This window comes from Segatella sinensis (assembly GCF_040095255.1).
Taxonomy (GTDB): Bacteria; Bacteroidota; Bacteroidia; order Bacteroidales; family Bacteroidaceae; genus Prevotella; species Prevotella sinensis.
The window spans coordinates 1-93,812 of sequence record NZ_JBBNGE010000010.1; the positions used below are offsets into that span (position 1 = coordinate 1).

A 93,812-nucleotide genomic window follows, 5' to 3' on the forward strand; every position below is an offset into this window, starting at 1 on the left:
CCCACCAGCATCCTCTCGGTTGGCTATCATCAGCATTGGAAGCACATGTTATCTACAGAATAGTGCAGAAGGACAGTCCCACAGTGGATGACTTCAAGGATTATTTGTCAGATGGTTACGATATGTTGTTAGCTCTCTATCCAAATGAGACTGCATATATCGCAGAACTTCGAGCTTTGACCGACAAGGCTCTTGGTCTTGTCGATTCGTCTGCATCGGATGTTGAAAACATAGAGACCATCGGTGAAGGCTGGACGGGTGATGAAGCCTTGGCTATGGCAATATATTGTACCGTCAAGTATTTTAACAACTTTGAGCAGGCACTGATTGCCTCTGTAAACCATAGGGGCGACAGCGACTCCACTGGAGCCGTGACTGGCAATATCCTTGGTGCTGTCGTTGGTTATGATGCAATCCCGCAGTCTTTCAAGGACAATCTTGAACTCCACGATGTTGTCTTGCATGTTGCAGATGATCTTTGGAGAGGCAAGACAACAAAGTTTATATAATACAAGGCTCGTTTCTATGTATGTATCTTGTCAAGGCTTACTACTTGAAACAAGCCTATACGTAAAACATTAATATACGATGAAAAAAGGACGATATATACAGATAAAAGACTTTCTTAGAAGACTCATTATCGGTACTGAATGGGAAGGTCACGTATTCACTGTTGGTGGATGTGTAAGAGACGAAATCATGGGCCTGGAGATAAAGGACATTGATATGTGCGTGTCACTCCAAGGCGGTGGTATTCGTTTTGCGGAATGGTTGCGTGATAATGGTTATACAACCAAAGGCGTTACTGTTTATCCTAACTATGGTACGGCCATGCTCCATTTGAATGAGTTCCCTGAGGTAGAACTGGAGTTCGTTCAGACACGCAAAGAAAAGTACTTCGACCACTCTTGCCGTAATCCTGAGACTGCTTTCGGTAGCATCGAGGATGACTGTATGCGTAGAGACCTTACAATTAATGCACTCTATACAAATATCTCAACTGGTGAGATTGTGGACATTACCGGTAAAGGAGTCGATGACATTAAGAACCACATCATACGAACACCTAACGATCCTGATACAATATACGACGATGACCCTCTTCGCATCCTGCGATGTATAAGGTTCGCAAGTCGTTATGGTTGGGAGATTGAGTATGATACATACGAGGGTATGGTTCGCAATGTCAGCCGACTGGAAATTATCACTAAAGAGCGAGTAAAAGATGAGTTCTGCAAGATGCTCACCTGCAAGCACCCTATAATGGCAATGGAACTCCTTCGCAAGATAGGAGCCATGCACTATGTCATCCCGGAACTGGAAGAAACGTACTCAATGACACAGAATGAGTATCACTTCGGCACTGTATGGGAACATACGATGATGGTATTGGAAGGAACAAAAGATGACAATATGATTCTTCGCATATCTGCCCTACTACACGATATCGGAAAGATTCGTGTCTGTACTGAAGAAGACGGCAAGATTCATTTCTTGAAGCATGAATTGAAGAGCGGAGAAATGATAGATGAACTACTTCGTCCTTTGAAATTCAGCAACGAAATCATCAAGGAGGTAACTTTCCTTGTTCGCAACCACATGATTTGCAAAACATGGGGATCTGAATGTGAGTATATGAAGGACAAGAAACTTCGACGACTCCAATACGAGTGTAAGACTGAAGAACGATTCCGTAATCTTATGACTATCATTGATGCTGACAATAATGCTTATGCTGCTGACAAGTGTATGCCTAAACAGGTGGAGTTTATCCTTAGTCGCACAGAGGCAATGAAGGCTGAAGGTTCTGCCATGTTCGGCTACAAGTTGCCACTTACAGGCAAGGAAATAATGGACTTGAAAGGCATCAAACCAGGATCAGCCGTCAAGGAATGTCTGGACTACCTTATGAAAATAGCTTTTGCGAACCCTCTCCGTAAAAAAGAAGAGTTTGTAAAACATCTTCTTGGGTATCGATTGCAGAAGTGATATACGTAAGGTTACGTTCCTACGGGGCAGCATATGACCATAGCGCAATTAGTTAAATAGTAGCCATATAACACTAATAATAAAACTTTATAAAGAAATTTATAGCCGATGAATGTATGTAGAATAAGTTTTAAAAATTGTATTCTTGCCATTTGGAATCAGTTGACAAGAAAGGGTGCATGGCGAAACATTTTTGTCACGCACAATGCCTTTGGGATATTCAGCGAGTATAGCCATATATCTCGTCGTAGTGGAAAACCAAAGATTTCTTATCCGAATAAGAAGGTGGCATTAAGAGCTGCTGAGGCTATGGGTAAAAAGCATGGTGTGCATTTCTCGGTATACAAATGTGCATGGTGCGATGGATGGCATATAGGGAAGAATGCGCAGAATAAAATCAAGTCTGACGCGTTGGAGGATAAACGCCAGCTGTAGTTCTTCTCATGTATATAATAGCAATGAGGGTATTGAAACATTAAATCATGAAGCAAAAACCTTGGATGAAGGAACCATCAGTGGTGAACAGAGGGGATTTTTATATTCTTTGGTGATAGGAATGGTTACTTCAATGCTCTATATCTCATAAACAGACAAAATAACTAACTTAGAAGTTGCGCCCGACACGAATTAGGGTATCGAAATATGAAATTCAAGGTATTTGCTATTTATGCTATGCGGTTTACTGTATGTGTAGCACTTGCATTCTATTGCGTAGGTGTCTATGCTCAGAGAAAAGAAGTTTCCTATTTCAACGATAGTGTTGATATTTGTCCATTAGCAGACAAAGAACTTATAGACTCATGCTATAACCTATTAGATAGAAATATGATGCTGGAAACAGATGGTATATATGGGCAAATAGCCGTTATTGATGCCACAACATCAGAAGTATTAGCATGGGCATCATTGGAGAAACAATTGGATGACGAGTGTGAGGGATGTGGTGACATGATATATGTACCATTCAAAAAGAATATCTGGGCTATCAGTGACACAACAAAGACGAACAATGCCATAGAACTGGCTCTGTCTTTCAAGCAAAGAGGTGTAAAACAGGCAGGTAGATACAATATCCTTCAATACGACTACAATAAAAGATGTTTTGATGAATTTACGTTTGTGGGCTGTTTTCCAGCTGATAACCCAAAATATTCCATCGGTATGGTTGTCATTCGCCCCCATAAGCTTCCGGCAACTGCTGGAATGTTGAGCAAGGAGGTGAACCTACTGATTGAATGGTTGATGACTAGAAAGAAGTAACAATAAAAGTTGTGCCCGACACGGATTAGGGGAAATCGATATGAAGAAAATTAAGATTACAGAGCAAATACATGTTCTCGGAACTACGTTTAAGGATATTTACGAGAATGCTGACTATTCGCATAATGGAATATCCAAGGATGGTGTATATGTAGGGCAGCTCGTGAGACATCATCTTTGGTTTGATGAATGTGATTATCTCAGCGACAATTATTGGTGGCGTTGCTTTGTATTTGCAAAATCAAAAGATGAGGTTGAAAACAAATTGGAAAAGTTGAGAGAACCAGAATTTAGAGAAGATTTAGCTCCAATGATATACTGGGACGACGAATACGATGATATGAAAGTAACAGAGGATATTACATTATGAAAAAACTATTGTTTATAATCCTTATGCTTGCAGTTCTTACTGGCTGTCATGGTTTGCGTATGGGAGTCGGATTAAAAGGGAAAGTCATTGAAGAAGATACCCTTGTCTTGGATGGTGATACGTTCACCATTCAAGAACGAATTGGTGACAGTCTGTTTATCGTTTGGAACTATGAACATTCCGATGAAAAGACACCATGCTACCTTCTAAAGTATGAACGCAACGGTTTCTATTATCCGCAAATCGGAGCATCAGATATTACATCAATTGATAATACGACTGAATATGTTTGTATAGACGAGAAGGATGTTTATGACATTAAGAACAAAAAGGTGTTGTTCGCACCTTCTTGCAATGCTTCAGGACTGTGTTATCTTGGTGAATGGAATGACTTGTTTCTTTTCGCAAGTTCTGATACGCTATGTTTCTCTGATGGGAAATGCTTTGGACTTCAGGATGATGTGTATTGTCAGATATCCAGGAAAAAGGGGCTCTTGACTTTAGTGGCTGGTGCCCAAACGATAGAAGTTCCATTTGGCGACTTATATCATTCGAGAAAGATTGCCGAATCAAAAGATATATCTGTCGAAAGGACGATAAAGGACTATCATATCAAGCCAAGAAACAAGTACGAAAGTATGGATGCCGGTTTTACTGTGGATTTGGAAATTCCTAAGGGTAATACTGGTGCTGACAGGTCAATCCGTGAATGGATGATGACTGCTGTAAGGGATGATGCGTTCTTCCAGTTGGAAAGCAGCAAAGATATTTCTGTAGGCAAGTGTACATCACTTAGGGATATGCTGCATTCGTTGGATGATTATGGCGTGTTGTGGGAGAAGCTCTGTCGGGCAGAGTACCAGATAGAAGATACGTTGGAAGTGAGAATGACTTGCGATATCAAGGTGAAGAAGGTTGTGGATTGTCAAGACTATACCACCTATTACTATAGGGCGAGCCTTTACAATGGGGGCTTTCATGATTTGCCTCGTGAGAATTACATCACATACGACAAGAAGAAAGGTGTATTTGTGGATGTTGGCAACACTGTGAAACCAGCTATGCTGCAACGCTTCCGACATCTGGTTTTGGAGAGTTTGAAGAAAGAATATGATTTCAACTATGAACGGGAAAGTTCATGGGAGTATTTTACCAATAGCATATTCTCCTTCCATTGTCCTATGGTTGATACAAGTGGTATGGATGAGGTGATGCAGTCATTTCTCGTACATAACTACTCCTGTGATGAATGGGCAGGATGGACGGGATACACTGAAAAGGCATTTACCGAAAAGGATTTTCCTCTGACTCATTTCGCAGTACTTCCAGAAGGTATCGTCTTGACCTATCATCCTTATCAAATTGATTGCTTTGCTGCAGGCGAATACCATGCTGTTATCCCTTTCAAGGATGCTAATAAGTGTTTGGTATATGATTATTCCCAGTATGAGGATTTGAAGCCAAAGTTACAAAGATTCATCAAGTGGTAATGAAAAAACAGAAAGAGGAGGGATCCCAAAAACGCAAGAAGTCTGCTGGCATCACTGCCAACAGACTTCACTTTTCACTAAACCGAACCTAAAATTCTATCTTATATTTGAAAATCATGTAAATTCTATGGAAACCTGAATAAGTCTTATTACCTTTAAAAAAACTAACCTAATCTATTCTTTCTTGTATAACGCCTGCAAAATGAACTGTCTTTTCCTATTTTATTATTCAGCAATCGTCTGCTGCTCTGTAGCTGTCTGATCTGCTGTCTGCTGTTCTGTAGTCTCCTTCTGCTCAGTTGTTCCCTGCTGGGTAGAATCCTCTGCTGCAGCCTGTGGCTGAACAGGAGCATCTACTGCCAATGAATCGGAAGGTGCATTTGGAGCTACTGTATCAACAGGAGCAACCTGAGCGTTACTTACCATTTTGCTTGATGCAAAAACGTTGCTTACTGAAACCATAACCAAAGCTGCGATAGCTGCAAACATAAACTTCTTCATAATCTTATCTTTTTTAAATTGTTACTAATTGATGTTACTTATTTGTTTGTGGATTCATTATCGAACCCGCTTATCATAGTCACAATCTGCGTGCCAAAAAGATGAGAAAAATGACTTTGTGTTGATAATCAGGTGTTTATACGTTTTGTGCCAAAAATGAATGGTGTGGAATGTGAGGAAACCATGTGGAAATATTCCCCAAAAAGTTGGGGAATGCATGCATGAAAAAAGGTCCCTTCGAGGATGTTACTCCCCGAAGGAACCTTTTTCATATAATAGGAAATGATAAAAATCTATCTTTTAGAGATTCTTGAACTCGATGCCGTTTGCCTCTGAGTAGTCAATGGTGATTGGCTTCTCGCGACTTACTTTCTCGGCAAGAATCTTCTTGCTCAAATCGTTCAGAACGTAATCCTGGATGGCACGCTTTACTGGGCGGGCACCAAACTCTGGGTCGTAACCTACCTCGGCAAGATAACCGATGGCGGCTGGAGTCCAGCGGAGATCGAAGCCCTGAGGCTCCAACATCTTCTTGGCTCTGTTCATTTGCAACTCCACAACCTTGGCAATCTGATCCTTGGTCAATGGCTGGAAGGTGATGATGTCGTCGATACGGTTCAGGAACTCTGGACGGAAGGTCTTCTTCAACATCTCGCGGCTCGCATTGGAAGTCATGATGATGATGGTGTTCTTGAAGTTGACTACACGACCCTTGTTGTCGGTCAATCGGCCATCGTCCAATACCTGGAGCAGGGTGTTGAAGACATCTGGATGAGCCTTCTCAATCTCATCGAAGAGAACCACACTGTATGGCTTGCGGCGAACAGCCTCGGTCAACTGGCCACCCTCATCGTATCCTACATACCCCGGAGGCGCTCCAATCAAACGGGTGACACTGAACTTTTCCTGATATTCGCTCATATCAATTCGCGTCATCATCGACTCGTCGTTGAAGAGATACTCGGCAAGTGCCTTGGCAAGCTCGGTCTTACCTACACCGGTGGTGCCGAGGAAGATGAAGCTGGCGATAGGACGCTTTGGATCCTGCAAACCGGCACGGCTGCGGCGAACGGCATCACTTACGGCAGTGATTGCCTCGTCCTGACCGATGACTCTCTTGTGGAGTTCCTCCTCCAGATGGAGTAGTTTCTCACGTTCGCTCTGCATCATTCGGCTCACTGGTATTCCGGTCCAGCGGCTTACTACCTCTGCAATATCATCGGCTGTCACCTCTTCACGGATCATTGCCTCACCGCCCTGGGTGCTCTTCAGCTGCTCCTGAATCTTCTTGATATCCTCTTCAAGGGCTACCAGCTTAGAGTAGCGAATCTCGGCTACACGCTCATAATTGCCTTCACGCTCCATGCGCTCAGCCTCGAACTTGAGGTTCTCTATCTCCTGCTTGTCTTGCTGAATTTTGTTAACAAGAGCCTTTTCGCCTTCCCACTTTGCACGGAAGTCGTGCTCCTTATCCTTCAACTCTGCAATCTCCTTGTCGAGCTGCAGAATCTTAGGTTGGTCGTTCTCACGCTTAATTGCCTCACGTTCAATTTCCAACTGCTTCAAGTGGCGGGTGATTTCATCCAGTTCCTCTGGCACGGAGTCACGTTCCATACGGAGCTTGGCTGCGGCTTCATCCATCAGGTCGATGGCCTTATCCGGGAGAAATCTGTCAGAAATATATCTCTCAGATAACTTGACAGCTGCTATGCAGGCATCATCCTGAATACGAACCTTGTGGTGGTTCTCATAACGCTCCTTGATACCACGAAGAATGCTGATGGCATCTACCTCGTCTGGCTCATTCACCATCACAGTCTGGAATCGACGCTCCAGTGCCTTATCCTTCTCGAAGTACTTCTGATACTCGTTGAGGGTAGTGGCACCGATGGCTCTCAGTTCGCCACGAGCCAAGGCAGGCTTCAGAATGTTGGCAGCATCCATGGCACCCTCGCCACCGCCAGCACCTACCAGGGTATGAATCTCATCGATGAAGAGGATAATCTGACCATTGGCATTGGTTACCTCCTTGATGACGCTCTTCAGGCGCTCCTCGAATTCACCCTTGTATTTGGCACCGGCAACCAGTGCACCCATATCGAGCGAATAGAGCTGCTTGTTCTTCAGGTTCTCAGGCACGTCGCCACGAACGATACGCTCTGCAAGTCCCTCAACAATAGCGGTTTTACCTGTACCAGGCTCACCAATCAGAATTGGGTTGTTCTTGGTGCGGCGAGAGAGAATCTGGAGCACACGGCGAATCTCTTCATCACGTCCGATAACCGGGTCGAGCTTGCCGCTGCGAGCCTGTTCAACGAGGTTCTTGGCGTACTTTTCAAGACTCTGATAGTTCTCGTCGGCACTCTGGCTCTTCACGTTCTGGCCCTGTCGCAAAGCCTGGATGGCTGCGGTGAGGTCCTTCTCGTTGGCACCGGCATCCTTGAGGATTCGGGTAGCGGTAGAGTTGCCTTTGAGGATAGCGAGGAGGATAGGCTCCACGCTTACGAATTCATCTCCCATCTTCTTGGCGATGTCCTCGGCGTTGATCAATATCTGGTTGGTATCGCCCGAGAGGTATGGCTGACCAGCACCCTGCACACGAGGCAGGTGCTGCATCTCCTGCTGCAGGAGCATGGCAATCTGGTTGCCGTTCATGCCCAGCTTCTGGAAGATGTAGTTGGTTACATCAGGTGCCTTCTCGATGATACCACTGAGAAGATGCACCGGTTCGATGGTCTGCTGACCATTTCTCTGCGCTATGTTCACAGCGGCCTGCACCGCTTCCTGCGCCTTGATTGTAAATTTGTCGAATGTCATATCTTGATCTCCTTTCTAAATGTTATTTTGTTCTACTTCTTGTTGTCTGGCTTCAGTTCTTCCGGACTTTCAGCCTTGGATGATGCTTCAGCCTTGCTGGCTTCCGGCATCACAATCCGTGGATGCGAATAGCGTGCCCATTGCGTGTTTTTTGGCGTTTTTCTGACATTTTGTCTGTTTTTTCCTTCCTTTTTCCCTATTCGCAGAAAAGCTTCTGTCAAAATGGCTGAACCATTACTTGATTTATCGCAAATATCCTTTAAATAATGTGATAATAGGTATTAAATATTTGTGTATTCCAAATATTCTTTGTATCTTTGCAGCGTTTTTAGAAACCATATTGAATATAAAAAATCGTAATATATAAAGTCAATGGCTGAAACAAAGAAGATCAAGACAGCTTTGGTGTCTGTCTTTCACAAGGATGGCTTGGACGAGTTGCTCGCCAAGTTGAATGAAGAGGGTGTTAAGTTCCTGAGCACAGGTGGTACTCAGAAGTTTATCGAATCTTTGGGTTATGAATGTGAAAAAGTTGAGGATGTCACCACATATCCATCAATCCTCGGTGGTCGTGTGAAGACTCTTCATCCAAAAATATTTGGAGGTATCCTGGCCCGTCGCGACAATGAGGGCGACCAGGAGCAGATGAAGGAGTATGAGATTCCTTCTATCGACCTCGTTATCGTGGATCTCTATCCATTTGAGCAGACTGTAGCCAGCGGCGCCAGCGATGCCGACATCATTGAGAAGATAGATATCGGCGGTATCTCCCTGATCCGTGCCGGTGCCAAGAACTTCAAGGACGTGGTTATCGTTCCTAGCAAGGCTGAGTACAGTGTACTTCTCGACATCCTGAAGAAGAAGGGTGCTGAAACCGACATTGAGGACCGCAAGATGTTCGCAGAGCGTGCATTCGGCGTAAGTTCTCACTATGATACTGCTATCCACGCTTGGTTTGCCAAGTAATAAAGAGGTAAACCTATTCATCTCGCAACTCTTCCCGCTCTTGAAAGCGAGGGCGGGAAGATGACTACAAAGGAAAGATTTTAAGCTTAAAATATTAGATTTACATTAGCAAATGGGATTTTTTTCATTTATTCAGGAAATCGCAATGGACTTGGGTACCGCCAATACCATCATTATCAGTGATGATAAGATTGTAGTGGACGAACCTTCTGTTGTTGCCCTCGACCGCCGCACCGACAAAATGATTGCCGTAGGCGAGAAGGCAAAGATGATGTACGAGAAGACTCATGACAACATCCGTACAATCCGTCCTTTGCGTGATGGCGTTATCGCCGACTTTACTGCCTGCGAGCAGATGATGCGTGGACTTATCAAGATGGTTCATACAGGAAGCCGATTGTTCTCACCTTCACTCCGTATGGTGATTGGTGTACCTTCTGGTTCTACTGAGGTAGAGCTCCGTGCCGTACGCGACTCTGCCGAGCATGCCGACGGTCGCGACGTATATTTGATTTTTGAACCTATGGCTGCTGCTATCGGTATCGGTATCGATGTAGAGGCACCAGAAGGTAACATGATAGTTGATATAGGTGGTGGTAGCACCGAGATTGCAGTCATCTCTCTGGGTGGTATCGTATCCAACAACTCTATCCGTACAGCCGGTGACGATTTGACAGCCGACATCCAGGAGTATATGAGCCGCCAGCACAACGTGAAGGTTTCCGAGCGTATGGCTGAGCGTATCAAGATTCATGTGGGTTCTGCCCTGACAGATCTGGGAGATGAGGCTCCTGAGGACTTCATCGTTCACGGTCCTAACCGTATCACAGCGCTCCCAATGGAGGTGCCTGTATGCTATCAGGAGATTGCTCACTGTCTGGACAAGACTGTAGCCAAGATTGAGAATGCAGTACTCTCAGCTCTCGAGAATACTCCACCAGAGCTTTATGCCGACATCGTGAAGAACGGTATCTGGCTTTCAGGTGGTGGTGCTCTGCTCCGCGGTCTCGACAAGCGACTCCAGGACAAGATCAACATCCCATTCCATATCGCCGAGGATCCATTGCACAGTGTGGCTAAGGGTGCCGGTATCGCATTGAAGAATGTGGATCGTTTCTCATTCCTGATGAGATAATTTCAAGATATTTAAATTCCGCATCTGGACCACTTGTGCCCATTTGCGGAATTTTAATCATATACAGATTCATTTTTTAAAGTATGCACAACCTTTTAGAGTTTTTGCAGAAATACAACCATTGGTTTGTCTTCGTGATTCTGGAGGTGGTGAGCATGGTGCTTCTGTTCCAGTATAACAGCTACCAGGGCAGTGCGTGGTTTTCTACAGCCAATGCCGTGACGGGCAAGATCTATGAATGGGATGCCAACGTGGAGACTTTCTTCTCCCTGACCAAGGTGAACCAGGAGCTTACCCAGCGGAATGCCTATCTGGAGCAGCAGGTGCAGCAGCTGAGCGACAGCCTCTATGGGGTAACCAAGGATAGTGCCATCTATCACCGCGACCAGTTTGCGCTGCTTCAGAATTACCGACTCATCCCTGCCAAGGTGGTGGCCAACAGCCTGGACAAGCCGGACAACCTGATTACCATCGACAAGGGTAGCGCTGATGGCATCCATAAGGATATGGGTGTGATAAGCGGTACAGGAGTGGTGGGCATCGTGTATCTCGTGGCTCAGCATTACAGCATCGTGATACCAGTGCTCAACGTGAAGTCGAATATCAGTTGTACCATCCAGGGCAGAGGCTATTTCGGCTATCTGCGATGGAAGGGTGGCGTTTCGGAACTGGCATATCTGGAAGAGGTGCCACGCCATGCCCACTTCAAGCTGGGTGACTACGTAGTAACGAGTGGCTATTCGGCTGTGTTCCCTCCGGGAGTAAGAGTGGGCAAGATTCTGCACGTGTTTAATTCTGCTGATGGATTGTCGTATAGAGTACAGTTGAGACTTTCTACCGACTTTGCCCGTCTGCGTGATGTCTGCGTCATCGATGATGCCGTGATGAAGGAACGCCTTCAGATTATGCGTGCTGCACAGGATAGTATCATGCCCGACGGCAATGCCAAAGGTAAAAATTAAAAGATCATAGTAAGAGGAGATATATAAGTAGCAATGAGTATAGATTTGATAAAACGACTCGGCATCTTCGTGGTGCTCGTGCTGGTGCAGGGATTGGTGTTCAACCATATCCACTTGTTCAACTGCGCCACCCCCTTGCTGTATATTTTCATGGTGCTCCATTTCCGCAGAAACCATCCACGCTGGTCGGTGATGCTGTGGAGCTTCATGATGGGACTTTGTATCGACGTGTTTGCCAATACGCCGGGAGTAGCTGCAGCTTCGATGACCTTCATCGGACTGCTTCAGCCTTATCTTTTCGAACTCTTCGTGCCAAGAGACAGTGCCGACGACCTGGAGCCGTCTATGCGCACCATCGGTGTCGGTTCGTATGTTCTCTACACGTTGGTTATCGTACTCGTTTATAATCTGGTATTCTTTACTCTGGAGACCTTCAATTTCTTCAATTGGATGGAGTGGCTCCTCCGCATCGGTGGCGGTACAGCCATCACGATGCTCCTCATCATGGCATTGGAGAGCTTCCGCAAGGGATAGGACCTTGCTGGAAGACAGAGAACAGTAAAAGATCAAACAAAAAATTTCAGCTATATATATAATATGGTGGATTACAATCTTGATAAGCGTAAGTATGTGATTGGTGGTGTGGCTATAGCAATTGTAGTCATATACGCCATTCGTCTCTTTACGCTTCAGATTATGAGTGAGGATTATAAGAAGAATGCCGATTCCAATGCCTTCCTGAAGCAGATTGAGTTCCCTTCGCGTGGCGCCATCTACGACAGAAACGGCAAGCTGATGGTGTATAATTCGCCTTCCTATGATATCATGGTGGTGATGAAGGAGCAGGAGGGACGTCTGGATACGATGGACTTCTGCAACTCCCTGGGCATTACCAAGGAGGCTTTCGAGAAGCGAATGGAGACCATCAAGGACAGAAACAAGAATCCCGGATACTCGCGATATACCCAGCAGCTCTTCATGAGTCAGCTTTCTGACAAGGACTTCAGCGTCTTCCAGGAGAAGATGTTCCGGTTCCCTGGTTTCTATGTGCAGAAGCGAAGTGTGAGAGAATATGTCTATCCATACGCTGCCCATGTACTGGGAGATGTGGGTGAGGTTTCGCCAAGCGATATAGAGGAGGATGACTACTATCAGCCGGGTGACTATATCGGTAAGCTGGGACTGGAGAAGCATTTCGAGAAGGAGCTTCGAGGTACCAAGGGCGTGAAGATTATGCTTCGCGATGCCCGCGGAAGAATACAGGGAAGCTATCAGAACGGAAAACTCGACCAGCGGCCTGTTGCCGGTAAGGACCTGACGCTGGGTATCGATGTCAACCTTCAGGCTCTGGGCGAAAGACTGCTGCAGGGCAAGATTGGAAGTATCGTGGCCATCGACCCAAGAGACGGGTCGGTGCTGGCGATGGTTTCTTCTCCTACCTATGATCCGCGCCGACTGGTGGGTAAGAATAGAGGAAAGATGCACAAGTGGCTCTCGCAGAACCCTTGGAAACCGCTCCTGAATCGTAGTATCATGGGACAGTATCCTCCGGGTTCTACCTTCAAGACTTCCCAGGCGCTGACCTATCTTACCGAGGGAATCATCACTCCGGGCACAGCCTTCCCATGTAATCACGGTTTCTCTTACAAGGGTCTGCATGTGGGATGTCATGGTCACCCGTCGCCTATTGAGCTGGTAGATGCCATCAGTACCTCCTGCAACGGTTACTTCTGCTGGGGACTTTATTATATGATAGGCAACAAGAAGAAGTATGGCTCGGTGCAGGAGGCAATGACCGTATGGAAAGACTATATGGTGAGTATGGGATTCGGCTATAAGCTGGGCATCGATCTGCCGGGCGAGAAGCGAGGTCTGATTCCAAATGCACAGTTCTATGACAAGGCCTACAAGGGTTCCTGGAACGGACTTACCATCATCAGTATCTCTATCGGACAGGGTGAGGTGAACCTCACTCCTCTGCAGATTGCCAATCTGGGTGCCACCATCGCCAACCGAGGCTATTACTATGTGCCTCACGTAGTGCGTAAGGTGCAGGGCGAACCGCTCGATACGCTTTATACCCGCCGTCATTACACCAAGGCTTCGAAGCGAGCCTATGACTATGTGGTGGCTGGTATGAGAAGTTCGGCACTGAAGGGTACCTGTAAGATGCTCTCCCGTTACGACTTCGAGGCTTGCGGCAAGACCGGTACGGCTCAGAACCGTGGTCACGACCACTCTGTATTCATGGGCTTTGCTCCGATGAACAATCCGAGAATCGCCATCGCCGTGTATGTGGAGAATGGTGGATGGGGTGCCGACTATGGTGTGCCTATCGGTGGTTTGATGATGGAGCAGTATCTGAAGGGAAAGCTTTCTCCTGCTTCTGAAAGTCAGGCGGCACAGATGCAGGCCCGAAGAATTGCCTACGGTTCTAGTAGCAGATAATATACTGAAGTTTCAAATCAAAACTGCAGTTTCTATCCTGAGACTGCAGTTTCAATTTATTGAATAATAAAGACAATGGCTCAATCAGATAATAAACAACCAGCTGGTATTCTCCGTTCGCTCGACTGGTGGACCATCGGCATCTATCTGGCATTGCTCTGCTTCGGCTGGATCAGTGTCTGCGGTGCCAGTTATACCTATGGCGACAACGATATCTTCAGTCTGGGTGCCCGTTCGGGTATGCAGATTATATGGATAGGTACCTCCATTGCGCTGGGCTTCGTCATCCTGATGATGGACGACCGTTTTTTCGATACCTTCGCCTACGTGATCTATGCCGTGCTGATATTGCTGCTTTTTGCCACGATCTTCAATCCGCATAGCATCAAGGGTTCGCACTCCTGGCTGGTGCTGGGACCGCTGCGACTGCAGCCTGCCGAGTTCGGTAAGTTTGCTACGGCGCTGGCTGTGGCAAAGTTTATGTGCAGCTATGGATTCAATATCCATAAGATGAAGCATTTCATGGCGGCTATGGGCATCATCATTTTGCCTATGATATGTATCGTGGGACAGCGCGAGACGGGTTCGGCATTGGTATATTCCGCCTTTTTCCTGATGCTTTACCGCGAGGGAATGCCGGGTGCCATCCTCTTTACCGGAGTCTCGATGGTGGTTTACTTTGTGGTGGGTATCAAGTACGAGAACGTGACGATGTGGGATACCTACACCTCGGTGGGAAAATTCACGGTGCTGCTGCTGGTGCAGATCTTCACGGCAGGACTGGTGAACAGCTATACGGGCAACAGGAAGCATGCTCTCATCATCCTGTGCTACTCGGTGGGCATCACGCTCATCTTTGCACTCTTCTCCACCTACATCATTCCGTTTGACATCGTATGGGTGCAGCTGCTGCTCTGTGCGGTGATGATTGGATTCCTGGTGTATCACGGTCTGAGGACCCGCTTCCGCAACTATTTCCTGATTTCGATATTCGCAATGGGAAGTATTGCCTTCTTCTACAGTGCCGATTACGTGCTGAACAACGTGATGGAACCTCACCAGCGAGTGCGTATCAACGTGCTGCTGGGATTGGACGAAGATCTGGCTGGTGCCGGATATAATGTGCATCAGAGTGAGATAGCCATCGGTTCGGGTGGCTTGCAGGGAAAGGGATTCCTGAACGGAACCCAGACCAAGCTGAAGTTCGTGCCTGAGCAGGATACCGACTTCATCTTCTGTACGGTAGGAGAGGAGGAAGGATTCCTGGGTTCGGCAGGCGTGCTGCTGCTCTTCTTGATGTTGATATTGAGATTGATACATCTGGCGGAGCGACAACCTTTCAAGTTCGGACGAATATACGGCTACTGTGTGCTTTCGGTATTCCTGTTCCACCTATTTATTAATGTGGGAATGGTGCTGGGACTGACGCCGGTAATCGGCATTCCGCTTCCGTTCTTCAGTTATGGAGGTAGTTCGCTCTGGGGCTTTACCATCCTGCTTTTCATCTTCCTGCGTATTGATGCCGGAAGAAACCTGGTAAGAAGCTAGATTTTACAGCATAAAAAATGACCAGTGAGATACGTCTCATTGGTCATTTTTCGTTATTTTCACTCCGATGTCGCTTACACCCGGAAGAATTTCTCGCTTCATATCATGGCGGATGGCGATATGGATGGAATCGCCTCTGTTTATCTTATAGATATTGATAGGGAAGTTGTACTGATAGTAGCTGATGCCCTGTCCCTTGTTCTCGCCATGCTGGTTGATGAGCTGGCAGAGTAGGGTATCAGTCTTCTCGATACGCTTGCCCTTGTTGGCAGGGTAGATGGTCTGGTTCACGATGAGTGTCAATGCCGTAAACGGATAGGCACCTGTGGTTCTCAGACCCAGGCTCTGCCGGTAATAGCCGGTGGCAGCCATCGGAGGGATTTCGAACGATAGGGTATCGTTCTTCTCCCATCCTGCAATCGGCGTGTGGGCATATTCATCATATACCTTGGCATGATTGCAAGCGCTGAAGGCTATGGTTGCCACCAGTATGAAAACGAAATGAATCAGTCTTTTCATTTTTACTTCTTGTCCTCCTGTGGCTTGTTATTTTCGCCCTGCTGAGGCTTGTTATTCTCGCCCTGCTGAGGCTTGTTGTTGCTTGCCTGCTTTGGCTTGTTGTTATTGCCCTGCTGAGGTCTGTTTCCCTGCTGGCGAGGTCCCTTGTTTCTATTATCCCTGTTGCGGTTGTTACCGTTTGGCTGGCGGTTCTCGTTCTTTTCTGGACGGTTGCCGTTTGGCTGACGGTTATCTCCCTTTTCAGGGCGATTTGCATTGCGGTTCTTATTCTTCTTCTTTTTCTTCGCCTTATCAAATCGGCTGAGATCAGACTCATTGAGCAGATCGATGCTCTTGGAAGTTTCCTTCATCTTGCCATTCTCCATCAGGCTGAGCGGTTTCTCGCCCTGTTTATTCATCTCAATGATTTCCTTGGCACGTTCTGCTGTGATGGTTTCCAGGTTGGAAGCCAAGTTCTTGTCAGAAGAGTAGGTGATGAGTCCGGCAAGGATATCTACCTTGAACTGATGGAACTCGCCGTCGGCAGTCTGAAGCACGGCATCCTTAGGTGGCATCTTTCGGCTTGCCTCTACATAGTTATCTACCTCGTAGTTGAGGCAGCACTTCAGTTTGGCGCACATGCCAGCCAACTTCTGAGGGTTGAGCGAGATGTCCTGGTAGCGTGCAGCATTGGTGCTCACACTTACGAAGTTCTTCATCCAGGTAGCGCAGCAGAGCTCTCTGCCGCAAGGACCGGTACCGCCGATACGGCCAGCCTCCTGACGTGCACCAATCTGCTTCATCTCGATACGGACATGGAAGGTATCGGCAAGTACCTTGATGAGCTGGCGGAAATCTACACGCTCATCAGCGATATAGTAGAAGATGGCCTTGTTGCCATCGCCCTGATACTCCACGTCGCCGATTTTCATCTTCAGACCCAGGTCCTTGGCTATCTGACGGCTCTGGATCATGGTGTCGTGTTCGCGGCTCTTGGCTTCCTTTGCCTTGTCGAGGTCCACCTGCTTGGCAAGTCGGTAGATTCGCTTGATGTCATCCTGCGACTTGAGATTTGCCTTCTTGATCTGCAGTTTTACCAGTCGGCCGGTTAATGTTACTACACCCACGTCGTGACCCGGGTTAGCCTCTACAGCCACGATGTCGCCCTTCTTGAGGTCGAGGTTGTTAACATTGTGATAATATCCCTTTCGGGTATTTTTAAATTGCACTTCCACCAGGTCGGTGCTCTCAGCGTTTCCTGGCACGTCGGCTAGCCAGTCGTATGTGTTGAGCTGTCGGTCCTGTCGTCCCACAGCCTTGCAGCATAGACCTCTATCGCAGCCATTCCACATTTTGAATTTCATATTTTTATAATCCACGATGTATTCTATTTATTGATTCACGATGTTTTCTATTTATTGATTAATATATATTGCCCTTTCGGGGGATGTATTTCCTTTATTTTCTGATGAGCAGAACGATATTCTTCAGCGCCAGGTCGAAGAACACGATTTTCGGGTTGGCATTCTGGGCGATGAATCGCTTGCTTTCCTCGAAGAGATTGGAGATGTCGATGATATTCGCCTCGTTGATGAATCGGGCGAAGTTCCTGGCGAAATTCTCCTCCTCCTGTGTCATATAATTGAGTTCCGGCTGGCGGAAATTATACATGAAACTCTCGCGTAGCATGTGCATGAAGTAATCGAGCATTCGCTTCTGCTTCTCTCTGCCGAAGGTGGCAACCACCTCGCTCCACTTCTTCAAATCGTGGATGTTGCGCATATAGGAGAGGCGCATCAGCATGATGAACATATCCAGATGCTGGCGGTTTTCATTGCCAGAGTCCAGCTCCTCCAATGCATGGTTCCAGTTGCCGTTGGCGATTCGGGCGATGCGGTGGGCTGCTTCTGCATCCAGCGCTCTTCTTTCTATGAGCGCTTTCTCCACCTCGGAAGTTTCAATCTTTTTCAGGTCGATACGCTGTGCACGGCTTCTGATGGTTTCGAGCAGAAGTTCCGGCTGTTCGCTTACCAGGAGGAAGAGTGTCTGATGAGGCGGCTCTTCCAGCAGTTTCAATATCTTGTTGGCACTCGTGAGGTTCATACGCTCCGGCAACCATATCAGACTGATCTTGTATCCGCCTTGACTCGACATCATGCTCAGTTCTCTCGAAAGATTGTCGGTCTCATCGGCGGTGATGATTGCCTGCTTGTTGAAGTCGGCATCAGTCTTGCCCATGCGCTGCATCCAGTCGCTGATCAGCACATACGGACCTTCCTGGAGGAGCATCTCACGCCATTCTTTCTTAAAGTCGAGACTTACGGGCGTATGGTCGCCGCTCATCTCGGATGTCTTGATTGTAGGGAAGGTGAAGTGCAGGTCGGGATGCTCCCATTTTCTCAACATCGGGGAATCGCCCAGTAGATAGCTGGCAAAAGCCAGCGCCACTGCCAGCTTTCCACAACCTTGTGGACCGCAGAACATCAGTGCATGAGGCACACGATTCTCCTGAACCATCTCCATCAGACGGTTCCATATATCTTGCTGACCTATCACTTCACTATTTAACATTTAACATTGAACTTTAAAATAAAATTTTAGCTATCTGTTTCACGCTATCCACCGCCGAAACGGTGAAGAAATGGATATGATTGTATCCGTGATTGAAGAGATCTTTCACCTGGGCAGTCGTCCACTCGATACCGAGTGCCTTGGCATCTTCATCGCTCTTGCACTTCAAAACCTCCTGCGCCAGAGCTTCCGGGATGTCGCAATGGAAGGTCTTTGGTACCATGGTGAGCTGACTCAGCTTGGCGAATGGCTTCAGCGCCGGAACGATAGGGATGGTGATGCCCATCTGGCGAGCCTTCTCAACGAAAGCATAGAATTTCTCGTTGTCGTAGAAGAGCTGGGTGATGGCATAGTCAGCGCCCAACTGCTGCTTCTCCAGGAGATGCTGCATATCCATCTCCAGATTGGGAGCCTCTTCGTGCTTCTCCGGATAGCAGGCTACGCCACAGCAGAATTTATCACCCGGATGCTTGATCGGGGTGCCGTCGAAGAAGAAACCGTCGTTAAACTGGTTTACTTGCTTCAGCAGGTCGGTGGCATTGGAATGACCGTTTTCTGTTGGAGTAAACTGTCGGTCTTCCTTCGCCTTGTCACCTCTCAGCACAAGGATATTGCTGATGCCCAGAAACTGGAGATCGAGCAATTCGTATTCGATGTCTTCCTTCGTGGCACCGCTACAGATGATGTGAGGGATGACAGGGATGTCGTACTTGTTCTGGATTGCGCCTGCGATGGCAACGGTGCCAGGGCGGCGACGCACACGCTGACGAGTGAGGAGACCGTTTTCCAGTTCCTTGTAAACATACTCGCTGTGGTGTGTGGTAATGTTGATAAACCGTGGACCGAAGTCCTTGAGGCTGTCGATGGTGCGGAAGAGAGCCGCAGTGCCATTACCCTTGAGAGGTGGCAAAACCTCGAAAGAGAAGCCTCTTTTGTCGCCCTTTTGATGTAAGAATTCTGCGATGTTCATATTACGTAATATCTATGTGCTCTTATTTTGGTTGCAAATTTACAAAAAAAATAGGGGAAATGTGCAGATTATGCGTATTATTTTAAAATAAACAGATAAAAATATAAAAATAAACAAATAAAAAAATAACCTAAAGTAAAATGGAACATCAACAAACGGGCTCTAAGGCCTATCTTTTCTCGATTGTGATGGTCGCCGTATTGGGTGGCTTGCTTTTCGGTTACGATACCGCAGTGATATCAGGTGCCGAGAAGGGTTTGCAGGCATTCTTCAAGGGTGCCGGTGATTTCGAATACACCGATGTGATGCACGGATTCACTTCTTCCAGTGCGCTGATCGGCTGTATCATCGGTAGTTCGCTTTCCGGTCTTTTCGCCAGCAGGCTGGGTCGCAAGCGCTCGCTCATCTTTGCGGGTGTCTGCTTCTTCCTCTCTGCCTGGGGATCCATGGAACCGGAATCTTATCTCCTGCCTCAGGGACATGCCGACTGGACGTTGCTGGTGGTATTCAACTTCTATCGTGTGCTGGGTGGTATCGGTGTAGGTATGGCTTCAGCCATCTGTCCGATGTATATCGGCGAAATCGCTCCGAGCAATATGCGCGGTATGTTGGTGAGCTGCAATCAGTTTGCCATCATCTTCGGTCAGCTGGTGGTTTACTTCGTCAATTTCATCATTATGGGTCCCCATGCCAATCCTATCTATGATGCTGCGGGTGCCATCGCCAATATGGTGGATGCGCAGTGGACCATCGAGACGGGCTGGAGATATATGTTTGGTAGCGAGATGGTTCCGGCAGGACTGTTCACTTTCCTGATCTGCTTCGTACCTGAGACTCCTCGTTATCTCGTGATGATCGGACAGGATGAGAAGGCATACGGCGTGCTTGCCAAGATTAATGGTTCAGAGAAGGCACGCGAGATTATCCACGATATCAGGAATACGGTGACCGTGAAGACCGAGAAGCTCTTCTCCTATGGCTTTATGTGTATCTTTGTGGGCGTGATGCTTTCTGTATTCCAGCAGGCAGTGGGTATCAATGCGGTGCTCTATTATGCGCCTCGTATCTTCCAGGATATGGGAATGGGTAATCCGATGGTTCAGACCGTCATCATGGGTATTGTGAATATTTCGTTTACGCTGGTTGCCGTCTTTACGGTAGAGAAGCTGGGTCGCAAGCCATTGCTTATCTTTGGTTCCATCGGCATGGCAGCAGGAGCCTTGGGCGTAGCCTTGACCTTTGGAAATGAAGCCTTGAGTACGGTTACCATGCTGAGTATCATGGTATATAGTGCCAGCTTTATGTTCTCATGGGGACCTATTGCCTGGGTGCTTATCGCCGAGCTTTTCCCGAATACCATCCGTGGTGCGGCTGTGGCGATTGCCGTAGCTTTCCAGTGGATATTCAACTTCATCGTCAGCTCTACCTTTGTACCGATGTTCAATATGCACCTTACTCCGGGCGATGATTTCGGTCATTGGTTTACCTATGGTCTGTATGGTGCCATCTGTATCGTTGCAGCCATCTTCGTATGGAAGCTGGTACCTGAAACCAAGGGCAAGAGCTTGGAGGATATGAGCAAGCTCTGGAAGAAAGATTAGGATACTGAAATATAGGATAAAAAAGTAAGGCGCGATAGCAGGATAGCTATTGCGCCTTTTTATGTAGTTTTCACGCTGAGTGATAAATTCAGACCATATATTTGTAAGTTGTTTGTATTTAAAAGAGTATTAACTTAATTTCTTGAATTTGAATTAGAATCACAGGGAGATTCTTTTTATTTCTTGAATGTCAGAACCATGATGTATGGAACAGAACCGTATGTACCTACAGCTGTCTTAAATGCATCATTCACAATTTCATTGCCATTATAGATAGCGCCTGGTGTGAGATAGAGCAGGAAGTTCTTCTTGGTTTTGTCTAATCCTGCAGCAGCATATCCATTGCCAGCATAGAATATCATAGTATAATTGTTGTTCTGCTCATCCTTGAAAGTGATGTTGTTTGTTGCTGTATAGAAGAAAGGGGTTGTTGCGTCCATAGAGTAAAGCTTTCCAGACAAAGTCTGATTTGGTACTTCTGAAATCAACTTGCTGTATTTCTCGTTCTTCACATACTTAGCCAACAACTTAACAGGGAAGTTGCTGATGTAGTACGTACTGTCTGATGGATTGATAGAGATGCTGGTAACAATACTGTCCTTCTCCAGGATATTGTTGTTTTTATCAGCAGGGAAGAGGATACCGCACAGGTGAGAACCGCCTACGGTCAGCATCATGTTATAGGCTTCCTGCTTGGTTGGAAGCTGCATACCGTTGTCACCGTCAGTATTACAAGAGGTGAATGACATAGCTGCAAAGAGTACAGCCAGGATTGAGAATAATGTAATTTTCTTCATTGTTTTATGAAATTGTATTTTGTTATTGTTATCTTATGAAATTTTATTTTATTCTAATTTTTTGTTTCTATGTGGGAATCTTTCCGGCACCTTTTGGTATCCGAGGGCATTTTTGCCCTACATTCCATTATATAAAACGCAGAAAAGCAAGAATCTTGCATCTGTTTTTAGTTAATGAGAGTTAAAAGAATCCACCTCCCCGAACCATATACGAAAAAAGGACTTTCCGTTAAGGGAAGTCCTTTTCTGAGACTGTGACTCGCATGGGGCTCGAACCCATGACCCCAACATTAAAAGTGTTGTGCTCTACCTGCTGAGCTAGCGAGTCAATCTCTAACTTTATGTTCAAAAGCGAGTGCAAAGGTACGACTATTTTTTGAAATCACCAAATATTTAGTCGTTTTTTTATTGTTTTTCTTCTATTTTGCCCGTTTCTGAGGCAGTTTCCGGTAGATCCGGCCCTAAATTCTCTTCATATTGCGGCTTTTCTCTCGTTACATACCGCTGCCAATAAGCTATGAGAAGGGTAGTGAGCGGAAGGGCAACAATCAGCCCCAGGAAGCCTAGCAGAGCACCCCATATCGAAAGACTCAGGAGCAGGATGGCTGGGTTCAAGCCCATCGCCTTGCCCATAATCTTCGGTGTAACCACCATATCCGTAATCACCTGCACCACGCAGAATACCAATACCGCCAGTCCGAAGACTACCCAGAAGTTCTGTCCCGTATCTGCCGCCTTGAGCATTGCCAGGAATGCCGTAGGAATGAGGGCAAAGGTATGAAGATACGGTACCAGGTCCATGATGCCGATCAGAATGCCCAGACCAATCGCCATCGGGAAACCGATGATGGTGAAGCCGATGCAGAACATGATGCCCATACAGAGCGCCACCATTCCCTGGCCTCGGATATAGTTGTTGAGCTCGCGCTCTACATCCTTCATCAGTGCCGACCAGAACGGACGGTTCTTCTTCGGGAAGATGCGCACCCAGTTGGCTGTCAGGGTTTCGTAATCGAGCAGGATGAAGAACATATATAATAAGGTAATCATGGATGCCACGATACTCATCAGTACGGTTGCCGTCTGGCTCACTACCGAGAAAACCTTCGGCATCGTGGTCTTCAGGGCATCGCTGAAGTCCTTGCTCTTCAAGAACCGTTCTATGGTGGTCTGGTTGTCCTGCAGCCACTCCTTGATCAGCATCGTGAGATTGTTGGTATGGGTGGTTTGATGAACCCATCGGGTCAACACTTCTCCCAGTTTGTCAAACTGGTCAATCATCGGTGGGATGATGAGCCAGATGACACCCCCCACGATGGCAATCGCAGCTCCCATTGCCAGAAGAATGGAGATGGCACGAACCTTGACATGGAGTTTTTGCTCGATGAACTTCACGACGGGATAGAGCAGGTATGCGAAAAACCATGCTATAAAGAAAGGAAGCAGTACCTCACTCAGATAGTTGGTGATGTAGAGTACTGCAATGACGAGGGTAACTATACCAGCCCATCTGATGAACTTGTCGAATGTAATCTCCTTACTCATTTACCTTGAACTTTGAATTTTGATACTTTCTTCTATTTCTCCTGGCTGATGGCTTTCTGGTAGCAGTCTCTGCAGAGCGGCTCGTATTCATCCTGCTCACCCAGGAGCACGCGCTTGTCGTTAGCCACCAGTCGATGGCTGACGTATGCCAGTGCACCGCACTTCACGCAGATGGCGTGCACCTTGGTCACCTCGTCGGCGATGGCACAGAGTGCAGGAATCGGACCGAAGGGAACCCCCTTGAAATCCATATCCAGCCCCGCCACGATGACGCGTACGCCGCGGTTGGCGAGTTCGTTGCAGACCTCCACCAATCCATTGTCCAGAAACTGAGCCTCGTCGATACCGACCACGTCGATATCCGAAGCCAATAGCAAAATCGATCCGGAAGATTCAATAGGAGTAGATCGGATAGAATTCTGGTCATGGCTCACTACATTGTCTTCGGAGTAGCGCGTATCTATCGCCGGCTTGAAGATTTCCACCTTCTGTCTGGCGAAGTTGGCACGCTTCATTCTTCGGATCAGTTCCTCGGTTTTTCCGGAGAACATCGATCCGCACACCACTTCAATTCTTCCGGGACGGTGTGCCTCCCCATTCAGTATTTCAGTCATTTCGGGGACAAAATTACTAATAAGGTTTTAAAAAATGCAAAGATACGCAGTTTTTTTTTGCTATGAAAGATTAATTAACTACATTTGTACCCACTTATGGGCATATTATATATCGTACCGACTCCAGTAGGCAATATGGAGGACATGACAATGCGAGCCATCCGTGTCTTGAAAGAGGCAGATATGGTGCTCGCTGAGGACACTCGGACATCGAGCGTCCTGCTTAAGCATTTCGATATTAAAAATCGATTAGTGGCGCATCATAAGTTTAATGAGCATGGCACATCGGCTGGCATCGTAGAGCGATTGAAGGCTGGTGAGACCATCGCCTTGATCAGTGATGCAGGAACCCCAGGCATCAGCGACCCTGGTTTCTATCTGGCTCGTGAGGCTGCGAAAGCAGGCATCACCGTGCAGACCCTTCCGGGACCTACGGCTTGCATCCCAGCCATCGTGTCGTCCGGATTACCTTGCGACAGATTCTGCTTCGAGGGATTCATCCCGCAGAAGAAGGGCAGACAAACCTATCTGGAATCTCTCAAGGATGAGGTGCGCACCATGATCTTCTACGAGTCACCCTATAGAGTGGTGAAGACCTTGCAGCAGTTTGCCGAGGTTTTTGGAGAAGACAGACAGGTGAGCTGCTGCCGTGAAATCTCGAAGCTGCACGAGGAAAGTGTGCGTGGAAGCCTTGCCGAGGTAATCGCCCACTTTCAGGAGACGGAACCGCGCGGCGAGTTCGTCATCGTGCTGGCGGGTAAGGATCCCAAGCAGCTGAAGGAGGAATTGAAGGAAAAGCGACGCGAAGAGCGTAAGAATAATAAATAAAGAAAGTATTAATTATAAAATTAACAAAAAGGAGAAGGATTATGAAAAAGCTATTAATGATGGCATGCCTCGCAGCCTTTGTTTTAACTGGATGTAACGACGGCAAGAACAATGCCGCTAACAATGCGGCTCAAGCAGATTCGCTCAACAGCATCATTGCGCAGAAGGATAGTGAACTGAATGATATGCTGGGTACTCTGAATGAGATTGAGGATGGTCTCAACCAGATCAATGAGGCTGAGAACCGCGTGGTGCTCTTGAAGAATGGCGAGGGTGCCACCAAGAGACAGAAACTCAAGGAGGATGTGCAGTTTATCGCTACTCGCATGAAGCAGAACAAGGAGCTCCTCGCCAAGTTGCAGAAGCAGTTGGCTAACAGCTCTATCCAGGGCGACCAGCTCAAGAAGACCATCGAGAACCTGCAGAAGCTGCTGGTTGAGAAGGAGAAGCAGCTCCAGGCACTCCGTGAGGAGTTGGATAGCAAGGATATCCATATTGCAGCTCTTGATGAGACTATCAACAACTTGAACACCAAGACCAGCAACCTTACCAAGGAAAGCAGTAAGAAGACTGAGGTGATCAATGCTCAGGATAAGCAGCTCAACACAGCATGGTATGTATTCGGTACCAAGAAGGAGCTGAAGAACCAGCACATCATGGAGAATGGTAAGGTTATGACCGGTAACTTCAACAAGAGCTACTTTACAAAGGTAGATATCCGTGAGGTTTCTGAGATCAAGCTTTATTCTAAGTCAGCCAAGTTGCTCACTACTCATCCTTCAAGCTCTTATACTCTGGTTCGTGATGCCAACAAGCAATATACTCTCCGCATCACCAACTCTCAGATCTTCTGGAGCACCAGCAAGTACCTGGTTGTTCTCGTGAAGTAATGAAGAATATTGGATTAGAAACGAAATGTTGACGCACCGAAACGGTGCATCAAGCCGGAAAAACAAAAAAGATGATGCACCATTTCAGTGCATCATCTTTTTTTTGTGTATAGTTTGATACTGTCCTATCTTTTTCTAGCAAAGAATTGCTGCATGAGTGCTCGGCATTCATCTTCCAGTACGCCCGATGTAACTATTGTCTTAGGATGCAGCGCCTGGGGCGCATATTTGGTATAGCCCCTTTTTTCATCTCCGGCACCATACACCACACGGCTGATCTGCGACCATCCCAAGGCTCCGGCGCACATCACGCACGGCTCTACTGTGACATAGAGGGTACAGTCTTTCAGGTATTTTCCGCCCAGCATGTTCGCTCCGGATGTAATCGCCTGCATCTCGGCATGGGCGGTAACATCGGTGAGCATCTCCGTAAGATTGTGGGCTCTCGAGATGATGCGGTCCCTGCAAACGATGACGGCACCTACCGGAATCTCGTCTTCGTCGAATGCCGCCTGCGCCTCCATCAGCGCACGGCGCATATATTCTTCGTCTTTTTTCAGATTGTCTTCCATATTTCCATTCTTTATGATTTCTCTTTTTCTATTTTTGTGCAAAAATACATAAAAAACTTTGATGGATGAAAGAAAAGTATTATTTTTGCATAGTAATAGTGCTTTTTGGGCGGAAAATGATGCCGCCAGAGGTAAACTGAAGAGAATAATCTATGGCTGAACATAATGATTTGGGCAAATGGGGAGAAGATGAGGCTGTGTTCTATCTGGAAGATAAGGGCTATACCATCATAGATCGTGACTGGAGGCTAGGCCGCCGCGACCTGGATATCCTTGCCTATACTCCCGATGGCTCCACCCTGGTGGTGGTAGAGGTGAAGACCCGCACCGGCGGGAAATACCAGCAGCCCGAAGAGGCTGTCACCCCCAGCAAGATGAGGAATCTTGCCATAGCTGCCAATGCCTATGTCAAGGAATGCCAGGTGGACAAAGAGTTGCGCTTCGATGTCATCTCCATCGTGGGAAGCGAACATCAGGTGAAGAGTCTGCAGCATCTCAAGGATGCCTTCAATCCGATGCTCATCCTTTGAGGCAGATGCTTACATATATATAATAAGGTGAAAATGGAAACAAAGATCATAAGAATGCAGGAAGTGGATTCTACGAATACCTTCCTGAAGGGAATGAAAGCCTGCGAGGATGATACGCTCATCGTGGCTGTAGCCGATTATCAGACGGCAGGCAGGGGACAGGGCACACATACCTGGGAGAGCGAACCGGGCAAGAACCTCCTGTTCAGTTTGCTGATGACTCCTACCTGGGTGCCCGTACGCCAGCAGTTCCAGCTCTCAGAGGCAGGAGCCCTAGCCGTCAAGGATGCCCTGGATACCTATACCGACGGCATTACGCTGAAATGGCCGAACGATGTATATTGGAACGACAGGAAGATCAGCGGCACGCTGATTGAGACCTCTGTCGATTCCAAGGGCATCAAGCGATGCATCTTCGGTACCGGGGTGAACATCAATCAGACCGAGTTCCACAGCGATGCGCCCAATCCGGTATCCCTGGCTCAGATTCTGGGTCACGAGGTGGATAGGGAAGAGGTGCTGCAGAAGATCATCGAGGCATTCAAGAAGTATTATGAGCTGCTCCGCCGTGCCGACTATATGGATGTTTCGGGCATCTATCATCTCTCGCTCTACCGCCGCAAGGGATTCCACTGGTACGAGGATGCCGACGGAAAGTTCGAGGGTGCCTTCGTAGAGGTGGAAGATGACGGCCATCTCATCCTTCACGACAGGAAGGGAATGATCCGGTCGTATGCCTTCGGCGAAATCAGATTCCTGATTCCTTCAGCAAATATGAAACAATAAACATTAAACAAGATATTTATGGCAAAGTTTAAAAGAATTCTTTTGAAGTTGAGCGGTGAGAGCCTGATGGGCAAGCAGAGCTTCGGCATCGACCCTGAGCGCTTGAGTGATTATGCTAAGCAGATTAAGGAAGTTCACGAGATGGGCGTGCAGATCGGTATCGTGATCGGTGGTGGTAACATTTTCCGTGGATTGAGCGGAAGCCAGAAGGGATTCGACCGTGTGAAGGGCGACCAGATGGGTATGTGTGCCACCGTCATCAACTCTCTCGCCCTGAGCAGTGCCCTCGGTGCACTGGGCGTGAAGAACAAGGTGCTTACAGCTATCCGCATGGAGCCTATCGGTGAGTTCTACACCAAGTGGAAGGCCATCGAGGCAATGGAAGACGGCTACATCTGCATCTTCTCTGCAGGTACAGGCAGCCCATATTTCACTACCGATACCGGTTCTTCTCTCCGTGGTATCGAGATTGAGGCAGACGTGATGCTCAAGGGTACCCGTGTGGACGGCATCTATACCGCCGACCCAGAGAAGGATCCTACCGCTACAAAGTTCAAGGACATCACCTATGATGAAATCTACACCAAGGGCTTGAAGGTGATGGACCTCACGGCTACTACCATGTGCAAGGAGAACGACCTTCCTATCTACGTATTCAATATGGATGTAGTCGGCAACCTGAAGAAGGTGATGGAAGGTGAGGAGATTGGTACGCTCGTACACAATTAAATAAAAAAATAAGGCTTACTTCCCGCCGGAAGTAAGCCTTTGTTGTTCCTTAATCTTTTTATCTTTGTTAGAAAGCTGATGCCTATACTAACAATTAACGCCTTTCCTTGAAAAGGAAATGACAAAACCTATATTTTTATTTTTTCTTCAAAAACATCATCCAGGAGAGAAGTACGTACATCAGGATGATAGGCCACCATCCCTCCAGGAATCCTCTTGCTCCTTCGGCAGCCACAGATACCGCAAGAACGGCGATGGCGAAACCGACAAAGCTATACTTCACCTCGTTGCCCTTGAACGACCACTGCTTGAACTTCAGGGCGAACAGCGGCAACTCGCATACCAGCAGGAAGCTGGTGATGAAAATCAGCGCCAGCACGAGATATATCGACCAGCTCTGGTTGGTAATCCAGCTGGGGCTGCTTACTACCAGCGAACCCCAGAACAGCGCATTGGCTGGCGTAGGTACTCCGATGAAAGAGGTAGTCTGGCGCTCATCCAGGTTGAACTTCGCCAGTCTCAGGGCAGAGCAAGCTGCGATGATGAAGGCTACGTATGGCAACCAGGGGCGCAAAGGCTCCAGAAACTCCGGATACTCCATTACAAAGAGTTGTGAGAATACGATGGTGGCTGGTGCTACGCCAAAGGTCACATCGTCGGCAAGCGAGTCCAGCTCCTTGCCGATAGGCGATGAAACGTGCAGCAAGCGGGCGCTCATACCATCGAAAAAGTCAAAAATAGCTCCAATGATAATCCACAACAGTGCCATTTCGGGATTTCCACCGAAGGCAAACGATGTAGCGATGCAGCCTGAGATGAGGTTGCAGCAGGTAATCGTGTTTGGAATATGCTTCTTAATACTCATTTTTTCTTATTTCAGTTTTGCTATGATTGTCTGATCACCTGTGGTTGACTGTCCCATCTTCACGCATACTTCCGTGCCGAGAGGCAGATACACATCCACTCGTGAACCCAGTTTGATGAATCCGAGATGCTCATCGATGTAGCACTCTTCTCCCTCCTTGGCATAGGTTACGATGCGGCGGGCTACGGCACCGGCAATCTGCCGGCACAATACATCCACGCCCTCAGGGGTGGTGATCATCGTGTCGGCATGCTCGTTCTCCTCGCTCGCCTTAGGCAGCCATGCCTTCATGAACTTTCCGTCCTCGTGCTTCACGAACTTCACCTTGCCATCCACAGGAAACCAGTTGGCATGTACGTTCCAGAGGCTCATGAAGATGGAAATCATCAGTCGCCTGTCGTTGAAGTAAGGTGCATTCTCCACTTCCTCTATCACTACGATCTTGCCGTCGGCAGGAGCTACCACGAGTTTCTCGGTATCTTCCACGTTCAGGAATCTGATCGGGCATCGGTAGAAGTTGAGCACGATACCATATACTACACCGAAGACCACAAGGAATGCCCAGAAAGGTATCTTGTTGTCAAAAGCCATCCACAGTACTGCTGCGACAGCCACCAGTGCTATACCGCCGAACACCAGCTGGTCGGTGCCTTCGCGGTGAATTCTTATCTTTTTTAGTTTCTTGATTTTTTGTCCCATGAGAAAGGTTTACGTTTTTATTTTCGGTGCAAAGGTACGTCATTTTTATCGTTTTTGCAAATTTTTCTCCCATTTCTTTTGGCAATATCAACTTTTAGCAGTAACTTTGTTCTCAAATTACGAATTTTAATGCAAAAAATGGAAGATTTTGTTCATTTACACGTCCATACACAGTATTCCATCCTCGACGGCCAGTCCAAGATTCCATGTCTGGTGGACAAGGCCATCAAGGATGGCATGAAGGGTATGGCAGTAACCGATCATGGTGTGATGTTCGGCATCAAGGAGCTGGTTGACTATTGCGGAAAGGTCAACAAAGACCGCAAGAAAGAGGGACTCGAACCCTTCAAGCCCATCATCGGTTGCGAGATGTATGTGGCACGACGCACCAAGGGCGACCGCGAGAAGGACAAGGGCGATATGAGTGGTTACCACCTCATCGTGCTCGCCAAGAACTATAACGGATACAAGAACCTCATCAAGCTGGTGAGCAATTCGTGGGTGGATGGATACTACATGCGCCCACGAACCGACCGTGCCGACCTGGAGAAGTATCACGAAGACCTCATCGTCTGCTCGGCATGTATCGCCGGCGAGGTGCCAGCCAAGATCCTGAAGGGCGATATCGCCGGAGCCCGCGAGGCATGCGAGTGGTATCACAATCTCTTCGGCGATGACTATTACCTGGAGCTGCAGCGCCACAAGGTGCCCGATGATCCGAGCCTGCTCGCCAACCGCGAGGCTTACGAACTGCAGCAGAAGGCGAACAAGGTGCTCATCGAGTTTGCCAGGGAATACGGCATCAAGCTCGTATGTACAAACGACTGCCACTTCGAGGACAAGGAGACTGCCGAGGCGCACGACCATCTGCTCTGCATCGCCACCGGCAAGGACCTGGACGATCCTAACCGCATGCGCTACTCCAAGCAGGAGTGGTTCAAGACCCGCGAGGAGATGAACGAAGTGTTCGCTGATGTGCCCGAGGCGCTCTCGAATACCCTCGAAGTATTGGATAAGGTGGAAATCTACAGCATCGACCATGGTCCTATCATGCCGTTCTTCCCCATTCCGGAGAGTTTCGGTACCGAGGAGCAGCTGCGCCAGAAGGTGTCGGAAGAAGACCTCTACAGGGAGTTTACCACTGATGAGAATGGAGAGAACCAGCTGTCGCCCGAGGATGGTCAGAAGGTGATCGACCGTCTGGGCGGCTACGACAAGATATACCGCATCAAGTTTGAGGCAGAATACCTGCGCCACCTCGCCTACGAGGGAGCCAGGAAGCTTTATGGCGATCCGCTGCCCGAGAATGTGGATGAGCACGTGAACTTCGAGCTCCACGTGATGAAGACCATGGGTTTCCCGGGCTACTTCCTCATCGTGTCCGACTTCATCAGGGCGGCACGCGAAGAGCTGGGCGTAATGGTGGGCCCGGGCCGTGGATCAGCGGCAGGTTCCGTAGTGGCATATTGCCTGGGAATCACCAAGATCGACCCTCTGAAGTACGACCTGCTGTTTGAGCGTTTCCTGAACCCAGACCGTGTGAACCTGCCTGATATCGATACCGACTTCGATGACGACGGCCGAGGCAAGGTGTTGCGCTGGGTAATGGATAAGTACGGTCACGAGAACTGTGCCCACATTATTACATACGGTTCGATGGCCACCAAAAACTCCATCAAGGATGTGGCGCGCGTAGAGAAGCTGCCTTTGGACAAGGCGAATGCACTCTGCAAGGCGATTCCCGACCGTCTGCCCGACGGAGCGAAGATGAACCTTGCCAACGCCATCAAATATACCCCGGAGCTGAAGGAGGCAGAATACTCCAGCGACCCCCGCGAGAGCAATACCATCAAGTATGCCCGCATGCTCGAGGGTACCATCCGCGGCACGGGTATCCATGCCTGCGGATTCATCATCTGCCGCGACCCTATCAGCAACTGGGTGCCTGTATCTACCGCCGATGACCCTGATTTCCCGGGACTGAAGACGGCAGTAACCCAGTACGACGGTCACGTGATCGAGACCACCGGACTCATCAAGATGGACTTCCTGGGTCTGAAGACCCTCTCCGAGATGAAGGAGGCGTGCAAGGTAATCAAGCAGACCACGGGCGATGTCGTAGATCTCGATACCATCCCTATTGATGATGAGCTTACCTATCAGCTCTACCAGCGCGGCCAGACCATCGGAACCTTCCAGTTCGAGTCGCCGGGTATGCAGAAGTATCTCCGCGAGCTGAAGCCTACGGTTTTCGAGGACCTCATCGCCATGAACGCCCTCTACCGTCCGGGACCTATGGATTACATCCCCGACTTCATCGCCCGCAAGAACGGCCAGCAGGCCATCACCTACGATATCCCCTGCATGGAGAAATACCTCAAGGATACCTACGGCATCACGGTGTATCAGGAGCAGGTGATGCTCCTTTCCCGCCAGCTGGCAAGCTTCACCCGAGGCGAGTCGGATGCCCTCCGTAAGGCGATGGGTAAGAAGAAGAAGGCTATCGTAGATGCGATGAAGCCGAAGTTCATCAAACAGGGACAGGAGAACGGCCACGATCCGGCTGTGCTCGAGAAAATCTGGAGCGACTGGGAGAAGTTTGCATCCTATGCCTTCAACAAGTCGCACGCCACCTGCTATTCCTGGGTAGCCTATCAGACAGCCTATCTCAAGGCACACTATCCAGCCGAATACATGGCAGCGCTGATGACCCGCCGCTTTGCGCAGATCACCGAGATTACCAAGCTGATGGAGGAGTGCCAGTCGATGGACATCAAGACCCTGGGACCGGATGTAAACGAGAGTTACCGTGCCTTCGGTGTGAACGAGCATGGCGAGATACGCTTCGGACTTTCCGCCATCAAGGGTATGGGAACTCCTGCCGCCGATGCCATCGTGGCAGAGCGCCTGAAGAACGGCCCTTATAAGAACATCTTCGATTTTGCCGAGCGCGTGGATTTCTCCAATGTCAACCGCAAGGCATTCGAAAGTCTGGCTCTGAGTGGCGGTTTCGACAGCTTCGGCATCCGCCGCGAGCAGTACTTCGGCAAGAACAGCAAGGGCGATACCTTCCTGGATACGCTCGTAAGATACGGTCAGCTCTACCAGCAGGAGCAGCGCGAGGCAGCCACCTCGCTCTTCGGAGGTGTAGAGGCGGTGGAGATAGCCACCCCTCCTATACCGGAAGCTGAATCCTGGAGCACCATCGAGAGGCTCAACAGGGAGCGTGAGCTCGTGGGCATCTATCTCTCGGCTCATCCGCTCGACGATTACGAAATCATCCTCCGCAACCTCTGCAATACCCACTGCTCTGAACTGGGCGACAAGGTGGAGCTTGCCAAGAAGGAGGATGTGGTGTTCGGCGGCATCATCACCGGGGTGAAATCCAAGTTCACCAAGACCGGAAAGCCGTGCGGCTTCGTCACCATCGAGGATTTCGAAGGATCGGGCGAGCTGGCGCTCTTCGGTGAGGACTGGGGCAACTGGCGAGGCATCATGGTAGAGGGCAGCACCATCTTCGTTACGGCGAAGTGTGTGTCCCGTTACGGCAATAGCAACTTTCTTGACTTCAAGATCAGCACCGTGGAGTATCTCCAGACCGTGAAGGAGAACCGCCTGGAGAAGTTTACCATCATCGTGGACAGTACGGTGATAGACGAAACGCTGGTGAATGATATCAAGACGCTGGTGGAGAATGATGAGGGCAAGGCACAGCTCTTCCTTCAGATTCACGATGCCGAGACCAAGACCAATGTGCTGCTGCGTGCGCAGGACCGCACGGTGGGAGTGAGCAGGGATCTGATACAGTTTGTCAACGACCATCCGAAGATGTCGTATCAGATCAATTAAAAATGATTCATGAGAATATTATTAACTATATAAAAAAGGTAGAAAAAAATGGAAGTAACAATTACAACCGAGAATTTCGAGAGTTACAAGAATGGCGAGTTGCCATTGGTAGTAGATTTGTGGGCTACATGGTGTGGTCCTTGCCGCCAGATTGCTCCTATCGTGTCAGAATTGGCAGAGGAGTTTGACGGTAAGTTGGTAGTTGGTAAGTGTGATGTAGAGGAGAACGACGACATCGCAATGGAGTTTGGCGTTCGCAATATCCCTACCATCCTTTTCTTCAAGGGTGGCCAGCTCGTTGACAAGTTTGTTGGTGCAGCCAACAAGTCAACCCTCAAGGAGAAGTTTGAGGCTCTGCTGTAAGACAGGGCAGAAGACTAAAAAAAATACGTCCCGGTGCGGCATCAGCTGCATCGGGACGTATGCTTTTTTGTTAGAATCCGAATTTGCGAAATAGCCTCTAGAATTCTACGCTTCTGCTACCATCTTCCTCCACGGTGATGGTCACCTTGGTACAATCCTCCGGCAGCAGGTCCTCGATGAGTTCCGGCCACTCCAGGAAGCAGAGGTTTCCGCTGTAGAAGTAATCCTCGTATCCCATATCATACACCTCTTCAATCTTCTTGATGCGGTAGAAGTCGAAATGGTAGATAGAATCGCCGTTTCCGGCAGTGTATTCGTTGACGAGAGCGAAGGTAGGCGAGGTGATTACATCCTCCACGCCCAGTTCCTCGCAGATAGCTTTAACGAAAGTTGTCTTTCCGGCACCCATCTTGCCATAGAAGGCAAAGACCTTGCCGTCGCCCATGTTCTGCAGGAATTCCTTGGCTGCAGCATGGATGTTGTCTAATGAATCAATCTTAATCTTCATATATTTAATTTTTAATTTTAATTTCTCTTTCTCGGTGTCAGTGTGATGATCGGAATGAGCATTTCCTCCATCGAGATGCCACCGTGCTGGAAGGTATCCTTGTAGTACGAAACGTAGTAATTGTAGTTGTTCGGATAGGCGAAGAAAGCGTCTCCGTAGGCAAAGACATACGATGTACTCAGGTTGGGAGCAGGCAACTGTGCCCTTTTCGGGTCCCTGATGGTGAAAACCTCCTTGGCATTGCAGGCCAGGTTCTTGCCCAGCTTGTAGCGCAGGTTGGTATTCGTGTTGCGGTCGCCGATGATCTTGATGGGCTTCGAGGCGCGGATGCTTCCGTGGTCGGTGGTGATCACCACCTTGCAGTCATCCTGCGACAGCCTTCTGAACAGTTCCGAGAGCACCGAGTGGCGCAGCCAGCTCTGCGTGATGCTGCGGTAGGCACTCTCCGTATTGGCGAGCTCGCGTACCATCTTCGATTCCGTCCGGGCATGCGAGAGCATGTCGATGAAGTTGATTACCAGCACGTTAAGGTCCTTCTCCCTGCATTCATTGTAGTGCTCCATAAACCGGTCGGCACCCTGCGAATCGTTCACCTTGTGATAGCAGAAGCTGTATCGCTTGCGGTATCTGTCGAGCATTGTCTGTATCAGCGGCTCCTCGTTCAGGTTCTTGCCCTCCTCCTCGTCTTCATCCACCCAGAGCTCCGGAAACATCTCGGCAATCCTGTTGGGCATCAGACCGCTGAAGATGGCGTTCCGGGCGTATTGCGTGGCTGTAGGCAGGATGCTCATATACATATCCTCGTCTATGTCGAACAGCTCGCCGATGTCAGCCGCCAGCATCTTCCACTGGTCGTATCTGAAGTTGTCTATCACGATGAGGAACACCTTCTCCCCCTTGTCCAGAATCGGGAAGATCCTGTTCCTGAAGACATCCGGGCTCATCATCGGGCGGTCGTCGGAAGAAGATGTATCGGCAGTCTTTCCGGCATATCCATTCTTTCCGGCATTCCCATTCCTCATCAGGTCTATCCATTCCAGATAGTTCCTGGCGATGAATTTGGCGAATCCGATGTTAGCCTCCTCCTTCTGCATGGCGAGCATCTCGGTCATCTGGCTGTCGGTATCGCTCAGTTCCAGTTCCCATTTCACGAGTCTTCTGTATATTTCCATCCAGTCGCTGCAGGTACGGCAGTCCATCATCTTCAGTGCAATCTGCTGGTAGTCCTGCTGGTATCCGCTCTGCGTCATCTCGGTCACGATATCCTTTTGGTGGATGTTCTTTTTCAGCGAGAGCAGGATTTGGCTCGGGTTGACGGGCTTGATGAGATAGTCGGCGATTTTCGACCCGATAGCCTGGTCCATGATGTTTTCCTCTTCGCTCTTGGTACACATCACAACGGGAGTAGCGGGCTGGATGTCCTTGATTTGCTGCAGGGTCTCCAGACCGCTCAGTCCAGGCATCATTTCATCGAGGAGGATGAGGTCGAAGGATTGCTGTCGGCATAGCTCGATGGCATCCGATCCATTGCTCACCGTGGCAATCTCGTAACCTTTTTTCTCCAGGAAGATGATATGTGCCTTGAGGAGCTCAATTTCATCATCGATCCATAGTAATAATCCGTTGCTCATATAGCATTATCCTTTTAGAGTATTATTTTGCAGTATCCTTTTAGGATATATTTTTATTTTTGAGGTGCTAAAGTACAAAGAATAATTGAATGACGGAAGAGAGTTGTGGTTAAAGAAACTTAATTGAAAAAAAAGGTGTGTCATAAGTTTAGATTATGGCAGCCGAAGTCGGGCTGATGGCTCTTCCGATTGGGGGCAACTGCTATAGCTTACTTACAAATATCATCAGGATTCTCGGTCTTTTTTATAATATTAAGACCGGGAATCCGTTATTATTATCGAAGATAAAAGTAATCAAAATAATAAAAAAAAAGAAGAAAAGAAGAAACAATGCTCAAGATTGTAATGATCATGCTATGCGGAATTGGTACGGGGTACCTGCTCCGCAACAAGAAAATGAGTTTTATCGGTCGTGTCATCACGGCGCTTATCTGGGTACTCCTCTTCCTGCTTGGCATCGAGGTGGGAGCGAACCCTCGTATTATCAATGGTCTTCAGACCCTGGGACTCGAAGCCATCGTGCTTACGATAGCCGGAAGTCTGGGTAGTGCAATCTTTGCGTGGGCATTGTGGAGATATGTCTGCAGAAAGGAGGCAGGAAATGAAAGGTAGTCTGATTATCGTAGGCTTCTTCGTACTGGGCATCATCGTGGGAGTGTGGGATGTGATTCCTGCCAGTTTCCTGGCGAGCGACGTGAGCTATTATGCCCTCTGTTGCCTGATGTTCTGCGTGGGTATCAGCATCGGTTGCGATACCTCTATCCTGAAGAGTTTCAGAAAGGTGAATCCCCGGCTGATGATGCTGCCGGTGATGACCATCCTGGGAACCCTTGCCGGATGCGCGGCTGCCTCCCTGATACTGGGACACCGTCAGCTCTCCGACTGTCTCGCCATCGGTTCGGGCTTCGGATACTACTCATTGTCGAGCATCTTCATCACGCAGTATCGGGGTGCCGAGCTGGGAACCATCGCCCTGCTTGCCAACATCTTCCGTGAGATTCTCACCCTGCTCTGTGCGCCCCTGCTGGCGAAGTATTTCGGCAAGCTGGCGCCTATCAGCGTGGGTGGAGCCACCACGATGGATACCACATTGCCTATCATCACCCGCTATTCGGGCGAGAGCTTCATCATCGTTTCCATCTTCCACGGCTTCTGCGTAGATTTCTCCGTACCGTTCCTGGTTACCTTCTTCTGTTCGCTCTAACGGCTTCCTTGCCGCTAGAGCTTTCTTGCTTTATCAGAATCCATTCAGCTCGATGTATTCATCATCGGCTTCAGATTCTGGGGCATTCGAGTCATCGAAGTAGATGCCGGTATCGGTATCTTCTGTAGGCTGGCTCTCGATATCGATTCCATTATCTTCAGGATTCTTCTTCTGAGAATCATTTTCTTCCTCCAGAGCATCTTCCTCCTTCTGGGAATCCTTATCCACTACGATTTCCGTTGGCTCCATCAGCAGGCGCATCTTGCTGATCTTCAGCGGTGCAAAGTGACGGGTATAGAACTTGTCATAATCATCATACGAGAGATTTCTGCCCAGAAGCTCGAGGTTCGGCTCGCTGATTACGTAGCTTCTCGCCTTGGAAATCAGACGGAGGATGCCGGCTTGCTGATGCAGCTCGTTGGCATACTGGCGCGCCTCATCGTAGTTCTGGAAACCGCTTACCTGCAGGCGATGCAACCCCTGGAGGTCTTCGATGCTGATGTCGAAATTGCGCGCCATATAGGTGGTGAAGTTATACTTGGCTACCTCGAAGAGCAGCTGGTTTTCGTTGACGGAATCTGGACTGTAGGAGAGCAGGAAGACAAAACGGTCGTTGCGGTCGGCTGAGAATCCTTTCTGCTGGGTGGAGTCCTGGGAGCTGAGCACATCGCTGCGTTTCGCCCAGACATTACTCAGGTCGAACTTTCCGCCGTAGAGTCGTCTTCCGGCATTCACGCCGTTTACGATCATTCCCGCCATCTCGCTCAACCGGCTGTTGGGATATTGCGCTATCACCTGGTTCATCTTTTCCAGACATTCGGAAACCTTGCCCTCGTTGAGCTGGGTCATACCGCTGATGAAGAGGAACTTGTCGCGGTTGGCGCCAGTAGGGAACCGCTTGTCTGATATTTCCGAGTTGTGCATCACCACCTCGTACTTGCCCTCCTTGAATGCCTGATAGGTGAGGGTGTAGATGGAATCTTCGATGTGTACCCCCATCCTCGCATTCTCCAGATAGTAAGGGTCGGAGAGGAGGGCTGTGAACTGACTTTCGGGGTAATCCTTCTTTAATTTATCGACATAACTGTTTGCCATCTGAGTTTGCTTCTTTCGGGAATAAAGCAGATACAGATGGTAATAGGCTTCGTCGAGATGCTTGAAATCCGGGTAGTTGTCCACCAGCCGGAGCAGCATCTTCTCGCTCAGAGCCAGGTTGTCGAGCCGGTCTTTGAAGATGATTCCGGCATGGTATAAGCCATCCGCCAGGAGCTGGTTGCTCGCTGACATCTGCTCTGGGGTGAACGGAATCTGAGCCAGATAATAAGCCCGTTGATGAGGGTCGAGGCTGGCGCTATCGGCAGATGTCTTGCCGGATTCTTTCTGGGATAAAGAATGGGATAGAGCGTCTTGTAATGCATCAGGCTGAAGCTTGGAATCTTGATCAGAATTCGTTCCTTGAGCGATATCCGTTTCCTGTGCCGAAGCTACAACTGTTTTGTTGATTCGCTGCCAGTTGTCGAGGTTCTTTCGCTTGCCCCAGAGTTTTTCGAAGAGCGCCTTACCCTGGCTTACGGCTACAGGGGAATAGAAATACCAGGTATTGGTGTTCCCGAATCCGTTTCCTGATGCATTCCCGAATCCGTTTCCGGAATCATTCCCGGAACCATTCCCATCCACTCCTCCTTCATATTCCGAATTCATCTCAGCACCGTCTTCCCATCTCCTTCTTTCTTCCTCTTTCTCCTTTCTTTTCAGGGCAGCTATCACACGGTCGATGGCTGCATTTCTGTCTCTCTCGTCCATTTTGGCAAGGGACTGCAGGGAATCCTGGAGGGCGATGGCATCGGTATAAGGCACCAGTTCGTCCAGCACCTTGGAGCGATGAGCCAGTTGCGGATAATCTTTTCTGTCCTGATCGAGCAAGCCGATTGCTTCGCCATAGCAGCGCTTGGCATCAGCATATCGTCCGGTTTCCCAATACAGATTGCCCAGACGCAGCAGGAGTACACCCTTCTCTATACCGTTTCGGGTAGCCTTCCGGTTGCCTTTTTCGTAGGCATAGATGGCACGCAGGGTATCTTTCTGGGCCAGGTGGATGTTGCCGATGGCATAATATACCTGGTCCTGATATTCCTTGTTATTATCCGATGCCGCCATGCGCTTGAGTCGGCTGATCATCTTCCTGCTGTTGCCCGAAGCCAAGACCTCGGTGATGGCGATGCGGGCATTAAACTCCAGTTCGTAGGGCGGATTGAGCCGGATGACGTGGCGGAAAGCCTGATAAGCCTCCTGCTGGTTGCCGATGGAAGCCTGCAACTGTCCCATCAGATACCACTGGCGGGCTTTCTGCTTGTGTCGCATCTCATGGCTTATCACCTTCCTGAGATAGGGAATCGCCTTCCGGGCATCCCCCGTGTGGATATAGTAATCGGCGAAGGCATAATCCCATTCCTTCTGGGCACGCCAGTGGATGGAATCGCGCTGGATGTTTCGGATCACATCTTCTGCATCGTAGGTCCATCCCTGCTCGATATAGCATTTGGCAAGCCAGGCGCGCGCCTTGCCGTAGATGGCAGGCTGGGTGGAGTAAAGGCGGCTCATATAGGCGAAGGTGGCAGCGGCCCCCTCGAAATCCCCCTTCTGGAATTGAGAACGGCCCATCAGCATCCACGCTTTCCATAAAAACGGATTGTATTCCCTGCGACTGAGCCATTCGATATCTTTCGCCGTCTTTTTCCTGCCGGGTTCCCATACGGGGCGGCGCTTGATGCTGTGCTGATGGATGGCTTTCTCGCATTTCTCGATGGCACGGTCGAAGTTGGCTTTGCCCAGATCGCGGCTGTTCCTGTTGCCTACGGTATAGAGCGGAATCTGCTCCGTAAAGTTGTCCCGGTTGCCTTCTTCCTTCTCCAGCGCCCCGTCGATATAAGCCACGATGCCATTATAATAGGTATTGTATCGGGCATTAAAGGCATGCCACCACCTGCTCTGCGCCGTATTCTTCTGCGTAGAGCATCCCGTAAGGATCGCTGCAATCACAGCGAGTCCTATCAGAAAAAAGTGTTTGATGGGGCTTTTGCCTTTCATGCTTTCTATTGTTTATCTGGCATCTTTCTTCTGATGCCCAGGACGATTTTGGCGAGTGCGAATACCACGATGCTGATGAAGATGATGGTGGCACCCGATGGCACGTTGAGCAGATAACTGATGTAGAGACCGGCGATGCAGTCTATCCATCCCAGGATGATGCTTGCCCATATCATCTGCCTGTAATTATAGGTGAAGAGGTTGGCGGTCATCTGCGGAATGGTGAGCAGGCTGATGGCGAGCACGATGCCCACCATTTTCAGTGTAGCCACGATGGTCATGGCGATGAGCGTCATCATCAGGTATTCGATGGCTGTAACCGGCAGATGCTGCGAACGGGCGAAGGTACTGTCGAATGCGATGTTCTGGATAGGGCGCAGGAGAAAGGTGAAGAGGAGGGCTACGATGAGGGCAAGACCGCCCAGCAGCCACAGGTCTGCGCTGTCGATGGCAAGGATGCTTCCGAAGAGGAAGGAGGGCAGGTCGGGCATGAATCCTGGAGTCAGGAAGCAGCAGATGATGCCCACGCTCATTCCCAGGGTCCAGAACATGGCGATGGCGGAATCCTTTCGCACATCTTTCTTGCGTGATATCCATTGCACTCCGAAGGCGCTGAGTATGGCGAAAACCATGGCGGAGAGTATCGGATTGATTCCTGTAAACACGCCGATGCCGATGCCTCCGAAAGAGGCATGGGTGATGCCGCCGCTGATGAATACCAATCGGCGGGTAACGATGTAGGTTCCGATAAACCCGCACAGGATGCTTGCCAGAAAGGCGCCTATCAGTGCGTTTTGGAAAAATGTATATTGTAGTATATCCATGCGTTTACTTTGAGCTTTGAACTGCAAATTTCTAGCTTAAAAAGCCGATGACTTCATCCTTCAGTTGGTTGGGCAGGTTGATGCCTCTCAGTATCAGGCTTCTGTTCCATCCAGCCACTTCTTCCGGCTGCATGGTATAGAGCACTTCCGAAAATTTCTCAACCTCCTCATCGGTATAGGCATCGGCATCCCGACCGGCAAAGCGGTCGAGATCCTCATCATCGTAATATTCTATTTCTTTGGTGGCGGCTTCCATCATGCACTCCTGCTCGCACTTCGAGTTCTCACCGTTGCAGGTGTTGCACGATACGCCTTCCTGCAGAGGCTCCTCGTCCTCTCCCCTGCGGTGAGATACGATTCCGAATATGGCGCTTATCAGGCCTAATGCCACCAGGGCTAAAATCAAGTATAGCATTTACTTTGAACTTTGAACTTTGAACTTTGAACTTTGAACTTTGAACTTTGAACATGAACTTTAAGCTTTGAACTTTATGATTAGCAAAGGCTGTTGAATTCTTCACGCTTCATTCTTCACTCTTCATTCTTCACTCTCAATAATTTCAAACCCTACTTTCTTCAGGTCTTCCCAATAATGAGGATAGGATTTGCTCACTACCTCCGGATTATTGATCTCAATCTGAGGGAACTTGAAGGCGAGAGGGGCGAATGCCATCGCCATACGATGATCCTCGTAGGTATCGATTGGAGCAAATGAAGGATCGCAGGTTTCGCCATCCCAATACAGAGTGTTGTCGTTTTCATCGTGGATGACATAGCCCACCTTCTTCAACTCTGTCTTCAGAGCCTCGATGCGGTCGGTCTCCTTGATCTTCAAGCTGGCAAGACCCGTGAACCTGAACTTCACACCCAAGGCACAGCAGGCTACCACGATGGTCTGAGCCAAATCTGGAGAACCGGAGAAATCGTATTTGAATTTCGGCAGCAGACAGCGGTTCGCCTTCAGCATAACATCCGTAAGATGATCATGGTTCTCGAATTCGCTCTTCACTCCCAGCAGACTGAAGATGTATTTAACCACGGAATCTCCCTGCTTCGAGCAGTCCATCAAGCCTTCGAGCTGGATTCTGGAGTCGATGTTGCCATTCAGTGCCATCATCTCATACCAGTAGGAAGAAGCACTCCAGTCGTTCTCTATCATATAAGATGTCTCCTTGTAAGGCTGTGGCTTCACGGTGATGGTGTCCATATCCGTCCAGTCGGCATCGGCACCATATTCTTTCATCGTCCAGAGCGTAAGGTCGATGTAAGGGCGGGATGCAATCTCTCCTGTCAACTTCAGTTCCAGTCCGTTCTTTAGAATCGGACCGATCATCAGAAGCGCCGAGATGTATTGCGAACTGATATTGCCCACTACCTCCAGGTGGCCGCCTTCCAGCGCCTTGCCTCGGATGTGGAGTGGGGGATAACCTTCCTTCTTCTCGTAGGTGATGTCGGCGCCCAGATAGCGCAGGGCATCTACAAGGATGCCGATAGGACGGTTCTGCATGCGCTCGGTGCCGGTGATGGTATGTTCGCCAGGGGTGGCAGAGAGATAGGCGGTCATGAAACGCATGGCTGTGCCGGCTGCCTTGATGTTGATGACCTCTGGCATATTCTGAAGGGCTGCAACGATTACTTCCGTGTCATCGCAGTCGCTCAAGTTGTCGGGTTGGATATGGCTTCCAGCCATCGCACTGATTACGAGCGCTCGGTTGCTGATACTCTTAGATGCTGGCAAGTTGATACTTGCGTTCAGTTGGCTTGGTGCCTTGATGGTATATTTTATCATACGCGTACCTTATATTAAATATATTTTAGTGCAAAAGTACAAAATAAAAAGTATATACGCTAGTTTTCTTGCGAAAAGTTTTCAAAATATCTCAAAAAAAAGCATGGGCTGCCGTGCTCTGTTTCTATCACTTGCTGTCAATATGTAAACGGGATAGGGGTGTTATGGGGGTATATTGAAATATGCCTATTTCAAAGTGTAAAAAACGACCCCCTAAAATGTCAGATTGTAATTTTGTGTGCGTTTTCTTTCAAAAAGTAAAACCGACCCCAAAAATAAGATAAAATAGCGTTAAGGAATGATACAACTTACCGGAATTTGTAGTATCTTTGCATCAGAAAAAAGAAACAACAAGCAATAAGTAACAATCTAAAAATAAAGAATATGAAACGAATTATATTATTCTCATTGATGGCTCTCATGACCGTAGCTACTTTCGGTCGCAAGCGCATAGAGAATGCAACAGTAGTAGCAGACACTATTTTCTATGCAGAAAATATGAGTAATGTGGCTAGTGCAGATCAGGCTAGTTATTACAGATTGCTGATGACTACCGGCGCTGGCATCAATAAGAAGGATGTGTTCCAGGACTTCTATATGAACGGTAATCTTCGTGCCGAGGGTGGATACAGCTTCATCGATCTCGGTAACGACCGCAATACGATCTTCAATGGTGAGGTTACCACTTACTACAAGAATGGTAAGGAGAAGTGGCACGGAAAGTATGTTAACGGCAAGCGTGAGGGATACTTCACTCTCCAGCTCCGTGAAGGTGGTGTGGCTGTTGTTCAGTTCAAGAATGGTAAGTCTATCCACAATTACTTCATGATAACATACAAGGATGGTACCACTGAGAAGAGAAATCTCTCTGAGATTCAGTCTTTGATGTAGAAGATTTCTAGAATAGAAGATCACTAGAATAGAAAATCTCTCTTAAATTAATAGAAAAATCTCTCTTATATAAATTAAAATTTTATGTTGATATGACCAATATGGGGATGGCTTCCGGGAGGAAGGTACATCCCCTTTATTTTTCTCTGATATATGCATAACTGAAAAAAGGTCTGGCGATGATATTCGCCAGACCTTTTTACAATATTTAGAGTGCCAGGTCAACCTCTACCGGGCAGTGGTCGCTGCCCATGATGTCGGTATGAATCTTGGCTTCTGTAATCTGTTCTCTCAAGCGGTCGGATACCAGGAAGTAGTCGATACGCCAGCCGGCATTCTTCTCGCGTGCCTTGAATCGGTATGACCACCACGAATAGGTAACCTCTTCGGGATGCAGATAGCGGAAGGTATCTGTAAAGCCGTCGTTCAGAAGCTCGGTCATCTTATCGCGCTCCTCGTCGGTAAAACCGGCATTGCGACGGTTGGTCTTCGGATTCTTGATATCTATCTCCTGATGTGCCACGTTCAGGTCGCCGCAGACCACCACAGCCTTTTTGGCATCCAAAGCCTTCAGGAACTTGTGGAAATCATCTTCCCAGGTCATACGGTAATCCAGTCGTTTCAACTCGGTCTGGGAGTTCGGGGTATAGCAGGTTACGAGATAGAAGTTGTCATACTCCAGGGTGATGACTCTTCCTTCGTGGTCGTGCTCCTCCACGCCCATACCGTAGCTTACGCTCAGTGGCTGGTGGCGGGTATAGATGGCTGTGCCCGAATATCCCTTCTTCTCGGCATAGTTCCAGTAGCTTTCGTAGCCCTCGAACTTCAGGTCGAGCTGACCTTCCTGCATCTTGGTCTCCTGCAGGCAGAAGAAGTCGGCATCGAGCGCCTTGAACTGGCTCTCGAAGTCCTTGCCCACGCAAGCACGCAGGCCATTCACGTTCCAGGATATAAACTTCATTGTTTTTGATAATGTTGAATGTTGAATGTTGAATGTTGAATGATGAGTTGATATGGCATATGCCTAATTCAACATTCAACATTCAACATTAAAAAATTAAATTCTCTTGCTCTCACCTCTGAGCAGGCTCATAAACTCCTGACGGGTGTTCAGTGAATTGAATACGCCGCTGTAATCGCTGGTAGTAGTGATGGAGTTCTGCTTCTCCACGCCACGCATCTGCATGCACATGTGCTTAGCTTCTATCACCACCATCACACCCTGAGGATTCAAGGTCTCCTGGATGCAGTCCTTGATCTGCTGGGTAAGGCGCTCCTGCACCTGAAGGCGGTGGCTGAAGATATCTACCACGCGGGCAATCTTGCTCAGTCCGGTAATCTTGCCGTTAGGGATGTAAGCCACGTGTACCTTGCCATAGAAAGGCAGCATGTGATGCTCGCAGAGAGAGAAGAAATCAATGTCCTTCACAATGACCATCTGGTCGTATTTCTCCTCAAAGAGGGCATCGGTCAACACCTTGTGGGCATCCTGATAGTAGCCGCGGGTCAATACCTGCATCGCCTTGGCTACGCGCATAGGAGTCTTGACAAGTCCTTCGCGCTCTGTGTTTTCACCCAGGAGCTTCAATACTTCCTTATAGTGTCCTGCGAGTTCATCCAATCCCTCGCGAAATTCTGTTTCTGGATTCATATCTTATTTACTTTGAATTTTGAACTTTATGAATAGTAAGACTGTTGAATTCTTCACTCTTCACTTTAATACTGTACTGTAATCTGTCCCTTTACCAGGCATGCCTGTCTGTATCCCAGGGCTTTCACCTTGGCTAGCACCTTCTTAGCCTCGCCCAGTTCGCGGAAGTTGCCCATGCGGCAAATCCATCTTGGCGAGTAGAAGTGCACATATACAGGCTGGTCTGGGAACTTCATCTTGATGTTGTTGCCCGTCTGTTCAGCCTTCAGTCGGTCGTTGCGTGAGTTTCCTCCGGCAAAGATCTGTACTCTATATCCTGTAACCTTATAGCTTCTGCGCATTACCTTCTTGCGCATGTCCACTACAGGCATCTCGGTTTCTTCCTGATGTGTCTCAGCCTTCTGTGCATTGTTTCCATGCTGTTTCTCCTTGGCAGCTTCGTGCTGTGGCTCGTTCTTCTTGAGTGAGTCTGGTCTCTGTTTGTGCTGGGTAGCTGGAGTTACTTCTTTATGCTGAGTATCTGTTGGTTTCTTCTGTGGTTGTGGGGTAGTCTTAGTCTTATCGTCCTGTGGATTCACCTGATTCGTATGGGTTGGAACCTGTTTTCCGTTCACCAATTCGTCGATAGCCTTGCTTTGGTGTACGGTCACGACACCCTGTCCTGGATTCTTCTGCTTGAGATAATCCAAGTAAGTCTGCGCATTCATCTGGATAGATGAGCAGAGGATGAAAATCAATAATGTGACGAATTGTTTCATGACTATACCTTATTTAATATATATATATACCTTTTATTAATATATAATGTGTCAGCAATCTGTTTCTGTTATCCTATAAAGATAGGGAAAGGGATGCCCCCAGGAAAGAAGGCATCCCCTTTGGTAAATATTCTTGTGAGATTACTTCTTCCAAGCGTCGATGATACCCTTGAAATCAGCAGCCTTCAAAGAAGCACCACCGATCAAACCACCGTCGATGTTTGGCTTAGCGAAGAGCTCAGGAGCGTTGCTAGCCTTGCAGCTACCACCGTAGAGGATTGATGTCTCCTCAGCAGCCTCGTTGCCATACTTCTCAGCTACGATAGAGCGGATGTATGCCAACATCTCCTCTGCCTGATCAGATGTAGCGGTCTTACCTGTACCGATAGCCCAGATTGGCTCGTAAGCGAGGATGATGTTCTTCCAAGCCTCTGCGCTCAAGTGGAATACTGAACCTTCCAACTCAGCCTTAACAACCTCGTTCTGCTTCTCAGCCTCACGCTCCTCGAGAGTCTCACCGCAGCAGAAGATAACCTTCAAACCGTTAGCCAAAGCCAACTCTACCTTCTCCTTCAGGATCTCTGCAGTCTCGCCATAGTACTGACGACGCTCTGAGTGACCGAGGATAACGTACTGAGCACCTGTGCTCTTTACCATCTCAGCTGAAACCTCACCTGTGAAAGCACCCTTAGCCTTGTCAGCGCAGTTCTCAGCACCGAGACCTACTACCTTTGAATCCAAAACCTGAGCTACAGAAGCCAAGTGGATGAATGGAGTACAGATGATTACGTCACAGTTTGGCTTGTCAGCTACCAATGCCTCGTTGATCTCCTTAGCGAGAGCAACACCGTCCTGCAGGTTCATGTTCATTTTCCAGTTACCTGCTACAATTTTCTTTCTCATTTTTCTTTTCTTTTTAAAAGTTGATAATATTCTGTTTGAATTCTCTTTCTTTCTGATCCAGGCACCCCATGCCCAAAGCCGGTCGGCGATGGTAAGGAGTACCAGCGGGATGACAAACCAGGAGATGATGCCGGCTATCTTCTTGGCGGCACTTACTTCCGGCATCTTGCCGATTTCAGTCTTCTCCAGCGGCTTGCCTGCCAGGTCTGCCATCTTAGGCAGGTCGTTGTGGCTCCATTTCCGGATGATGGTGCCGTCTTTCAGCAGCAGCAGTCCCGGGTTGCTGCGTATCACGGTCTTCAGCGTCGTCTCGTCTGTGATATAGAAGGGATATTCTGCTCCCGTGATGTCTTGCCAGTGCCTGATGGCTTTCTCCGTACTTGCCGTGAGGCAGAGGAAGGGATAGTCATGGTCGGTGGCATACTCGTATATCTCATCGATGCTTCCGAAGTTGCTGTCATCGGCAAAGTCGAGATGTGGCGAGATAAGCAGGAAGGTGTATCCCTTGCGGTGAATCACTTCCTGGGTGATGTCTTCGCCCGTCTTCATATCTTCTATGCTGAAGTCGTGGATAGGAGGCACGTAGCCTTCTTCGGTCTGCACCGTCTTGCTGTCGATGAAGGTCCAGGTAGAATCGGGATAGTTGTCTATAGTAAACTCCTTCCGTTCTCCGTTCTTCTCCAGGATGAAGGTGGTGTCAAACTTCGGCTGTTTGGCTCCCTTCGGAATCTCCATACCCTTGGCTATGTTGGCGCCGATGTGATAAGGGCGGAAGTCGAACTGCGGCAGATACCACAGGCTCCAGGTGCTCATCACGATGGAGAAGAGGAAGGTGTAGTTGATTACCACCCACTGTGTCTGTCTCGAAATGAGTCTCGGCATCTCCAGCGGCTTTCTCCAGAGCAGGACGGCGAATATCAGGAGAATGATGTTCTTGATGAATGTCTCCATATTGGTGAGCACTACGGCATCACCGAAGCATCCGCAATCCTTTACTGGGGCTGCGATGACGATCCAGAGTGTAATCAGCGTCATCACTATCATCACGGCAAGGGTAATCTTGCTCGTCAGTCTCCGTCGGATGGCGAAGAGAAGGAAGATACCGATGGCAAACTCAGCAGTGGCAAGCAATACCGACATCACCAGAGTGCTCCAGTCGGGAAACATCCAGTCGATATGCAGCGCTTCCAGATAGTCGGTTATTTTGTATTGCGTGCCCAGTGGATCCATTCCCTTCACGAATCCTGAGAAGATGAAGGTTACAGCCACGAGCAGTCGCCCGATATTCACCGCTGTTTTTGTTATAATCTGCTTTGCTGTCATATCAATGTCCTCTTTTACCTGATAGAATGAACCTTCTTATTAATGAGCCTTCTTACTTTTCTCCCATTTTGATGGCACCGAAAACTGCGTAGTTGATGATGTCCATATAGTTGGCATCAATGCCTTCTGATACGAGAGTGGCTCCTGCGATATCCTCGATTTCCTTTACTCGCTGTATCTTGGTGAGAATAAAGTCGGTATAGCTGCTCACTCGCATCGATCGCCAGGCCTCGTCGTAGTCGTGATTCTTCTTGAGCATCAGTTCCAGGGCTTCCTGGGCATGCTTGTCGTAGAGCTTCATCGCCTCATCCGGTGTCATATCTACTTCATCCACGAATGGCTTTTCCAGCTGGATGAGTCCTACGATACCATAATTAATAAGCGCGATAAACTCCGGACGGATGCCTTCGCCTACGAGTGATTCTTTCTTGATTTCAAGCGAGCGGATGCGCTTCGCCTTGATATAGAGTTGGTCGGTTAAGGAAGATGGGCGCAAGATTCTCCAAGAGGCTCCATAATCGTGAAGCTTCTTCTCAAATAATGCCCTGCATTCTCCCATAACAACTTTAAACTGCTGTTCTGTTTTCAATAAATCTGCCATAATAATTTCGAAATTCGGTGCAAATATACACATTTATTGTGAAATAGCCAAATAATTATTTTGTATTTTACATTATTTGCAGTAACTTTAGACAAGTTACGCTGCATCTCAACAATAAAAATAAAAAAAAGTGCTTTTTTATTTTGTATTGTCTTCGATTTGCAGTAACTTTGCACCCCGAAATTAAATGAGTATGAGAAATTTGACCAATGCCGAACTGGCGCAAATACTAGATAAGGATATTTTTCACGAGATTTCAGAGGCGGCGGATGCGCTGTCTGTGGAATGCTATGTAGTAGGTGGATATGTGCGCGACCTCTTCCTGGAGCGCCCTTCCAATGACATCGATGTCGTGGTGGTGGGGAGCGGAATTGAGGTGGCTTCTGCCCTCAAGAAGAAGCTGGGCAAGAAGGCACATCTTTCGGTGTTCCGAAATTTCGGAACCGCACAGGTTAAGTATAAGGATACAGAAGTAGAGTTCGTGGGAGCACGAAAGGAGAGTTACAACCGTGATTCGCGCAAGCCGATTGTAGAGGATGGAACCCTGGAGGATGACCAGAACCGTCGCGACTTCACCATCAATGCTATGGCGGTCTGCCTGAACAAGGACCGTTTTGGCGAACTCGTCGATCCGTTTGATGGTGTCTATGACCTGGAGGATGGCATCATTGCCACTCCGCTCGATCCGGATATCACCTTTTCTGACGACCCGCTCCGTATGATGAGATGTGTACGTTTTGCTACCCAGCTCAATTTCCAGATAGAAGATGAGACTTATGCCGCTCTCTCGCGCAATGCCGAACGGCTGAAGATTATCAGTGGCGAGCGTATCTGCGACGAGATGAACAAGATTATGCTCTCCAAGCATCCCAGCAGCGGCTTCTATTATCTGAAGGATACCGGACTGCTCGATCTCATCCTGCCGGAACTGGTGGCAATGGATAAGGTAGAGACCCGCAACGGAAAAGCCCACAAGAACAATTACGACCATACGATGGAGGTTTTGGAGAATGTGTGCAAGCACAGCGATAACCTCTGGCTCCGCTGGGCTGCCCTCTTCCATGATATAGGAAAGCCGAGGAGCAAGCGATGGGACAACAACATCGGATGGACTTTCTACAGCCATAACATTATCGGTGCCAAGATGATTCCTAACATCTTCCGCCGTATGAAACTGCCGATGGATGCCAAGATGAAGTATGTGCAGAAACTGGTGGAGCTCCACATGCGTCCGATTGTGATAGCGGATGAAGAGGTGACTGATAGCGCCGTGCGCCGACTGCTGAATGATGCGGGTGATGACATCAACGACCTGATGACGCTTTGCGAGGCTGATATCACCAGCAAGAACCAGGTGCGCAAGCAGCGATTCCTGGATAACTTCAAGATGGTGCGCGAGAAGCTGGTTGATCTTCAGGATCGTGACTACAAGCGACTGCTCCAGCCATGCATCGACGGCAATGAAATCATGGAGATGTTCCAGCTCAAACCATGCCGCGAAGTAGGCGTACTGAAGCAGTATCTCAAGGATGCCGTGCTGGACAACAAGGTGGCTAACGAGCGCGAGCCGCTGATGGAACTTCTGATGAAGAAAGCCCAGGATATGGGGCTGAATATGGCAGAAAACTTAAACAGAGAATAATTTTTGTTAAATAACGGCTCCCTGCGAGCCGTTATTCGTTTATTATTCGTAATTTTGCACCGCTTTTTAAAACTAAAAGCATTGTTTCAGTTTCCGCCAGAGGGCGGTATATATAAAAGGTATGACATAAAATAATAAATTATAATATAAATAGGTATGAAAATTAAAAACGTTTTGTTTGTTGCAGCAGTTTGTGTTCTTGCTGCTTTGACATCATGTGGTGGAAGTAAGAAGGGTGGTTTACCAGACTTCGGCGATGATGAGTTTGCCGTGGCTACCATCGGCACTTCCAGCGCCGCATTGCAGACTACCTATCCTGCTACCATCAAGGGTATTCAGGATGTAGAGGTACGTCCTAAGGTTTCTGGCTTCATTACAAAGGTTTTTGTACATGAGGGTCAGACTGTTTCAGCAGGTCAGGCTTTGTTCTCTATCGATAGCGAGACTTATCAGGCTGCTGTCCGTTCAGCTGCTGCCGCTGTCAATACAGCCAAGGCTCAGGCTAACACGGCAAAGTTGACTTACCAGAACAATAAGAAGTTGTATGATAGCAAGATTATCGGTGAATATGAACTTTCTACAGCAGCTAACGGCTATGCAACCGCTAAGGCTCAGGTAGCTCAGGCAGAGGCTGCTCTGGCTTCAGCCCGCGAGCAGTTGTCTTGGTGTACCGTTACCAGCCCTTCTGCAGGTGTTGTAGGTAGCCTTCCTTTCAAGGTGGGTGCTTTGGTTAGCGCTTCTGGCCAGGCTTTGACTACCGTTTCCAATATCAGCACCATGGAGGTATTCTTCTCACTCTCTGAGTCTCAGATCTTGAGCATGTCTAAGACCAATGGTAGTGTTCAGGCAGCCATTGCTGCGTTCCCAGCTGTTAAGTTGCAGTTGGCAGACGGTTCTATCTATAATCACCCAGGTAAGGTAGTCAAGATGAGTGGTGTCATCGATGCTACTTCCGGTTCTATCTCTCTCATCGCTCACTTCGCTAACCCAGAGAAGTTGCTGAAGAGTGGTGGTGCAGGTTCTATCGTGGTTCCTAACGATCATAACAGTGCTATCGTCATCCCTCAGGAGGCTTGCTCTCAGGTGCAGGATAAGATCTTCGTTTACATCGTAACCAAGGATAACAAGGTGAAGTATTCTGAGATCAAGGTAAATCCACAGGATGACGGCAAGAACTATATTGTAACTTCTGGTCTCCATGTAGGCGACCGCATCGTATTGAAGGGTATCACCAAGTTGACCGATGGCCAGCAGATCAAGCCTATCACTCTGGAGCGTTACAATCAGAAGATTGCTGAGGCTGCCAAGTTGGCTGAGTCTCAGGATAACGCTCATGCCTTCGCTACTGCTATGGGCGGAAAGAAGTAATATATAATAAGGTATAAAGAAAAATAGTAAATTATGTCATTTACAAACTTTATAAAGCGCCCGGTACTTTCGACGGTGGTTTCCATCTTCTTCGTCTTGCTGGGTATTATCGGCTTGGTATCGCTGCCTATTGAGCAGTATCCGAATATCGCGCCGCCTACCATCACGGTAACTGCTACCTATACGGGTGCAGATGCCCAGACGGTGTTGAACTCTGTCGTTGCTCCGCTGGAGGAGAGTATCAACGGTGTGGAGAACATGACTTATATGACCTCTTCTGCGTCTAACTCTGGTTTTGCTCAGATCACCGTTTACTTCAAGCAGGGTTCTGACCCTGATATGGCTGCGGTTAACGTACAGAACCGTGTGTCTCAGGCGCAGTCTCTGTTGCCTGCCGAGGTTACCAGGGTGGGTGTCACCGTAACCAAGCGTCAGAGTTCCAACGTCATCATGTTCGCTCTGACTACAGACGATGGCCGTTACGACGACCAGTTTGTTACCAACTATGCCCTGATCAACGTCATTCCTCAGCTGAAGCGTATCAATGGTGTGGGTGATGTGCAGAGCCCTTCTACCCGTAACTACTCTATGCGTATCTGGTTGAAGCCAGAGAAGATGAAGGAGTTTGGACTGGTTCCTTCTGATGTTTCTCAGGCTTTGGCAGAGCAGAATATCGAGGCTGCCCCTGGTAGCTTTGGTGAGAGTTCTGATATGCAGTATGAATATACTTTGCGTTACAAGGGTCGTTTGAAGACTCCATTGGAGTATGAGAATATCCTCATCAAGAGCAATACTTCCGGTCAGACGCTCCGTCTGGGCGAAGTTGCCAAGATTGAGTTGGGTGGTTTGCAGTATAACGTAAACCTGCTCAATGATGGTCAGCCTGCCGTGATGGGTATGGTTCAGCAGATTGCGGGTTCCAACGCTACCCAGATTGCCAGCGACGTAAAGAAGACGTTGGATGAACTGGAGAAGAGTTATCCTCCTGGGTTGAAGAATGTCATCCTGATGGATGTTACCGAATTCTTGTTCGCATCTATCGAGGAGGTTATCTTCACCTTGATCATCACCCTGGTACTGGTGTTCATCGTAGTGTATGTCTTCTTGCAGGACTTCCGTTCTACGCTGATTCCTATGATTGCGGTACCTGTGGCTTTGATCGGTACGTTCCTCTTCCTCTGGATTTTCGGATTCTCCATCAACCTGCTTACGCTGTCAGCCCTGCTGCTGGCGATTGCGATTGTGGTCGATGATGCCATCGTGGTGGTCGAGGCGGTTCACGCCAAGCTCGACCAGGGTTACAAGAGTGCCCTTACTGCATCTATCGATGCGATGAACGAAATTTCCAGCGCCATCATCTCTATTACATTGGTGATGTCTGCCGTGTTCGTTCCTGTATCATTCATCGGTGGTACTTCCGGTTACTTCTACCGTGAGTTCGGTGTAACCATGGCTGTATCTATCGTTATTTCGGCTATCAACGCGTTGACTTTGTCTCCTGCGCTCTGTGCCGTATTGCTGAAGCCACACGAGGAGGGTCACGAGAAGAAGATGTCTTTCGTGGATCGTTTCCACGCAGGATTCAACTATCAGTTTGAGAAGATTACCAATAAGTATAAAGGTGGTGTCAAGTGGGTTATCAATCATGGCATCATCGCTGGTAGCCTCGTGGCTGTCAGCATCGTAGGTCTGGTTGCCCTGATGGGTACTACCAAGACGGGTCTGGTGCCTGATGAGGATACCGGTACTATCTTCGCTTGTATCTCTACAGCTCCTGGTACTTCTCAGGAACGTACAGCAGAGGTGGTTAAGCAGGTAGATAAGATGCTGGCTAACAACCCAGCCATCGCAACCCGTAACGCCATCATGGGTTATAGCTTTATCGGCGGTGCCGGTTCTAACCAGGGTACCATCATCGTGAAGCTGAAGCCATTCGAAGAACGTCCGGGTGGATTCTTCCACCGTATCAAGGAGGCTTGTACGGGTGGCGGTATTGAGGCATTGTTTGTCAACCCTATGGAATACACTTCTGTGTTGGGTATGATCTACAAGCAGACTGCTGCCATCAAGGATGCACAGGTTCTTGCCTTCGCTCCACCTATGATTTCCGGTTTCTCTATGCAGAATGGTATTACCATGACCATGCAGGATAAGACCGGTGGTGACTTGAATAAGTTCTTTGATAATGTGAAGAAGTTCCTGGCTGAGTTGAACAAGCGTCCTGAGATTCAGACCGCCCAGACTCAGTACAACCCTAACTACCCACAATATATGGTAGATGTAGATGTTGCCAAGACCAAGCAGGCTGGTATCTCTCCATCTTCAGTATTGTCTGTCATGCAGGGTTACCTCGGTGGTCTCTACGCATCTAACTTCAATGCCTACGGTAAGCTCTACCGTGTGATGATTCAGGCTGGTCCTGAGAGTCGTATGCGTCCAGACGATCTGAGCAAGATTTACGTTCGTTGTGCTGATGGCACCATGTCTCCTGTAAGCGAGTTCGTGAACTTGAAGAAGATTTATGGTCCTGCTAACATCACCCGATTCAACCTGTTTACCTCTATGGATGTTTCTGTAACTCCTAACAGCGGTTACTCTACCGGTGACGGTATGAAGGCGATTGCTGAGGTTGCCAAGGAGACATTGCCAGAGGGTTACGGCTATGAGTACTCTGGTTTGACCCGTTCTGAGGCTGAATCAAGCAACTCTACAGGTTTGATCTTCGCACTCTGTATCGTATTCGTTTACCTCATCTTGAGTGCCCAGTACGAGAGTTACATCTTGCCTCTGTCAGTAGTATTGTCTATCCCATTCGGTTTGGCTGGTGCGTTCATCTTCACCAACCTCTTCGGTCACTCTAACGATATCTATATGCAGATTTCGTTGATTATGTTGATCGGTCTGTTGGCAAAGAATGCCATCCTTATCGTACAGTTCGCCCTCGAGCGTCGTCGTACGGGTATGGCTATCAAGTACTCAGCTATCCTGGGTGCCGGTGCCCGTCTCCGTCCTATCCTGATGACCTCTCTGGCGATGGTTATCGGTCTGTTGCCTCTGATGTTCGCATCAGGTGTAGGTAAGAATGGTAACCAGACTTTGGGTGCTGCCGCCGTAGGTGGTATGTTGATCGGTACTATCTGTCAGATCTTCGTGGTTCCTGCTCTCTTCGCAGTCTTTGAGTGGTTGCAGGAGAAGTTGACCCCAATGAAGTTCGAGGATGAGTTGAACGAGGAGGTAGCTGCCGAGTTGGAGCAGTATGCCAACGCAGCTCATCAGAAGAAGGGTATCGAGAAGAAGTAATAACGCAATGTAACTTCAAAGGAAACAATGAAAAAGAATTTAAATATCATCATATTGGGTCTCGCAGCGCTCTCTCTGAGCAGCTGCAAGACTCTCTACGGAAAGTATGAGCGTCCGGATGTGAAGACCAGCGGTATCGTTCGCGATGTAGCTTCTGATACAGATACTTTGGCTGTAAAGGATACTACTACCTTCGCCAATATCCCTTGGCGCAGTGTCTTTACCGACCCTCAGCTTCAGTCGCTCATCGAGAAGGGATTGAACAACAATGTCAACCTCCTCAATGCGGCTTTGAACGTGAAGATAGCAGAAGAGCAGCTGAAGTGTGCTAAGTTGGCATTCCTGCCTGCCTTGTCTTTCACTCCTCAGGGAACCATCGCTTCCTGGGATGGTCAGGCTGCCACCAAGACTTACACGATGCCTGTTACTGCCAGCTGGATGGTAGACCTCTTCGGCAATCTGCTATCTCAGAAGCGCAGTGCCCAGATGGCGCTGCTCCAGTTGCAGGATTATCAGGTATCTGTCAAGACCAACCTCATCGCCAACATCGCCAACATGTATTATACTCTGTTGATGCTCGACAAGCAGGTGGAGTTGGTTAACAATATGGAAGGATTGACCAAGGATACTTGGGAGACTATGAAGGTGCTGAAGGATACCAAGATTGGTTATCGAGGAACTTCCGTGCAGGCTGCCGAGAGCAACTACTATGCAGTGTTGACTCAGAAGACTGACCTGATGCGTCAGATTCGTGAGACAGAGAACTCCCTGAGTCTTCTCATCGGTGACCAGGCTCATTCTATTGCCCGTGGCAAGTTGGAGAATCAGAGTCTTCCTACAACATTCTCTACCGGTGTAGGCATCCAGTTGCTCAACAACCGTGCCGATGTTCACGCAGCCGAGATGAATCTGGCTCAGTGCTTCTATGGCATTGAGACTGCCCGCAGCAAGTTCTATCCATCTATCACCATTTCTGGTACAGGTGCATTCACCAATTCTGCTGGTGCAGGCATCGTGAATCCAGGCAAGTGGTTGCTTTCTGCTGTTGGTTCATTGGTTCAGCCTATCTTCCAGAATGGTAGAATCATTGCCGGATTGAAGGTGGCTAAGATGCAGTATGAGCAGGCTTACAACACCTGGCAGAACACCGTGCTGAAGGCAGGTAGCGAGGTGAGCAATGCCCTCGTGCTCTACAACTATTCTGACGAAAAGGGTAAGGTCGAGGCTAAGCGCATCGCCGTACTCGAGAAGAATGTAGAGGATACACGTAAGTTGATGTCAGAGGCTGGCGGTTCTTATCTGGAGGTAATCCAGGCGCAGTCTTCTCTGCTCAACGTACAGCTCTCAAAGGTAGCTGATGACTTCTACAAGATGCAGGCAGTAGTTAATCTCTACTATGCATTGGGTGGAGGAGCTAAGTAATTTATAGTTAATAATTAATAGTTTATAGTTATGGCTAGTATAATAAGTCCAAAGGCAGAGGTTTCTCCAAAGGCTAAGATTGGAGACAACTGCAAGATCTATCCATTCGCCTATATCGAGGACGATGTGGTCATCGGCGACAACTGTATCATCTATCCCTTCGTGAGCATCATGAACGGTACTCGCATGGGTAATAACAATAAGGTGTTCCAGGCAGCCGTTATCGCTGCCCTCCCACAGGATTTCAACTTTACCGGTGAGGAGAGTGAGGTAGTGATTGGCGACAACAATACCATCCGTGAGAACGTGGTTATCAACCGTGGTACACACAAGGGTGGCAAGACCGTTCTGGGCAACAACAACTTCCTGATGGAAGGTGCCCATATCTCTCACGATACCGTAATCGGCAATGGTTGCGTATTCGGTTATGGTACCAAGATTGCAGGCGACTGCGTGATTGGTAACGGTGTCATCTACTCAACATCCGTAGTAGAGAATGCCAAGACTAGAGTAGGCGACTTGGCGATGATTCAGGCTGGTACCACCTTCTCTAAGGATATTCCTCCTTATATCATTGCCGGTGGAAAGCCTGTGAAGTATGCAGGTCCTAACACCATCATCATGGAAGCAGCCGAGGTTACCGAGAAGGTTCGCAAGCACATTGCGAATGCCTACCGACTGGTATTCCATGGTCAGACATCCCTCTTCGATGCCATCAACCAGATCAAGGATCAGGTGCCAGATGGACCGGAGATTCAGAACATCATCCAGTTTCTGGAGAGTTCCCAGAAGGGTGTCATCACTAAGATGTAGTTTTGATTGGAAGGGTTTAATCCCTTCGTTTACTATTATGTTTAGTTAAAATTCAAGTCATACCTATTTGAATTTTACTCAGTATCTTGAAAGGGCTGGCCGTGAGGTCAGCCCTTTTTATGTGTGTATGGTATGAAATCTCCGTTCATAAGTTTTGAACGCACATTCAGTACTTTTGAATGTATGTTCAGTACTTTTGAACGGAGATTCAAAACTTGTGAACGAAGATTTCTATTAGGCTTATCAACAAATTCTATTAATGGTAGCAATAAATTCCTCTTATGATATCCACAAATTCTATTAAGGATAGTCGTAATATCAATCTATTCCATCATCCATCACATACTATAATAGATTCAAGCACCTTATGCAGCGAATCTCTCTTCCCTTAATAATTAATAGAATAAATGCAAATAAATGCAATTTTATTTTGTTATCTCTTCGTTTATGTGTATCTTTGCAAACAATTTGGGTAATTATGCCCTTCCGGTCTGAAAATAAATAGATTTAGAAATGAGAAAGAAACAATATAAGCCTCGCAATCATCGTGGATTGCAGGTTGTTACTTTATGCATCAGCACCGCCATGGTGCTTGTTTTGTTGGGATTGGTCATCTTTTCCGTATTGATGGGAAGAAACCTCTCTTCCTATGTCAAGGAGAACCTGGTGGTACAGGTGATGCTGGAGCAGGATGTTACCAATCCTGAGGGCTTGCAGATGTGTAAGCGCCTGAAAGCCCGTCCTTACGTGAAAGGTCTGACCTATATCTCCAAGGAACAGGCTTTGCAGGAGGCTACCCACGATCTGGGTACCAATCCAAGCGAATTTGCCGGTGTGAACCCTTTCCAGCCATCTATCGAAATCACGACACAGGCGGATTATGCCAACAATGATTCCCTGAAGTGGATAGCCAAGGAGCTGAAAAGCTATTCGCGCGTGACGGAAGTAAGTTATCAGCACGACCTGATAGAACAGGTGAACAATTCGCTCACCAAGATAAGCATCGGTCTTCTTATCGTAGCTGCCCTGCTTACCTTTATCTCGTTCTCGCTTATCAACAATACGGTGAGACTGGGCATCTATGCCCGCCGATTCTCCATCCATACCATGAAGCTGGTGGGTGCATCCTGGGGCTTCATCCGCAAGCCTTTCATCAAGAGGGCTGTATCGGTAGGTGTGGTTGCGGCTTTGCTTGCCGATGGTTTCCTCGGTGGATGCCTCTATGCCTGGTCGCTTCACGAGCCGGAACTGGTCAATGTGCTCGGCTGGCAGGAGCTTGCCATCACAGGCGGTTCGGTCTTCCTCTTCGGTATCATCATTACGGCTCTCTGTGCCAATATCTCGGTGAACAAGTTCCTCAAGATGAAGGCGGGAGATCTCTACAAGATTTGATCAGGAGTAAACTTCTGTAAAGTAAACATTAACATTACACATTAAACATTATATATAATGGATAAGAAGAATTTAGCATTTGACAAGATGAACTTCATCTTGTTGGCAATTGGTATGGCAATTGTCATCATCGGTTTCCTCCTGATGAGCGGCGCTGGCTCTAACGAGCACTCTTTCGATGCTGATATTTTCAGTACTCGCCGTATTGTAGTGGCACCAACCGTAACCCTGATTGGCTTCCTCTCTATCATCTATGCGGTTATACGCAAGCCGAAAGACAATTAATAGTTTATTGTTAATATACATATTTAAATTAGATGGATTTTATTCAGACTATCATTATCTCTATCGTAGAGGGATTGACCGAGTTCTTGCCAGTGTCTAGTACAGGTCACATGATTATTGCCGAAAACTTGTTGGGTGTAGATATCCAGGATAAGTTTGTCAACGCCTTCACTGTCATCATCCAGTTTGGTGCCATTCTTTCTGTCATCTGCCTGTATTGGAAGAGATTCTTCTATCCGGATGCAGTGAAGACAGGAGAGAAGACCTATTGGAAGGCGATGTTCGATTTCTATGCCCGCCTGGTGGTTGGTACACTGCCTGCCGTGGTATTGGGTCTTGCCTTCAATGATTTCATCGAGTCAAATCTGGGAAATGTGCAGCTGGTAGGTTGGATGCTTGTCATTGGTGGTGTGTTCATGCTCTTCTGCGATAAGATTTTCAATAAGGGCAGCGAGCAGACTAAGCTTACTTACAAGCGTGCCCTGACCATCGGTTTCATCCAGTGTATTGCGATGATTCCGGGTGTGTCTCGTTCCATGTCAACCATTGTGGGAGGTATGTCTCAGCGACTCACCCGCAAGGCGGCTGCCGAGTTCTCATTCTTCCTGGCTGTGCCTACCATGTTTGGTGCCACCTGCCTGGAGGTTTATAAACTGATTAGCCATGGTGGCGGTTCGTTGCTCACTCAGGGCAACAACCTGGTTACCTTACTCTTAGGTTCAGTGGTATCATTCATCGTTGCTATTCTCGCCATCAAGTTTTTCATCAATTATGTCACCAAGTACGGTTTCGCAGCTTTCGGCTGGTATCGTATTGTTATCGGACTCATCATCATCATCTGCGGCCTTTGCGGTGTAGATATGCAGATGGTTGACTAAAATAAGAATATGGATTTTAGAAAAGGAGAAATTATAGCCATCGACAAGCCTTATCGCATGTCGAGCTTTGGAGCACTGGCACACGTTCGCTATCTGCTCAGCAAGAAACTCGGCTTCAAGGTGAAGATAGGACATGCCGGTACGCTCGATCCCCTTGCTACGGGTGTGTTGGTGCTCTGCACGGGTAAATGTACCAAGCAGATTGAGCAATTGCAGACACATACCAAGGAATATACGGCTACTCTTCAGTTGGGTGCTACCACGGCAAGCTACGATAAGGAGCACAGTGTAAACCATACTTTCCCAACCGAGCACATCACCCGTGAGCTGGTAGAGGAAGTGCTGAAGCAGTTTGTTGGTGAGATTCAGCAGGTTCCGCCTACCTATAGTGCCGTGAAGGTGAATGGTGACCGTTCTTATGCCCTGCGCAGAGCAGGCGAGGAGGTGCAGCTGAAGCCTAAGACCGTGCGTGTGGATGAAATCGAACTCACCGATTACAACGATGAGGAGAAGACGGCAAGCATCCGAGTGGTTTGCGGTAAGGGTACTTACATCCGGTCCCTGGCACGCGACATCGGTCGTGCCCTGGATAGCGGTGCCTTCCTGACAGCCCTCCGCCGTACCAAGGCAGGAAGCTTCTCGGTAGAGAACTGCATCGACTTTGACCATTTCCAGGAATGGCTCGATGCACAGGAGATAGAAGACAGCCTTGCCAATAACTAGGCTCGAATTTCGAAAAATGACATTAATAGTAAATCATCTTAAGAAAGGAGATATAATATCACATGAAACTATCACAATTCAACTTTAAGTTGCCAGCTGCTCAGGTGGCACTTTATCCACATAAGACTAAGCGTGTGGTCAAGACTGCTAGTGGTGAACGTACTTTCGAGATTACCCGTCGTGACGAGTCTCGGCTCATGGTGCTCCACAAGAAGTCTGAAACCATCGATATGTATAAGAAGGACGAGAATGGCAAGGATATGGTGGATGCTGATGGCAATCCAGTATTCCTGCAGTTCAAGGATATCGTCAACTACTTCGAAGAGGGTGATACCTTCATCTTCAATGATACGAAGGTATTCCCAGCCCGCCTTTATGGTACCAAGGAGAAGACTGATGCCAAGATTGAGGTGTTCCTGCTCCGTGAGCTGAATGCCGAGATGCGTCTTTGGGATGTGCTGGTAGAGCCTGCGCGAAAGATCCGTATCGGCAACAAGCTGTTCTTTGATGATGTCAACGAGATGGTAGCCGAGGTAATCGATAATACCACCAGCCGTGGCCGTACCCTCCGTTTCCTCTATGATGAGGATGGCAATCACGATGTCTTCAAGCGTTCGCTCTTTGCTTTGGGTGAGGCTCCGCTTCCTCGCTATATCATCGATGCCCGTGAGGATCATCACGCAACAGAGGATGATATGGACGACTTCCAGTGTGTGTTTGCAGAGAAGGAGGGTGCCGTTACTGCTCCTGCTACAGGTCTTCATTTCTCTCGTGAGTTGATGAAGCGCTTGGAAATCAACGGCATCAACGAGGCTTACATCACCCTGCATTGCGGATTGGGCAACTTCCACGAGATTGAGGTTGAGGACCTTACCAAGCACAAGATGGATTCTGAGCAGATGATTATCTCTAAGGAAGCTTGCGAACTGGTGAATAAGACCAAGCTGGAAGGTCATCGCGTATGCGCCATCGGTACCAGCGTGATGAAGGCTACAGAAACTGCTGTAGGTACAGACGGAATGATGAAGGAGTTTGATGGATGGACCAATAAGTTCATCTTCCCTCCATACGATTTCGGATTGGCAGACTGTGCTGTTGCCAACTTCTATCATCCGGAGTCAATCTTGATGATGTGTACCGCTGCCTTTGGTGGTTACGACCTGGTGTATGAGGCATACAAGAAGGCTGTGAAGAATGGCTATATGTTTGGTTGCTATGGTGACTCACTGTTGATACTTCCAGACTAAATGGTGGAATAAACAGTTTTTGTACATATAGAAATGATTGATATTCAGTAGGTAAACTGAGTTATCCACAGTTTTCGTAAAAGTGTGAATAAGTATGTATAAAGTATATTTAAGCCTTGGCACGAATCTGGGCAACCGGAAGCGTAATATTCGTGAGGCTATCGATAAAATAGGAGAGCAGATTGGTGTGGTAGAGCGCCAGTCTGCTCTTTACGAAACCAAGCCTTGGGGCTATTCTTCTCCCAATGACTTCATCAATTCCTGTGTGATGGTTCTCACCGCCATGGCCCCTCGTCAGGTGTTGGAGGCTACTCAGCGTATAGAGCAGGAGATGGGCAGAATCCTGAAGTCTGTAAATGGGGAATATCACGACCGCATCATCGATATCGACATTCTGATGATAGATGATCTGGTCATCGATGAGCCCGATTTCAAGATTCCTCATCCTTTGATGGAAGAGCGCGATTTCGTGATGAAACCACTGAAAGAGATACTTATGTAATTTGCTATAAGTCAGGCAGAAGGAGAGAACCTTGTATCAGGAGATAAAAGAGGGTGAGGAAATCAAGGTGCAGGCGAACGAGCACGGCAGATACTTCCTGACCCAGACGCGCAGTACTACAGGTATTGAAAATGCCGAGATGGGCGAGAGTGACGTGAAGATCTATTCTCCAGCCCGGGGATTGATCGTCGTATCCAAGGTGAGTGCTCCTCTATTAAATAAGGTGGAGGTTTATACCCTTGATGGAAGACTGGTGGCATCGAGAAAGGCTGAAGGTGCAGCATCTGTCAGCATTCCTGTAGTCTCCACGGCTTCTCCTCAGGAAGTATATATTATTAAGGTATCTAAGCAGGATACCAAAGCTACAATAACCAGAAAGCTTTCTCTCCATTGAGAGAAAGCTTTCTGGTGTTAAACTGAGAAAAAAAGAAAAATCCCATCGTTCTTGCGAGCGATGGGATTTTTAATTCTGTTAAGCAATGTGTCTGCTTTACGCTGATTACTTACGAAGACCGAGGGCCTTGATGATAGCACGATAGCGATTGATGTCGCGATCATACAAGTAATCGAGCAATGCACGACGCTTTCCTACAAGCTGTGTCAACGCACGTGTTGTAGTATAATCTTTACGGTTCTTCTTAACGTGCTCCGTCAAATGAGCAATACGGTATGAGAACAATGCTATCTGGCTCTCAGCTGAACCAGTATCAGAGTTAGACTTTCCGTACTTGCTAAAGATCTCTTCTTTTTTTGCTTTGTCTAAATACATAGCTGTGATACTTAAAATTTAATTATTATGAATGAATGTTATGCACAATAGGACCTTCCTCACGGTGGTTTCCGTTAAAATGCGGTGCAAAGGTACAACTTTTCAGTGAATTATGCAAATTTTTCGGGATTTTTTTGTAATTTTGCACCCAAATTCATTAAGTATTTAAGGTAAACGAAATGCAAGACATTAGAAACATTGCAGTTATTGCACACGTTGACCATGGTAAAACTACCTTGGTTGACAAGATGATGCTCGCCGGTAAGCTGTTCCGTGACGGCCAGGATAACAGCGGCGAAGTGCTCGATTCCAACGACTTGGAGCGCGAGCGTGGTATAACCATTCTCTCAAAGAATGTGTCTATCAATTGGAAAGGTACAAAGATTAATATTCTCGATACTCCAGGACACTCTGACTTCGGTGGTGAGGTGGAGCGCGTGCTCAACATGGCAGACGGATGCCTACTCCTCGTCGATGCTTTCGAGGGTCCGATGCCTCAGACTCGTTTCGTGCTGCAGAAGGCTTTGCAGCTCGGACTGAAGCCTATCGTTGTAGTTAATAAGGTAGATAAGCCTAACTGTCGCCCTGAAGAGGTGTACGAAATGGTGTTCGACCTGATGTGCGACCTCGATGCTACTGAGGAACAGCTTGACTTCACTGTAGTTTACGGTTCGGCAAAGAATGGCTGGATGAGCGATGACTACAACAAGCCAACAGATAACATTGACTATTTGCTCGACAAGATTGTGGAGATTATCCCTGCTCCTAAGCAGTTGGAGGGTACTCCTCAGCTCTTGATCACATCTCTTGATTATAGCTCTTACACCGGTCGTATCGCCGTAGGTCGTGTACACCGTGGTACTTTGAAGGATGGTATGAGCGTAACTATCTGCCATCGTGACGGTAGCCAGGAGAAGACCAAGATCAAGGAACTCCATACCTTCGAGGGTATGGGTCATAAGAAGACAGACCATGTGGATTCTGGTGACATCTGTGCCGTTGTCGGCTTGGAGAAGTTCGAGATTGGTGATACCATCTGCGACTACGAGAACCCAGAGCCACTTCCTCCAATCGCTGTAGATGAGCCTACCATGAGTATGCTCTTCACCATCAACGATTCTCCTTTCTTCGGTAAGGAGGGTAAGTTCTGTACATCACGCCACATTCAGGACCGCCTGAACAAGGAGTTGGAGAAGAACCTGGCTCTTCGTGTTCAGCCTTACGAGGACACCACTGATAAGTGGATTGTTTCTGGTCGTGGTGTGCTCCATCTTTCTGTGCTCATCGAGACCATGCGTCGCGAGGGCTATGAGCTCCAGGTAGGTCAGCCTCAGGTTATCTACAAGGAGATTGATGGCGTGAAGTGTGAGCCTATCGAGGAGTTGACCATCAATGTTCCGGAGGAGTTTGCTTCTAAGATGATTGATATGGTTACCCGCCGTAAGGGTGATATGACCTCTATGCTGAACATGGGCGAGCGTGTGGATATCGAGTTCGATATTCCTTCACGTGGTATCATCGGTCTTCGTACCAATGTGCTCACTGCTTCTCAGGGTGAGGCTATCATGGCTCACCGCTTCAAGGAGTATCAGCCATACAAGGGCGAGATTACCCGCCGTTCCAACGGTAGCATGATTGCGCTGGAGACTGGTACAGCCTATGCTTACGCCATCGATAAGCTGCAGGATCGCGGTAAGTTCTTCATCGACCCAGGTGAGGAGGTTTACGGCGGCGAGGTTGTTGGTGAGCATGTTCACGACAACGACCTGGTGGTTAATGTAACCAAGGCAAAGCAGTTGACCAACGTCCGTGCTTCTGGTTCTGACGACAAGGCTCGCGTGATTCCAAAGACCGTGATGAGCCTTGAGGAGTGCCTGGAGTACATCCGTGAGGATGAGTACGTAGAGGTAACTCCTAAGAGTATGCGTATGCGCAAGGTGATTCTCGATCACTTGGAGCGCAAGCGTAGTAATAAGGATTAAGCTATAGCTTATATATAAATGGATCCGTGAGAATTCCCCTCTAGCCGATTGCCTAGGCAGTCTGCTTGCAGGGGATTCTTTTTTAATGTATGCGTATGTGGTTGTGGAAATTCTTTAGAAAGTTTTCTTTGCCCTGTTCTCTGGTATTGGGAGCCGTGGGCTATCTGATCTTCGCCAATGTTCCTTTCCTGGAACCTTTGGGCGATGCGGTGGGACCGAAGCTGGTGGATATGATGCCGGTGGTGCTCTTTGCCTTGCTCTATGTTACCTTCTGTAAGATTGAAATCAAGGAGATGAAACCGAAAGCTTGGCATTTCATCCTGCAGCTCATCCGAACCAGTCTGGCACTGATGATGGTGGTGCTTATCTTCGAATTCGGAGATAATTATGAAACCAAGCTGGTGCTCGAAGGTGCTTTCATCTGTTTTATCTGTCCTACGGCGGCTGCCGTGGCTGTGGTGACGGAGAAGTTAGGTGGAAGCATCGGTTCGCTGACTACCTATACGGTGATAGCCAATGTCTTTACGATGGTGATTATTCCTAGTCTTTTCCCGATGGTGGAGAAGGGGGCAGATGTTTCCTTTCTTTTTATGAGTGCGATGGTGTTCAGAAACGTAACCACGGTACTGGTGGTACCTTTGCTCCTGGCTTTGCTGAGCCGCAAGTTTCTGCCTAAGTGGGTGGATAAGGTGAAGAGCGTGAAGGATCTGGGCTTCTATATGTGGTGCTTCAACCTTACTATCCTGATGGGCGAGACGGTTCGTAATATCCTTCATGCCGAGGTTTCGGGGTGGATTCTTGCCTTGCTGCTCATTGTTCCGCTCTTTGTCTGTCTCATCCAGTTTGCCATCGGTAAGGCGGTGGGCAGACATTATGATGCGAGCATCAGTGCCGGTCAGGCTTTGGGACAGAAGAATACCATTGTGGGCATCTGGCTCACTCTTACTTTCCTCAATCCGCTTGCCGCCGTGGCACCGGGTGCCTATGTGGTTTGGCAGAACCTGGTGAATGGCTGGCAGCTATGGTATAAGGAGAAATACGGAAGACTGAAATGGTAGATGTAAGAGAAAACAGAAATAATGGAAATATAAAAAAACAGCTTGGAATCTCCCATGAAATTCCAAGCTGTTTTTTATATGAATGTATCTGATCTTTATTTGCTTGTCGAGATAAATATGCACTCGATGGTTACGTTGCCATCCATCCATTTGGCTGGAATGGTATAGGTGCCATCCTTGGCGATATCTGTCTTCTTGAGTGATTCTACCTGATCACCATGGGTGATGGTAAAGTCACCGTAGGTGAATCCTGGAGCAGGAACCATCTTCACCTTGAATGGCTTGCCGTATGCCACCTTGTGGTTGTTGAGGGTGGTGCCGTCTGCTGCGGTCACCATACCGTTGCGGTTAGCCTCGGTTACAGAAACAAACTCACTGTGAGCCTTCTTCTTGGCTGTACCTTCACTCTTCAGCAAGGTGATGCGTGGAGCGTTGGTCAGGTGGATATTGATGTCATCGATATAGACCAGGGCATCCTCCTTCATCTCATGAGGAGACTCTGCGTGAGGAACCACTACCAGACTATAGATATCCACACCCTCGGCACTCTTAATAGGGAACACGGCATCAGCCCACTGTCCTGCAGGAACAGGAGTGGTTGACTTGATCCAGAACTGCTCTACTTCCTGCGACTGTCCGGATCTGTCTCTACGCTTTCCGAGACCTACCAGCATCACTCTGCCTTCCATCGGACGGTTGATCAGTACGTGAACTACTTTTCCGGATGGACCGAGTGCAATCGGCTTCTTCAGATCTATTCTTGCACCGAAGATGTTGGAAGCCAGTCGTGAACGCTGGAAGCCGAGCACCTTCTTGTTAGGATTGTTGGTGAGATCAGGATTATCCACAACCTCGCAGTTGCCCGCCAGTTCTCCTGTGCGGAATGGGGAATGCTCCCATCTGTCGTAAACTCCCACGGATTTGTAATCCTGGGTGTCGAACTTAATTTCTTGTCCCATTGCAGCCAATGGTAACAAACACAATGCTATGAGTAATTTCTTCATGTTCGTAGTGTAGAGTCAAAGTTTAAAATACTTTAATGGAATGTAACAATGGGCAAGCCTTGCTGTCGTCGATGACAACCTTCAGGCCTTTCACCTGATAACCCTTGCCGTAACTGTCGGATGTGCTGCCGTTCAACGGGATGATGCGCTTGTATCCGATGGTGGTAGTGGTGCACTTCTCTGCGATTGGTTTCCATGTCTTTCCGTCTTCAGAGATTTCGATATGGAACTTTCTTACTCGCTGACCCTTGCGGATGTATTCCATCATATCCACATAGCGAACGGTCTGTGACTTGTCCCAGTTGAAGGTGATGGTAGCCTGCTTCACGCCGTCATCAGTAGCCCAATAGGTATTCTTGTTGTTATCGGTCAGGTTCTTGGCTGCATAGTTGCGATTGGCACCAGCCTTTCGGGTGTTGCTTACACTAACCTTTGCCTTCTGAGCCAGGTCCTTGCCCAGACGGGTGCGAATCATATTACCCATATCCTTGAGCACGCGCACGTCGATGTCAGGCAGCAGACCCGTCTTGTCTGGAGGGCAGTTCAAGATCAAGGTAGCATTTCTGCCTACCGTCTCCAGATACATCTGGAAGAGGCGCTCTACAGAGAGAGGCTTCTCGCCCTCGTGCCAGAACCATCCCTTGTCGGTGAACTTGGCATCGCTCTCACCTGGGTCCCACTGCCAGCCGTCCTCGGTACCATACATACCGTTGCTTTCTGGTGCATAGCCTCTTTCGTCGGTGAGCCAGTTGGTTTCGCCAGCCCATCCTGCCTCGTTGCCGATCCATCTTGCCTCAGCACCCACCCCCCAGAGGATGATGTCTGGACAAACCTTGTGGATAGAGTCTCTGAGGTTAGGAATGTCATAATAGGTAGAACGGTCTACGTTTACGGTCGTATTGCGTCCGCCGTAGTATCCGTCGCCACCGTTGGCACCATCAAACCACATTTCAAACTGGTCTTTGCCATACTGTGCCAACTCCGCGCACTGGCGGAGGAAAACGTCGTTGACATATTTCTCAGTACCGTAGTATTGGCTGTTTCTGTCCCATGGAGAAACATAGAAACCATACTTCATTCCCAAGCTTCGGGCAGCCTTGGCAAAGTCGCGGGGAATGTTGGTGGTCTTACCGTTCTCATTGCCGGCATTGACGATGGAATGGTCAGTAGTAGATGTAGGCCAGAGGCAGAAACCGTCATGATGCTTGACTACGGCGATACCGCCCTTCATGCCAGCAGCCTTTACAGCCTTGAGCCATTGAGTAGGGTTAGGCTTCTTGGTAGGTGCAAAAAGGGTTACGTCTTCACTTCCCAAGCCCCATTCTCTGTTGGTATAGGTGTTCATTCCGTAATGGAAGAAGGCATAGAATTCTGTCTCCTGCCATTTCATCTGGCGATCGCTAGGAACAGGGAACACAGCTGTAGGCTCGTTGTCCGGATTAGGCAACGACTGCTGCTTAACTTGGAATACACTCTGAGAGTGGCCAGCCATGGTAGACATGATGAAGGTCACTCCAAACAAAACTTTTTTGATGTTCATAGTTGTTGTATTAAAATCGATACACTTTATTCTTGCCATAAAAAGAAGTTGATAATTGTTAGTTATTGTCGTTATTGGTGATTGTCGTTAATATATATATTATCTTTTGCAAAGATAATGCAAACGAGCGCAATGAAAGCTAGCTTTCAAATTGCCGAGTGTAGCTTATCTTATGCAAAGATATGAGTTTTCGGAAAAGTTTCAAAACTTTTCTGGTTAATTAAATATAAACGCCCGCAATTTGTGGTTGCGGGCGGTCATATATGATTAATCCTGTGTAGGATAAATCAAGTTAGCTTCTGTGATACAGTTGAGCACCTCTTCGAGATATTTCTTCGATTCGTACTTAGCCATAGGCAGGTCGTGGAGCAGATAATTGCCGCAATCCTTGGCTGCCTGTCCAGGAATTTCGCCTTCGAAATCGGCAATGAACTGGAAAGTACGCTTCATCAGTTCTACGATGTCCTTGCTCTCCAGGTCGCCACGGATGAGGAGGTAGTTACCGGTGAGGCATCCCATTGGTCCCCAATAGATGATGCGGTCTTTCCACTCTTCGTCGTTGCGCAGGTAGGTGGCTGCCAGATGTTCGATGGTATGGATGGCACCGTTGTGGAGGCAAGGCTCCTGGTTAGGCACCTTCATGCGGATATCGAAGGTTGTGATGACTTCTCCGCCTACTTCGTCCTTGCGGCTTACGTAGATGCCGCGGAGCAACTTGTTATGATTGATAGTAAAACTTGGAATCTTATTCATCTTTTTTATAATGTTGAGTGTTGAATGTTGAGTGTTGAATGTTGAGTGTTGAATGTTGAGTGTTGAATGTTGAGTGAAGAATCATTCAACATTCAACACTCAACATTCAACACTTCTAAAGACTTTCGAGAAAAGCCTTGGTAACATTGAATGATCCTTCTGCCATTTTAGCCCAGAAGTCGAAGTACTGCTGTGCCTTGGTATCCTTCAAAGGTACATCGCTGATGATGCGGAAGGAGATGAAAGGAGTCTTGTAGATGTGGCAGGTCTGTGCGATGGAGCAGCTTTCCATATCCACAGCCATAGCGTGAGGGAAGTGCTCCAGGATAGATCGCATCTTCTCCTTGCTATCTACGAACCATTCTCCGCTTACAATCTGTCCGGCATGAATCTTTGGATGCTGGTTGTCTGGCTGTTCATTGATGGCAAGTGCCTTTTCTACATACTCCTTAGGGGTCTTGAAGAGGGCAGGCATACCGAGAATCTGTCCATACTCGCATTCGTCACCGCAGTAAGCATCGTGATATACACAGTCGGTAGCTACCACCACTTCGGTAACATTGAGGTTGATGTCAGCGCCTCCAGCCACACCCGAAGAGATGACGAGGTCTGGGTGGTAATTATCAATCATTTCCACAGCTCCGATGGCGCTGTTCACCTTTCCGATGCCGCACTGCTGCATCACGACTTCATTTTCGCCGATCTTTCCGATGACGAAGTCCTTATGATTCTTTCGCTCAGTCTGCGATTCTGTCAATAATGTCTTGAGTTGCGTGAACTCCTTGTCCATCGCAACGATAATTCCTATTTTCATATCGATTTATTTCTATTCTGGGTGCAAAGTTACAAAATAAATCCCATAAAAAAACATTTCCCCACCTATATTTTATAATAGGCAGAGAAATGTTACAAGATGATATTGCAAACTGCGAAAAATGTATGGTTCTATTAGAAGTTCACTCCGAAATTGAGCAAGAGGGCTCCATTATGCGATTTGTCAAAACTGTCGTGGCAGATGTTGGCAAGGCCGATGTCGTAGGTGAGGTCAGCATAGAACATATCGTAGCCGATGCCGCAACCGATGCGCAGACCGCCATCCAGGCGGCGGAAGTTGTCGCTGCGGAAGGAACTCTGGGCCTCTCGCTCGGCAAAGTTCTTGATCTTGCCACCTACACCTACAGCGAAGTAACCGCCGAATTGTGGCTGGATGGAGAAGTGGTCATCTACATCATACTTGTATTTCAGCACCGCAGGAATCTGCAGGTAGTTGAGGTCGTAGGTCATCTTCTTGCCGGAAACCAGATCTTTCTTGCCACCTTTTTCTATATAGGAGAGACCTGTCTCCAGATACAGAGGCGCTGTATCCGTAAGCGGAATGCCGGCAACAACGCCTACGTTGAGGCCCGTCTGCCAGTCACCGCCATCCAGACGGGAATCATCCGAATTCACGTAGGTGAATGCCGGACCGATTCGGAAACCGAAGTATGGAGCACTGTAACTGTGGTTGTATCTGTAGTCGAGATGTCCCGTCTTCTTGTTGTAATATCTACTATTCTTATAGTTCTGAGCTGTTGATGGTATCACTGCCAGGAGTATTGCCATCATGATAAATGCGATTCTTTTCATATTGATGTGATTTTAATTATTATCTGGTGCAAAGGTATGGATTTTCGGTCATCTTGCAGCGTGAGAATCCCTATAATGATAGGGAAAAACCCTATTGCGTCTTTTCTTCGATAAAAAAAGTAAAAAGTTTCTTCTATTATTTTGTAGTGTCTTCATTTCTCATTATCTTTGCACCAAATTATAAACGTTTATAGAAAAAGATGAAATTATTGAAGAAGTATCTACTGGATATTCTGGTAGTGATTGTTTTTGCAGTGATCTCTTTCGTGTACTTCATGCCTGCCGACATGGACGGACGAATTCTGTTCCGACACGACTCGGCGGCGAGCAAGGGATTGGGACATGAGAAAGAGCTTTTCCAACAGCAGACTGGCGAGACAACCCGTTGGACCAACTCTGTGTTTGGTGGTATGCCAACCTATCAGATGTCGCCTTCGTACGGCAGTACCCAGGTGCTCAGTCAGGTAACGAAGGCTTATCATCTGTGGCTGCCTGATTATGTATGGTATGTGTTTGTCTATCTCCTGGGCTTTTATATCATGCTCCGTGCCTTCGATTTCCGACAATCGCTGGCGGCGCTGGGTTCCATCATCTGGGCATTCTCATCCTACTTCTTTATTATCATTGCTGCAGGTCATATCTGGAAGGTATGGGCTTTGGCCTATCTGCCTCCTATGATTGCGGGTGTGGTACTGGTTTATCGGGGTAAGTATCTGAAAGGTCTGCTCCTCACCGCCATTTTCTCGGCTTTCGAGGTGAATGCCAACCACGTGCAGATGACCTATTATTATCTCTTCATCATCCTCTTCATGGTGATTGCCTTCTTGGTAGATGCCATCAAGAAGGGGGAACTCGCCCGCTTCGGCAAGGCGACTGCGGTATGTGCCGTGGGTGCCCTCATCGGTATCTCGCTCAACCTCTCCAACCTGTATCATACCTGGCAGTATGGTCAGGAAACCATGCGTGGAAAGAGCGAACTGGTGAAGAAGAATACTGCCAACCAGACCAGCAGTGGTTTGGATAGAGACTATATCACCCAGTGGAGCTATGGTATTGATGAGACCTGGACGCTCCTGATTCCTGATGCCAAGGGTGGTGCTTCCGTACCTCTCGCCCAGAATACGCAGGCGATGGAGAAGGCGGATCCTAACTTCGTGCAGATTTATCAGCAGCTCGGACAGTACTGGGGCAACCAGCCTGGTACGAGCGGTCCTGTATATGTAGGAGCATTCGTATGTATGCTCTTCATTCTCGGTTTGTTTATTGTCAAGGGTCCGATGAAGTGGGCATTGCTGGCTGCCACCATCCTGAGCATCCTGCTCTCCTGGGGTAGAAACTTCATGCCGTTCACCGATTTCTTCCTTGATTACATTCCGATGTATGCCAAGTTCCGAACGGTGGCTTCTATCCTCGTGATAGCCGAGTTCACCATTCCGTTGCTTGCCATGATGGCTTTGAAGAAAATCATTGATGAGCCGGAGATACTCACCAGTAAGATCAAACTGGTATATGCCAGCTTTGGTCTGACGGCAGGCTTCTGTCTGCTCTTTGCCCTGATGCCGAGTGTCTTCTTCCCTGATTTCATTTCCGTTCAGGAAACTCAGGCGTTGCAGCAGTTGCCGGCAGAATACCAGGGACCGCTCATGAGCAATCTCATCGAGATTCGCAAGAGCATCTTTACTTCTGATTGCTGGCGCTCGTTCTGGGTCATCGTCATCGGTTCAGCCTTCCTGCTGCTTTACAAGATGAAGAAGTTGGGTGCTGAGTATATGATTGCCGGCATCGCCGTACTCTGTCTCGTAGATATGTGGATGGTGAACAAGCGTTATCTCTACGATGATATGTTCGTAGATAAGAACGTGCGCGATACTCCTCAGCAGATGACGGAGACCGATAAGATTATCTGCCGCGACAAGGCGCTCGATTACCGTGTGCTCAATCTCGCTTCCAATACCTTCAATGAGAACGAGACCTCTTATTACCACAAGAGCATCGGCGGTTATCATCCTGCCAAGCTCCGTCGCTATCAGGAGATGATTGATGCACATATCGCTCCTGAGATGCAGAAGACGATGAAGGCTGTGGCTGAGGCAGGTGGTGATATGACCAAGGTGAATGGCGACAGTATTTTCCCTGTATTGAACATGCTCAATACCAAATACTTCATCCTGCCTTTGCAGGGCGGTCAGACGGTTCCAGTACAGAATCCATACGCCTACGGCAATGCCTGGTTCGTGGATGAGGTGCAGTATGTCAACAATGCCAATGAGGAGATTGATGGCGTGGGCAAGGTCAACCTCCGTCATGTGGCGGTGGCTGATGCCAAGTTCAAGGAGCAGCTGGCTCAGAGCGTGAAGCAGGATGATACTTCGGTGGTGAAGATGATCCAGTATAAGCCAAACAACCTCACCTACGAGGTGAAGTCGAGTAAGGGTGGCGTCATCGTCTTCTCAGAGATTTACTATCCTGGATGGACTGCTACCGTAGATGATCAGCCTGTAGAACTGGGACGTGTGGATTATATCCTCCGTGCCATCAACGTGAAGCCGGGCAACCACAAGGTGGTACTCGATTTCCATCCTCAGTCGCTCAAGAATACTGAGATGGTAGCTTATATCGGCTATGGTGTTCTTGTACTCCTTATTATAATAGGTATAGGAGTGGAAATCAAGAAGCGCAAGAAGACTGCTGAGGCAGCGAAGGAATAAAATAGAGGTCGTAAAGGAATAAAGACGAAAAGACAGATGCTGTTTCGAACAGAAATTGATATTCCGAAGGCCGACTTCGAGATACAGCCGGCAGAGCAGATGCTCTTCGTGGGCAGTTGCTTTGCCGACAATCTGGGTCGCCGATTCGTGGAGAATCGCTTCCGTGCCACGGTGAATCCCTTCGGTGTGATGTATAATCCGGCAAGCATTCTCCATACGGTAGAGAAATGCGCCGGGGTGCATCCTCGTGTGGCAGTCTTTACGTTGGGTACGAATCACGTGTATATTCTGAAGGAAACGGGCGAGATTGTGGATAACTGCCAGAAGCGCCCCCAGCGCCTTTTCGAGGAAAGGGAACTGAGTGTAGAGGAATGTGCTGCGTATCTGCAAAAGGCGATTGATTTGCTGAAACAACGAGGTTTGAAAGATGAAACATCGGAAGATGAAGCTTTCGATACCGGCTTGAAGGTAATCATAACCGTAAGCCCCATCCGTTATGCCAAATACGGCTATCATGGAAGTCAGCTTTCGAAGGCTACGCTTCAGTTGGCTGCAGACCGCTTGGTGAAGGCGAATCCTGGTGTGTCGAGCTATTTTCCAGCTTACGAAATCATGAACGATGAACTTCGTGATTACCGTTTCTACAAGGAAGATATGCTGCACCCGAGCGATCAGGCAGTAGAATATATCTGGGAGAAATTCCGGGAAACCTATTTCGGCAAGGCTGCCGAGCTGTTCCTGGAAGACTGGCGTCCCATCCGGGAAGCCCTCGGACACAAGCCCTTCAACCCCGATAGCGAGGAACATCAGAAGTTCATCGCCAGAACGGAAGAAAGGAAAAGATGGTTCGAGAAAAAGTATGGATTAGTGGCGGGCTGAAAGCCCAAAAGCATAATATAGAACATTTAAAGTATTAAGACAATGACATATACTATTGAAAAGGTAACCACACTGATAGGTGCGCGTCGCTATGGAGACAATGATACCAACATCGGTTTTATCCTGACCGATAGTCGTTCTCTTTGTTTCCCAGAGGAAACTCTGTTTTTTGCACTCAAGTCTGAGCGCAATGATGGTCATAACTACATCCCTGAACTGTATCGTAGAGGTGTGAAAAACTTTGTGGTAACTGATGTCCCTAAAGGCTATGCTTCTGATTATCCGGAGGCTAACTTCCTGAAGGTGGTCAATACGTTGGAGGCTCTTCAGCGTCTGGCTGAACGCCATCGTGATGAATTCAATATCCCTATCGTGGGTATTACGGGTTCCAACGGCAAGACGATGGTCAAGGAGTGGCTCTATCAGCTGCTCTCGCCAAGCATGTTCGTTACCCGCAGCCCTCGCAGTTACAATTCCCAGATAGGTGTGCCATTGTCTGTCTGGCTGATGAACGAGCAGACCCAGGTAGGTGTCTTCGAGGCGGGTATCAGTCAGCCTGGCGAGATGCTTGCCCTCCGTGACATCATCCAGCCTACCATCGCCGTTCTTACCAATGTGGGTTCAGCCCATCAGGAGAACTTCTCTTCCCTGGAGGAGAAGTGCCGTGAGAAGCTCATCCTCTTCCATGATGCTGAAACCGTGGTTTATGATGGCGATGATGAGGTGATTACCAAGGTGGTGGCTGAATATCCTGATTATAAAGGCGAAAAACTCTTCTGGTCGCTCCAGAACCCTGAGGCTCCTTTCTATGTCAAGAAGATTGAGAAGCAGCAGAGCGTGAGCGTCATCACCTATATATATAAAGGTGTAGAAGATAGCTTCTCCATTCCTTTCATCGATGATGCTTCCATCCAGAACTCCATCATCTGTGCTGCTGTCGCTTCCAAGATCGGACTCTCTGCCGAGGATATCGACAAGCGTATGGCACAGCTCGAACCGGTTGCGATGCGACTGGAGGTAAAGGTGGGGCAGCATGGCTGTACACTCATCAACGACAGTTACAACAGCGATATCAACTCACTCGACATCGCTCTCGACTTCATGAACCGCCGTCCTGATCATCGTGGTCGTCGCCATACTTTGATCTTGAGTGATATCTATCAGAGCGGTCAGACTCCCGAGGCGCTATATAAAGAGGTGAGCGATCTTGCCCGCAAGCGTGGCGTAGTGAAGTTCATCGGTATCGGTCCGGAACTCTGCAAACAGCATGATACGATTCAGATTTCAGAAAAGTTCTTCTTCCCGAATGTGGAGGAGTTTATCAATAGCGAGGTCTTTGCCTCCCTCCGCGATGAGGTCATCCTCTTGAAGGGTGCCCGCCAGTTTGGTTTCGATCAGCTTACCGAACTGCTGGTGCAGAAGGTGCATGAAACCACCCTCGAGGTCAACCTGAATGCGGTGGTTGCCAACCTCAACTACTACCGTGCCTTCATGAAGCCGGAAACCAAACTGGTCTGCATGATCAAGGCGGATGGCTATGGCGCTGGAGCGGTAGAGATTGCCAAGACCCTGCAGGATCATCGTGTAGATTATCTGGCTGTGGCTGTTGCCGATGAGGGTGTCACCCTTCGCAAGAACGGTATCACCAGCAACATCATGATCATGAACCCGGAAATGACAGCCTTCAAGACCATGTTCGATTACGACCTGGAGCCTGAGGTATATTCTTTCCGATTGCTCGATGCGCTCATCAAGGCTGCAGAGAAGGAGGGTGTTACAGGATTCCCTGTTCACATCAAGCTCGATACCGGTATGCATCGCATGGGCTTCGATCCTGAAAACGATATGGAGGAGCTTATCGGTAAGCTGAAGCATCAGAATGCCATCATCCCTCGTTCTGTCTTCTCTCACTTCGTGGGAAGCGATGACGATAGTTTCGATGACTTCTCTGCCCATCAGTTTGAACTCTTCGATAAGGGAAGCCGACAGTTGCAGGCTGCCTTCGACCATAAGATCCTGCGCCATATCTGCAATTCGGCAGGTATCGAGCACTTCCCGGAGCGCCAGTTGGATATGTGCCGCCTGGGTCTCGGACTCTATGGCATCAACTCCCGCAACAACAAGACCATCAACTGCGTGAGCACCCTGAAGACTACCATTCTCCAGATGCACAACGTGAAGGCGGGCGATAGTGTGGGCTACAGTCGCAAGACCATCCTCGATAAGGACAGTGTCATCGCTGCCATTCCTATCGGATATGCTGATGGCTTGAACCGCCGTCTCGGCAATCGCCATGCCTACTGTCTGGTCAATGGTAAGAAGGCAGATTATGTAGGCAACATCTGTATGGATGTGGCGATGATTGATGTCACCGGCATCAACTGTAAGGAAGGTGATAGCGTGGAAATCTTCGGCGAGCATCTTCCTGTTCAGGTGTTGAGTGATATTCTGGAGACAATTCCTTACGAAGTGCTGACCACCATCAGCAACCGAGTGAAGAGGGTTTATTACCAGGATTAAGCGTGAAAAGAAGCGTTGCTGGCGACAATAAATCGTGCAAAAACGTATAAAAAACGATAAATCCCATCCGAAAAGTTCGGATGGGATTCTTTTTTACGTAATTTTTTCCATTAAAACGTATTGAATATGAATAAAAAAGTGTATCTTTGCAACCAACAAATCATCTAAAAACTAAGGCAAATGAGTCCTATTTCAACGAGTAAAATGTCCAACTTCCGTTGGGTAATCTGTGCGTTGCTTTTCATTGCTACCACAGTCAATTACATGGACCGTCAGGTTCTGTCATTAACATGGAAAGACTTCATCGCTCCAGAATTCCACTGGACTGATGACGACTATGGTACGATTACCGGTCTTTTCTCAATCTTCTATGCCATCGCCAACCTCTTTGCAGGTAAGTTCGTGGATTGGATGGGTACCAAGAAGGGTTATCTCATCGCCATCTTCGTATGGTCAACCGGTGCTGTGATGCACGCAGGTTGCGGTTGGGTAGCTATGCAGATCGAGGGTTACGATTCTATCGAGGCACTCCGCCTGGTACAGGCTGGCAGTGATGCAGCTGTAGCTATTGCCACCATCAGTGTATGGTTGTTCCTCTCTTGCCGCTTGATTCTTGCTGTGGGTGAGGCTGGTAACTTCCCTGCAGCCATCAAGGTAACCGCTGAGTATTTCCCAAAGAAAGACCGTGCTTTCTCTACAGCTATCTTCAACAGTGGTGCATCTGTTGGTGCCTTGGCAGCTCCAGCTACCATTCCATTGCTGGCTCGCTGCATGGGCTGGGAGTGGGCTTTCTTCATCATCGGTGTGCTCGGTTATGTATGGATGGGTCTCTGGGTGTGGCTTTATGAGAAGCCTTCTCAGAGCAAGCATGTAAACAAGGCTGAGCTTACTTACATTGAGCAGGATGAAGATATGGAGAAGGTTGAGGCTGAGAAAGCTGAGACTGTAGAGGCTTCTGAGGAGAAGACAATCGGCTTCCTCAAGTGTTTCAGCTATCGCCAGACCTGGTCGTTCATCGTGGGTAAGTTGATGACCGATGGTGTATGGTGGTTCTTCCTCTTCTGGGCTCCTGCTTACTTCTCTGATCAGTATGGTTACTCTTCAGACTCTGGTATGGGTATCGCCCTCATTTTCACTCTTTATGCGATTGTTACGGTATTGAGTATTGGTGGCGGTTATTTGCCAACCTATTTTGTAGATAAGAAGGGGATGAATCCATATATCGGTAGAATGCGTGCGATGTTGATCTTCGCTTGCTTCCCATTGCTCGGTCTGATAGCTCAGCCTATGGGTGAGTACAGTGCATGGTGGCCAGCTGTCATCATCGGTTTGCTCGGTGCTGGTCATCAGGCTTGGTCTGCCAACCTCTATTCTACCATCGGTGATATGTTCCCTAAGTCAACTGTGGCTACCATCACTGGTATCGGTACCATGGCGGGTGGTATCGGTTCTTTCCTCATCAACAAGGGTTCCGGTATGCTCTTCACCTACGCAGAGGGGCAGGGTTCTGCCTTCACCTTCATGGGCTTCGATGGCAAGCCAGGTGCTTATATGATTGTATTCTGCATCTGCAGCGTGGCTTACCTCGTAGGCTGGTGTAGCATGAAGGCATTGGTGCCTAAGTACAAGCCAATCGTCGTTGAGTAGTTTTTGCCCCTAAAATACGCAAGAATAAATAAATTGGTTTAAAATATTTGCACGTATGATTTTTTTTTGTAACTTTGCACAAAACTTAGTATATTACTTAAACTTAAAAAATAATGAAGAAAGCAGTTGTGGTTATAGCTTTACTCAGCCAGGCTCTGGGCTTGACTTATGCCGACGATCAGACCGGGACAAGGGGTATCGGACAGTATCCGGGACGCCCGTCTCAGTTTACGGCTCCTCAAATGATGAAAGATGATACCTATAGGAACATTGCCTTGAACCGTATGGTATATACTTCCTCGAATGCCGATTTCAATCTTACAGGTCATCTGGTAACAGATGGTATCATCACCAGCAAGGCTCCTTCCTTCCTAAGTGTAAGAACGAATGAAGGCGAGTTGTCCAACCGTGACAAGGAGAAGATGATTGATGGCAACACGGTCACCAGTCAGTATATCAAGGGCGAGAAGGCTTTTGCTGAGTTCAATTGGGAAGCCATGAAGGTAAACCTCAGAAACCTGAAGTTTACAGGTGAATTGGCTTACTATCAGGACAAGGCTACTCAGGGGTATGTGATTCGTGTGATGGGGTCACACAATGGTCAGAAATGGGAGGTGCTGGGAGAAGAGAAAGGCACCGGACTTCCTGGCGAGGCTACCAAACAGCAGGTAAGTTCCGACCCAAACAAGTTCCAGGATGTGGTGCGCCTGCCGCTCCGCAAGCTGAATGTTTCCATTCCTTTGAAGAAACCGGGCAACTACGAGCACGTACGCATCGAATTTACTATGCCGGGTGCAGCGTGGTGGCGCGTCAAACTCATCGATAATACCACTTCCTGGCGTCCATCCATGCACTTCTCCAGTGTATGGAAGTCAGAATTGGCAAAGAATGATCAGTGGCTCTATGTAGATCTGGGTACTGTGGCTGATTTCGATCAGGTGAATCTCTTCTGGGTCAACAAGGCTCGCCAGGGCAAGATTCAGGTTTCCAGCGATGCCAGAAACTGGAGTGATATTGCTACCCTGGGTCAGCAGAAGCAGAAGGGCTTGACCGAGAAGGTGGCTTGCAAGGGGCATGGCAGATATGTGAGATTGCTGCTTACCCAGCCGGATGCTTCCGGTCGCTATGCCTTGTCTGAGATGCAGGTGATGGGTAAGGGTGGCTTGCGTGCCGAGGCAGCCAACACTTTGGCTTCTAAGGATGGCAAGCAGATGCTCAACCAGTGGCAGCTGCGCCGTGAGGGAAGTGATGCCTGGATTCAGGCTACCGTTCCTGGAACCGTGCTTACCAGCTATATGAATATCGGTGCGGTGCCTGATAACCGCTACGATGATAATATGCGACAGATTTCCGAGTCGTTCTTCAACTCTGATTTCTGGTATCGTACTACCATCAACCATCAGCCATCAGCCAACAAGAACCAGCATACCTATCTCAACTTCGATGGTATCAATTGGAAGGCGGATATCCTCCTCAATGGTGAGAAGATTGGCAGGATCGACGGTGCCTTTATCCGCTCTCGTATCGACGTGACCAAGAAGTTGAAGACGGGTACCAACAAGCTCGAGGTGCATGTCATCAAGAATGCCCACTTCGGCGTGGTGAAACAGAAGAATCTCCAGAATACCGACCTCAATGGTGGTGAGTTGGGTGCTGATAACCCAACCTTCCACGCATCTATCGGCTGGGACTGGATTACCAATACCCCAGGTCGTGAAATCGGTATCTGGAATGATGTCTATCTCACCCACGATAACGGTGTGAGCGTTTCCGATCCGCTGGTAACATCTACTTTGAATCTGCCGGATACATTGGCAACCATGACTCCATCTGTCTTCCTGAAGAATGCAGATGCCGTGGCTAAGACTGTGAAGCTTTCCGGTTTTATCGGCAAGATCCAGTTCGAGCAGGAAGTTAGCCTGCAGCCAAACGAGAAGCGTGAGGTGGCTTTCGCTCCTGCTGATTATCCTCAGCTCAAGAACCAGCGCATGAATCTCTGGTGGCCTAACGGCTATGGTTCTCCTTATTTATATGATGCCGGTTTCAAGGTGTCAGACAAGGCTTCAGGCGAGGTAATCTCTGAGGTCAACTATAAGGCGGGTATCCGCCAGATGAGCTATGCCGACCTGGATACCCAGACCAAGATCTACATCAATGGCAAGCGATTGAATCCATTGGGTGGTAACTGGGGATTCTCCGAGACCAACCTCAACTACCGTGGACGTGAATACGATGCTGCCGTTCGCTACCATAAGGAGATGAACTACAATATGATTCGCGACTGGGTGGGTCAGATTGGTGATGAGGAGCTGTATGAGGCATGCGATAAGTATGGTATCATGATCTGGCAGGACTTCTGGTTGGCTAACCCATGGGACGGACCGGATCCTGATGACGACAAGATGTTCCTCGAGAACTCTGCCGATTACATCTCCCGCATCCGCAGCCATGCTTGTATCGGTATCTATTGCGGTAGAAACGAGGGTTTCCCTCCTGCATCCATCGACAAGGTGCTGAGAGAGCAGGTCAAGGATATCCATCCACAGTTGGGCTATATTCCTAGCTCAGCCGACCTCGGTGTCAGCGGCCATGGTCCTTATCAGATGAAGTCACCATCTTTCTACTTCGCTAACCAGAGCCATAAGCTGCATTCAGAGCGTGGTATGCCGAATGTGCCTACCTTCGAGTCTCTGAGCAGAATGATGGAACCGGAGCATCTGTGGCCACAGAGCGATGCTTGGGGACAGCATGACTATACATTGAAGGGCGCCCAGGGTGGTGAGTCTTTCAACAACATCATGGAGAAACGTTATGGCAAGCCTCAGAGTGCTGAGCAGTTTACCAAGTGGGCACAGTGGCTCAACTATGATGGCTACCGTGCGATGTACGAGTCTTCTCAGCAGGACCGTCTTGGTCTGCTCATCTGGATGAGTCATGCCTGCTGGCCAAGTATGGTATGGTGTACCTACGATTATTACTTCGAGCCAACTGCAGCATACTTTGGTGTGAAGAAGGCTTGCGAACCATTGCATATCCAGTACAACCCAGTGAAGAAGGTTGCCGAGGTGGTCAACTTCGCCGGTGGTGCCAAGGATGGCTTGGTTGCCAAGGCTCAGGTCTTTGATATGTACGGAAAGTTGATCAAGGAGGAGAGCAAGGAAGTGAATGTGGCGGAAGACCAGACCCTCGATGCCGTTAGCGTAAGCGAGCCGGATGAGGAGGTTTACTACATCAAGTTGACTCTGGAGCAGAACAACCAGGTGGTTTCAGACAACTTCTATGTGATGGGTAAGGAAGAGGATAATCTCCAGGCACTCTCTAAGTTGCCAAAGGCAGATGTTGCTGTCAGCGGAAAGCGTTTCGTTCAGCAGGGCGAAGAGTGGGTTGGCGAGGTAGAGATCCGCAATACCGGCAATGTACCTGCCCTCTTGGTTCGCCTGAACCTGAAGGGTGGAGATGGTGAGCAGATCCTCCCTGTTATCTACAGCGATAACTATTTCTGTCTGATGCCGAACGAGTGCAAGACTATCAAGGTATCTTATCGTGATGAGGATGGCAGAAATCAGGCTCCTTACGTAGAGATTACAGGTTTCAATAAGTAAAACTGAAAGTAAAATAAAAAAGCGCATCAGCGAGATTAACTTGCTGATGCGCTATTTTTTTGCAGTAAGACATTTGTCTTAACTCCTTTGACTCCTTTAACTTCCGAACTAAAGGAATCCCTGCTGCTTGAGGGCATCGAGGAATCCGATGCTCATGGCTTCGCAATCCTTCTTGGTATATCGGATATCGGTGAAAACCTGGGCTAATGTTTCTACGTTGTTGATGCGTACAAACTCCTGGTTCTCTTCCAGTGCTTCCTTCTCGGCATAGAAGTCATCAATCTTTTCTGGGGTATAATCCTCGAAATGCTCGTTGTGGATGATGCTTCTCAATGGCAGACGGTCGTTCTGGGCAGGCTGCTCATCCGGCCATCCGATGGTAAGGGTAGCCACAGGCATTACCAGCTTCGGCAACTTCAGGGTGTCGATGATCATTTTCGGCATATACACCGTGGTGCCCAGGAAGCAGGTTCCCAGACCCGCCTCTTCTGCCAGATTGGTAAAAGTCTGCGTGAAGAGCAGGGCATCGGTAGCCGCATTCATAAACGAGAGAATGTTGTCGTATCCCGGGGTTCCCTTGCGGTTTTCTGCCCAGAGGGTGGTGCGGCGGTAGTCGGCGCAGATGGTGAGTACCACAGGAGCGCCTGTCACCATCGGCTGGTTGAAGTGGGCAGGTGCCAAAGCCTTCTTTCCCTCTTCGCTGCGGGTTACCACTACGCTGTAGAGCTGCAGGTTTCCCATGGTAGGAGTACGCATCGCCTCTTCCAGCAATCTGTTCAAAAGTTCTTCTGTTACCTCTCTGTCTGCATATTTGCGAATCGAGGTTCTTTTCTTGATTGATTCCATATCTTGTTTCTTTTTCTAATATCTTATGCAAAGATAATGCAAGTTTCCCAAAAAGAACACGGTTCTTTTACATTTTTTGCTTCATAATGAGCTTTTCGTGCGTTTTTTGATGAAATATCTGCTCAAACGTTTCATATTTTAGAAATATTGTTTTAATTTTGCAGCTAATTATTAAACGTTTAATATGGAATATACTGAAAATATGACTTTCGAAGAGGCGAGCCACGCCTTGATGAAAGATTTGAAGACCCGATTGGCTGAGCTGCACGGGCATTTCGATGCTCAGAATGTCGATTGGCATAAGCTCCATCTTCCATTGGCGAAACTTGTTTCCGAAGAAACGCAGAAATCAATCGGCAGCCCGGAAGTGGTAGAGGTTCGACCTAAGGAATTGGAGTGCGATGTGGTAAGATACCAGAACAATAAGGAGAGATGGGTGGCTTTGGTCGGATTGCTCAATGGTCATCCCTACGAGATATTCACCGGTTTGCAGGATGAGGATGAAGGCATCATGCTCCCCAAGTCTGTCACCAAGGGCAAAATCATCAAGACGGTTCTCCCGGAGGGCCAGAAAAGATACGATTTCCAGTTTGTCAACAAGCGCGGCTACAAAATTACCGTCGAAGGATTGAGCGAGAAGTTCAATCCCGAGTATTGGAACTATGCCAAGCTCATATCCGGCGTTCTGCGCTATCGTATGCCGGTTGCCCACGTCATCAAGCTGGTCAATCAGCTTCAGCTCACCTCCGAAACCCTCAACACCTGGCGGGTAGGCGTGGAAAGAGCCTTGAAAAAGTATCTCTCCGAAGAAAACGAAATAGAAAACAAGGAAAATGGAATAGACAATAAGGAGACTGAAGATGAAATTGATGAGCAGTAAGATATACCTCAGGAATGTGCGTTTCCACGCTTTTCATGGCGTATTGCCGCAGGAGGGAATCGTAGGCAACGATTATCTTGTCAACCTGGTGCTGGATTATGACTTCTCTTCTGCCATGAAGACCGATGATCTTCAGGGAACCCTCAATTATGCCGAGGTCTATCAGAAGGTAAGAGAAGAAATGGCGGTGCCCAGCAAGCTCCTGGAGCATGTGGCAGGCAGAATCGCCCATAGGCTCTTTTCCGATTTCCCGGAAATCCAGAAACTCCAGCTCTCTATCACCAAGGTGAATCCACCGATGGGTGCCGATAGCGACGGCGCAGGGGTAGAGGTTGTATTAACAAATGATAAAACTTATAGTTAGAATTAGGTTTTCTGATAATAAAGTAGTAATTTTGCAAAATCATCAGAAAGTATGTGTAAGAAAGTAACACTGATATGGGCTTTGATGTGCATGTTTGTAATGACATCGTTAGCTGCCAATAAGCGATTCACGCTGGTCATCGACCCTGGTCATGGTGGCCATGATGCCGGAGCACTCGGAGCCATATCCAAGGAAAAGAATATCAATCTTGCCGTTGCCTTGCGCTTCGGTAAGTATGTGGAGCAGAATCTCCCGGAGGTAAGAGTCATCTATACCCGCACGAAGGATGTCTTCATCCCGCTCAATGAGCGTGCGAATATCGCCAACCGTGCCAATGCCGATCTCTTTATCTCCGTGCATACCAATGCCTTGCCGGCAGGAAAGGTGGCTCGTGGCTTCGAAATCTATACTCTCGGTATGCACCGTGCCAAGGATAATCTCGATGTGGCGATGCGGGAAAACTCCGTCATCTCGATGGAGAAGGACTATCAGCAGAGATATCAGGGCTTCGATCCCCGCTCTTCTGAGAGCTATATCATCTTCGAGTTCATCCAGGGCAAGAACATGGAGCGCAGCGTAGATCTGGCACGAATGATTCAGCGAGGTGTCTGCGATGGTGCCAACCGTCCCGACAAGGGCGTGCATCAGGCGGGATTCCTGGTCTTGAGAGAGACTTCCATGCCGGGCTGCCTCATTGAGTTGGGATTCATCACCACTCCTGATGAAGAGCGCCTGCTCAACAATGACAGCAGAGTGGATGATATCGCCCGTGGCATCTACGAGGCTTTCGCAAAATACAAGAATAAGTACGACAGATCGGTTTCCATTCCTTATCGTGCCAAGGATTCCGAAGACGTGAATCTGCCGAAGATTGTTCCTGATCAGGAACCTGCGCCTAAGACTCGTGCCGTAACGAGGGTAGAGCATCCGAAGCGTGAAGAGGCAACGCCTGAACAGCCAAAGCGGGTGGAGAAGAAAGTGAAAAAGCCTGAGCCAAAGCGGGAGGTGAAGAAGCAGGAACCGAAGAAGGAGGTGAAGAAGGCTGAGATAGCCGATGCGCCGGTCTTCAAGCTTCAGATTTTCGTAGGTAGTAGAAACCTTCGCAAGGGAGATGCTCATTTCAAGGGCGAAACCGATTACGATAGTTTCCAGGAAGGCAATCTGGTGAAATACACCCTGGGTGCATCCACCAATTACAACGAAATCTATCGCCTGCGCAAGGAAAAGCTGGATAAGTTTCCGGAGGCTTTCATCATCGCCTTCAAGAACGGACAGAAATATGACGTGAACCAGGCTATCCGGGAGTTCAAGCAGAACCGCAACCGGTAGCTCCCTTTTTCGGGCAGCCTGTGATTCGCTCTATATAAATAGGTATAATAAAAAGAACAAAAATAGATAAATATGAAACTGACAAAGGAAATTAGGATAGCGTTGGTCGCTATTGTAGGTATCTTGGTGATGTACTTCGGAGTCAACTTTCTGAAAGGCATCAACTTGTTCTCTACCAATAACACCTACTATATGACGTTTGATGACATCCAGGGGATGGGTGCTTCTACCCCTATCTATGCCGATGGTTACAAGGTGGGTACCGTGGATCAGCTGGATTTCGACTATTCAGGAAAGGGTCCCATCAAGGTCAAGGTGGATATCAATAAGGATCTGAGAATCCCTGCGGGTAGTACCGCAGAGATTTCTAAGGATATCATGGGCAATCTCCAGGTTAGTCTCCTGCTTGCCAACAATCCTCGCGAGCGTATCGAACCGGGCGGCATCATCCCTGGTATGGTGAATTCCGGTATGATGGGCAAGGCTGCTGAAATGATTCCGGTAGTCGAGAAGATGCTGCCTAAGCTGGATTCCATCCTCACCAGTGTCAATGCACTTCTGGCTGATCCTGCCCTGGCTGCTTCCCTCCACAATGTGGAGACCATCACCAGCAACCTCACCGTTTCCACCCGTGAGCTGAATACCCTGATGGCTGGATTGAACAGGCAGGTTCCAGGTATGATGAAGAAGGCGAATGGCGTTCTCGACAATACCAACCGACTCACCTCTAATCTGGCGAGCCTCGATGTGCAGGGCACACTCGACCGTGTGAATGCCACCCTCGATGGTGCACAGAAGTTCACCGAGCAGTTGAACAGCGGAAAGGGTAGCCTCGGTCTCCTCATGAACGATACCCGCCTCTATGAGAATCTGAACTCAACCATGTCGCATGCCGACTCTCTGGTCATCGATCTCAAGGCGCATCCAAAGCGCTATGTTCACTTCTCAGTTTTTGGAAAGAAAGACAAGTAGAGACTCGGATATGCCGTTTTGAAGGCTTCTTTGAGGAAAATGCCAAAATAAATTTTGTCTAAATAATAAAGGCAATGTTTCACGCCCCGGAATAGCTACAGAACTTGTTGTTTTTTAGCTATTTCGGGGTGTTTCGAAATTGTTTCACTGCCCCTAAAACGCAATTGTGGATAACTTTCTTAGTTGCTTGATTATGAGGTAGTTATCATGGGAGTCTTAAAATATTATAAATAGCCCGATTTGCTACTTTGGGCTTTTTTTTGTAATTTTGCAGTCGATTTACACCAGGTGGTGCAATCTGATGTAGTGTTAAGGTAAAAAATCAATTAAATAAGAAGTAAATAGTGTCAATGTTAGCAAGTCCAAAAGCGCTTTGGGACAATAGTCTTTTGCTTATAAAGGATAATGTGTCAGAGCAGCAATATAATACATGGTTTCGACCGATAGTCTTTGAGTCGTACAAGCCTTCGACCAAGACTCTGTTGGTTCAAGTTCCAAGTCCATTTGTATATGAATACTTGGAACAGAACTATGTTGGCTTGTTGAGCAAGGTCCTTCATCGCAATTTCGGCGATGGCATCCGGCTCACTTATCGTGTGGTAACGGATAAGGAACACAGGTTGACCCAGGATGTGGAAGCTGATCCGGCTGATATTGATGAGGCTGAGCGCAGGAGATTGGCACAGCAGCCACAGACACAGGCTAACCCGGCAGAACCACAGCAGCTTGAAGACATTGATACCCAACTTGATCCGAAACTCACCTTCAATAATTATATGGAGGGTGACAGCAACAAGCTGCCACGTTCGGTGGGATTGTCTATCGCTGAGCATCCGAATACCACGCAGTTCAACCCGATGTTCATCTATGGTCCTTCTGGTAGCGGAAAGACTCACCTGGTGAATGCTATTGGTCTGAAAACCAAGCAGATGTATCCGCAGAAGCGTGTGCTTTATGTCAGTGCCCGCCTCTTCCAGACCCAATATACCGATGCGGTGCTGCATAATGCGAGCAATGATTTCATCAATTTCTACCAGTCTATCGATGTGCTCATCGTGGATGATGTGCAGGATTGGGCAGGCAAGGCGAAGACCTTGAATACCTTCTTCCACATCTTCAATCACCTCTTCCGTAACGGAAAGCGTATCATTCTGGCGAGCGATCGACCTCCGGTAGAACTCAAGGATATGCCAGACCGACTCATCACCCGTTTCTCTTGTGGACTGGTGGCGGAGTTGGAGAAGCCGAATGTGGAACTCTGCATCGATATCGTGAGCAACAAGGTGCGCAAGGATGGACTGAAGATTCCGAAGGATGTGGTTTCCTTCATCGCACAGACCTGCAACGGCAGTGTGCGTGATCTCCAGGGTGCCATCAATGGCTTGCTGGCTTACAGTATCGTATATAACAGCAGCATCGATATCCGACTGGCTGAGCGTGTCATCAAGCGTGCCGTCAAGGTTGAGGAGAGCAACAAGGTGCTCACCCTCGATGAAATCGTGGAGGCGGTCTGCAATCATTACAAGGTAACGGTGGCTGCAGTCAACAGTAAGAGCCGCAAGCGTGAGTACGTGGAGGCGCGTCAGGTGGCGATGTTCATGGCTCAGAAACTCATCAAGATGCCTGCTTCCAGAGTGGGCAAACTCATTGGTAATCGCGATCATAGCACGGTTATCCACAGTTGCGCCAAGGTAGAGGAGCGACTGAAGATTGATGCCGAGTTCTTCGATGAACTCTCTAGCATCGAGAATGGATTGAGAGTGAAGAGATAATTAACATAGAAATGATAATTAACATAGATAAGCACGGAACCTTGGTATAGTGGTTCTCGTTTATATAAATGAAACAAAAGGAAGTCGGGCAAGTTTGTATTTGTCTTGGCTTCCTTTTTCCGTTTTTATCAGCCTATACGCAAATTTTGCATAAGTTTTCTGCCTTTTTTACATCTTCTATCTTTCTTTTTTGTATATTTGCAGTTGGATTATGTTTTACCCAAATTACTGTAGATATGGTTATGAAGATTTCACGTATTTGCATTTGGATCCTCATGCTGGGGACTCTCATGGTATTCTCTTCTTGTGCGAATGAGCATCCTAAGGAGCAGCTCGACGGGAATGCCATGTATGGTTCTGCGTCTGAAATCTACAACCATACCGTATCTTCTCTCTATCAGGACATAGACTTTGTAGAGCATAGCGAGGAGGAAGACTCGCTCTATGCTGTGTGGAGTCATCTCTATCAGGTGATAGGAAAGGCGAATCAGTCGCTTGATATCATCGATTACAAGTCGGATTTGCTCTCTGTGAATCAAAAAGACCAGTTTAAGGCAGAGGTGCGTGCCATCAGAGCTATGATGTATTACGAGGCGATGGAGCTTTTTGGCAGGATTCCCGTGATTCTGTCTTCTGGCGAGGCGGCCATCTATGAGGCGGCTTCGGGCATTGCCGTGGCTTCGCTTACCGATGTCAACCTCTGTGCGCAAAGCGAAAGGAGCGAGGTGTTCCGCTTTATCTTCAGTGAGTTGCAGCAGGCGCTGCCTTATCTTCCGAATGAGCATAGCGCCAATGCTGGAGTGTATGAGGGAAGAATCACGCAACCGGTAATCAACTTCCTGTTGGCAAAGTTGGCTTTCAATGCTGAAATCTATACGTTTGATGATTGGACCAGAGGATATAAGAAACGTCCTAAAGGTAAGAAAATCCACTTTGTGGTTCAGACGGCCGATGGTGCTTCTCTGCTCAATGGTGGAACGGCTGGTGAGAATCGCAGCAAGGAATTGAATGCCTGGGAAACCTGTATCTTCTATTGTGATAAATTGGCCGCAGAAGGGTATGGTTTGGAGGAGAATGAGATATTCGATAGTTCCACTTATGCAAGGTTGCTTCGTGAGAATGGCGGTTCCCATCTGGTAGAAACGGAGCATCTCAAGCCGCTCTTCCGTTTCTGTTATCCCGAGGTATTGTTGATGAAGGAGAAGGCAAAGGTCTGCAAGGGTGATGATTCCAGTATTCTTTTCCCGATTCCTCAGAAATGCCTCGACCTGAATCCCAAGCTCGTGCAGAATAAGGGGTATGAAAAGAAATGAAAGTTAAGAGGGTGTGTCATAAGCCACATCCCATACGCCCTGAACCAACGGTCACCGGCCGAAGGGAAAGGTAAAGGGCAGAAGCTCCTAGCCCAGGGCAATCGCCCTGGGTATTTATGGATGCAAGCCTGTCGCCCTGTAAGGGCAAAAGCTTTTAAATTATAACTGATAGAACTTCGTGAAAGCCTTCACGCAGTATTCGTGATCAATCACGCTGCCTGTTTCGCGGCAACTGTGCATGGCGAGGATGGCATTACCCATGTCCACGCCCTTCAATGGAATGGAAGAGGCGAGGATATTGCCCAAAGTGCTTCCGCCAGCCACATCACTGTGGTTCACGAAACGCTGACAAGGCACACCCGCTGCCTCACAGATATTCGCGAAGATGGCAGCAGATACCGCATCACTCGCATACTTCTGTGCCGCATTGAACTTGATGACCGGACCGCCCCCCAGCATCGGATGATTCGTTGGGTCAAACTTCTCGCTGTAGTTAGGATGCCAGGCATGCGCATTGTCCGCAGAAATCATGAAGGCACGCTCCACTGCCTGATAATACGCCTCCTCCGTTCCGCTCTGTGCAAGAGCGATGCGCTGCAGCATATAAGAGAGGAAAGGACTTCCTGCCCCCTGCTTGGTCTGCGAACCCGTCTCCTCATTGTCGAAGATGGCGAGAACACGAGTAGCATCTGAAGATGAAGTTGCATCTGCTGCAATCATCGCTTCTACGCCCGCCCAGCACATCGACAGGTCATCGAGTCTTCCCGAAGAGATAAACTCATCGTGCACACCGAAGGTGCAGGCAGGAGTGGCATCAGCCAGATAGAGGTCGAAGTCGAGGATATCCTCCTTCTGGATATTAAGTTCACCGGTAATCACGTTCATCAGCAGATTACCCTTCTCCAGTTCATCATTGATGATGCCGAGGATAGGGAGCACATCCTTTTGCCTGCTCAGCTTCACGCCATCGTTCACCTGACGGTTGAAGTGGATAGCGAGATTACTGATCTGCAGCAGAGGTCGCTGGATATGGATCAGGAGAGTCTTCGGATGCATCGCATCCTCGCCCTTTACGATCACTCTACCCGCCAGGGTGAGTGGACGGTCGAACCAGGTTGACATAATCGGACCGCCATAAACCTCGGTATTCAGTTTCACGATACCGCCCTCGCAAGTTATCTCAGCGTTAGGCTTGATGCGGAAGGTAGGAGAGTCGCAGTGAGCGCAGATCATGTGGAAGCCGGCATCAGCCAGCGCCTTCTTTCCGATTTGGAAAGCATAGATAGAAGAGTCGTTCTTGGTAACGAAGAACTTGTCACCAGCCACAACCTTGCCCAATGGCTCCTGAGGGTTCAATCGTCTGAACCCCTTCTTCTCCAATTCCTCAGAGATATTCTTCACAGCCAGGAAGTTCACTGGCGAAGCGTCTAAAAAGGATAATAATCTTTTGATCATAGTCTATATCTTTATTTTGTTTCAATTATTTCTGCAAAGATAATGCAAAATTTTCATTTAATCTCATATTTCTACCTGTTTTTTCCATAATAGTTAAATATCTACAAGAATCCCCCATGATGTTTGGTGTTATGTTTTGAAAGCATTAATTTTGCACATCATAATTTTGGCAGATATACAGAATCATTTAAAACAAAGATAAATGGAAATAGTAATAGGAATCGTTATAGGTCTTGCCATCGGATTCTTCGTCGGCAAGCTGATGGAAGCCAAAAAGGCGGGAGAGGAGAAAACGCAGCTCATTGCAAAGGCTCAGGTGCTGCAGGCTAACATCGAACAGAGTAATCTGCATCATGCTGCTGAGGTTCAATCATTGAAACAATCTTATACCTCAGAGATCCAGGGCTTGAAAGCCCAGATGGAGAACGAACGGCTGTTTGCCGAAAAGCTCCGTGCAGAAAGCAACCAGCAGTGGGCGCAGAAACTCGAAAGCCTGAAGCAGGAGATGCATCGCATGACCATCGAACAGCAGAAAGCTGCTGCCGAACAGCTCGCTGCCAAGCAGTCGGCACTCCAGGAAAACAACCGACTCCAGATGGATGAACTTCTGAAACCTATCAAGGAGCAGTTTGCCGATTTCAAGAAATCGGTAGAAGAGAGCAAGACCCAGAACGAGGTGAATAAGAAGGAGCTGCAGAGTACCTTCGAGGCTACGATGAAACTCTTCCAGCAGGAACAGCAGCAGGCAGTAACAAGTCTGAAGGAGCAGACCTCTAAGATCGGTTCCGATGCCGCCAACCTTACCAAGGCTTTGAAGGGCGACAGCAAGATGCAGGGCGACTGGGGCGAGATGGTATTGGAAACCATCCTGGAAAACAGTGGTTTGCGAAAGGACGAGGAGTTCTTTATCCAGGAGAACACCAAGGATGAGAACGGCAAAAACTTCCGTCCCGATGTCATCGTCCGCTTCCCGGAAGGCAGGAGCGTGGTGATAGATAGCAAGGTATCTCTCACCGCCTATACCGATGCCTTGGCGGCAGAGACCGATGAGGAGCGGGAGAGGTTGATGAAGTCGCATGCCCAGAGTGTGCGCAAGCACATCGATGAGTTAGCGGAGAAGGATTATTCGAAGTTAGTAGAAGATGCCATCGGTTTCGTCCTGATGTTCATACCTAACGAGACGAGTTATATCGCAGCGATGAAACAGCAGCCTGATTTGAGTCGCTATGCCTATCAGAAGAAGATTATCATCATATCTCCGAGCAATCTCCTGATGGCGTTGCAGCTGGCGTATAATCTCTGGCAGTATGACCGTCAGAACAAGAATGTGGAGAAAATCGTGAAGACGGCAGCCGATCTATATGATAAGGTTGCGACTTTTGAAGATACCTTTACAGGAATCGGCGAATTGATAACCCGCCTCTCCGGTACCTATGATAAGGCAAGAAAGCAGCTTTATGATGGTACCGGCAATGTAATGAGAAGGGTAGAGAGCCTGAAAAATCTGGGTGTAACTCCTAAAAAGCAAATCAAGGCATTAGAGGAGTAATTGATGTCCCCCAGATTTTTAATAAGCGTTTTTATCCGGGCAGATAATACTCTTGGCTGTCTGGAAGATAATACGGATGTCAAGCCAGAACGACCAGTTCTCGATATACCAGATGTCACGCTTGATGCGCTCCTCCATCTGCCAGAGCTCCTTCGTCTCACCACGGAACCCCGTTACCTGAGCCCAACCGGTAATACCAGGCTTCGAGAAGTGGCGAACCATATACTTATCAATTAGGGTGTCCAGTTCTATGTTCCACTTTCTGATATTACAATATAATTCCAAAGCTTTGATATTTAAAGTGTTACT

The 93,812-nt window shown here is 48.2% G+C and carries 81 protein-coding genes, 1 tRNA gene and 1 pseudogene; 49 read left to right on the forward strand and 34 right to left on the reverse strand.

Annotation, left to right across the window (positions count from 1 at the left end; all coding sequences use genetic code 11):
* The 6 genes from AAAT87_RS04335 to AAAT87_RS04360 form a co-directional block, all read left to right on the forward strand.
* Positions 1–509, forward strand: a 509-nt coding sequence (locus tag AAAT87_RS04335) for an ADP-ribosylglycohydrolase family protein (RefSeq protein ID WP_349225742.1), incomplete at its 5' end; no start/stop codon positions are given.
* A gap of 79 nt (positions 510–588) precedes the next feature.
* Positions 589–1,989, forward strand: a complete 1,401-nt coding sequence (locus AAAT87_RS04340) for a CCA tRNA nucleotidyltransferase (protein WP_349225743.1) — start codon at positions 589–591, stop codon at positions 1,987–1,989.
* Positions 1,990–2,274: 285 nt separating this feature from the next.
* Positions 2,275–2,424, forward strand: a complete 150-nt coding sequence (locus AAAT87_RS04345) for a hypothetical protein (RefSeq protein WP_158577332.1) — start codon at positions 2,275–2,277, stop codon at positions 2,422–2,424.
* Positions 2,425–2,631: 207 nt separating this feature from the next.
* Entirely contained in the window at positions 2,632–3,249 is a 618-nt protein-coding gene (locus tag AAAT87_RS04350) for a hypothetical protein (protein WP_349225744.1), read from the forward strand.
* Between the two features lie 40 nt (positions 3,250–3,289).
* Positions 3,290–3,619, forward strand: coding sequence for a hypothetical protein (locus AAAT87_RS04355; RefSeq protein ID WP_349225745.1), 330 nt, complete (start codon positions 3,290–3,292; stop codon positions 3,617–3,619).
* Positions 3,616–5,109 carry a DUF3298 domain-containing protein gene (locus tag AAAT87_RS04360; protein WP_349225746.1) on the forward strand — a complete coding sequence of 498 codons (1,494 nt, stop codon included), beginning with the start codon at positions 3,616–3,618 and terminating at the stop codon, positions 5,107–5,109. The genes AAAT87_RS04355 and AAAT87_RS04360 overlap by 4 nt, the downstream gene beginning before the upstream one ends.
* A 225-nt stretch (positions 5,110–5,334) precedes the next feature.
* On the opposite strand, the gene AAAT87_RS04365 is transcribed toward AAAT87_RS04360, so the two are convergent.
* The 3 genes from AAAT87_RS04365 to AAAT87_RS04375 all read right to left on the reverse strand — a co-directional run bounded on the left by AAAT87_RS04365 (position 5,335) and on the right by AAAT87_RS04375 (position 8,648).
* Positions 5,335–5,610, reverse strand: a complete 276-nt coding sequence (locus AAAT87_RS04365) for a hypothetical protein (protein WP_349225747.1) — start codon at positions 5,608–5,610, stop codon at positions 5,335–5,337.
* A 300-nt stretch (positions 5,611–5,910) separates the two neighbouring features.
* Positions 5,911–8,427 carry an ATP-dependent chaperone ClpB gene (gene clpB / locus AAAT87_RS04370; RefSeq protein WP_298529096.1) on the reverse strand — a complete coding sequence of 839 codons (2,517 nt, stop codon included), beginning with the start codon at positions 8,425–8,427 and terminating at the stop codon, positions 5,911–5,913.
* A 32-nt stretch (positions 8,428–8,459) separates the two neighbouring features.
* Positions 8,460–8,648 (reverse strand): hypothetical protein, encoded by a 189-nt coding sequence (locus AAAT87_RS04375; protein ID WP_349225748.1) that lies wholly within the window; start codon positions 8,646–8,648, stop codon positions 8,460–8,462.
* Between the two features lie 151 nt (positions 8,649–8,799).
* On the opposite strand from AAAT87_RS04375, the gene AAAT87_RS04380 reads away from it, so the two are divergent.
* The 6 genes from AAAT87_RS04380 (at position 8,800) to rodA (ending at position 15,486) form a co-directional block, all read left to right on the forward strand.
* Complete coding sequence (locus tag AAAT87_RS04380; protein ID WP_089544052.1) at positions 8,800–9,393, forward strand: IMP cyclohydrolase; 594 nt, start codon at positions 8,800–8,802, stop codon at positions 9,391–9,393.
* A gap of 112 nt (positions 9,394–9,505) precedes the next feature.
* A complete protein-coding gene (locus AAAT87_RS04385; protein WP_006847875.1) occupies positions 9,506–10,528 on the forward strand; it encodes a rod shape-determining protein in 1,023 nt (340 codons plus the stop codon).
* Positions 10,529–10,611: 83 nt separating this feature from the next.
* Complete coding sequence (gene mreC / locus AAAT87_RS04390; RefSeq protein ID WP_089544051.1) at positions 10,612–11,490, forward strand: rod shape-determining protein MreC; 879 nt, start codon at positions 10,612–10,614, stop codon at positions 11,488–11,490.
* Positions 11,491–11,523: 33 nt separating this feature from the next.
* Positions 11,524–12,024: a rod shape-determining protein MreD gene (mreD, locus tag AAAT87_RS04395; protein WP_293462393.1), complete on the forward strand. Its 501-nt coding sequence runs from the start codon at positions 11,524–11,526 to the stop codon at positions 12,022–12,024.
* A gap of 63 nt (positions 12,025–12,087) precedes the next feature.
* Entirely contained in the window at positions 12,088–13,938 is a 1,851-nt protein-coding gene (gene mrdA / locus AAAT87_RS04400) for a penicillin-binding protein 2 (protein ID WP_295025223.1), read from the forward strand.
* Positions 13,939–14,013: 75 nt separating this feature from the next.
* Positions 14,014–15,486, forward strand: coding sequence for a rod shape-determining protein RodA (gene rodA / locus AAAT87_RS04405; RefSeq protein WP_089544048.1), 1,473 nt, complete (start codon positions 14,014–14,016; stop codon positions 15,484–15,486).
* A 36-nt stretch (positions 15,487–15,522) separates the two neighbouring features.
* Here rodA and AAAT87_RS04410 read toward each other — a convergent pair whose 3' ends face one another.
* The 4 genes from AAAT87_RS04410 to AAAT87_RS04425 form a co-directional block, all read right to left on the reverse strand.
* Positions 15,523–16,005 carry a gliding motility lipoprotein GldH gene (locus AAAT87_RS04410; protein WP_089544047.1) on the reverse strand — a complete coding sequence of 161 codons (483 nt, stop codon included), beginning with the start codon at positions 16,003–16,005 and terminating at the stop codon, positions 15,523–15,525.
* 2 nt (positions 16,006–16,007) lie between these two features.
* Positions 16,008–17,363 (reverse strand): PSP1 domain-containing protein, encoded by a 1,356-nt coding sequence (locus AAAT87_RS04415; RefSeq protein ID WP_296972693.1) that lies wholly within the window; start codon positions 17,361–17,363, stop codon positions 16,008–16,010.
* A 79-nt stretch (positions 17,364–17,442) separates the two neighbouring features.
* Entirely contained in the window at positions 17,443–18,555 is a 1,113-nt protein-coding gene (locus tag AAAT87_RS04420; protein WP_349225749.1) for a DNA polymerase III subunit, read from the reverse strand.
* A 13-nt stretch (positions 18,556–18,568) separates the two neighbouring features.
* Positions 18,569–19,525, reverse strand: a complete 957-nt coding sequence (locus AAAT87_RS04425; protein WP_295024038.1) for a methylenetetrahydrofolate reductase — start codon at positions 19,523–19,525, stop codon at positions 18,569–18,571.
* 140 nt (positions 19,526–19,665) lie between these two features.
* Between AAAT87_RS04425 and xylE the strand changes: the two genes are divergently transcribed.
* Entirely contained in the window at positions 19,666–21,126 is a 1,461-nt protein-coding gene (xylE, locus tag AAAT87_RS04430; protein WP_295024040.1) for a D-xylose transporter XylE, read from the forward strand.
* 176 nt (positions 21,127–21,302) lie between these two features.
* Here xylE and AAAT87_RS04435 read toward each other — a convergent pair whose 3' ends face one another.
* From AAAT87_RS04435 to AAAT87_RS04450, 4 genes are all read right to left on the reverse strand, one after another.
* Positions 21,303–21,923: a DUF4840 domain-containing protein gene (locus AAAT87_RS04435; RefSeq protein ID WP_349225750.1), complete on the reverse strand. Its 621-nt coding sequence runs from the start codon at positions 21,921–21,923 to the stop codon at positions 21,303–21,305.
* 255 nt (positions 21,924–22,178) lie between these two features.
* Positions 22,179–22,251: transfer RNA gene (locus AAAT87_RS04440), tRNA-Lys, on the reverse strand.
* 77 nt (positions 22,252–22,328) lie between these two features.
* Positions 22,329–23,468: an AI-2E family transporter gene (locus AAAT87_RS04445; RefSeq protein ID WP_295024044.1), complete on the reverse strand. Its 1,140-nt coding sequence runs from the start codon at positions 23,466–23,468 to the stop codon at positions 22,329–22,331.
* Positions 23,469–23,500: 32 nt separating this feature from the next.
* Positions 23,501–24,082: a thymidine kinase gene (locus AAAT87_RS04450; RefSeq protein WP_295024045.1), complete on the reverse strand. Its 582-nt coding sequence runs from the start codon at positions 24,080–24,082 to the stop codon at positions 23,501–23,503.
* A gap of 96 nt (positions 24,083–24,178) precedes the next feature.
* Between AAAT87_RS04450 and rsmI the strand changes: the two genes are divergently transcribed.
* Both rsmI and AAAT87_RS04460 read left to right on the forward strand, forming a co-directional pair.
* Positions 24,179–24,910: a 16S rRNA (cytidine(1402)-2'-O)-methyltransferase gene (rsmI, locus tag AAAT87_RS04455; RefSeq protein WP_117661377.1), complete on the forward strand. Its 732-nt coding sequence runs from the start codon at positions 24,179–24,181 to the stop codon at positions 24,908–24,910.
* A 41-nt stretch (positions 24,911–24,951) separates the two neighbouring features.
* On the forward strand, positions 24,952–25,800 hold the full coding sequence (locus AAAT87_RS04460) for a Cbp1 family collagen-binding glycoprotein adhesin (RefSeq protein ID WP_349225751.1): 849 nt from the start codon (positions 24,952–24,954) through the stop codon (positions 25,798–25,800).
* 125 nt (positions 25,801–25,925) lie between these two features.
* Here AAAT87_RS04460 and AAAT87_RS04465 read toward each other — a convergent pair whose 3' ends face one another.
* The gene (locus AAAT87_RS04465; protein ID WP_296972687.1) at positions 25,926–26,372 is read right to left on the reverse strand and encodes a nucleoside deaminase; all 447 of its coding nucleotides are present in this window, start codon (positions 26,370–26,372) and stop codon (positions 25,926–25,928) included.
* A gap of 152 nt (positions 26,373–26,524) precedes the next feature.
* On the opposite strand from AAAT87_RS04465, the gene AAAT87_RS04470 reads away from it, so the two are divergent.
* The 3 genes from AAAT87_RS04470 to pyrH are packed head-to-tail and all read left to right on the forward strand — an operon-like array spanning position 26,525 to position 28,417.
* Positions 26,525–26,902, forward strand: coding sequence for a YraN family protein (locus AAAT87_RS04470; protein WP_295024050.1), 378 nt, complete (start codon positions 26,525–26,527; stop codon positions 26,900–26,902).
* A gap of 33 nt (positions 26,903–26,935) precedes the next feature.
* Positions 26,936–27,688 carry a biotin--[acetyl-CoA-carboxylase] ligase gene (locus AAAT87_RS04475; RefSeq protein WP_298529115.1) on the forward strand — a complete coding sequence of 251 codons (753 nt, stop codon included), beginning with the start codon at positions 26,936–26,938 and terminating at the stop codon, positions 27,686–27,688.
* 18 nt (positions 27,689–27,706) lie between these two features.
* A complete protein-coding gene (gene pyrH, locus AAAT87_RS04480) occupies positions 27,707–28,417 on the forward strand; it encodes a UMP kinase (RefSeq protein ID WP_089544033.1) in 711 nt (236 codons plus the stop codon).
* 136 nt (positions 28,418–28,553) lie between these two features.
* Here pyrH and pssA read toward each other — a convergent pair whose 3' ends face one another.
* A complete protein-coding gene (gene pssA / locus AAAT87_RS04485; protein ID WP_349225753.1) occupies positions 28,554–29,282 on the reverse strand; it encodes a CDP-diacylglycerol--serine O-phosphatidyltransferase in 729 nt (242 codons plus the stop codon).
* Positions 29,283–29,288: 6 nt separating this feature from the next.
* Entirely contained in the window at positions 29,289–29,981 is a 693-nt protein-coding gene (locus AAAT87_RS04490; RefSeq protein WP_153091171.1) for a phosphatidylserine decarboxylase family protein, read from the reverse strand.
* A gap of 138 nt (positions 29,982–30,119) precedes the next feature.
* Here AAAT87_RS04490 and dnaE point away from each other — a divergent pair, with 138 nt between their 5' ends.
* The gene (gene dnaE / locus AAAT87_RS04495; RefSeq protein ID WP_295024057.1) at positions 30,120–33,830 is read left to right on the forward strand and encodes a DNA polymerase III subunit alpha; all 3,711 of its coding nucleotides are present in this window, start codon (positions 30,120–30,122) and stop codon (positions 33,828–33,830) included.
* Positions 33,831–33,878: 48 nt separating this feature from the next.
* The gene (trxA, locus tag AAAT87_RS04500; RefSeq protein WP_089544029.1) at positions 33,879–34,193 is read left to right on the forward strand and encodes a thioredoxin; all 315 of its coding nucleotides are present in this window, start codon (positions 33,879–33,881) and stop codon (positions 34,191–34,193) included.
* A gap of 97 nt (positions 34,194–34,290) precedes the next feature.
* On the opposite strand, the gene tsaE is transcribed toward trxA, so the two are convergent.
* Both tsaE and porX read right to left on the reverse strand, forming a co-directional pair.
* Positions 34,291–34,701: a tRNA (adenosine(37)-N6)-threonylcarbamoyltransferase complex ATPase subunit type 1 TsaE gene (gene tsaE, locus AAAT87_RS04505; protein ID WP_295024059.1), complete on the reverse strand. Its 411-nt coding sequence runs from the start codon at positions 34,699–34,701 to the stop codon at positions 34,291–34,293.
* Positions 34,702–34,718: 17 nt separating this feature from the next.
* A complete protein-coding gene (gene porX / locus AAAT87_RS04510) occupies positions 34,719–36,332 on the reverse strand; it encodes a T9SS response regulator signal transducer PorX (RefSeq protein WP_349225754.1) in 1,614 nt (537 codons plus the stop codon).
* A gap of 330 nt (positions 36,333–36,662) precedes the next feature.
* On the opposite strand from porX, the gene AAAT87_RS04515 reads away from it, so the two are divergent.
* Together AAAT87_RS04515 and AAAT87_RS04520 are read left to right on the forward strand one after the other, a co-directional pair.
* Complete coding sequence (locus AAAT87_RS04515) at positions 36,663–36,944, forward strand: LysO family transporter (protein ID WP_089544018.1); 282 nt, start codon at positions 36,663–36,665, stop codon at positions 36,942–36,944.
* The gene (locus AAAT87_RS04520) at positions 36,934–37,536 is read left to right on the forward strand and encodes a LysO family transporter (RefSeq protein ID WP_295024063.1); all 603 of its coding nucleotides are present in this window, start codon (positions 36,934–36,936) and stop codon (positions 37,534–37,536) included. The genes AAAT87_RS04515 and AAAT87_RS04520 overlap by 11 nt, the downstream gene beginning before the upstream one ends.
* A 33-nt stretch (positions 37,537–37,569) precedes the next feature.
* Here the strand turns inward: AAAT87_RS04520 and porW are convergent, their stop codons facing one another.
* The 4 genes from porW to AAAT87_RS04540 all read right to left on the reverse strand — a co-directional run bounded on the left by porW (position 37,570) and on the right by AAAT87_RS04540 (position 43,233).
* Positions 37,570–40,623 carry a type IX secretion system periplasmic lipoprotein PorW/SprE gene (gene porW, locus AAAT87_RS04525; protein ID WP_349225755.1) on the reverse strand — a complete coding sequence of 1,018 codons (3,054 nt, stop codon included), beginning with the start codon at positions 40,621–40,623 and terminating at the stop codon, positions 37,570–37,572.
* 5 nt (positions 40,624–40,628) lie between these two features.
* On the reverse strand, positions 40,629–41,447 hold the full coding sequence (locus tag AAAT87_RS04530) for a metal ABC transporter permease (RefSeq protein WP_089544015.1): 819 nt from the start codon (positions 41,445–41,447) through the stop codon (positions 40,629–40,631).
* A 31-nt stretch (positions 41,448–41,478) separates the two neighbouring features.
* Complete coding sequence (locus AAAT87_RS04535; protein WP_349225756.1) at positions 41,479–41,862, reverse strand: hypothetical protein; 384 nt, start codon at positions 41,860–41,862, stop codon at positions 41,479–41,481.
* Positions 41,863–41,985: 123 nt separating this feature from the next.
* Positions 41,986–43,233 (reverse strand): 3-phosphoshikimate 1-carboxyvinyltransferase, encoded by a 1,248-nt coding sequence (locus tag AAAT87_RS04540; RefSeq protein WP_296972695.1) that lies wholly within the window; start codon positions 43,231–43,233, stop codon positions 41,986–41,988.
* Between the two features lie 387 nt (positions 43,234–43,620).
* Here AAAT87_RS04540 and AAAT87_RS04545 point away from each other — a divergent pair, with 387 nt between their 5' ends.
* Entirely contained in the window at positions 43,621–44,127 is a 507-nt protein-coding gene (locus AAAT87_RS04545) for a toxin-antitoxin system YwqK family antitoxin (protein ID WP_295024683.1), read from the forward strand.
* A 208-nt stretch (positions 44,128–44,335) separates the two neighbouring features.
* On the opposite strand, the gene AAAT87_RS04550 is transcribed toward AAAT87_RS04545, so the two are convergent.
* The 5 genes from AAAT87_RS04550 to AAAT87_RS04570 all read right to left on the reverse strand — a co-directional run bounded on the left by AAAT87_RS04550 (position 44,336) and on the right by AAAT87_RS04570 (position 49,363).
* On the reverse strand, positions 44,336–45,088 hold the full coding sequence (locus AAAT87_RS04550; protein ID WP_296972682.1) for an exodeoxyribonuclease III: 753 nt from the start codon (positions 45,086–45,088) through the stop codon (positions 44,336–44,338).
* A gap of 96 nt (positions 45,089–45,184) precedes the next feature.
* Positions 45,185–45,778, reverse strand: a complete 594-nt coding sequence (folE, locus tag AAAT87_RS04555; protein WP_295024686.1) for a GTP cyclohydrolase I FolE — start codon at positions 45,776–45,778, stop codon at positions 45,185–45,187.
* A gap of 65 nt (positions 45,779–45,843) precedes the next feature.
* Positions 45,844–46,536, reverse strand: a complete 693-nt coding sequence (locus AAAT87_RS04560; RefSeq protein ID WP_349225757.1) for an SPOR domain-containing protein — start codon at positions 46,534–46,536, stop codon at positions 45,844–45,846.
* A 141-nt stretch (positions 46,537–46,677) separates the two neighbouring features.
* Complete coding sequence (locus tag AAAT87_RS04565; protein WP_349225758.1) at positions 46,678–48,762, reverse strand: BT_3928 family protein; 2,085 nt, start codon at positions 48,760–48,762, stop codon at positions 46,678–46,680.
* 52 nt (positions 48,763–48,814) lie between these two features.
* Entirely contained in the window at positions 48,815–49,363 is a 549-nt protein-coding gene (locus tag AAAT87_RS04570) for a DUF1599 domain-containing protein (protein ID WP_349225759.1), read from the reverse strand.
* A gap of 193 nt (positions 49,364–49,556) precedes the next feature.
* Here AAAT87_RS04570 and AAAT87_RS04575 point away from each other — a divergent pair, with 193 nt between their 5' ends.
* The 12 genes from AAAT87_RS04575 (at position 49,557) to AAAT87_RS04630 (ending at position 63,329) form a co-directional block, all read left to right on the forward strand.
* Entirely contained in the window at positions 49,557–51,005 is a 1,449-nt protein-coding gene (locus AAAT87_RS04575; protein ID WP_153097765.1) for a CCA tRNA nucleotidyltransferase, read from the forward strand.
* Positions 51,006–51,161: 156 nt separating this feature from the next.
* Complete coding sequence (locus AAAT87_RS04580) at positions 51,162–52,373, forward strand: efflux RND transporter periplasmic adaptor subunit (RefSeq protein ID WP_295024691.1); 1,212 nt, start codon at positions 51,162–51,164, stop codon at positions 52,371–52,373.
* 33 nt (positions 52,374–52,406) lie between these two features.
* Entirely contained in the window at positions 52,407–55,673 is a 3,267-nt protein-coding gene (locus tag AAAT87_RS04585; RefSeq protein ID WP_349225760.1) for an efflux RND transporter permease subunit, read from the forward strand.
* 27 nt (positions 55,674–55,700) lie between these two features.
* Positions 55,701–57,095 carry an efflux transporter outer membrane subunit gene (locus AAAT87_RS04590; RefSeq protein ID WP_349225761.1) on the forward strand — a complete coding sequence of 465 codons (1,395 nt, stop codon included), beginning with the start codon at positions 55,701–55,703 and terminating at the stop codon, positions 57,093–57,095.
* A 30-nt stretch (positions 57,096–57,125) separates the two neighbouring features.
* Positions 57,126–57,908 carry an acyl-ACP--UDP-N-acetylglucosamine O-acyltransferase gene (gene lpxA / locus AAAT87_RS04595; RefSeq protein ID WP_295024694.1) on the forward strand — a complete coding sequence of 261 codons (783 nt, stop codon included), beginning with the start codon at positions 57,126–57,128 and terminating at the stop codon, positions 57,906–57,908.
* 513 nt (positions 57,909–58,421) lie between these two features.
* Positions 58,422–59,300 carry a cell division protein FtsX gene (locus tag AAAT87_RS04600; protein WP_118312654.1) on the forward strand — a complete coding sequence of 293 codons (879 nt, stop codon included), beginning with the start codon at positions 58,422–58,424 and terminating at the stop codon, positions 59,298–59,300.
* A gap of 57 nt (positions 59,301–59,357) precedes the next feature.
* Positions 59,358–59,585 carry a DUF3098 domain-containing protein gene (locus AAAT87_RS04605; protein ID WP_089544002.1) on the forward strand — a complete coding sequence of 76 codons (228 nt, stop codon included), beginning with the start codon at positions 59,358–59,360 and terminating at the stop codon, positions 59,583–59,585.
* 32 nt (positions 59,586–59,617) lie between these two features.
* The gene (locus tag AAAT87_RS04610; RefSeq protein ID WP_349225762.1) at positions 59,618–60,463 is read left to right on the forward strand and encodes an undecaprenyl-diphosphate phosphatase; all 846 of its coding nucleotides are present in this window, start codon (positions 59,618–59,620) and stop codon (positions 60,461–60,463) included.
* Between the two features lie 9 nt (positions 60,464–60,472).
* Positions 60,473–61,186 (forward strand): tRNA pseudouridine(55) synthase TruB, encoded by a 714-nt coding sequence (gene truB / locus AAAT87_RS04615; RefSeq protein ID WP_089544000.1) that lies wholly within the window; start codon positions 60,473–60,475, stop codon positions 61,184–61,186.
* 62 nt (positions 61,187–61,248) lie between these two features.
* A complete protein-coding gene (gene queA / locus AAAT87_RS04620; RefSeq protein ID WP_295025527.1) occupies positions 61,249–62,433 on the forward strand; it encodes a tRNA preQ1(34) S-adenosylmethionine ribosyltransferase-isomerase QueA in 1,185 nt (394 codons plus the stop codon).
* Between the two features lie 94 nt (positions 62,434–62,527).
* Positions 62,528–62,935 carry a 2-amino-4-hydroxy-6-hydroxymethyldihydropteridine diphosphokinase gene (gene folK, locus AAAT87_RS04625; protein ID WP_349225763.1) on the forward strand — a complete coding sequence of 136 codons (408 nt, stop codon included), beginning with the start codon at positions 62,528–62,530 and terminating at the stop codon, positions 62,933–62,935.
* A gap of 31 nt (positions 62,936–62,966) precedes the next feature.
* Positions 62,967–63,329, forward strand: coding sequence for a T9SS type A sorting domain-containing protein (locus AAAT87_RS04630; protein WP_349225764.1), 363 nt, complete (start codon positions 62,967–62,969; stop codon positions 63,327–63,329).
* A 105-nt stretch (positions 63,330–63,434) separates the two neighbouring features.
* On the opposite strand, the gene rpsO is transcribed toward AAAT87_RS04630, so the two are convergent.
* Positions 63,435–63,704: a 30S ribosomal protein S15 gene (gene rpsO, locus AAAT87_RS04635; protein ID WP_022122065.1), complete on the reverse strand. Its 270-nt coding sequence runs from the start codon at positions 63,702–63,704 to the stop codon at positions 63,435–63,437.
* A gap of 179 nt (positions 63,705–63,883) precedes the next feature.
* Between rpsO and typA the strand changes: the two genes are divergently transcribed.
* Together typA and AAAT87_RS04645 are read left to right on the forward strand one after the other, a co-directional pair.
* Entirely contained in the window at positions 63,884–65,686 is a 1,803-nt protein-coding gene (typA, locus tag AAAT87_RS04640; protein WP_349225765.1) for a translational GTPase TypA, read from the forward strand.
* A 95-nt stretch (positions 65,687–65,781) separates the two neighbouring features.
* On the forward strand, positions 65,782–66,744 hold the full coding sequence (locus AAAT87_RS04645; RefSeq protein ID WP_298529157.1) for a bile acid:sodium symporter: 963 nt from the start codon (positions 65,782–65,784) through the stop codon (positions 66,742–66,744).
* Between the two features lie 95 nt (positions 66,745–66,839).
* On the opposite strand, the gene AAAT87_RS04650 is transcribed toward AAAT87_RS04645, so the two are convergent.
* The 5 genes from AAAT87_RS04650 to AAAT87_RS04670 form a co-directional block, all read right to left on the reverse strand.
* Positions 66,840–67,748: a hypothetical protein gene (locus AAAT87_RS04650; RefSeq protein WP_295025332.1), complete on the reverse strand. Its 909-nt coding sequence runs from the start codon at positions 67,746–67,748 to the stop codon at positions 66,840–66,842.
* A gap of 22 nt (positions 67,749–67,770) precedes the next feature.
* Positions 67,771–69,288, reverse strand: a complete 1,518-nt coding sequence (locus AAAT87_RS04655) for an alpha-L-fucosidase (RefSeq protein WP_349225766.1) — start codon at positions 69,286–69,288, stop codon at positions 67,771–67,773.
* Positions 69,289–69,555: 267 nt separating this feature from the next.
* Positions 69,556–70,041, reverse strand: coding sequence for an S-ribosylhomocysteine lyase (locus AAAT87_RS04660; protein WP_217761374.1), 486 nt, complete (start codon positions 70,039–70,041; stop codon positions 69,556–69,558).
* A 115-nt stretch (positions 70,042–70,156) separates the two neighbouring features.
* A complete protein-coding gene (locus AAAT87_RS04665) occupies positions 70,157–70,855 on the reverse strand; it encodes a 5'-methylthioadenosine/adenosylhomocysteine nucleosidase (RefSeq protein WP_089543986.1) in 699 nt (232 codons plus the stop codon).
* A 134-nt stretch (positions 70,856–70,989) separates the two neighbouring features.
* Positions 70,990–71,667 (reverse strand): porin family protein, encoded by a 678-nt coding sequence (locus tag AAAT87_RS04670; RefSeq protein ID WP_296972669.1) that lies wholly within the window; start codon positions 71,665–71,667, stop codon positions 70,990–70,992.
* A gap of 200 nt (positions 71,668–71,867) precedes the next feature.
* On the opposite strand from AAAT87_RS04670, the gene AAAT87_RS04675 reads away from it, so the two are divergent.
* The 5 genes from AAAT87_RS04675 to AAAT87_RS04695 all read left to right on the forward strand — a co-directional run bounded on the left by AAAT87_RS04675 (position 71,868) and on the right by AAAT87_RS04695 (position 83,023).
* Complete coding sequence (locus AAAT87_RS04675) at positions 71,868–74,375, forward strand: YfhO family protein (RefSeq protein ID WP_349225767.1); 2,508 nt, start codon at positions 71,868–71,870, stop codon at positions 74,373–74,375.
* 36 nt (positions 74,376–74,411) lie between these two features.
* On the forward strand, positions 74,412–75,254 hold the full coding sequence (locus tag AAAT87_RS04680) for a GSCFA domain-containing protein (protein WP_295023866.1): 843 nt from the start codon (positions 74,412–74,414) through the stop codon (positions 75,252–75,254).
* 42 nt (positions 75,255–75,296) lie between these two features.
* Positions 75,297–77,774 (forward strand): bifunctional UDP-N-acetylmuramoyl-tripeptide:D-alanyl-D-alanine ligase/alanine racemase, encoded by a 2,478-nt coding sequence (locus AAAT87_RS04685; RefSeq protein WP_349225768.1) that lies wholly within the window; start codon positions 75,297–75,299, stop codon positions 77,772–77,774.
* A 180-nt stretch (positions 77,775–77,954) separates the two neighbouring features.
* Complete coding sequence (locus AAAT87_RS04690; protein WP_349225769.1) at positions 77,955–79,421, forward strand: MFS transporter; 1,467 nt, start codon at positions 77,955–77,957, stop codon at positions 79,419–79,421.
* Positions 79,422–79,534: 113 nt separating this feature from the next.
* Positions 79,535–83,023, forward strand: coding sequence for a glycosyl hydrolase 2 galactose-binding domain-containing protein (locus AAAT87_RS04695; protein ID WP_349225770.1), 3,489 nt, complete (start codon positions 79,535–79,537; stop codon positions 83,021–83,023).
* Positions 83,024–83,131: 108 nt separating this feature from the next.
* Here AAAT87_RS04695 and AAAT87_RS04700 read toward each other — a convergent pair whose 3' ends face one another.
* Entirely contained in the window at positions 83,132–83,869 is a 738-nt protein-coding gene (locus tag AAAT87_RS04700; RefSeq protein WP_298530063.1) for a nitroreductase family protein, read from the reverse strand.
* A gap of 358 nt (positions 83,870–84,227) precedes the next feature.
* Here AAAT87_RS04700 and AAAT87_RS04705 point away from each other — a divergent pair.
* From AAAT87_RS04705 to AAAT87_RS04730, 6 genes and pseudogenes are all read left to right on the forward strand, one after another.
* A pseudogene (locus tag AAAT87_RS04705) lies at positions 84,228–84,749 on the forward strand (adenosylcobalamin-dependent ribonucleoside-diphosphate reductase); the annotation flags it as partial.
* Complete coding sequence (folB, locus tag AAAT87_RS04710) at positions 84,730–85,113, forward strand: dihydroneopterin aldolase (RefSeq protein WP_089543979.1); 384 nt, start codon at positions 84,730–84,732, stop codon at positions 85,111–85,113. The pseudogene AAAT87_RS04705 and the gene folB, both read left to right, overlap by 20 nt.
* 51 nt (positions 85,114–85,164) lie before the next feature.
* Positions 85,165–86,442: an N-acetylmuramoyl-L-alanine amidase family protein gene (locus tag AAAT87_RS04715; RefSeq protein ID WP_349225771.1), complete on the forward strand. Its 1,278-nt coding sequence runs from the start codon at positions 85,165–85,167 to the stop codon at positions 86,440–86,442.
* Positions 86,443–86,514: 72 nt separating this feature from the next.
* A complete protein-coding gene (locus tag AAAT87_RS04720; RefSeq protein ID WP_295023857.1) occupies positions 86,515–87,414 on the forward strand; it encodes an MlaD family protein in 900 nt (299 codons plus the stop codon).
* 350 nt (positions 87,415–87,764) lie between these two features.
* Positions 87,765–89,186 (forward strand): chromosomal replication initiator protein DnaA, encoded by a 1,422-nt coding sequence (gene dnaA, locus AAAT87_RS04725; protein WP_295023856.1) that lies wholly within the window; start codon positions 87,765–87,767, stop codon positions 89,184–89,186.
* Between the two features lie 242 nt (positions 89,187–89,428).
* The gene (locus tag AAAT87_RS04730) at positions 89,429–90,499 is read left to right on the forward strand and encodes a RagB/SusD family nutrient uptake outer membrane protein (RefSeq protein ID WP_349225772.1); all 1,071 of its coding nucleotides are present in this window, start codon (positions 89,429–89,431) and stop codon (positions 90,497–90,499) included.
* A gap of 159 nt (positions 90,500–90,658) precedes the next feature.
* Here the strand turns inward: AAAT87_RS04730 and AAAT87_RS04735 are convergent, their stop codons facing one another.
* Positions 90,659–91,954 (reverse strand): M18 family aminopeptidase, encoded by a 1,296-nt coding sequence (locus tag AAAT87_RS04735; RefSeq protein WP_349225773.1) that lies wholly within the window; start codon positions 91,952–91,954, stop codon positions 90,659–90,661.
* A gap of 202 nt (positions 91,955–92,156) precedes the next feature.
* Between AAAT87_RS04735 and AAAT87_RS04740 the strand changes: the two genes are divergently transcribed.
* A complete protein-coding gene (locus AAAT87_RS04740) occupies positions 92,157–93,503 on the forward strand; it encodes a DNA recombination protein RmuC (RefSeq protein ID WP_349225774.1) in 1,347 nt (448 codons plus the stop codon).
* Between the two features lie 18 nt (positions 93,504–93,521).
* Here AAAT87_RS04740 and AAAT87_RS04745 read toward each other — a convergent pair.
* A partial coding sequence (locus AAAT87_RS04745; RefSeq protein ID WP_349225775.1) for a sugar transferase occupies positions 93,522–93,812 on the reverse strand: 291 nt, incomplete at its 5' end.

Bases quoted from the DNA above. Each gene is read 5' to 3' on its own strand.
- trxA (WP_089544029.1), top strand. From the start codon at position 33,879: ATGGAAGTAACAATTACAACCGAGAATTTCGAGAGTTACAAGAATGGC.
- pyrH (WP_089544033.1), top strand. From the start codon at position 27,707: ATGGCAAAGTTTAAAAGAATTCTTTTGAAGTTGAGCGGTGAGAGCCTG.
- pssA (WP_349225753.1), bottom strand. From the start codon at position 29,282: ATGAGTATTAAGAAGCATATTCCAAACACGATTACCTGCTGCAACCTC.
- mreC (WP_089544051.1), top strand. From the start codon at position 10,612: ATGCACAACCTTTTAGAGTTTTTGCAGAAATACAACCATTGGTTTGTC.
- AAAT87_RS04340 (WP_349225743.1), top strand. From the start codon at position 589: ATGAAAAAAGGACGATATATACAGATAAAAGACTTTCTTAGAAGACTC.
- AAAT87_RS04545 (WP_295024683.1), top strand. From the start codon at position 43,621: ATGAAACGAATTATATTATTCTCATTGATGGCTCTCATGACCGTAGCT.
- mrdA (WP_295025223.1), top strand. From the start codon at position 12,088: ATGGTGGATTACAATCTTGATAAGCGTAAGTATGTGATTGGTGGTGTG.
- AAAT87_RS04450 (WP_295024045.1), bottom strand. From the start codon at position 24,082: ATGACTGAAATACTGAATGGGGAGGCACACCGTCCCGGAAGAATTGAA.
- AAAT87_RS04715 (WP_349225771.1), top strand. From the start codon at position 85,165: ATGTGTAAGAAAGTAACACTGATATGGGCTTTGATGTGCATGTTTGTA.
- AAAT87_RS04665 (WP_089543986.1), bottom strand. From the start codon at position 70,855: ATGAAAATAGGAATTATCGTTGCGATGGACAAGGAGTTCACGCAACTC.
- folE (WP_295024686.1), bottom strand. From the start codon at position 45,778: ATGAATCCAGAAACAGAATTTCGCGAGGGATTGGATGAACTCGCAGGA.
- typA (WP_349225765.1), top strand. From the start codon at position 63,884: ATGCAAGACATTAGAAACATTGCAGTTATTGCACACGTTGACCATGGT.
- AAAT87_RS04535 (WP_349225756.1), bottom strand. From the start codon at position 41,862: ATGCTATACTTGATTTTAGCCCTGGTGGCATTAGGCCTGATAAGCGCC.
- AAAT87_RS04365 (WP_349225747.1), bottom strand. From the start codon at position 5,610: ATGAAGAAGTTTATGTTTGCAGCTATCGCAGCTTTGGTTATGGTTTCA.
- mreD (WP_293462393.1), top strand. From the start codon at position 11,524: ATGAGTATAGATTTGATAAAACGACTCGGCATCTTCGTGGTGCTCGTG.
- AAAT87_RS04560 (WP_349225757.1), bottom strand. From the start codon at position 46,536: ATGAAACAATTCGTCACATTATTGATTTTCATCCTCTGCTCATCTATC.
- AAAT87_RS04720 (WP_295023857.1), top strand. From the start codon at position 86,515: ATGAAACTGACAAAGGAAATTAGGATAGCGTTGGTCGCTATTGTAGGT.
- AAAT87_RS04570 (WP_349225759.1), bottom strand. From the start codon at position 49,363: ATGGCAGATTTATTGAAAACAGAACAGCAGTTTAAAGTTGTTATGGGA.
- queA (WP_295025527.1), top strand. From the start codon at position 61,249: ATGAAACTATCACAATTCAACTTTAAGTTGCCAGCTGCTCAGGTGGCA.
- AAAT87_RS04475 (WP_298529115.1), top strand. From the start codon at position 26,936: ATGGAAACAAAGATCATAAGAATGCAGGAAGTGGATTCTACGAATACC.
- AAAT87_RS04735 (WP_349225773.1), bottom strand. From the start codon at position 91,954: ATGATCAAAAGATTATTATCCTTTTTAGACGCTTCGCCAGTGAACTTC.
- AAAT87_RS04410 (WP_089544047.1), bottom strand. From the start codon at position 16,005: ATGAAAAGACTGATTCATTTCGTTTTCATACTGGTGGCAACCATAGCC.
- AAAT87_RS04605 (WP_089544002.1), top strand. From the start codon at position 59,358: ATGGATAAGAAGAATTTAGCATTTGACAAGATGAACTTCATCTTGTTG.
- AAAT87_RS04575 (WP_153097765.1), top strand. From the start codon at position 49,557: ATGAGAAATTTGACCAATGCCGAACTGGCGCAAATACTAGATAAGGAT.
- AAAT87_RS04550 (WP_296972682.1), bottom strand. From the start codon at position 45,088: ATGAAGTTTATATCCTGGAACGTGAATGGCCTGCGTGCTTGCGTGGGC.
- rpsO (WP_022122065.1), bottom strand. From the start codon at position 63,704: ATGTATTTAGACAAAGCAAAAAAAGAAGAGATCTTTAGCAAGTACGGA.
- AAAT87_RS04660 (WP_217761374.1), bottom strand. From the start codon at position 70,041: ATGAATAAGATTCCAAGTTTTACTATCAATCATAACAAGTTGCTCCGC.
- porW (WP_349225755.1), bottom strand. From the start codon at position 40,623: ATGAAAGGCAAAAGCCCCATCAAACACTTTTTTCTGATAGGACTCGCT.
- AAAT87_RS04565 (WP_349225758.1), bottom strand. From the start codon at position 48,762: ATGACAGCAAAGCAGATTATAACAAAAACAGCGGTGAATATCGGGCGA.
- AAAT87_RS04460 (WP_349225751.1), top strand. From the start codon at position 24,952: ATGAAAAAGCTATTAATGATGGCATGCCTCGCAGCCTTTGTTTTAACT.
- AAAT87_RS04465 (WP_296972687.1), bottom strand. From the start codon at position 26,372: ATGGAAGACAATCTGAAAAAAGACGAAGAATATATGCGCCGTGCGCTG.
- AAAT87_RS04435 (WP_349225750.1), bottom strand. From the start codon at position 21,923: ATGAAGAAAATTACATTATTCTCAATCCTGGCTGTACTCTTTGCAGCT.
- AAAT87_RS04420 (WP_349225749.1), bottom strand. From the start codon at position 18,555: ATGTTAAATAGTGAAGTGATAGGTCAGCAAGATATATGGAACCGTCTG.
- folB (WP_089543979.1), top strand. From the start codon at position 84,730: ATGAAATTGATGAGCAGTAAGATATACCTCAGGAATGTGCGTTTCCAC.
- AAAT87_RS04690 (WP_349225769.1), top strand. From the start codon at position 77,955: ATGAGTCCTATTTCAACGAGTAAAATGTCCAACTTCCGTTGGGTAATC.
- clpB (WP_298529096.1), bottom strand. From the start codon at position 8,427: ATGACATTCGACAAATTTACAATCAAGGCGCAGGAAGCGGTGCAGGCC.
- AAAT87_RS04695 (WP_349225770.1), top strand. From the start codon at position 79,535: ATGAAGAAAGCAGTTGTGGTTATAGCTTTACTCAGCCAGGCTCTGGGC.
- AAAT87_RS04590 (WP_349225761.1), top strand. From the start codon at position 55,701: ATGAAAAAGAATTTAAATATCATCATATTGGGTCTCGCAGCGCTCTCT.
- AAAT87_RS04730 (WP_349225772.1), top strand. From the start codon at position 89,429: ATGAAGATTTCACGTATTTGCATTTGGATCCTCATGCTGGGGACTCTC.
- dnaE (WP_295024057.1), top strand. From the start codon at position 30,120: ATGGAAGATTTTGTTCATTTACACGTCCATACACAGTATTCCATCCTC.
- AAAT87_RS04740 (WP_349225774.1), top strand. From the start codon at position 92,157: ATGGAAATAGTAATAGGAATCGTTATAGGTCTTGCCATCGGATTCTTC.
- tsaE (WP_295024059.1), bottom strand. From the start codon at position 34,701: ATGAAGATTAAGATTGATTCATTAGACAACATCCATGCTGCAGCCAAG.
- AAAT87_RS04675 (WP_349225767.1), top strand. From the start codon at position 71,868: ATGAAATTATTGAAGAAGTATCTACTGGATATTCTGGTAGTGATTGTT.
- AAAT87_RS04425 (WP_295024038.1), bottom strand. From the start codon at position 19,525: ATGAACATCGCAGAATTCTTACATCAAAAGGGCGACAAAAGAGGCTTC.
- lpxA (WP_295024694.1), top strand. From the start codon at position 57,126: ATGGCTAGTATAATAAGTCCAAAGGCAGAGGTTTCTCCAAAGGCTAAG.
- AAAT87_RS04650 (WP_295025332.1), bottom strand. From the start codon at position 67,748: ATGAAGAAATTACTCATAGCATTGTGTTTGTTACCATTGGCTGCAATG.
- AAAT87_RS04385 (WP_006847875.1), top strand. From the start codon at position 9,506: ATGGGATTTTTTTCATTTATTCAGGAAATCGCAATGGACTTGGGTACC.
- AAAT87_RS04360 (WP_349225746.1), top strand. From the start codon at position 3,616: ATGAAAAAACTATTGTTTATAATCCTTATGCTTGCAGTTCTTACTGGC.
- AAAT87_RS04380 (WP_089544052.1), top strand. From the start codon at position 8,800: ATGGCTGAAACAAAGAAGATCAAGACAGCTTTGGTGTCTGTCTTTCAC.
- AAAT87_RS04470 (WP_295024050.1), top strand. From the start codon at position 26,525: ATGGCTGAACATAATGATTTGGGCAAATGGGGAGAAGATGAGGCTGTG.
- truB (WP_089544000.1), top strand. From the start codon at position 60,473: ATGGATTTTAGAAAAGGAGAAATTATAGCCATCGACAAGCCTTATCGC.
- AAAT87_RS04530 (WP_089544015.1), bottom strand. From the start codon at position 41,447: ATGGATATACTACAATATACATTTTTCCAAAACGCACTGATAGGCGCC.
- AAAT87_RS04600 (WP_118312654.1), top strand. From the start codon at position 58,422: ATGAGAAAGAAACAATATAAGCCTCGCAATCATCGTGGATTGCAGGTT.
- AAAT87_RS04645 (WP_298529157.1), top strand. From the start codon at position 65,782: ATGTGGTTGTGGAAATTCTTTAGAAAGTTTTCTTTGCCCTGTTCTCTG.
- rodA (WP_089544048.1), top strand. From the start codon at position 14,014: ATGGCTCAATCAGATAATAAACAACCAGCTGGTATTCTCCGTTCGCTC.
- AAAT87_RS04685 (WP_349225768.1), top strand. From the start codon at position 75,297: ATGACATATACTATTGAAAAGGTAACCACACTGATAGGTGCGCGTCGC.
- dnaA (WP_295023856.1), top strand. From the start codon at position 87,765: ATGTTAGCAAGTCCAAAAGCGCTTTGGGACAATAGTCTTTTGCTTATA.
- AAAT87_RS04490 (WP_153091171.1), bottom strand. From the start codon at position 29,981: ATGGGACAAAAAATCAAGAAACTAAAAAAGATAAGAATTCACCGCGAA.
- folK (WP_349225763.1), top strand. From the start codon at position 62,528: ATGTATAAAGTATATTTAAGCCTTGGCACGAATCTGGGCAACCGGAAG.
- AAAT87_RS04655 (WP_349225766.1), bottom strand. From the start codon at position 69,288: ATGAACATCAAAAAAGTTTTGTTTGGAGTGACCTTCATCATGTCTACC.
- AAAT87_RS04670 (WP_296972669.1), bottom strand. From the start codon at position 71,667: ATGAAAAGAATCGCATTTATCATGATGGCAATACTCCTGGCAGTGATA.
- porX (WP_349225754.1), bottom strand. From the start codon at position 36,332: ATGAGCAACGGATTATTACTATGGATCGATGATGAAATTGAGCTCCTC.
- AAAT87_RS04355 (WP_349225745.1), top strand. From the start codon at position 3,290: ATGAAGAAAATTAAGATTACAGAGCAAATACATGTTCTCGGAACTACG.
- AAAT87_RS04700 (WP_298530063.1), bottom strand. From the start codon at position 83,869: ATGGAATCAATCAAGAAAAGAACCTCGATTCGCAAATATGCAGACAGA.
- AAAT87_RS04610 (WP_349225762.1), top strand. From the start codon at position 59,618: ATGGATTTTATTCAGACTATCATTATCTCTATCGTAGAGGGATTGACC.
- rsmI (WP_117661377.1), top strand. From the start codon at position 24,179: ATGGGCATATTATATATCGTACCGACTCCAGTAGGCAATATGGAGGAC.
- AAAT87_RS04350 (WP_349225744.1), top strand. From the start codon at position 2,632: ATGAAATTCAAGGTATTTGCTATTTATGCTATGCGGTTTACTGTATGT.
- AAAT87_RS04580 (WP_295024691.1), top strand. From the start codon at position 51,162: ATGAAAATTAAAAACGTTTTGTTTGTTGCAGCAGTTTGTGTTCTTGCT.
- AAAT87_RS04445 (WP_295024044.1), bottom strand. From the start codon at position 23,468: ATGAGTAAGGAGATTACATTCGACAAGTTCATCAGATGGGCTGGTATA.
- AAAT87_RS04520 (WP_295024063.1), top strand. From the start codon at position 36,934: ATGAAAGGTAGTCTGATTATCGTAGGCTTCTTCGTACTGGGCATCATC.
- AAAT87_RS04680 (WP_295023866.1), top strand. From the start codon at position 74,412: ATGCTGTTTCGAACAGAAATTGATATTCCGAAGGCCGACTTCGAGATA.
- AAAT87_RS04515 (WP_089544018.1), top strand. From the start codon at position 36,663: ATGCTCAAGATTGTAATGATCATGCTATGCGGAATTGGTACGGGGTAC.
- AAAT87_RS04585 (WP_349225760.1), top strand. From the start codon at position 52,407: ATGTCATTTACAAACTTTATAAAGCGCCCGGTACTTTCGACGGTGGTT.
- xylE (WP_295024040.1), top strand. From the start codon at position 19,666: ATGGAACATCAACAAACGGGCTCTAAGGCCTATCTTTTCTCGATTGTG.